Origin of the sequence: Sinorhizobium kostiense (genome assembly GCF_017874595.1) — a bacterium.
Lineage (GTDB): Bacteria > Pseudomonadota > Alphaproteobacteria > Rhizobiales > Rhizobiaceae > Sinorhizobium > Sinorhizobium kostiense.
The window spans coordinates 283,802-394,669 of sequence record NZ_JAGILA010000004.1 but is presented as its reverse complement, the minus strand read 5'-3'; the positions used below and the strand labels follow the sequence as shown (position 1 = coordinate 394,669).

Annotated in this window: 112 protein-coding genes, 1 other RNA gene and 1 pseudogene (2 of these 114 only partly in view); 51 read left to right on the top strand and 63 right to left on the bottom strand. The window is 62.7% G+C overall.

Going from position 1 to position 110,868, the window contains the following annotated elements; all coding sequences use genetic code 11:
- The 8 genes from J2Z31_RS17200 to J2Z31_RS17165 all read right to left on the bottom strand — a co-directional run.
- A protein-coding gene (locus J2Z31_RS17200; RefSeq protein ID WP_209602782.1) for a mechanosensitive ion channel family protein crosses the window boundary here: on the bottom strand, positions 1-1,956 show its 5' portion. Its footprint begins 156 nt before the window's first position; 1,956 of the gene's 2,112 nt are visible here — the first part of the coding sequence; the start codon lies at positions 1,954-1,956; its stop codon lies off the left edge, out of view.
- Between the two features lie 298 nt (positions 1,957-2,254).
- Positions 2,255-4,192 carry a DUF3604 domain-containing protein gene (locus J2Z31_RS17195; protein WP_209602781.1) on the bottom strand — a complete coding sequence of 646 codons (1,938 nt, stop codon included), beginning with the start codon at positions 4,190-4,192 and terminating at the stop codon, positions 2,255-2,257.
- A 26-nt stretch (positions 4,193-4,218) separates the two neighbouring features.
- The gene (locus J2Z31_RS17190; protein WP_209602780.1) at positions 4,219-4,962 is read right to left on the bottom strand and encodes a hypothetical protein; all 744 of its coding nucleotides are present in this window, start codon (positions 4,960-4,962) and stop codon (positions 4,219-4,221) included.
- Positions 4,963-4,973: 11 nt separating this feature from the next.
- Positions 4,974-5,972: a HupE/UreJ family protein gene (locus J2Z31_RS17185; RefSeq protein ID WP_209602779.1), complete on the bottom strand. Its 999-nt coding sequence runs from the start codon at positions 5,970-5,972 to the stop codon at positions 4,974-4,976.
- Positions 5,969-6,844, bottom strand: coding sequence for a peptidyl-prolyl cis-trans isomerase (locus tag J2Z31_RS17180; RefSeq protein ID WP_209602778.1), 876 nt, complete (start codon positions 6,842-6,844; stop codon positions 5,969-5,971). The genes J2Z31_RS17185 and J2Z31_RS17180 overlap by 4 nt, the downstream gene beginning before the upstream one ends.
- Positions 6,845-6,941: 97 nt before the next feature.
- Entirely contained in the window at positions 6,942-7,259 is a 318-nt protein-coding gene (locus tag J2Z31_RS17175) for a hypothetical protein (RefSeq protein WP_209602777.1), read from the bottom strand.
- Complete coding sequence (locus J2Z31_RS17170) at positions 7,256-8,044, bottom strand: DUF2092 domain-containing protein (protein ID WP_234939478.1); 789 nt, start codon at positions 8,042-8,044, stop codon at positions 7,256-7,258. Before J2Z31_RS17170 ends, J2Z31_RS17175 begins: the two co-directional genes overlap by 4 nt.
- An 82-nt stretch (positions 8,045-8,126) precedes the next feature.
- Positions 8,127-8,393, bottom strand: a complete 267-nt coding sequence (locus J2Z31_RS17165) for a hypothetical protein (protein ID WP_328243578.1) — start codon at positions 8,391-8,393, stop codon at positions 8,127-8,129.
- A 190-nt stretch (positions 8,394-8,583) separates the two neighbouring features.
- Between J2Z31_RS17165 and J2Z31_RS17160 the strand changes: the two genes are divergently transcribed.
- From J2Z31_RS17160 to J2Z31_RS17140, 5 genes are all read left to right on the top strand, one after another.
- The gene (locus J2Z31_RS17160) at positions 8,584-10,362 is read left to right on the top strand and encodes a hypothetical protein (protein WP_209602775.1); all 1,779 of its coding nucleotides are present in this window, start codon (positions 8,584-8,586) and stop codon (positions 10,360-10,362) included.
- Between the two features lie 448 nt (positions 10,363-10,810).
- Positions 10,811-12,103, top strand: a complete 1,293-nt coding sequence (locus J2Z31_RS17155; protein WP_408022044.1) for an alpha/beta hydrolase — start codon at positions 10,811-10,813, stop codon at positions 12,101-12,103.
- A gap of 107 nt (positions 12,104-12,210) precedes the next feature.
- Positions 12,211-13,002 carry a hypothetical protein gene (locus tag J2Z31_RS17150; RefSeq protein ID WP_209602773.1) on the top strand — a complete coding sequence of 264 codons (792 nt, stop codon included), beginning with the start codon at positions 12,211-12,213 and terminating at the stop codon, positions 13,000-13,002.
- A gap of 186 nt (positions 13,003-13,188) precedes the next feature.
- Positions 13,189-13,641, top strand: a complete 453-nt coding sequence (locus J2Z31_RS17145; protein ID WP_209602772.1) for a DUF2721 domain-containing protein — start codon at positions 13,189-13,191, stop codon at positions 13,639-13,641.
- A gap of 272 nt (positions 13,642-13,913) precedes the next feature.
- Complete coding sequence (locus J2Z31_RS17140) at positions 13,914-14,867, top strand: sensor histidine kinase (RefSeq protein ID WP_209602771.1); 954 nt, start codon at positions 13,914-13,916, stop codon at positions 14,865-14,867.
- A gap of 42 nt (positions 14,868-14,909) precedes the next feature.
- On the opposite strand, the gene J2Z31_RS17135 is transcribed toward J2Z31_RS17140, so the two are convergent.
- The 3 genes from J2Z31_RS17135 to J2Z31_RS17125 form a co-directional block, all read right to left on the bottom strand.
- Positions 14,910-15,209: a helix-turn-helix domain-containing protein gene (locus tag J2Z31_RS17135; RefSeq protein ID WP_209602770.1), complete on the bottom strand. Its 300-nt coding sequence runs from the start codon at positions 15,207-15,209 to the stop codon at positions 14,910-14,912.
- A 99-nt stretch (positions 15,210-15,308) separates the two neighbouring features.
- On the bottom strand, positions 15,309-15,734 hold the full coding sequence (gene rnk / locus J2Z31_RS17130) for a nucleoside diphosphate kinase regulator (RefSeq protein WP_209602769.1): 426 nt from the start codon (positions 15,732-15,734) through the stop codon (positions 15,309-15,311).
- Between the two features lie 18 nt (positions 15,735-15,752).
- A complete protein-coding gene (locus tag J2Z31_RS17125; protein WP_209602768.1) occupies positions 15,753-16,259 on the bottom strand; it encodes a PTS sugar transporter subunit IIA in 507 nt (168 codons plus the stop codon).
- A 628-nt stretch (positions 16,260-16,887) separates the two neighbouring features.
- On the opposite strand from J2Z31_RS17125, the gene J2Z31_RS17120 reads away from it, so the two are divergent.
- Positions 16,888-17,118, top strand: a complete 231-nt coding sequence (locus J2Z31_RS17120; protein ID WP_209602767.1) for a DUF1127 domain-containing protein — start codon at positions 16,888-16,890, stop codon at positions 17,116-17,118.
- 295 nt (positions 17,119-17,413) lie between these two features.
- Here J2Z31_RS17120 and J2Z31_RS17115 read toward each other — a convergent pair whose 3' ends face one another.
- Positions 17,414-18,385, bottom strand: coding sequence for a GlxA family transcriptional regulator (locus J2Z31_RS17115; RefSeq protein WP_328243574.1), 972 nt, complete (start codon positions 18,383-18,385; stop codon positions 17,414-17,416).
- Positions 18,386-18,490: 105 nt separating this feature from the next.
- Between J2Z31_RS17115 and J2Z31_RS17110 the strand changes: the two genes are divergently transcribed.
- A complete protein-coding gene (locus tag J2Z31_RS17110) occupies positions 18,491-19,093 on the top strand; it encodes a hypothetical protein (RefSeq protein WP_209602766.1) in 603 nt (200 codons plus the stop codon).
- 40 nt (positions 19,094-19,133) lie between these two features.
- On the opposite strand, the gene J2Z31_RS17105 is transcribed toward J2Z31_RS17110, so the two are convergent.
- Positions 19,134-20,060, bottom strand: coding sequence for a hypothetical protein (locus tag J2Z31_RS17105; RefSeq protein ID WP_209602765.1), 927 nt, complete (start codon positions 20,058-20,060; stop codon positions 19,134-19,136).
- Positions 20,061-20,347: 287 nt separating this feature from the next.
- Positions 20,348-21,658: a PQQ-dependent sugar dehydrogenase gene (locus J2Z31_RS17100; protein WP_209602764.1), complete on the bottom strand. Its 1,311-nt coding sequence runs from the start codon at positions 21,656-21,658 to the stop codon at positions 20,348-20,350.
- 404 nt (positions 21,659-22,062) lie between these two features.
- Between J2Z31_RS17100 and J2Z31_RS17095 the strand changes: the two genes are divergently transcribed.
- Positions 22,063-22,797: an adenylate/guanylate cyclase domain-containing protein gene (locus J2Z31_RS17095; RefSeq protein ID WP_209602763.1), complete on the top strand. Its 735-nt coding sequence runs from the start codon at positions 22,063-22,065 to the stop codon at positions 22,795-22,797.
- Positions 22,798-22,816: 19 nt separating this feature from the next.
- Here J2Z31_RS17095 and J2Z31_RS17090 read toward each other — a convergent pair whose 3' ends face one another.
- From J2Z31_RS17090 to J2Z31_RS17080, 3 genes are all read right to left on the bottom strand, one after another.
- Positions 22,817-23,722: an aminoglycoside phosphotransferase family protein gene (locus J2Z31_RS17090; protein ID WP_209602762.1), complete on the bottom strand. Its 906-nt coding sequence runs from the start codon at positions 23,720-23,722 to the stop codon at positions 22,817-22,819.
- Between the two features lie 52 nt (positions 23,723-23,774).
- Entirely contained in the window at positions 23,775-25,058 is a 1,284-nt protein-coding gene (locus tag J2Z31_RS17085) for an NAD(P)/FAD-dependent oxidoreductase (RefSeq protein ID WP_209602761.1), read from the bottom strand.
- Positions 25,059-25,151: 93 nt separating this feature from the next.
- Positions 25,152-25,616 (bottom strand): Lrp/AsnC family transcriptional regulator, encoded by a 465-nt coding sequence (locus tag J2Z31_RS17080; protein ID WP_209602760.1) that lies wholly within the window; start codon positions 25,614-25,616, stop codon positions 25,152-25,154.
- 235 nt (positions 25,617-25,851) lie between these two features.
- On the opposite strand from J2Z31_RS17080, the gene J2Z31_RS17075 reads away from it, so the two are divergent.
- Positions 25,852-26,565, top strand: a complete 714-nt coding sequence (locus J2Z31_RS17075; RefSeq protein ID WP_209602986.1) for an aspartate/glutamate racemase family protein — start codon at positions 25,852-25,854, stop codon at positions 26,563-26,565.
- Positions 26,566-26,676: 111 nt separating this feature from the next.
- Here J2Z31_RS17075 and J2Z31_RS17070 read toward each other — a convergent pair whose 3' ends face one another.
- Complete coding sequence (locus J2Z31_RS17070) at positions 26,677-27,081, bottom strand: winged helix-turn-helix transcriptional regulator (RefSeq protein ID WP_209602759.1); 405 nt, start codon at positions 27,079-27,081, stop codon at positions 26,677-26,679.
- A 146-nt stretch (positions 27,082-27,227) separates the two neighbouring features.
- Between J2Z31_RS17070 and J2Z31_RS17065 the strand changes: the two genes are divergently transcribed.
- Positions 27,228-28,115, top strand: a complete 888-nt coding sequence (locus J2Z31_RS17065; RefSeq protein ID WP_209602758.1) for an SDR family oxidoreductase — start codon at positions 27,228-27,230, stop codon at positions 28,113-28,115.
- 149 nt (positions 28,116-28,264) lie between these two features.
- A complete protein-coding gene (locus J2Z31_RS17060; RefSeq protein ID WP_209602757.1) occupies positions 28,265-28,876 on the top strand; it encodes a 2-hydroxychromene-2-carboxylate isomerase in 612 nt (203 codons plus the stop codon).
- Positions 28,877-28,993: 117 nt separating this feature from the next.
- Here the strand turns inward: J2Z31_RS17060 and J2Z31_RS17055 are convergent, their stop codons facing one another.
- Genes J2Z31_RS17055 through J2Z31_RS17040 form a run of 4 tightly spaced genes read right to left on the bottom strand, consistent with a single transcriptional unit; the run spans position 28,994 to position 31,576 of the window.
- Positions 28,994-29,503 carry a DoxX family protein gene (locus J2Z31_RS17055; protein WP_209602756.1) on the bottom strand — a complete coding sequence of 170 codons (510 nt, stop codon included), beginning with the start codon at positions 29,501-29,503 and terminating at the stop codon, positions 28,994-28,996.
- Between the two features lies 1 nt (position 29,504).
- Positions 29,505-30,305: an HvfC/BufC N-terminal domain-containing protein gene (locus tag J2Z31_RS17050; protein WP_209602755.1), complete on the bottom strand. Its 801-nt coding sequence runs from the start codon at positions 30,303-30,305 to the stop codon at positions 29,505-29,507.
- Positions 30,292-31,221 (bottom strand): MNIO family bufferin maturase, encoded by a 930-nt coding sequence (gene bufB / locus J2Z31_RS17045; RefSeq protein WP_209602754.1) that lies wholly within the window; start codon positions 31,219-31,221, stop codon positions 30,292-30,294. Before bufB ends, J2Z31_RS17050 begins: the two co-directional genes overlap by 14 nt.
- 31 nt (positions 31,222-31,252) lie before the next feature.
- The gene (locus J2Z31_RS17040; protein ID WP_209602753.1) at positions 31,253-31,576 is read right to left on the bottom strand and encodes a BufA1 family periplasmic bufferin-type metallophore; all 324 of its coding nucleotides are present in this window, start codon (positions 31,574-31,576) and stop codon (positions 31,253-31,255) included.
- 254 nt (positions 31,577-31,830) lie between these two features.
- Here J2Z31_RS17040 and J2Z31_RS17035 point away from each other — a divergent pair, with 254 nt between their 5' ends.
- On the top strand, positions 31,831-32,358 hold the full coding sequence (locus J2Z31_RS17035) for a sigma-70 family RNA polymerase sigma factor (RefSeq protein WP_209602752.1): 528 nt from the start codon (positions 31,831-31,833) through the stop codon (positions 32,356-32,358).
- Position 32,359: 1 nt separating this feature from the next.
- Positions 32,360-32,998: an NrsF family protein gene (locus tag J2Z31_RS17030; protein ID WP_209602751.1), complete on the top strand. Its 639-nt coding sequence runs from the start codon at positions 32,360-32,362 to the stop codon at positions 32,996-32,998.
- 57 nt (positions 32,999-33,055) lie between these two features.
- Here J2Z31_RS17030 and J2Z31_RS17025 read toward each other — a convergent pair whose 3' ends face one another.
- Positions 33,056-33,808, bottom strand: a complete 753-nt coding sequence (locus tag J2Z31_RS17025; protein WP_209602750.1) for a pyridoxine 5'-phosphate synthase — start codon at positions 33,806-33,808, stop codon at positions 33,056-33,058.
- Between the two features lie 199 nt (positions 33,809-34,007).
- Between J2Z31_RS17025 and J2Z31_RS17020 the strand changes: the two genes are divergently transcribed.
- The 7 genes from J2Z31_RS17020 to J2Z31_RS16990 all read left to right on the top strand — a co-directional run bounded on the left by J2Z31_RS17020 (position 34,008) and on the right by J2Z31_RS16990 (position 40,428).
- Complete coding sequence (locus tag J2Z31_RS17020) at positions 34,008-34,706, top strand: DUF899 family protein (RefSeq protein WP_209602749.1); 699 nt, start codon at positions 34,008-34,010, stop codon at positions 34,704-34,706.
- Between the two features lie 527 nt (positions 34,707-35,233).
- Positions 35,234-35,908, top strand: a complete 675-nt coding sequence (locus J2Z31_RS17015; RefSeq protein WP_209602748.1) for a MerR family transcriptional regulator — start codon at positions 35,234-35,236, stop codon at positions 35,906-35,908.
- Between the two features lie 244 nt (positions 35,909-36,152).
- A complete protein-coding gene (locus J2Z31_RS17010; protein WP_209602747.1) occupies positions 36,153-36,467 on the top strand; it encodes a PepSY domain-containing protein in 315 nt (104 codons plus the stop codon).
- 32 nt (positions 36,468-36,499) lie between these two features.
- Positions 36,500-37,105 (top strand): general stress protein, encoded by a 606-nt coding sequence (locus tag J2Z31_RS17005; RefSeq protein ID WP_209602746.1) that lies wholly within the window; start codon positions 36,500-36,502, stop codon positions 37,103-37,105.
- A gap of 398 nt (positions 37,106-37,503) precedes the next feature.
- A complete protein-coding gene (locus J2Z31_RS17000; protein ID WP_209602745.1) occupies positions 37,504-39,486 on the top strand; it encodes an AI-2E family transporter in 1,983 nt (660 codons plus the stop codon).
- Positions 39,487-39,827: 341 nt separating this feature from the next.
- Complete coding sequence (locus J2Z31_RS16995; RefSeq protein WP_209602744.1) at positions 39,828-40,070, top strand: glycine zipper 2TM domain-containing protein; 243 nt, start codon at positions 39,828-39,830, stop codon at positions 40,068-40,070.
- A gap of 16 nt (positions 40,071-40,086) precedes the next feature.
- Positions 40,087-40,428, top strand: a complete 342-nt coding sequence (locus J2Z31_RS16990; RefSeq protein ID WP_209602985.1) for an EF-hand domain-containing protein — start codon at positions 40,087-40,089, stop codon at positions 40,426-40,428.
- 12 nt (positions 40,429-40,440) lie between these two features.
- Here J2Z31_RS16990 and J2Z31_RS16985 read toward each other — a convergent pair whose 3' ends face one another.
- The 6 genes from J2Z31_RS16985 to J2Z31_RS16960 all read right to left on the bottom strand — a co-directional run bounded on the left by J2Z31_RS16985 (position 40,441) and on the right by J2Z31_RS16960 (position 48,397).
- The gene (locus J2Z31_RS16985; RefSeq protein WP_209602743.1) at positions 40,441-41,298 is read right to left on the bottom strand and encodes an NAD(P)H-binding protein; all 858 of its coding nucleotides are present in this window, start codon (positions 41,296-41,298) and stop codon (positions 40,441-40,443) included.
- A gap of 146 nt (positions 41,299-41,444) precedes the next feature.
- Positions 41,445-42,116, bottom strand: coding sequence for a hypothetical protein (locus J2Z31_RS16980; protein ID WP_209602742.1), 672 nt, complete (start codon positions 42,114-42,116; stop codon positions 41,445-41,447).
- Between the two features lie 21 nt (positions 42,117-42,137).
- The gene (locus J2Z31_RS16975; protein ID WP_209602741.1) at positions 42,138-43,322 is read right to left on the bottom strand and encodes a gluzincin family metallopeptidase; all 1,185 of its coding nucleotides are present in this window, start codon (positions 43,320-43,322) and stop codon (positions 42,138-42,140) included.
- A 35-nt stretch (positions 43,323-43,357) separates the two neighbouring features.
- Entirely contained in the window at positions 43,358-44,119 is a 762-nt protein-coding gene (locus J2Z31_RS16970; protein WP_209602740.1) for a TfuA-like protein, read from the bottom strand.
- A gap of 8 nt (positions 44,120-44,127) precedes the next feature.
- On the bottom strand, positions 44,128-45,339 hold the full coding sequence (locus J2Z31_RS16965) for a YcaO-like family protein (RefSeq protein ID WP_234939476.1): 1,212 nt from the start codon (positions 45,337-45,339) through the stop codon (positions 44,128-44,130).
- Entirely contained in the window at positions 45,323-48,397 is a 3,075-nt protein-coding gene (locus J2Z31_RS16960) for an ATP-binding protein (protein WP_209602739.1), read from the bottom strand. Before J2Z31_RS16960 ends, J2Z31_RS16965 begins: the two co-directional genes overlap by 17 nt.
- 353 nt (positions 48,398-48,750) lie before the next feature.
- Between J2Z31_RS16960 and J2Z31_RS16955 the strand changes: the two genes are divergently transcribed.
- Positions 48,751-49,383, top strand: coding sequence for a LysE family translocator (locus J2Z31_RS16955; RefSeq protein WP_209602738.1), 633 nt, complete (start codon positions 48,751-48,753; stop codon positions 49,381-49,383).
- A 13-nt stretch (positions 49,384-49,396) separates the two neighbouring features.
- On the opposite strand, the gene J2Z31_RS16950 is transcribed toward J2Z31_RS16955, so the two are convergent.
- Complete coding sequence (locus J2Z31_RS16950; protein ID WP_209602980.1) at positions 49,397-50,524, bottom strand: ATP-dependent DNA helicase; 1,128 nt, start codon at positions 50,522-50,524, stop codon at positions 49,397-49,399.
- 188 nt (positions 50,525-50,712) lie between these two features.
- Between J2Z31_RS16950 and J2Z31_RS16945 the strand changes: the two genes are divergently transcribed.
- The 4 genes from J2Z31_RS16945 (at position 50,713) to J2Z31_RS16930 (ending at position 53,656) form a co-directional block, all read left to right on the top strand.
- The gene (locus J2Z31_RS16945) at positions 50,713-51,801 is read left to right on the top strand and encodes an AbrB family transcriptional regulator (protein WP_209602737.1); all 1,089 of its coding nucleotides are present in this window, start codon (positions 50,713-50,715) and stop codon (positions 51,799-51,801) included.
- A 145-nt stretch (positions 51,802-51,946) separates the two neighbouring features.
- Positions 51,947-52,321, top strand: coding sequence for a COG4315 family predicted lipoprotein (locus J2Z31_RS16940; RefSeq protein ID WP_209602736.1), 375 nt, complete (start codon positions 51,947-51,949; stop codon positions 52,319-52,321).
- Positions 52,305-52,853: an RNA polymerase sigma factor gene (locus J2Z31_RS16935; protein ID WP_209602735.1), complete on the top strand. Its 549-nt coding sequence runs from the start codon at positions 52,305-52,307 to the stop codon at positions 52,851-52,853. The genes J2Z31_RS16940 and J2Z31_RS16935 overlap by 17 nt, the downstream gene beginning before the upstream one ends.
- The gene (locus J2Z31_RS16930) at positions 52,850-53,656 is read left to right on the top strand and encodes an anti-sigma factor family protein (RefSeq protein ID WP_209602734.1); all 807 of its coding nucleotides are present in this window, start codon (positions 52,850-52,852) and stop codon (positions 53,654-53,656) included. The genes J2Z31_RS16935 and J2Z31_RS16930 overlap by 4 nt, the downstream gene beginning before the upstream one ends.
- Before the next feature lies 1 nt (position 53,657).
- Here the strand turns inward: J2Z31_RS16930 and J2Z31_RS16925 are convergent, their stop codons facing one another.
- From J2Z31_RS16925 to nthA, 3 genes and pseudogenes are all read right to left on the bottom strand, one after another.
- Complete coding sequence (locus tag J2Z31_RS16925) at positions 53,658-54,059, bottom strand: nitrile hydratase accessory protein (RefSeq protein ID WP_408022043.1); 402 nt, start codon at positions 54,057-54,059, stop codon at positions 53,658-53,660.
- A gap of 16 nt (positions 54,060-54,075) precedes the next feature.
- A complete protein-coding gene (gene nthB / locus J2Z31_RS16920; protein WP_209602732.1) occupies positions 54,076-54,735 on the bottom strand; it encodes a nitrile hydratase subunit beta in 660 nt (219 codons plus the stop codon).
- Positions 54,732-55,366 (bottom strand): annotated as a pseudogene (gene nthA, locus J2Z31_RS16915) (nitrile hydratase subunit alpha). The gene nthB and the pseudogene nthA overlap by 4 nt, the downstream one beginning before the upstream one ends.
- A 394-nt stretch (positions 55,367-55,760) precedes the next feature.
- Here nthA and J2Z31_RS16910 point away from each other — a divergent pair.
- Positions 55,761-56,606 carry an aldo/keto reductase gene (locus J2Z31_RS16910; RefSeq protein ID WP_209602731.1) on the top strand — a complete coding sequence of 282 codons (846 nt, stop codon included), beginning with the start codon at positions 55,761-55,763 and terminating at the stop codon, positions 56,604-56,606.
- 109 nt (positions 56,607-56,715) lie between these two features.
- Here the strand turns inward: J2Z31_RS16910 and ilvN are convergent, their stop codons facing one another.
- The 3 genes from ilvN to J2Z31_RS16895 form a co-directional block, all read right to left on the bottom strand.
- A complete protein-coding gene (gene ilvN, locus J2Z31_RS16905) occupies positions 56,716-57,288 on the bottom strand; it encodes an acetolactate synthase small subunit (protein ID WP_012708543.1) in 573 nt (190 codons plus the stop codon).
- Between the two features lie 22 nt (positions 57,289-57,310).
- Positions 57,311-59,089 (bottom strand): acetolactate synthase 3 large subunit, encoded by a 1,779-nt coding sequence (locus J2Z31_RS16900; protein WP_209602730.1) that lies wholly within the window; start codon positions 59,087-59,089, stop codon positions 57,311-57,313.
- Positions 59,090-59,331: 242 nt separating this feature from the next.
- Positions 59,332-60,672 (bottom strand): Ig-like domain-containing protein, encoded by a 1,341-nt coding sequence (locus tag J2Z31_RS16895; RefSeq protein WP_209602729.1) that lies wholly within the window; start codon positions 60,670-60,672, stop codon positions 59,332-59,334.
- A gap of 238 nt (positions 60,673-60,910) precedes the next feature.
- Here J2Z31_RS16895 and J2Z31_RS16890 point away from each other — a divergent pair, with 238 nt between their 5' ends.
- Positions 60,911-62,890, top strand: a complete 1,980-nt coding sequence (locus J2Z31_RS16890) for an ATP-binding protein (protein WP_209602978.1) — start codon at positions 60,911-60,913, stop codon at positions 62,888-62,890.
- Between the two features lie 7 nt (positions 62,891-62,897).
- Here the strand turns inward: J2Z31_RS16890 and J2Z31_RS16885 are convergent, their stop codons facing one another.
- From J2Z31_RS16885 to miaA, 5 genes are all read right to left on the bottom strand, one after another.
- Positions 62,898-63,275, bottom strand: coding sequence for a DUF1761 domain-containing protein (locus J2Z31_RS16885; protein WP_209602728.1), 378 nt, complete (start codon positions 63,273-63,275; stop codon positions 62,898-62,900).
- A gap of 76 nt (positions 63,276-63,351) precedes the next feature.
- Positions 63,352-64,002, bottom strand: coding sequence for a glutathione S-transferase family protein (locus J2Z31_RS16880; protein ID WP_209602727.1), 651 nt, complete (start codon positions 64,000-64,002; stop codon positions 63,352-63,354).
- A gap of 124 nt (positions 64,003-64,126) precedes the next feature.
- Positions 64,127-64,552: an SRPBCC family protein gene (locus tag J2Z31_RS16875; RefSeq protein ID WP_209602726.1), complete on the bottom strand. Its 426-nt coding sequence runs from the start codon at positions 64,550-64,552 to the stop codon at positions 64,127-64,129.
- A complete protein-coding gene (locus J2Z31_RS16870) occupies positions 64,549-64,911 on the bottom strand; it encodes an ArsR/SmtB family transcription factor (protein WP_209602725.1) in 363 nt (120 codons plus the stop codon). Before J2Z31_RS16870 ends, J2Z31_RS16875 begins: the two co-directional genes overlap by 4 nt.
- A gap of 85 nt (positions 64,912-64,996) precedes the next feature.
- Positions 64,997-65,911 carry a tRNA (adenosine(37)-N6)-dimethylallyltransferase MiaA gene (miaA, locus tag J2Z31_RS16865; RefSeq protein WP_209602724.1) on the bottom strand — a complete coding sequence of 305 codons (915 nt, stop codon included), beginning with the start codon at positions 65,909-65,911 and terminating at the stop codon, positions 64,997-64,999.
- Here miaA and serB point away from each other — a divergent pair.
- Complete coding sequence (gene serB / locus J2Z31_RS16860) at positions 65,910-66,797, top strand: phosphoserine phosphatase SerB (protein ID WP_209602723.1); 888 nt, start codon at positions 65,910-65,912, stop codon at positions 66,795-66,797. The genes miaA and serB overlap by 2 nt on opposite strands.
- On the top strand, positions 66,794-67,390 hold the full coding sequence (locus tag J2Z31_RS16855) for a GNAT family N-acetyltransferase (protein WP_209602722.1): 597 nt from the start codon (positions 66,794-66,796) through the stop codon (positions 67,388-67,390). The genes serB and J2Z31_RS16855 overlap by 4 nt, the downstream gene beginning before the upstream one ends.
- Before the next feature lie 73 nt (positions 67,391-67,463).
- Here the strand turns inward: J2Z31_RS16855 and J2Z31_RS16850 are convergent, their stop codons facing one another.
- The 11 genes from J2Z31_RS16850 to J2Z31_RS16800 all read right to left on the bottom strand — a co-directional run bounded on the left by J2Z31_RS16850 (position 67,464) and on the right by J2Z31_RS16800 (position 74,897).
- Positions 67,464-68,972: a Do family serine endopeptidase gene (locus J2Z31_RS16850; RefSeq protein WP_209602721.1), complete on the bottom strand. Its 1,509-nt coding sequence runs from the start codon at positions 68,970-68,972 to the stop codon at positions 67,464-67,466.
- A gap of 282 nt (positions 68,973-69,254) precedes the next feature.
- Complete coding sequence (locus J2Z31_RS16845; protein WP_209602720.1) at positions 69,255-69,641, bottom strand: ACT domain-containing protein; 387 nt, start codon at positions 69,639-69,641, stop codon at positions 69,255-69,257.
- 6 nt (positions 69,642-69,647) lie between these two features.
- Positions 69,648-69,833, bottom strand: a complete 186-nt coding sequence (locus J2Z31_RS16840) for a DUF2065 domain-containing protein (protein ID WP_209602719.1) — start codon at positions 69,831-69,833, stop codon at positions 69,648-69,650.
- A gap of 7 nt (positions 69,834-69,840) precedes the next feature.
- Entirely contained in the window at positions 69,841-70,782 is a 942-nt protein-coding gene (gene hflC, locus J2Z31_RS16835) for a protease modulator HflC (RefSeq protein WP_209602718.1), read from the bottom strand.
- Positions 70,779-71,864 (bottom strand): FtsH protease activity modulator HflK, encoded by a 1,086-nt coding sequence (gene hflK / locus J2Z31_RS16830; protein WP_209602717.1) that lies wholly within the window; start codon positions 71,862-71,864, stop codon positions 70,779-70,781. Before hflK ends, hflC begins: the two co-directional genes overlap by 4 nt.
- A gap of 164 nt (positions 71,865-72,028) precedes the next feature.
- Positions 72,029-72,553, bottom strand: a complete 525-nt coding sequence (locus J2Z31_RS16825; RefSeq protein ID WP_209602716.1) for a dihydrofolate reductase — start codon at positions 72,551-72,553, stop codon at positions 72,029-72,031.
- Positions 72,546-73,151, bottom strand: coding sequence for a glutathione S-transferase (locus J2Z31_RS16820; RefSeq protein WP_209602715.1), 606 nt, complete (start codon positions 73,149-73,151; stop codon positions 72,546-72,548). The genes J2Z31_RS16825 and J2Z31_RS16820 overlap by 8 nt, the downstream gene beginning before the upstream one ends.
- A 60-nt stretch (positions 73,152-73,211) precedes the next feature.
- Positions 73,212-74,006, bottom strand: a complete 795-nt coding sequence (locus J2Z31_RS16815) for a thymidylate synthase (protein WP_209602714.1) — start codon at positions 74,004-74,006, stop codon at positions 73,212-73,214.
- 167 nt (positions 74,007-74,173) lie between these two features.
- Positions 74,174-74,392 (bottom strand): hypothetical protein, encoded by a 219-nt coding sequence (locus J2Z31_RS16810; RefSeq protein WP_209602713.1) that lies wholly within the window; start codon positions 74,390-74,392, stop codon positions 74,174-74,176.
- Between the two features lie 32 nt (positions 74,393-74,424).
- A complete protein-coding gene (locus J2Z31_RS16805; protein WP_209602712.1) occupies positions 74,425-74,667 on the bottom strand; it encodes a hypothetical protein in 243 nt (80 codons plus the stop codon).
- 23 nt (positions 74,668-74,690) lie between these two features.
- The gene (locus J2Z31_RS16800; protein ID WP_209602711.1) at positions 74,691-74,897 is read right to left on the bottom strand and encodes a hypothetical protein; all 207 of its coding nucleotides are present in this window, start codon (positions 74,895-74,897) and stop codon (positions 74,691-74,693) included.
- A gap of 201 nt (positions 74,898-75,098) precedes the next feature.
- Here J2Z31_RS16800 and J2Z31_RS16795 point away from each other — a divergent pair, with 201 nt between their 5' ends.
- The 5 genes from J2Z31_RS16795 to J2Z31_RS16775 all read left to right on the top strand — a co-directional run bounded on the left by J2Z31_RS16795 (position 75,099) and on the right by J2Z31_RS16775 (position 77,273).
- The gene (locus tag J2Z31_RS16795) at positions 75,099-75,545 is read left to right on the top strand and encodes a DUF2267 domain-containing protein (RefSeq protein WP_209602710.1); all 447 of its coding nucleotides are present in this window, start codon (positions 75,099-75,101) and stop codon (positions 75,543-75,545) included.
- Positions 75,546-75,678: 133 nt separating this feature from the next.
- Positions 75,679-76,046, top strand: a transfer-messenger RNA (tmRNA) gene (gene ssrA, locus J2Z31_RS16790).
- Positions 76,047-76,185: 139 nt separating this feature from the next.
- Complete coding sequence (locus J2Z31_RS16785) at positions 76,186-76,701, top strand: SspB family protein (RefSeq protein WP_209602976.1); 516 nt, start codon at positions 76,186-76,188, stop codon at positions 76,699-76,701.
- A 20-nt stretch (positions 76,702-76,721) separates the two neighbouring features.
- Entirely contained in the window at positions 76,722-76,949 is a 228-nt protein-coding gene (locus J2Z31_RS16780; protein ID WP_209602709.1) for a DUF4169 family protein, read from the top strand.
- Positions 76,950-77,042: 93 nt separating this feature from the next.
- On the top strand, positions 77,043-77,273 hold the full coding sequence (locus tag J2Z31_RS16775) for a ribbon-helix-helix domain-containing protein (protein WP_234939475.1): 231 nt from the start codon (positions 77,043-77,045) through the stop codon (positions 77,271-77,273).
- A gap of 55 nt (positions 77,274-77,328) precedes the next feature.
- Here J2Z31_RS16775 and J2Z31_RS16770 read toward each other — a convergent pair whose 3' ends face one another.
- Together J2Z31_RS16770 and J2Z31_RS16765 are read right to left on the bottom strand one after the other, a co-directional pair.
- Entirely contained in the window at positions 77,329-81,111 is a 3,783-nt protein-coding gene (locus J2Z31_RS16770; protein WP_209602708.1) for an AsmA family protein, read from the bottom strand.
- A gap of 36 nt (positions 81,112-81,147) precedes the next feature.
- Positions 81,148-82,554 (bottom strand): FAD-binding oxidoreductase, encoded by a 1,407-nt coding sequence (locus J2Z31_RS16765; RefSeq protein WP_209602707.1) that lies wholly within the window; start codon positions 82,552-82,554, stop codon positions 81,148-81,150.
- A gap of 404 nt (positions 82,555-82,958) precedes the next feature.
- On the opposite strand from J2Z31_RS16765, the gene J2Z31_RS16760 reads away from it, so the two are divergent.
- The 8 genes from J2Z31_RS16760 to J2Z31_RS16725 all read left to right on the top strand — a co-directional run bounded on the left by J2Z31_RS16760 (position 82,959) and on the right by J2Z31_RS16725 (position 89,924).
- On the top strand, positions 82,959-83,390 hold the full coding sequence (locus tag J2Z31_RS16760) for a DUF1772 domain-containing protein (RefSeq protein ID WP_209602706.1): 432 nt from the start codon (positions 82,959-82,961) through the stop codon (positions 83,388-83,390).
- Positions 83,391-83,591: 201 nt separating this feature from the next.
- Positions 83,592-84,791, top strand: a complete 1,200-nt coding sequence (locus tag J2Z31_RS16755; protein WP_209602705.1) for an ABC transporter substrate-binding protein — start codon at positions 83,592-83,594, stop codon at positions 84,789-84,791.
- A 103-nt stretch (positions 84,792-84,894) separates the two neighbouring features.
- Entirely contained in the window at positions 84,895-85,761 is an 867-nt protein-coding gene (locus J2Z31_RS16750; RefSeq protein ID WP_209602704.1) for a branched-chain amino acid ABC transporter permease, read from the top strand.
- A gap of 4 nt (positions 85,762-85,765) precedes the next feature.
- Complete coding sequence (locus J2Z31_RS16745) at positions 85,766-86,752, top strand: branched-chain amino acid ABC transporter permease (RefSeq protein WP_209602703.1); 987 nt, start codon at positions 85,766-85,768, stop codon at positions 86,750-86,752.
- Positions 86,753-86,754: 2 nt separating this feature from the next.
- The gene (locus J2Z31_RS16740) at positions 86,755-87,534 is read left to right on the top strand and encodes an ABC transporter ATP-binding protein (RefSeq protein ID WP_209602702.1); all 780 of its coding nucleotides are present in this window, start codon (positions 86,755-86,757) and stop codon (positions 87,532-87,534) included.
- A gap of 3 nt (positions 87,535-87,537) precedes the next feature.
- A complete protein-coding gene (locus J2Z31_RS16735; RefSeq protein ID WP_209602701.1) occupies positions 87,538-88,260 on the top strand; it encodes an ABC transporter ATP-binding protein in 723 nt (240 codons plus the stop codon).
- A 10-nt stretch (positions 88,261-88,270) separates the two neighbouring features.
- Positions 88,271-89,005: an aspartate/glutamate racemase family protein gene (locus J2Z31_RS16730; RefSeq protein WP_209602700.1), complete on the top strand. Its 735-nt coding sequence runs from the start codon at positions 88,271-88,273 to the stop codon at positions 89,003-89,005.
- A 214-nt stretch (positions 89,006-89,219) separates the two neighbouring features.
- A complete protein-coding gene (locus J2Z31_RS16725; RefSeq protein WP_209602699.1) occupies positions 89,220-89,924 on the top strand; it encodes a GntR family transcriptional regulator in 705 nt (234 codons plus the stop codon).
- A gap of 161 nt (positions 89,925-90,085) precedes the next feature.
- Here the strand turns inward: J2Z31_RS16725 and J2Z31_RS16720 are convergent, their stop codons facing one another.
- Both J2Z31_RS16720 and J2Z31_RS16715 read right to left on the bottom strand, forming a co-directional pair.
- Complete coding sequence (locus J2Z31_RS16720) at positions 90,086-93,220, bottom strand: efflux RND transporter permease subunit (protein ID WP_209602698.1); 3,135 nt, start codon at positions 93,218-93,220, stop codon at positions 90,086-90,088.
- Positions 93,217-94,395 carry an efflux RND transporter periplasmic adaptor subunit gene (locus J2Z31_RS16715; protein ID WP_209602697.1) on the bottom strand — a complete coding sequence of 393 codons (1,179 nt, stop codon included), beginning with the start codon at positions 94,393-94,395 and terminating at the stop codon, positions 93,217-93,219. The genes J2Z31_RS16720 and J2Z31_RS16715 overlap by 4 nt, the downstream gene beginning before the upstream one ends.
- Before the next feature lie 285 nt (positions 94,396-94,680).
- On the opposite strand from J2Z31_RS16715, the gene J2Z31_RS16710 reads away from it, so the two are divergent.
- The 3 genes from J2Z31_RS16710 to J2Z31_RS16700 all read left to right on the top strand — a co-directional run bounded on the left by J2Z31_RS16710 (position 94,681) and on the right by J2Z31_RS16700 (position 98,614).
- Positions 94,681-95,502, top strand: a complete 822-nt coding sequence (locus tag J2Z31_RS16710) for a cyclase family protein (RefSeq protein WP_209602696.1) — start codon at positions 94,681-94,683, stop codon at positions 95,500-95,502.
- Positions 95,503-95,517: 15 nt separating this feature from the next.
- Positions 95,518-95,928, top strand: a complete 411-nt coding sequence (locus tag J2Z31_RS16705) for a carboxymuconolactone decarboxylase family protein (protein ID WP_209602695.1) — start codon at positions 95,518-95,520, stop codon at positions 95,926-95,928.
- 115 nt (positions 95,929-96,043) lie between these two features.
- On the top strand, positions 96,044-98,614 hold the full coding sequence (locus J2Z31_RS16700; protein ID WP_209602694.1) for an ATP-dependent helicase: 2,571 nt from the start codon (positions 96,044-96,046) through the stop codon (positions 98,612-98,614).
- A 105-nt stretch (positions 98,615-98,719) separates the two neighbouring features.
- Here J2Z31_RS16700 and J2Z31_RS16695 read toward each other — a convergent pair whose 3' ends face one another.
- A complete protein-coding gene (locus tag J2Z31_RS16695; RefSeq protein ID WP_209602693.1) occupies positions 98,720-99,181 on the bottom strand; it encodes a GNAT family N-acetyltransferase in 462 nt (153 codons plus the stop codon).
- Between the two features lie 265 nt (positions 99,182-99,446).
- Here J2Z31_RS16695 and J2Z31_RS16690 point away from each other — a divergent pair, with 265 nt between their 5' ends.
- Together J2Z31_RS16690 and J2Z31_RS16685 are read left to right on the top strand one after the other, a co-directional pair.
- Entirely contained in the window at positions 99,447-100,670 is a 1,224-nt protein-coding gene (locus J2Z31_RS16690) for a GGDEF domain-containing protein (protein ID WP_209602692.1), read from the top strand.
- A gap of 216 nt (positions 100,671-100,886) precedes the next feature.
- Positions 100,887-101,384: a CreA family protein gene (locus J2Z31_RS16685; protein WP_209602691.1), complete on the top strand. Its 498-nt coding sequence runs from the start codon at positions 100,887-100,889 to the stop codon at positions 101,382-101,384.
- Positions 101,385-101,520: 136 nt separating this feature from the next.
- Here the strand turns inward: J2Z31_RS16685 and J2Z31_RS16680 are convergent, their stop codons facing one another.
- The 4 genes from J2Z31_RS16680 to J2Z31_RS16665 form a co-directional block, all read right to left on the bottom strand.
- The gene (locus J2Z31_RS16680) at positions 101,521-101,823 is read right to left on the bottom strand and encodes a hypothetical protein (protein WP_209602690.1); all 303 of its coding nucleotides are present in this window, start codon (positions 101,821-101,823) and stop codon (positions 101,521-101,523) included.
- Positions 101,824-102,125: 302 nt separating this feature from the next.
- Positions 102,126-102,464 (bottom strand): hypothetical protein, encoded by a 339-nt coding sequence (locus tag J2Z31_RS16675; RefSeq protein WP_209602689.1) that lies wholly within the window; start codon positions 102,462-102,464, stop codon positions 102,126-102,128.
- Between the two features lie 209 nt (positions 102,465-102,673).
- Positions 102,674-103,138 carry a chemotaxis protein CheW gene (locus J2Z31_RS16670; RefSeq protein WP_209602688.1) on the bottom strand — a complete coding sequence of 155 codons (465 nt, stop codon included), beginning with the start codon at positions 103,136-103,138 and terminating at the stop codon, positions 102,674-102,676.
- A gap of 2 nt (positions 103,139-103,140) precedes the next feature.
- The gene (locus J2Z31_RS16665; protein WP_209602687.1) at positions 103,141-105,225 is read right to left on the bottom strand and encodes a methyl-accepting chemotaxis protein; all 2,085 of its coding nucleotides are present in this window, start codon (positions 105,223-105,225) and stop codon (positions 103,141-103,143) included.
- Positions 105,226-105,467: 242 nt separating this feature from the next.
- Between J2Z31_RS16665 and J2Z31_RS16660 the strand changes: the two genes are divergently transcribed.
- The 4 genes from J2Z31_RS16660 (at position 105,468) to J2Z31_RS16645 (ending at position 109,890) form a co-directional block, all read left to right on the top strand.
- A complete protein-coding gene (locus J2Z31_RS16660; RefSeq protein ID WP_209602686.1) occupies positions 105,468-105,626 on the top strand; it encodes a hypothetical protein in 159 nt (52 codons plus the stop codon).
- A gap of 232 nt (positions 105,627-105,858) precedes the next feature.
- The gene (locus J2Z31_RS16655; RefSeq protein WP_209602685.1) at positions 105,859-106,458 is read left to right on the top strand and encodes an SCO family protein; all 600 of its coding nucleotides are present in this window, start codon (positions 105,859-105,861) and stop codon (positions 106,456-106,458) included.
- A gap of 94 nt (positions 106,459-106,552) precedes the next feature.
- Positions 106,553-107,428 (top strand): 50S ribosomal protein L11 methyltransferase, encoded by an 876-nt coding sequence (locus tag J2Z31_RS16650; protein WP_209602684.1) that lies wholly within the window; start codon positions 106,553-106,555, stop codon positions 107,426-107,428.
- Between the two features lie 626 nt (positions 107,429-108,054).
- A complete protein-coding gene (locus J2Z31_RS16645; RefSeq protein WP_209602683.1) occupies positions 108,055-109,890 on the top strand; it encodes an aminopeptidase P family protein in 1,836 nt (611 codons plus the stop codon).
- 334 nt (positions 109,891-110,224) lie between these two features.
- On the opposite strand, the gene J2Z31_RS16640 is transcribed toward J2Z31_RS16645, so the two are convergent.
- Both J2Z31_RS16640 and J2Z31_RS16635 read right to left on the bottom strand, forming a co-directional pair.
- Positions 110,225-110,464: a hypothetical protein gene (locus J2Z31_RS16640; protein WP_209602682.1), complete on the bottom strand. Its 240-nt coding sequence runs from the start codon at positions 110,462-110,464 to the stop codon at positions 110,225-110,227.
- 110 nt (positions 110,465-110,574) lie between these two features.
- Positions 110,575-110,868, bottom strand: the 3' portion of a protein-coding gene (locus J2Z31_RS16635; protein ID WP_209602681.1) for an AzlD family protein. The gene runs 18 nt beyond the window's last position; 294 of the gene's 312 nt are visible here — the last part of the coding sequence; its start codon lies beyond the right edge, outside the window; its stop codon occupies positions 110,575-110,577.

Here is a 110,868-nt window from a genome sequence, read left to right as displayed (position 1 = left end):
CTTGATCAGGGCCTGGGCCCGCCGCCTGACCTGGGTCTGGTTGCCCGGCTTGGTCTTCATGGCGAAGCTCAGGGTGACGCCGTAATCGCCGAACTGCTCCACGCCCTTCATCTTCACCGTTTCCAGGATCAACGGCCCGAGCTCCGGATCCTCGAGCAGTGCGGCGCCGACGCCCTTCACCACCTTCTTCACCTTGGCGACGTCGGTGTCGTAGGAGACGTTGATCTTGAACTTGTCGATGACCCAGTCGCGGCTCATGTTCTGGACGGCGCCAAGGGAGCCGAAGGGCACGGTAAATACAGGGCCGCGGTGGTGGCGCAGCTTTACCGAGCGGATGCTGAAGGATTCGACCGTTCCCATATAGCTGCCGCTCTGGATGTATTCGCCGACCCTAAAGGCGTCGTCCATCATGTAGAAGATGCCGCTGATGATGTCCTTGACCAGCGTCTGCGAGCCGAAGCCGATGGCGACCCCGAAGACGCCCGCGCCGGCGATCAGCGGACCGATCTGGACCCCGAGGCCGGAGAGCACCATCATGACTGCGACCACCGCGATGAAGGCCGCAAGAAAATTGCGCAGGATTGGCAGCAGCGTCCGCAGGCGCATACTGCGTGCAAGGAGAGCGGGGTCCGCGACATCGGCGCTCGCCCGCCTCAGGTAAAGGTTGATGAACTCCTTCGTCAGTTGCCAGAGCAGATCCGCCGCGAGCAGGATGACCACCCCGGCAAGGACGCCGCGGAACACGCGGTTGAAGACATCGTCCTGCAGCATCGAACTGCCGTTGAAGCGGAAGACGACGGCGAGCCAAAAGGCCGCAAGCGCGATGATTGCGAATCTCACGCCGCGGTCGATCACGACATTGCGCACCACGCGAATGTAATCAGCCGCTTCGGTGTCCAGCGCCGAGCGGGTTGCCGCGCTTGTGAACCTGAGCAGCGGCGGCAGGCCGAGGCCGTAGACGCCGAGCCAGAACAGCACCTTCATCCCCGCGGCCCAGACGAGCCAAAGGACGATCAGGAATCCGATGAGCAAGGCGTTGCGCAGCATTCGCCGACCAGCCGCCATCTCCGGGACGGGTCGGCTGAGGGTCGTGTCGATGGAGAGACCCAGGATGCCAAGGCCGAGCACGGCCGCGGTGAGATCACTGACATCTGCCGCGACCGAGAGCGCCTGCATCATGTCCGTGACCGCCCAGAGCAAAGCTACGGCGCAGATGAACAGCGCGATCCGCCCGTACCAGAAACGGGCGACATCGGCCGTCAGCGTCGCGCTATTATCCAGCGTCTCCGCTTCCGGATCAGCCTCTATCGCCGGCCTCAAGGCGGCCCAGACGATTGCGATCATCAAGCGGGCACCGATCCAGGCGATCACCAGCGGCGCAACCGCCGCCTCCAGCCGGCTCGGCCAGTCGGCGAGCACGAAGGCGGCGATCGCCGCGACCGCAAAGACGACGAGCGGCGCGATGCGATCAAAGGCGGCGAAACCGTATCCGCTTTGAATGGAACTGCGCCTCGCACTGCGCCGCACAAAATAACGCAGGAGGTATTCCGCACCGTAGCCGACCAGGAGCACGAGGGCGAAACCACGCAGGATCGGCATCGCGCCATGGCCCTGCATCTCGACGGCAATGCGGTCTCTTGCCCCCGCCCATTCGGAGCCGACCCGCGGCATGGCCCCTCTCATGCCATCGAGATGACCTCTGATCTTCGCGACCAATTGCGACGCAAGTCCCGGCCGCGGCGAGGCGACGGCCGGAGTGGCTGCCTGCCTGGCGGTAAGCCATTGGCGGACTTCCGGATCATCCAGCAGTTCGATCAGTTGCTGGACCTTGGCGGGCGGGGCCGCAGCCGTTCCCGGCTCCTGAGCCGCCACGGGAGCGGCAGGCCCGAAAACGAGCTGCATAAGCAGGACGATCGCGGCGAGGCGTTTGTAACCGTGCCTGAAGACTGCACTCATCCGGTTCCCCCATCCCTTGCGCCGGCCGACTGCCCCAGGCGCCAAGACTCGCCGGCTAAGGCATGCGGCTCCCCAACTCCATGTTCACTCAGAACGAGCGTCTGCACCGGCAGGAGCAGCGTTCAATGAGCATCGCCTAAGCTCTCGTCGCCGGTTGCTTTCGATCGCGCCATCCAGACTACCGTGGCCTGGGAATGAGAAAGCCAGTTCAAACCCTAGTTTGTCACGAATGCAGGTCGTTGTCGTTGGCCTTCCGCTTGCTGCTCTTCGCCTCGACCGGATGGCGACCGGCAGCCTCTCAGGGCTTGGGCGTATACCAGATCGGCGACGTATAGGCGCGCTCCTGAAGCGTCATGGTCGCCTCCGGGGGCGGTTTCAAGCCGAAGCGCTTGGCATCATAGGCGGTCCAGCGCGGCGTCGGGATCTCGATGACGCGGCCGTAGTAGAAGGCGGACTCGCTCGCGTCGAACTCCGGATCCGTCCAGACCGCGATAAGCTCGGGCGCGCCGATCGTATTGGTCCAGGTGGCATTGGCCAGATCGACGCTGTCGCCGACAGCTGGCAACTTGTCATCCGCGCCGGGCTTGCGGTGGCCCGACCAGGCGACGTCGTAGACCTTTTCGTGCAGCTTGCCGTCCTTGTCGAGCCAGCCCTTGACGATCTGATAGCGATCGAGGTTCGCCCCGATCGGATCCTTCAGCGCCGCGACGAGGAAGGTCGGCGACTTGCCCTCTGGCGCTTCGCCGAGCTCGCCGCCCATCGGCACGCCCTTGGCGTAGCCGATCCCCGCCGGCATGCGGTTTTCCGTGTCGCTCGGCTCGAAATCCCAGCCGCCGAAGAAGCGCACGATCATGCGAGGACCGGTCGTGGCATAGGTTTCCTTGCGTTGCATGGCATCCCAGAGGGACTCGCGCGTGTTCTCCTTGGCCCAGACGGCGGCGTAGCCGGATGCCGAGACTTCCCAATCCATGACCTTCACTCCGGTCTTCGGGTTGTCGATGAAGGTGGAGCTGATGCGGTGCGGGCTCGGCTCCTGCGGCACGGTCTTGCCGAAGAAATTATCCTCCTCCATAGCCGCGAGAGAATTATGCGCGTCGCTGCTGCCGACGAGGCCGAACTTATACGGATTGGTGCCGAGCTCCCTCTCCAGTTTCAGTCCGTTCTTGTAGGCCGAACGGGCATATTCGAACTCCAGCATCTCCTTCGTCTTGGCGACGCTGCCATCGAGGTTGCCCTTGTCCCAGCGCTCGAAACTGGCGAACTCGTCGTTCGGTGACAGGAAGGGATGCGCCTCGCTGTCGCCTTTGGTCTGGGTTGCCTCGTAGAGGCGCTCCCACTTCGCCCGCGTCTCGGCATAGTCGCGATCGAGCTTCTTGCCGAAGGCCTCGACGACCGGGAACATCAGTCCGTTGCTCAAGTTGCCGTTGTGCGCGATGGCGAGAACGTTGCCACCGGTCTTTTCCTCGTAGGCTTCCATCCATTTCCAGAGGTCGGCCGGGTTGTCGCTGCCATAGGGCGGGTAGACGGTGAAAGGTTCGACCTGGCTTGCCTTGTCGCCATTGTCGCGGAAGATGACGTTGCGGTGCAGGTTGTTGCCGTCCGTATTCGACGTCCATTCGAAACCGATGAAGGCGGTGAAGCGGCCCGGCTCGTTGTGCTGTTCCGCAGCGGCGATCGTCTGCTGCCATGCGCTCGCATAGGGACGCGTCCCCGGGAAGTACATCAGGTCCTTGGGGAAGGTGCCGTGCGAGAAGGCGACGATGATTTCCACCGCGGCGTCTCCGCCCTTGCCGGATTGGATCATGTCGTACCATTTGCGGCCGGTTGGATCGGAGACGACATCAGGCTTGCCGGCGAACAGGTCGGGGAAGAAACCCATATTGTCGGAATGATCGGCCACGACGAGGAAGTCGAGCGGGCGCGAGAGTTTCGCCGGTTGGCCGGTCGAGGAAACGACCTCTTCGCCCTTCGCAAAGCGATACGCGTCCATCGGCCCGAGACGCGCGCCAAAGGCGCCGGCGTCCATGGAAAAGGCCGTATGCAGATGCGTGTCGCCGAAGAACGGCCGCGCCGGAAAGTCGCGGCCGACATAGGGCGAATAAGCCGGCGGGCGCTGGTGGGCACGTTCAGCCGCTTCCTTGCCAAGCGTGCCGGCATCCTGCGCCGAAGCCGGGAGCCCGAGACCGAATATGACGAGGCTGGTAAGCGCCGTCCCCTGCAGTAACGTTTTCGTCATGACTTCCTCCTGAAGATCGATTTGTTTCAATGGTGTCCCGGACCGCAGGCGAGCGCGCGGCCCTTGTGCGAATTTGCGAGTTGGGGCGGACTGCTTGCGACGGCGGTTGCCGTCGCCGGCGCGGCGATTGGCGCGATCGTTTGTTGCGACGACGGCTTCGACTGGACGGCTTCATCGACGGTATCGGCAGGCGGCTCGCGCCCGACGCGGTCATAGGCGAGAAGGAACTGCACCTGTTGCGCCGCTGACCCATAAAGGCGGACGAGACCGAAGCGATGGGCTTCGCCAATTGTCAGCCGCCCCCTCGCGATCGCGTCGATGACGGCCTCGCCGGATACGAGAACGACATCATCGGGTTCGGGACCGGTCGCATGAACGCGTGTGCGCAGCCCGCCTTCGCCCGGCTCGAAGCGCGCCCACAGCATCGGCTCGATGAGAACGACAGAGACCGACGGGCCGCGCCTGCCGCCCGAGGTCGCACCCAGCCCTCGGCCAAGTCGCTCGAGCGATCGCAGCGTCTTGCGGTATTTTGCGCCGAACAGATCCGGTGCGCCGGCGGCTGGATCCGGAGGGGGCAACCGATGCGCGGCGACGGCGGTTGAGATGGAGCCGAGCACGTGTAGCGCGTCCGGATAGACCCAGTTCAACAGTCCCCGTGCCATCGACACGTCGTCGTGGTACCCGCAGGCAGAGCTAGCCGAGGGCGACAGCGTCGCGGCCACAGCGAGCGACAGCAGGAATAGACGGCTCATGCAAACGTGCCGGCGCATCTTCGCCTCCCCTAGAACGTCGCCAGTCGTTGCAATGTCCAGAACATCGCAATCGAACCGATCGCATAGGCCGGAACGCGTTGCCCCCAGGGCGGAAGCGGCAGGGGAAAACGACGGGCAACGGCTGCAAGCGCCAGCACAACGGCCACGAAGAGAAGCTGGCCGAACTCCACACCGAGGTTGAAGAAAAGAAGCGCAAGCGGGATGTGGGTCGTGGGCAGGCCGGTTTCGCTGAGTGCACCGGCGAAACCGAAGCCATGCAGCAGACCGAATCCGAAGGCGACGAGCCATGGCGCCTGCGCCGCCACGCCATGGTATCCCTGCTCCCGACGTATGATTTCGGCGGCGACGAAGACGATGGAAAGCGCGATCACCGCCTCGACGGGTGCCTGCGGCACATGCACGAGCCCGAGTGTCGCGAGCGCGAGCGTAACGGAATGGGCGATGGTGAAGGTTGTGATCGTCTTCACGAGCGGCCCGAGCCCTTGCGCCAGCATGAGAAGCGAGAACACGAAAAGCAGGTGATCGATACCGAACAGGATGTGATCGACCCCGAGGACGAGGTAGACCCCTGCGACTTTCACGGCGGAGTCCGCCACCGGAATTGTCGTCGACGGCTCGCTCGGCGTCAGGCGCTGCGTCCATGCGCTGCCATCCAGGTATTCTATATGCGCCAGCACGTCGGTCATCGTCGCTTCGAGCCCGGCGATCGTCAGAGTCTGTCCACGCAGGGCAGCGGCTTCCAGGGCCCATGTTTCGATCGCCGCTCCTTGGGCGGTGCGGGCCGTCGGCAGCGACGCTTTGGTCTCGCCGGAAAACACGGGATCAAGGGAGAGCTTCATGTCGCCACGCATCGGCACCTTCCACAGCACGGAGAATGTGCCCGGTGCCAGCTCGCGTATTTCGAGATAGGCTGGCCGAACCTCGTGCGCGAGAGCGGTGGCCGCGAACGGCAGCAAAAGCCACGCAATGGCGAGGCCTAGACATGAGATTGCGGCGAGGCGCCTCATCGGGCATCCTCCATCGTCTCCGCCAGGCCGCTGACAAGCGGCTCGGCAGTCGCCTCTGCCACGATCTCGTATTTCCTCAACAATTCCGCGAAGTAGCGCCGCTCGTAACGACGCCGCTGCTCATCGCGCCATTGTTCGCGCACTGCGGATTTCACTTCGGCGAAGGGCTTCACCACCGCCGGGACCACCTCCGATACGCGGACGAGATGCTGCCCGTAGGCGGATTCGATCGGGCCATGCCATTCGCCCGCCGGCAGCGCGACGACCGCCCGTGCGAAGGCGGGGCCGAACTGTGCGGCGATGTCACCTACCCTTACGTCATCCAATCGGGCCGCAGTCAGCCACGGATCCCCTTGGTCCAGGATTGCCGTTTCGTCGAGGCCGTCGGATACGGCCAGCACGTGGCGCGCGTCGTCTGCCGCTTTCGTCCGTTTCGAACTGCTGAAGAAGACGTGCGTGAAGGATAGCTGCACCTCTCCGCGGAACCTGTCCAGATGCGCACCGTAGAATTGCCGCAGGTCATTCTCCGTCGGCTCCGCGATGCGGGCGGTGTCCTCGATCAGGAAAGTCATCTTTTGCGCCAATCTGCGCCGAACGACCGTATCGTCCTGGTCGAGCCCTAATGCGCGGGCCTCGCGCGCCAGCAGCTCCTCCTTGACCAGCTCCGCGACGAGACCGCGCAGTTCCTCGTCAGTCGGCTCGCGCCGCCATTGGCCAGCCCATGTCTCGCTGATCCAGCGCAGGTGTCCGTCATTGATCCGAATCTCCGGTCGGTCGCTTGCCCCCGCGTCTCCATTGAGCCAGGCATGGGCGACGAACAGCACCACGCCCGCGATGGTGAAATGGATGAGAGGTTCCTTGAGCAGCTTCATCACAATTGTCCCGGTAATTGCCACGATCCTTACGTGAAGCCGACGTCGTGAGGTCGGCTCTTCCGTGGTGAGATCGGCAGAAAGTCATCACCGTTGGTCAGTCGATGTAGACGACGACATAGCGCCCGCCATAGGACTGGTAGTAGGTTCCCCCGCACCGCCAGATGACGATGCCGTTGACAGTCGTCTTGACGCAGGCCGCCGGCAGCGTGCTCACATAGACCGTTGATCGCCGGATCACCCGCCGCGTCGTGCGTCGCGCCACACCTGCGACGCTGCCTGGGGTTGCGGGCCGGCCGACCACGGCTTGGGCATCCGCGATGAAGGACAGTTGTGGCATCGTCACGCCAGCGATGTCGGTCAGCAGGAAGGCCAGGCCGACTCCCAAGATCCATGTGCGGATGGCCCGTTTCATTGCAGGATCTCCTCGAAGGCTTCGCCGATCAGGTCGGCGGACAGTGACTCGAGCTTGCTTGCCCCCGGCGGGACTGCGAACTCGAAGAGCTTGGCGTCGATCTTGGGAGCGACATCCCAGTTGCGCATGCGCAGAACGTGTTGGGGAGCGCCCGTCACCCACTTGGTCGTGATCACATATTTGAGCGGCAGCGGCTGGTCGCCCTTCTGGATCCAGATCTGCCAATCAACCTGTGGGCTGCGGAAGGCAAGGTGCTCGCACTCCACGCCGCCGACGATGCCGCTGCCGACATGAATGCCCTCCGTCGCGTTGTAGGTCAGCGCCGAATAGGAATCGGAGGCGAAAAGGTCGGCCCCCGACGCGTCGAGCCCGGTTGTTGCACGCAGTTCATCGACGGCTTCGTCGATGGTCGGACCGGGACTCGTTATCTGGCCGTAAATATTGGCCTTCTTGCCGAGAACCGAAATCGTGGTTCCGTCGAAGGTCAGCTCAATATCGGCGAAGGGCCCCTTGCGGGTGACGTGAAGCTTACCGGGCCGCTCGGCCGCGATCTTGCCGGTGGCGCTGTACTGCAGCTTCAGTCCGTCCGGATTGATCACCTCGTCCTCAACGTCGAACTCGGCGGTGAACGATTTCAACCCGCCGACATATTTGCTCATCGCCCGCAAGATGCGGTCGGCCTCGGGCTCGACGCCCGCGGCAGACGTGGGAGCGACGGCAACCAGCACAACCACGACCGCCGCCGGGAGGGCTGAAAGAACCCGCGCGCATAATCCAACGAACATCGCCAAGGATCTCATCGCCGGTCGCTCTCGATCACGCCATCCAGACGGCTTTCGGCCAATAGCCGCCATTCGCATTCTGCATTCATTTCGCATCTCCTCTGTCAGGGCGTCGGATTCGCGGAATCTGGAAGACGTTCGCCCGCTCCAGTGCCCTCGCGATCTCCTCGGCAAGATCCGCTACAAGTTCCTCGTATTCGCGGCGCCGCGCCGCGCGGAGGTTCTCCGGCAAGCGCTCAGTCGCAGCGAGAGCCTCCTCAGCCGCGGCAAGGTCGTCGCAAATGCCGCGGAAATTCTCGTCTCGCGCAAGCAACGTCTCGGTCTCGAGGCCACGCGTCGGAAACCGGCGCATGGCGGCCTGCAATCCACTCTTCCCCGCAGCGCCTTCCGACCGCAGACCCATTTTTCGAGCAGCCTTCGCGACCTGGAACTATTATAGGAGGAGTATATTGCACTGGATCAATGCAGGGATGTAGTTTACGTGAGCAAACAGGAGTTATCGGCAGGCACGTTAGCCGCCGCGACCTGTGGGGGCTAAAGCAATGGTCCAGACCCGCTCTGTCAAAGTCGACTCGGCGGCGGCATCGTCGCCACCAGAGTCGGAGGTTCGCGTCCAACTGGACCGGATTCTAGCCAGTCCGGAGTTCGATGTACCCGAGCGGGCGCGCAGGTTTCTGACCTACATCGTCAATGAGGTCATTGCCGGTCGAGGCGACCGGATCAAGGCCTATTCGATCGCACTGGAGGTTTTTGGCCGCGACGCCTCCTTCGATGGGCAGACCGATCCTGTTGTCCGGATAGAAGCAGGGCGCATCCGGAGGTCGCTTGAACGCTACTATCTGACTGCGGGCCGGAACGACCCTGTCGCCATCACCGTGCCGAAGGGCGGATATGTCCCTGTTTTCAGCCACGTTGATCTTGGCGCACCCCTTGAGGCGAACACCTTGCACTTCGTGGCGGAGGAGTCGGCGAGGAGCCCGGAGCGCGCGAAGCCGCGACGGAAGAGACTTGCTTTCCTTGCTGTCCCCGTCTTTTTCATCCTTGGGGCGATCGGACTTTACGCCGGTTGGCAAACGAACCAGGCCCCGAGTCCAAACCAGGTATCGACGAAGGCCGTGCCGGCCGCGCCAGATCTGCCGGGCGTGATCGTCGCTCCCTTTGAAGATCTGTCAGGTACCGCCGACTCGACGATCATCGCCAGGGGGCTGACCGACAAGGTCATCGAGCAAATCTCGAAGTTCAAGGAGATTGTCGTCATTGCCGGCCGATCCGCGGATACCCCGAGCGAAACTCCGTCGAGCGTCGCGCCGGCCGCGCGCTATGCGCTCTCGGGGAGCGTTCGGCTGACCGCTGACAACCTCTGGCTCTCGACGCGCCTTGTGAATCGAGAGGACGGCTCCGTGCTGTGGGCCGAGAGCTACAGCGAGGATTTGCAGGTCCGCAACCTTCTTGAACTGGAGAGCGACGTGGCGCGTGCCGTCGCGACCGCCCTTGCGCAGCCCTATGGCGTCATTTTCCGGGCAGATGCTTCGAAGGCGGCAAGCGCACCACCTGACGATTGGGAAGCGTATCAATGTACTTTGGCCTATTACGGCTATCGCGCCAATCTCAGCCCGCAGACCCATGCCTCCGTTCAAGACTGCCTGAAGCAGGCGGTCTGGAAATTCCCCGGCTATTCAACCGCTTGGGCGCTGCTCGCCCTTACCCACATTGATCAGTTGCGCTTCCGCTACCGGATGGATACTCCCGCTCAACCTCCACTCGACCTGGCTCTGGAGGCAGCCAAACGGGCAGTCGAACTCGACCCGCAAAATGTTCGTGGCCTGCAGGCCGAGATGCTTACGTTCTTCTTCCGCGGTGACATCGATACCGCACTGAAGATTGGCGCCCGCGCCTTTGCGATGAACCCGAACGATCCGGAACTCAGCGCCGAATATGGCCTTCGGATGGCTCTGTCGGGTCAATGGAAGCAGGGCTGCAAGCTGGTTTCGGAAGCGGTGAGCAGGAATCCTGGGCCGCTCGGCTATTTCGAGACGGGACTGGCCGTGTGCTTCTACATGCAGCGAGACTACGCTGCGGCCGAGGAATGGATCAGGGCGGCCGGTGCGCAGACGAACCCATTATATCATCTCATCGTTGCGGCCATTCTCGGGCAGCTTGAGAAGACGGCGGAGGCGGCCCGGGAGCGCCAATGGATCGAGGCCAATGCGGCAGGTTTCCTGAAGAACATTCGCCGTGAGGTGGCGATGCGTATCCATCGGCCCGAGGATCAAGCCCATTTCCTGGACGGCCTGGCGAAAGCGGGTGTGTCTGTGCCGTAAGCCGGCGCCAGCAGCGACCGCGGCGGTGAGCCTCACGAGCCATAGAGGTTACGTGATGCTACATGTGCTCCGCCTGTCTTCATATTAGAAATCGCCGAGCTGAACTGCATGCGAAACGCAGTCCGACGAGGAACAGGAGGCACGCATGAACAACACGCGATCGAGTGGTCATGCCGGTCCGGGATGCCTATGGCAACATCTCGGTTACCGATGCCCCTGACGGTGCTCCCGCAGGGGTCGCCGAGGGTTGCTCGTCGGATTCTGCTCCGAGTCCGGGCTCGTTCCCAGATGCGTGCTGTAGTGACGATTGGCTTTTCCACGAGGCACGGGGGACCTCCTCGCTGCCGGACTCAGGGGTATTGAAGATGACAATTCGACGCGTTTCAGCGTGGGTGTCGTATAAGAAAGGACGCGGGTCCGTATGAGTCGCGAGTCATCGATCTGTCCGATTTCCGCTCATCGCGCCCGACGCATTTTCAAGGCGCTGACGGTTGCGGCCCTGTTCACAGCCCTGCTGACCGCATGCGCGAGCCGCCCGAGGGGCGTCTTGCAACCGGTGGCGGCCTCGCCGTCGGCGAATCATGTCGAGATGCTCGTCGCGACCATGCGGGACCGATCCGATAATCCCGGCGAAATGTTCAGCGGCGAGCGCGCGCCGAAGCCGGCCTTTGCGGAGATCACGGTATCGATCCCGCCCGCAAATGCCCGCAAGGTCGGAGAGGTTGCTTGGCCGCGCAAACTTCCGCCGGATCCGGCAACGGAGTTCGCGACGGTCAAGGCGGAAGAGGTCGACAGGTCGGCGGCCGAGAAGTGGCTCAGCAACTCCGTGCGCAGGAGCCCGGACCGCAGCGTTCTCGTCTTCATCCATGGCTTCAACAACCATTTCGAGGATGCCGTCTTCCGTTTCGCCCAGATCGTGCACGATTCGCGAGCGCACAGCGCGCCGGTGCTGGCGACATGGCCGTCGCGCGGCAAATTGCTGGCCTATGGCTATGATCGCGAAAGCACCAACTACACCCGGAACGCGGTCGAGAGGCTTTTCCAGTACCTGGCGCGCGACCCGGAGGTTCGGGAAGTCTCGATCCTGGCCCATTCGATGGGGAATGTGCTGGCGCTCGAGTCGCTGCGCCAGATGGCAATCCGCAACGACGGGCTGCCGGCGAAGTTCAAGAATGTCATGCTGGCCGCTCCCGACGTCGACGTGGACGTTTTCCGCTCGCAGATCGAAGATATGGGCAAGCAACGCCCGCAGTTCACGCTGTTCGTCTCACGCGACGACCGCGCGCTCGCCGTTTCGCGGCGCGTCTGGGGCGACGTTGCCCGATTGGGGGCGATCGATCCGGAGCAGTCCCCCTATAAGGAAGAACTGGCAGCGAACAACATAACGGTCATCGACCTGACCAAGCTCAACGAAGGCGACAGGCTGCACCACACCAAGTTTGCGGAATCGCCTGAGATCGTTCAACTGATCGGCTCCCGCCTGTCGACCGGTCAGAGCTTGAGCGACAGCCGGCTGGGGCTCGGCGATCACATCGTGGCGGCAACGGCCGGCGCCGCGCACACCGTCGGGACAGCCGCGGGCCTGGTCGTTTCCGCTCCCGCCGCGATCATCGACCAGAACACCCGGGAGAATTATGCCCACCACGTCGATGCGCTTGCGGGACCTGTCGGCCAAGCAAATCCAGGCACGACCTACATCGATTGCAGCAAGCAGGCCAGGGTCGCGCAATGCAGCCGGTAATCGCAAATTCGGTGCGTCAAGAACTATTTGGCGAAATCACGGTCCGCAATCATGATCTGATCGGGGCGGGATTCGTCCTCTCGCGGTGAACTTTCTTGGGGGAAGTAATGAAATCTTCTGTCATTCGAACTCTGGTCTCCATCGGAAGCTGCCTCATCGCCGCCGGCTCCATGGCCGCGGACATCTATTCGCCGATGACGCCGGCGGTTCAGGAGACGACGACCGAGAGCGGCTGGACGTTTTCGTTCGCGCCCTATTTCTGGGCGGCGGGCCTGTCTGGAGACGTCGCGCAGTTCGGGCTGCCAGAGGCTGATGTCGACGCCAGTTTCAGTGATATCTTTGATCACCTCGATTTTGGCGCGATGGCGATCGGCGAGGCCCGCTATGGCCCCTACAGCGTCTTCGGCGATGTGATCTACACAAAGCTTTCCGGTCAGTCGGGCACACCGAGGGGCATTCTTGCAGAGGATGTCGAGCTCAAGTCCGAAACCTTCGCCGGCCTGCTCGGCGCCGGTTACGCGGTCTTCGAGGACAATGCCGCGCGGCTCGATATCGTCGGCGGCCTGCGTGTCTGGTCCGTCGAAAGCGAGCTGTCCTTCAGCGGCGGCATTCTCGACGGACGTTCCAGAACCGATGACGCGACCTGGGTCGACGGCTTGACCGGCTTCAGGGGGACCTATTCGATCACCCCGGAAATCTACCTGACCGGTTGGGGGCTCGTCGGTGCCGGCGGTGCCGACCTCGACTGGGACGTCGCTGCGGCGATCGGCTATCGCTTCAGCGACACCATATCGGCCGTCGCCGGCTACCGTGCTCTCGGCGTCGACTACAGCGACGACGGATTCGTCTTCGACGTCGTCCAGCAGGGGCCCATCCTGGGAATAGTGGTGCGGTTCTAATGCGTCCGGTTGATCCTTGGATCGACCTCGTCTTGTTTGGGGAACGTTCCACGCCTCGCTCCAGCGGATTATGCTCCAAAGTCGAACCGGAACTGTACGCTTTTCGAGAAGGCGCACTCTTATCCGGGTCCACTGTATGGAGAAGAGCCATAGTGCGAAGTCGCGCCAGAATTCTGAAAGGCACTCATGGAGCCGCCACCAGCCGTCAATGATCTTGCGTCTATCGTGCAAACATCCCTCGCACCCGTCTTCCTCCTTGCCGGTACGGCTGGGTTCGTCAGCGTCTACACCACTCGCCTCGGCAGGGTATCGGATCGGGTCAATGAGGTCGGGGACAAGGACGAGCAGAGCGAGGAGCGACGCACGCAACTCGCCTATCTCCGGGGCCGGACACTCGCCCTGGAGATTGCCGTCGCATTCGGCACCCTGGCTGCCATCTGTACCGGCTTCGCGATCTTGAACCTGCTCGCCAGTGCGCTCGGGCTCGGTCTTCGCGAGGAAAATCTCTTCTGGTTCTTCGGTGGTGCGATCCTCTCCCTCATAGGGTCGCTCCTGGCGTTCCTGCTTGAAATGCTCGTGGCCGGGCGGAATATGCTGCGGCAGATCCGCATGGACAAGCCAAGCCCAGAGAGCGACTAGGCGGCAGCCGCCACCGAGGCCGAGGGACGCCCTAAGCGGGCTTAGTCGGGCCCTTCATCGCTCGGACGCCATGGCAGCGAAGCGTCGGGCTATCATGATGACATTCTCGCAAGGCGGAGGAGCGCGCAGGAGGAAAGCGCCGAGAACGGTGGTCCCGATCGACCCTAAGGTCTCATGGTTCGGGCGACACTTTTCGCGTCGATCTGATCTTCAATTTCCTGAGTGCACAACATATCTTAACCACGGCTGATCGTGTGTGGCAGGGGGAACAAGTGAACGAAGCGAGTGGCTTCCGGTTGACCAAGCGGTTCGTCTCCCGTCTACCGCAAGGGCCGGTATCCTTTTCGCGTGCATTATCGAGTGCGGTCGTGGCCGTGAGCATTGCGACCTTGATCCGCTATCTGATCGATCCTCTAGTTGCAGGGGTGCCCTTCATCACAATGTTCCCGGCGGTGGTGGCTGCTTGTATGTTCGGCGGCATTCTCGGCGGTGTGATCGCCGCGACCTTGGGAGGAGCAGTCGCCGCCTATGCCTGGTTGCCGCCGCTGAATTCCTGGGCCCTTTCCACGCAATCATGGATTGTGTTGGCAACGTTCGTCCTGGCCGCGGCCCTGATCATCGCGGTGGCTGGACTTGTGCATCTGCTCATTCGAGCACTGAGACAGGCCGAAAGCCGATCAGAACTGATCGCAAACGAGATGAAGCACCGCGTCAGCAATCTTCTCCAGATGACCGACGCCCTGGCAAGACAAACCTTTAAAGAAGTCGACAAGGAACCACAGCGGGCGTTCAGCCAGCGCCTCAATGCAATGTCGGCTGTCTTGCGGATGTCGGATCCAGTTTCCAGCCGCGATCTGAAAGCGCTTTTGCAGGCGGTGCTCGGGCCGGTTTCCGCTGACCGGATTGTAATGAGCGGGCCGGAGGTGGACGTCTCGCCGGAAAAGGCAATAAAGCTCGCGCTTCTCTTCAACGAGTTGGTGACAAATGCCACGAAATACGGGGCCCTTTCTACGGATGAAGGCCGCGTGCACATAGAGTGGAAGCGGGACCAGAGGACCATCTACCTACAGTGGAGGGAAACGGGTGGGCCGCCCGTCACACCGCCGCAGAGACGCGGTTTTGGCAGCCACCTGATCGAAGCCGTCCTCAATTCCGAGGAAGGTAACTCGGCGCTTGATTTTCAACCCGCCGGCCTCGTCTGTTCGGTCAGCATTCTCCGCTACTGATCCCCGAGCGCTTGCAGTTGAGCCTGCGGATTGGATCGCCACTCAAGGCACCCGGTCAGGTGCAACTATACCTCCTTCATTCTCGAGTATGTCGATCCGTCTGGCTACGGAATCCGAAAATTTCAGATGCACACCAATGCCGCCGCCATTGTCGGCAATGAAGACGGCGCCGGCTCTCTCCAGAGCTGATTGCAAGGCAAACAGTTCATCATCATTCGGTTTGACGAGCTTACGCTCGAAACGCAGCACGGTTTCCGGGCCGACACCGGCAGATACTGCGAGGCGCTCGCGCGAGAGGTCGGTAAGTGCACGTGCCGCTCGGCATTGGGACCCAGTGATCATGATTATTGTCCTTTCTACGAGCCGGACCGCCCCATCATCGGAGCGATCCACCGCGGCCATTCAGCCAAGGAAGAATGTCAACGATGAAAGTTCTCTGTTTTAGGCGGAAGCTTCCGCTTCTGCCTGATGTTTGGTGACTGCCAACACTGTCAGCTTGTGCTGCTTGTCGTCCCTTGCGGTCCAGCCCATCGTCTGACCGGCGGACAAGCGGAGAAGGGCAGTTCCGATGGGGGTCAGGACGGATATCTTCCCTGCGGAAATATCGGCGTCTTGCGGGAACACGAGCGTCACTGTTCGCCCGCCGCCTGTGTCCGTTTCATACTCTACCGTCGATCCCATCCGGACGACATTTCCAGGCACCGACCCGTCGGAAATCACGCGCGCGCGTTCGAGCTCGAGCAAGAGACCATCGGAAATCTCGGGAAGGCGATCAGCCGCGGCGAGCGCAAGTTTGTTCAGCCGCTGGTGATCCGTTTCGCCAATCACGATCGAGGGCTTTCGCGGGGTCTGAGCGTGCTTCTTCATTTCGCGTTCTCCTGTGGTTCACCTTACCGCCAGCTTTCGGACAGCATCGGCCCGCGGTGGGATGTCGCTGGTCGACCATGCCTCGCTCTGCAAGATCGCCATCACCTCCTCGGGCGACCGGGCCAGCCGGAGCCCCTCCCGGATCAGCGGCGCCCGCACCAACCGAAACAGTTGTGACAGCGCCGGCAAGAAGCTGCGAACCTCGGAGCCCGGCCAAAGCAGGGTAAAGACGAGGTCGACGGGTTCGAGGTCAGGGCTTTTGAAATCGATCGGAGGAGCCAGTCGCGTAAACGACGCTACAGGCGACGAGATCGAACGCAGCAATGCGTGCGGAACCGCGACGCCACGCCCGATGGCGGTCGAGCCGAGTCCTTCGCGCCGCCAAAGGCCCCGCAGAACCACGCGATCGTCAAGCCCGGTTCTTCCCGCGATTGTCGCAGCGATCTTGGACAGCGCCGAGTGCTTTCCCTTTGTCGCAAGGTCAAGAGTAATACTGTCTTCCGACAGGTTTCTGAAGATCATCATGGTCGTCTCTGAGCCGCATATGCGCGACCGCGAGCGAAGTGCGTTCGGCACCCCGTCTGCAGCGGTCACGGATTGAGTTGAAGAACGGCTTACCCGGACGCGAAGCCGTTGGAGCTCGCGGCCGGGCTAGAGGCCTGCTTTGAGGCGTTTTGGCTCTCGCTGTGGCATCGAAATATTCATGATGACTGAAACATGGGGACGGAATTCTTGAAATCAAGTATGGAGCCAGCCCAGATCCTTTGAGCCCGGAACTTGGAAGATGCAGAAGTACGGGCCTGCGTTCTCGAATAAACCTCGTTTCGCCGAGCGTCCAAAGGTCGCATCGCCACCGATTGAATCCGTTGCGCCAAGTAACCATATCGGGGTCATGACTACGTCACGTCGACAAAAGAAATACTTGTTTCTTTCAGCGTCCCTGCTGACGCGCTCGTAACCCCGAGCGGCTCGAACGCATGCGCGTTCGCCGCCTCGGGGATCCCTCACAAATAGACAGTTTGGCCACGGCTACTCGCGCGGAGCTGAGCGCTGATGCGTCCGCATGCCGTGATGCCTCCCGAATGCCCGTTCGCCGCTTCGCTTTCGTGGACTGCGCGACCGGGCCGATCAATGCTGCAAATGGAGGGCAACGATGTCCGCATACGAACACTCATCAACCCACGTCCGCCAGGATCCGACGCTGCGCAGTCCCAGGGTGACGGTGGCGGCACTTCTTGTGCGTGCGCTGCAACGCTGGCAGCGGAGGCGGGCGGCCACCGCGCTTCAAAACCTCGACGACCGGTTGCTCGATGACATCGGCATTACCAGGAACGACATCCCGCGGATCGTCGAAAGGCTCTTCAGGCCATCGGACCAGGCGTAGGTCCCCGCCTGAATGGCTGCATGCATCGACTATGGTGAACAATGTTTTGCGGGCCAGCGACCGCATAGCGCCGTCCGCTGGCCTGCAGGAGAAAACGATGGATAGGACAACCAAAACGATTATCGCGGTAGGCATCTTTGGATTGATGATCTTCGCTTTCGTGATGCTCTGATGCTATTCTGCTTGCCGAAGGCCTGCTACGGGCCTGGAGCGAACCGACGGCTCCTGTACTCTTGGGCCCGTTGAGCTACATTTGTCTTAGTATGCGTGGGCCGACCGTTGCGTCTAACTTGGCTCACCTGCTCGTATGGGTCTCGCGGAAAAGTCGAGGCGTCACGCCGAAGCGTCTTTGGAAGACCTGCGCGAAGCGTGCGGTCGGCGCAAGTCCCACCCGCCTTGCGATTTCCTTCAACGGAAGTTCTTGGGAGAGCAAGATACGCGCCGCGTCCAGCCGCACGTTCTCGATGTACTGTGCCGGCGTCTCGCCTATCGCAGCGACAAACCGTCTGTAAAACGTCCGCTCCGAGAGGCCGACTCTGGCCGCAAGGCTCGACACATCCAGCGCGGTATCGAGATTGGCCTGTGCCCACACCAGTAGATCGGCGAAAGGACCATCGGCTTTCGCCTGGGCACGCAGCAGCGGGCTGAACTGAGACTGATAGCCGGGACGGCGTGCGTAGAGGACGAGGCGCTTGGCGACCCGACTTGCAAGCGCGCGGCCCAGATCCTCGCTGACCATGGCGAGGGCCATGTCGATACCGGTGATCACGCCGGCCGATGTCCAGACGTTGCCGTCGACGACATAGAGTGCATCCGCGTCGACAGTAAGGGAGGGGTAGAGTTGCGCAAGCGGTTCGCAGGCGCTCCAGTGTGTGGCAACCCGTTTACCGTCCACCAATCCCGCCGCTGCAAGCACGAAGGTGCCGGCGCAAACCGACCCGAGTCGTCTGGCGGATGAGGCGCTCCGCGACAACCACCGCCCTAACTCCGGCGTCCGGGTTGCTGCGGTGACCGCGCCGGCCTCCGCCCCGACCACCAGGATCGTGTCAACCGGTCGTGGGACCTTCGCCAGCGCTTTGGTTTCGACGACGACACCGCTGCTACTCGGCACCGCACCGCCAGTCGGCGAGGCCAAATGCACGGCATAGTGTGCAGGCTCTCCATCCTCCGCGAGTGCGTGATTGGCGGATGCGAAAACGGAAGCCGGGCCGGTCGCATCCAGCAGTTCGAAGTCTTGGTAGACAGTGATGACGATATGCTGCAGCACTGGCAGGAATTACCATCTTTTTGTCATTCCTGCCAACTCCGTGCGCCTGCTAGTGTTCACACTGGTAGTCGCCCAAGGGCCGCGCCACCGCAAGGAGGAGCAATCATGACTGAAGCATCGGAAGCATCAAAGTCAGCGCCCGAAGCCCCGACGTCGAGCTGGCGGTCGATACAATGGTGGCCCGCGGCTGTCGGCTTGGCATTCGCGGCTTTCGTTTCGATCGATCTGCTCAATGGGTCGGAGCACGGTACGGACTTGGCTGCGATCGTCGTCGCTTCGGGCCTCGTGTACCTGGCAGCGGCTGCCTTGGAGATTCCATGGGTTTCCTGGCCGGTATTCCTGTTATCGGTGGTAGTGATCACCGTCGCAAGGTTCGGCCTCATACCGTTCGATGCGACATGGGCGATGCTTATCGTCGCCGCCCTCTTCGGAGCCTATGGGGTGATCCGAACTCTGAGTCGTCCTAACCGCGAACTGCCGCTGCAAGCCATCGCAATGGTCTTCTTCGGCGGGTTGGCAACCGTGGCCCTCTTCATCAGCCCCTTCGTGGGAGCGCTGCTGGTAGCGGCGGGACTGGTCGCACATGCCGGCTGGGACGTCTATCACCACGTCAAGAACAAGGTCGTCGTACGGTCAATGGCCGAGTTCTGCTTCGTGCTGGACACTGCTCTCGCGATCGTCATCGTCCTGGCAACTCTGAGAGGCTGAGACGGGCGCCCTGCCGTGGGTTGCAACGTTAAGATTGATCTCAATGCGCTCGCAAGGAAGACAGCAATCGCGCGTAGGTCGGCGCTAAAGCTCTCAATATGGCGGCGGCCTCGGTATCGTGACCTGCCACCAGCGGATACTGTAGTGATCCGACCAACTGAGCCTGTTCGGATGCGATGCGGGCCGCTTCGGCATGGCCGATCCGTGCCAGGCACGTCGCCGCGTCGGCGAGCCGCCGTGCGCCGACGCGCACGGCGAAGTGGATTAAATGTCCACGAAGATCGTCATTGCAGCCGCGTTCGATCATGTCTGCCAGGAGCTCGGCCGCCTCGGCATTGCCGACCGTTCCCTGCGGTAAATGCGTCGCGTTCTCCATTGAAAGCCAGCGTATCGCATTTGGCAGCGACGCCCGGATCGCGTCATCCTCCCGGACCTCTCGATCGCGCCGGAAATTGGTCCGCATCGTATAGGGCGCGCCGTAGTCGATGGTTTCGGCGCGCCATGCGGTCAGAAAGTCGTCTATCGGCAATGACGCGAAAGGATAGCCCTGCGGATCGTGCATCCGCACCTGCCCATTTTCAATGGCAAGCACGACGAGATAGTGGTCCGATCCGATAGGGCCGCTCATGCCCGGCTGATGCCTGAGATGCCCGATTTCGACGGGGCCGACCCATACGGGGCCCTCAGCGAGCGCCTGTTGAAGCTGGTTAAGAGCCTCGTCCGCGCTCGTGCTCTTGATGACCGTTGAGGCCCACCCCATCGCCTGAAGGGCTCCGTCGAAGCCAGCTTCCGGCGTCCATCCGTAGGGATCGAAGAACGGCAGAGTTCCGCCGACGAGTTGCATCCCGAAAGGGCTGCCGGTGGCGAACTCAATGACCGCCGTCGAGGGCGCATGCGGGCCGAACAGCATGGTGAAGGAGTTGGCGTAGCAATATGGGCCCGAGCCAATATACGGAACATGCTCCATCGTGATGCCTCAAATCTCAAACTGGGAGGCACGACAGGAGCGGCAAATTTCGAGAAATTGTCAACGCAAAAAGGCAACCACAGTTTGTGCTCAATTATTCGGGCTGTCTGGGAGTCCCGAGCGCCAATAGACACGGCCATGCAAATTCTTGGGGCGGTGCATGACGGCTGCTCCGAAGCGGCGGAGCTACTGCCCTCGGCTCTACCTGGATGCGCTCGGCATTCGTAAATAATTGCCGAGCAAGCTGGCGATCTGACTCGGGGCTGCGTGCGGTACCCGTTGCGCCTTCAGCCGCGCTCCGCCTCGCCGGTCACGCGCCAGATCACGTCGCCGACATCGTCCGCCACCAACAGGGAGCCATCCGGGCCGATGGTGACTCCAACCGGCCGCCCATAGGACGCCCGCTCGTCGGGCGAAAGGAACCCGGTCAGGATATCGCGCGGCGGACCGGACGGCCGTCCATTTTCAAACGGCACGAAGACAACCTTGTAGCCGCTCAAGGTGCTGCGGTTCCAGGAACCATGCTGCCCGATCGCCATGCCGTCCGGGAAGCCCGGCAGAGTGCCTGCGGGAAGCCAGCAAAGACCGAGCGATGCAGTGTGTCCGCCCAGGGCATAATCCGGTGTTATGGCGGTTGCCACCATCGCCGGATCCTGCGGCACCCGGTCGTCCACGATCTGCCCCCAATAGCAATAGGGCCAGCCGTAGAAGCCGCCGTCGCGCACAGATGTCAGATAGTCGGGAGGCGTTTCGTCGCCGAGGGCGTCGCGCTCATTGACCACCGTCCAGAGCGCGCCTGTCGTGGGCTCCCATGCCATGCCCACCGGGTTGCGCAGCCCGGAGGCAAATATGCGGCGCTCACCAGTCTCGAGGTCAAGCTCGTGGATGGCGGCCCGTCCGTCCTCTGCCGCCATGCCGGGCTCGCCGATGTTGCTGAGCGAACCGACGCCGATGAAAAGCTTGCGCCCGTCGCGACTGGCAAGCAGGCTTCGTGTCCAATGCCCGCCGGGCTTGAGGTCCGTCAGCTTTCGCCCTGTTGCGCTGAGACGCGTGTCGCCCGTTTGATACGGGAACGCAACCACTCCGTCTGTGTTGCCGACATATAAGGTATCGCCCAGCAACGCCATGCCGAACGGCTGATTGAGACCTTCGAGAAATACCTCACGTATTTCGGCAACGCCGTCGCCATCCGCATCACGCAACAGCGTAATGCGGTTCGGACTTTCGCCCACTGCGGCCGCGCGCTTCATTGTGCTGAACATGGCGTAGTCGAAGGCAGATTTGATGCCCCCCGGCTCGCTCATTGCCTCAGCCACCAGGACGTCGCCATTCGGCAACACGTGAATCCAGCGGGGATGTTTGAGCCCGGCCGCGAATGCGTTCACCTTGAGCCCCGCCGCCGCAGTCGGCTTCTGCTCCGCGGTCCAGCCCTTGGCAGTCGGCATCTTCAGGGTCGGAATGCCCTGCGGTTTGGCTTCCGGGATCTCCGGTTCGCTGCCATAGGCCGGCTCGAGAGAAGCACCGTCCTGGCGGCGCAAGAGGATTGCTGCGGCGCCGATCAGGGCGACCAGTCGGCCGAAAATGTCAGACAGGCCCATGTGTCCTCCTAGTGTATCCGCCTCGATATCGGTTCCTATTGTTTAATTTTACGTAGCTGCCGACGATATTAGATAGAACCATTCACTTGAAAAGGCATTCAATGGCGACTTCCAGCTCCTGGCGAGAAGCATTGGCTGGGCGGTGCAGATGCCCTTGACCCATTTCCACCTGTGGCATGACCATGGTGACGATGCCTCTCCGGTCGATGCGATGAAGACATTGGGGGCGCTGTGCGTCGGCAGAGCGATCATTTCGCTCCGCAGACGGAATTCGTTGCGGCCGATCGTTCAGATCGGAATGTTCTGGCGGCGAGAGATCACAAGAAATCGCAGGGTTTTCGCGAGATTTTTCGCTCTCGATGTGCGAAACTCGCGGATCGACACGCGAACAAGGCGGCGGCACGATGCCGTTTTCTCAATCGATGATTTGCAAAGGCTGCTGGGAGCAGATGCGCCTCCCAGTACCTCTGCGTGGACCGGCGTCCCTTCCCTTCCGCGCCTTCGGCATCCGCCCGAGCCGGATGAATCCGAACACCTGCACGCTTTGCGAACTCATGTTCACACGCGTGATGAAAGCCCGCAAGATCACTGTTGACGTGTCCGTTCTGTTTGCAGATCTGCGCGACTATACAACGCTTTCACAGTCGCTTTCGGCAGACTCTCTCCAGTCGTTGCTCGACGATTTCTACGATGAATGTGCCACGGCGATCTGGGAATTCGACGGCCTTCTCAATAAGACGGTCGGGGACGCGGTCATGGCGATATTCAACTTTCCGATTCCGCACCAGGACCATGCCGAACGTGCTGTGCTCGCCGCACGGGAAATCCAGCGCCGCTGCCAATCGCGTCGTGAGCACCGCGCGGCTCAAAGTGGTCTGGACGGAGGTGAGCTCGGGGTGGGTATCGGTATCGACTCCGGCCAGGCGAGCTTCGGAGAGTTCGGCCGATCGCATCGTGACCTGACGGCGATTGGAACGGTTGTGAACACCGCCGCTCGCGCCCAGGCGGCCGCTGAAGCGGGACGGATTCTCGTCACCAGGGCCGTTTGCGAGCGGGCGCAGAGCCAAACAGCCGGAAGCCAAGGCCGGAAGTACCGCCTGAAAGGCTTCGAGAAGCCGATTGAGCTCTATGCGATTTGAATGTCGCGCGCGGTCCGTCTCAGCGGTAGCGCGCGTCGTCGGCAAGTACTTCCGCAATGACGCGCTCCGACCGCGCGATTTCCGGCCGATTGCTACCGAGCATCCCTGCAGCGACGATCAGCGCCTTCCACAGGGTCCAGCCGCGACCGCGTGCCCAAGTCGCCTTGTCGAGCGGAAGGGCGGCGCGGAACGCTTCGCGGCTCTCGCCCTTAAACATCGTCCAGGCGATCGAAAGATCGCAGGCGGGATCGCCGACCCCGGATGTGCCGAAATCGATGACCGCGCTTAAACGCCCCTCTTGGACCAGGAGATTGCCCGAGGCGACATCGCCGTGAAACCAGACGGGAGCACCGGTCCAGTCTGACGACAGCGCCCTCTCCCACACGGCTGCTGCCGCTGCGACGTCGATGCGTCCGGCAAGCTGCTCGAGAGCCCAGCGGGTCTCGTGATCATAGACAGTCAGCGGAGCGCCACGGAAAAAGTTGTGCTCGCCCGGCAAGGGACCGGCATCGGCGTCGATCTCCTGCAGCCTCGACAGAAATGCGGCGAGCGCCTTCGCAAAGCCGGTCATATCGGTAATGGCGGCATGGGTGGCGCCTTCCCCCTCCTGCCAACGATAGATCGACCAGTGCCAGGGATAGCTCTCCCCCGGGCGTCCGAGCGCCAACGGAACTGGAATTGGCAACGGCAGGTGCGGCGCCAGACGCGGCAGCCAATACTGTTCCTTTTCGACCTGCTGCGCGTAACGCGCGGCGCTCGGCAAGCGCACCGTCATGTCCGCGCCGAGATGAAACGTCCGGTTGTCCCAGCCGCCGAACTTGACCGGCCGGATCGGCAGGTCTGCCCATTGCGGAAACTGCGCCGCGATCAACCGGCTGACCATCGAAACGTCGATCTCGATCTCATCGGCGGAAGCGGACGACATGATTTGAGCAACCTGGCCGTGTTGGACTGCGGCCGATCTTGGACCGCAAGCGTCAGCCTTGCAACCGCGAGGCCTCCTCTCTCAGGATTTCCTTTTGCGTGATCAGCCGCGCGCTGTGCTGGCCGCTGAGATGGGTCCAGAGCCAGCTCCATGCAACCGCGAAGCGGCTGCGCGTGCCAATCAGGAAATAGATGTGGGCGACACCCCAAATCCACCAGGCAAGCGCACCCTTGAGCTTGATCCTGCCGAAATCGATAATGGCGGCGCGCTTGCCGATCGTGGCGAGGCTCCCCTGGTGGCGGTAGCGGAAGGCGCCCGGCGCCGGCCTTCCCTCAAGCCGCGCCCGGATCATCCGGGCGACGAAAGCGCCCTGCTGCTTGGCGGCAGGCGCAATGCCCGGGACGGGGGTGCCGTCCGCCTGCTTCACCGACGCGGTGTCGCCGATCACGAAGACGTCCGGGTGTCCCGGCGCGGTCAGCTCCTCGTCGACCAGCGCACGACCCGCGCGGTCCGCCTCGATGGCCAGCCATTCGGCGGCGGGCGAAGCCTGGACGCCGGCCGCCCAGACCAGGGTCCGGCTCGCAACGAACTCGTCGCCGATCATCACCCCGGCGGCGGTGCAATCGGTGACGGGCCCGCCGGTCCGCACCTCGACACCGAGCCTTTCGAGCTCGCGGCGGGCATAGGCGGAAAGCTCCTCTGTAAAAGCGGGGAGGATACGGGGTCCAGCCTCGACGAGCACGATCCGCGCCCGGCGAGTATCGATCCGGCGAAACTCGGCGGGTAGCGTCCTATGAGCCATTTCGGCGATGATGCCGGCGAGTTCGACCCCTGTCGGTCCGGCGCCGATCACCGTGAAGGTGAGCAGCGCGTCGCGCCGGGCCGGGTCGTCCTCCAGTTCCGCTTGCTCGAAGGCGAGCAGCACCCGACGGCGAATGGTCGTCGCGTCCTCGAGGGTTTTCAGCCCCGGCGCCACCGGCGCCCATTCGTCATGGCCGAAATAGGCATGCGTCGCCCCGGTCGCCAGCACCAGCGTATCGTAGGAGACCACCAGGCCGTTTGCGAGCGCGACGGTCTTGGTGGAGGTGTCGACGCCCTTGACCTCGCCAAGCAGCGTCGTCACCTCCGGCCTGTCGCGATAGAGCTGCCGGATCGGCCATGCGATTTCAGAGGTCGCAAGCACCGTGGTTGCCACCTGGTAGAGCAGCGGCTGGAAAAGATGGTGATTGCGCCGGTCGATCAAAGTGACCCGAACCGGCGCGCCCTTGAGATCGTGGACGAGCTGTAACCCGCCAAAGCCGCCACCGACGACGACGACATGATGTCCTTCCGGCATAGTTTCCCCCTCCTTTGCCGGGACAGCCTGCCCTTTCGGGGGCGATCGGACAACCGCCAGTTCGGCAAGAGCTCCATGCCCAAAATGCACAGCTCATTCGGCATAGTCCACCGGCACCGCCGTGCCGCTTTTCAAGACTTCCATCGAAATCGAGGCGGAGACGTCGAAAAGTTCCACTTTCCGCACGATCTGCTTGTATACGACGTCGTAATGCTCGACACGCGGCAGCACGACCTTGACGATATAGTCGTAATTGCCCGTCAAGCGATGCGCCTCGACGATTTCAGGGATGTCGGCGATCACCCGCCTGAACTTCTCGATCCACTCGTCGGAGTGATGCGCTGTCTTGATCAATGCGAAAAGCGTGGTTGGCACCCCCATCTTCTCCCGGTCGAGAACGACGATGCGGCGCGCCACATACCCCGTTTCCTCCAGGCGCTGGATTCGGCGGGAACAGGCGGAAAGCGACAGGTTCACCCGCTCGGCGAGGTCGCCCATCGCCACGCTCGCATCCTCCTGCAGAAGCGTGAGCAGCTTCCGGTCCCTGTCATCCAGCACGCCTCTTACTCCTCAAATGCCACCTTTTTAGCGCCAGATATTTGCACAATTACATCAAAATACGCAAACCATTCGCGTTCACTCTAGAAGTGGGCTTCGCCAACGCGAACAAATCCCGGCGTCTCCGCGCCATAATCCTGTCGATGGAACGGGATCGGAGTTGCAACGCGCTCTCGGTCTTTCGGTTCCGATGAGGCACGAGAAAACAAGGGGACGCGCCATGGAAATGCGCAGGATGCGGAAGATCGGGCTTATCGGCGGCATGAGCTTCGAGAGCTCGGCGGTGTACTACCGGATGGTGAACGAGGCGGTTCGGGAGCGGCTGGGGGCGCTGCATTCCGCGGAGGTGCTGATGCATTCCGTCGACTTCCAGACGATCGTCGACCTGCAGAAGGCCGGCCGCTGGGACGAGGCAGCCAATCGCCTGTCCGATGTCGCGCGCGGCCTGGAGCGTGCCGGCGCCGACTGCGTGCTCATCTGCACCAACACCATGCACCTGATTGCCGACGCCGTTCAGGCGGCTGTCGGCGTGCCGCTGATCAACATCATCGACGAAACCGCGCTGCGTCTGAAGGCCGCCGGCAGCCAAAGACCGCTGCTGCTCGCCACGCGTTATACGATGGAACACGGCTTCTATGCGGAACGCATGCGCGCGCATGGCCTCGAGGTGATGGTGCCGGACGCGGCCGGGCGCACGCTCACCCACAATGTCATCTTCGACGAGCTCTGCGCCGGAAAGGTGTTGGAGACGTCGCGCGAGGCGCTCATCGCCTTGATCGAGCGGGCAAAAGCGGACGGCGCCGATGCGGTCATTCTCGGCTGCACGGAGATCTGCCTGATCCTCAACCCGACCCGCCTGCCGCTGCCGGGCTTCGACTCCACCGCCATCCACGCCGAGGCCGCGGTCGAGTTTGCCCTCGGCAATCGGGGTATGAGTCACGCGGCCTGAGCGCACGCTCCCTCGCCCCTGTGCCCTTATCTGCGCTCGTCCCGGGGATGGGCGCGTCCGGGCGACGGTCCCGTCACAGACCGCATCTGCTCACGCAACAACCGCATTTGCTCACGCAGCCGCATCGTACTCGGCACGTGCCTTCCGGATCGCCTCGTGATTTGCAACCGACCAGTCGACGAATGGCCTGAGCAACGCCAGGAACGACCGTCCGAGATCGGTCAGGCCATACTCGACGCTCGGCGGCTGTGTCGGGTAGACGGTGCGGCTTAGATAGCCGTCGCGCTGCAGGTCGCGCAGCGTCTGGGTCAACATGCGCTGCGAGATGTCGGGAATGAGCCGCCGCAGCTCGGAAAAGCGCAAGGGCCCGTCGGCAAGGGTCAGGATCATCAGCGAATTCCATTTGCCGGCGATGTGGTCCATCACGTCGCGCACCGGGCAATTGTCCATGTCCATCGGCACCCCGCCGATGAGGAACACCTTTTTGCCCTTCACCTTGTCCGTCGCCTTGTTCATGGCGGTTCCCTTTCCGTAACCACAGCAGAAAAACCTGCCTCCTTTACAGCTCATAGCAGATTACGGGATAAGAGCAACTCTCAAAAAGAGACCAGCATCCGGCCTGAGCCAGGCTTACGAAGCTGGACGGAAAAGAAAGGAAGATCATGTCCGAAACATTGCTCGTAACCGGCGCCGCAGGTCAGTTCGGCAAGCTCGTGCTCGATGCGCTTCTCGCCTCCGGCAAGACGAATCCGGCCGACATCATCGCCACCAGCCGCGACGTGGCCAAGCTCGCCGATTACGCCGCCAAGGGGGTTCAGACGCGTGCCGCCGACTTCGACGACCCGGCCTCGCTCGACAAGGCCTTCGCCGGCGCAACCCGCATCCTCATCATCTCGACCGATGTCCTCGACCAGCCTGGCAAGCGGCTGAAGCAGCATCTTGCCGCCGTCGAGGCAGCAAAGAAGGCAGGCGCGAAGCACATCCTCTATACGTCGATGGCGAATCCGGAAGGCTCGGTCATCCCCTTTGCCGGCGATCACCTCGGCACGGAAAACGCAATCAAGGCGACTGGCATTCCCCATACGATCCTGCGCAATGCCTGGTACATGGAAAACCTGTTCCTGGCGCTGCCGCATGCGCTCGCAAGCGGCCAATGGTTCTCGTCTGCCGGAGAGGGCCGCATTTCGCATGTCGCTCGCGGCGACCTCGCCCGGGCTGCAGCCGCCGCACTGGAGTCCGGCTCGAACGAAAGCCGCACCTATACGCTGACCGGGGCCGAGGCCCGGACCACCGAAGAGATCGCCGCTCTCGCCGCCGATGCCACCGGCAAGAAACTGGACGTTGTGCACATTTCCGACGAAGCGCTCGCCGCGGGCCTCAAAGGTGCCGGCCTGCCGGACTTCCTTGTCCCGATTCTCGTCTCGTTCGACGCCAACACGCGTGAAGGTCATTTCGATATCGTGACCGGTGACGTGGCGGCCCTCACCGGCAAGGCGCCGCTCAGCCTTTCCATTTTCCTTGAGGCGAGCAAGACCGCGCTCGCGCACTGATTTAATCTTGCAATGACAAATAGGCCCGGCGGGATGTGCCGGGCCTATCATCATTATCCGACTGCGGCGCTTTAGAGCCCGCACCTCCGCCACCCTCTTGCCTCAGCGCATTGATAGGCTGGGTAGTGCTTGACCGCGGAGGAAGGACGATGTCGGCGCCACTCGATTTCTGGTTCTCGATAGGAAGCCCCTACACCTTTCTGGCCGTGATGCGGCTCCCTGAAATCGCCGAAAGAGCGGAGGTTGAGGTTCGATGGAGGCCCTTCGACGCTCGGGCGATCCAGGCCGAGGCGAAGGACGTGCCGTTCGCCGACAGGCCACTGAAGGCAGCCTATATGTGGCGCGATATCGAAAGACGGTCGGCGAGATTCGGGCTGACGATAAGATTGCCGATTCCCTATCCGCTCGCGGAAATCGAGCAGGCGAACCGCGTCGCAGCGCTCGCCGCCAGCGAAGGCTGGTGCCCCGCCTATACGATCGCCACCTACCGGCACTGGTTCGTCGACCGCGAACCCGCAGGCAGCGATCCGAACCTCTCCGCCAGCATCAAGGAAGCGGGCCACGACCCTGCCCGCGTGCTGGAACAGGCAAACGCCAAGGACTGTATCGAGGCGCTCGAGACAGCAACCGGAGAGGCGAAGGAAATCGGTATCTTCGGTTCGCCCTCCTTCGTTGCCGACGGCGAGCTGTTCTGGGGCCAAGATCGCCTGGAGGACGCGATCGAATGGCAGCACAATCTCGATCTGGGGAACCCGGGGTAGTCGGGTAGTCGGGTGGTCCGGCAACCCGATGCCCTACCTCTTCTCGCACGCAGCGCCGCATGGTCAGCGCAAAAGTCTCTTCGCTTTGTCCTCCTGAGAGCGCGTCGCGACCGCCGCTCACGCCTTTTCCACCCTCGCACCGAGCCACCAATCCACCGACAATCTCCCCGCCCCCCACGTGACGATGCCGAGAGCCATGGCCGCCCAGGTCAGGTGAATGGGCCAGCCATCGGGCACGGTCAGTTGGATGACGATCGTCATCGCCAGCAGCCCGAGCGCCACAAGCCGCGTTCCCAGGCCGAGGACTAGCAGGGCCGGCAGGAGCACCTCCGCACAGGCGACGGCGAACGCCATCACGCCCGGCGCCGGGAAGGCATAGGGGCCGCCGGGCAGATGCAGTTTGAATTCCGAGGTGAAAAGAAGAACGGCGACCTCGTTCAACTGCAGGAAGCCATCCCACTTGCTCATGCCGGAGCGCCAGAAGGGCACGGCAAGGGCGAAGCGCAAGGCAAGCTGGGCGAGCGATGCGGGCGCCACCGCAGCAACGAGGCCGTCGATCCGGCCGAGCCAGTTCGATCGCCTCCCGATCACCGGCTTCTCGAAGAGGTTTCGTATCGAACCAGGCATCTCACTCTCCCCTTCGGATCGCCGCGAAGGCGCCCGCCTCTAGCATGACGCGGATGGCCGCCGCGAGGTCGAAATCTGCGTTTGCTTCACCTGCCGCGGCCGCCGCGCTCGCCATTGTCTCCCCGGCCATCAGACCGCCGAGAAAGAGGCCCACGCCCGGCGCAAGACGGCGAACCTCCACTTCGAGCATCGGCCTTGTCACCAGCGCGCTCTCCGCAACCGTCGTTTCGATCGGCCCGACCGGGTCACTCGCCCGGTTCACCGAAAAGATCGTCACCGCCGGATAGCCGGAATGAAGGATGCGTGTTGCGGGGTGCGCCTCGAAGACGAGGTCGCCGAGCCTGTCCGGCGGCACGGCGGCAAGTTCGGTCGGCGACAACGCTGCTGCGTCAGCGGCGTGATAGGCGTCGAGCCAGCCCCGCTCGATCCGCGCCACATCCGCGAGCCACGGCATCGATTGGGCATATTCGTAGCGTTCGATGAAGTCGGGGAAGTCGCGGCCGTATTCGAAGAGCAGCGGCGATGTCGGCGGCGTCTCACGGACATGGAAGCGGGCCATGGCGCGGAAGAACGGCTCGCCGGTAATGCGCATGACGGCCGGGTAGACGGCCGCGAGCGCATTGATGAGGCTGACGGTCACGTTGTTGCGATAGACGTTGAAGCGTTTGTCGGCGGCCTTGCCGTTCGGACCGGTCACGAGCGCCGGCGTCTTGCGGGCCGGATCGAGCAGTCCGGGCGTGAAATCTCGGCAATAGCCGGCCCCGCTGGCCGTGCCCGCAGGCTCCCTCTCAAGCGTGTGCATTCAATCTCTCCCGCCTGAAAGCAGCCGCGTGCCGGTCGAGGATTGCCTGTGCCGCCTTCGCCTCGGCTTTCAGCACCGGCCACTCTGGAATGGCGCTGTCCCATTCGACGAGCGTCGGGATCGGGCCGCATCGGCCGATCACGATCTCGAAGAGCTTCCACACCGCGTCGGCGACCGGTCCGTCGTGGCTGTCGATCAGCAGAAGGTCGCCCTCGTCGTCCTCCTGCGCCGCATGTCCCGCCAGGTGAATCTCGCCGACATGGTCGAGCGGATAGTCCGCAAGATAGTCGAGGGCGGAGAAACCGTGATTGGTCGCCGAGACGAAGACGTTGTTGACGTCGAGCAAGAGACCGCAGCCGGTGCGTTTCACGATCTCGCGGATGAAAGCGGTCTCGCTCATCGTCGATTCCCTGAACAGGAGATAGGTCGAGGGATTTTCGAGGAGGAGCGGCCGCCGGATGATCTCCTGCACCTCGTCGATATGCTCCGCCACGCGCTGGAGCGTGGCTTCGGTATAGGGCAGCGGCAAGAGGTCGTTGTAATAGGTCGTGCTGTGCGTCGACCAGGCGAGATGCTCGGAGACAAGTTGCGGCTCGTATCGTTCGACCAACGCGGCAAAGCGGGCGAGATGGGTCTTATCCAGCGGTTGCGGCCCGCCGATGGACATGCAGACGCCGTGGAGCGAAACGGGATGATCCTCGCGGATGCGCGTGAGGGCGGCGTGCGGGGCCCCCCCCGCGCCCATGTAGTTTTCCGCATGCACCTCGAAGAACCCGCGGTTCTGCTCTTCGTCGACGAGAATGGACGATAGGTGCTCATGCTTGAAGCTGGTGCCGGCCAGCCCTTCGATCCGGTGCGCCGGAAAGCGGAGATCTCCCGACACGCGACTCTGCGTATGAATAGCCAATACGGGCATCGTTGCCTCCACTTTCCGGCTTCACTTCGGCTTAAGACGGAATGTCGCGCGAGAGCGGCTCCAGCGAGCCCGTGCGCCCGCCCGGCAATTGCATCGTGGTGCAGGTGCCGGAGTCGACGAACTTCCAGGCATTGCCCTGGTAATCGACGGTCGACGTGGCCTGGCAGGTCGTGCCCGGGCCTGCCGCGCAGTCATTCTGCCCCTTCATCGCGACGCCGTAGCATTTCTCCTTGCCAGCATCCATCGCCGCCTTGACTTCGGCCTGCGACAGAGGCGCGGCGACAGCCAGGGACGACATGGCGGCTGCGACGGCACCCGCCAGCATTGCCGAGTTGATCGAGGATTTCATAGACATGATACTCTCCATGTTGATCGTCGTGGCGCTTCCCTTTGGGGGCCACGCAAAGACTCGTTCGTCGCCAGTGGGAGATATGTTACATTGGCCGCCTACACGCTTTCGTGAGCATGAATCCGCAGGAGATCACCGCTATTTGGATTGACTCGACCTCAACAGGTGAGACAGACCGCCGCCATGCCCGCGAGACGAGGAAATTGCAGGCGGCCATGTAACAAAGCGGCGGATGCCGGCGAATTGGGAGGAAAGGCAGGTTGGACGACAGGGATCTCGCCGAGCTTTTCCGCGCCGCGCTGGAAGGCGATGAGCGGGCCTATGGCGATTTCCTCCAGCGGGCCGCGGAGCTTGTTCGCGCCTGGGCCCGACGGCGAGCGACGTCAGGCCGCCTGGACCCTGAAGATGTCGTCCAGGAGACCCTTTTGGCGATCCATGTGAAGCGGCACACATGGCGGACCGATGGCCCTGTGATGCCATGGCTCTATGCTATTGCCAGGCACAAGCTGGTCGATGCCTTACGACGGCTGGGCCGCGGCCCGCAAATAGATATCGGTGAACTGCAGGACCAACTCGCCGCCGAGGAGGCGGAAACGGTCAGGGCCTGGGAGATAGACCGCGCACTCGAGACGCTGACGCCGGGCCAGCGCTCGGTGGTGACTGCGATCTCGCTCGAAGGGCGCACGATAGCGGAGGCTGCGAGAAGCCTCGAAATGAAGGAAACGGCAGTTCGCGTCGCGCTCCATCGCGGCCTTGCCGCCATAGCCAAACGATTTGGACGCGACTGACATGGAGACACAGGAACTCATCAAGGCCCTTGCGGCAGACGCCCGGCGCCACGGCATGTCAATGGCGTTCGCCTGGTCGGTGGCGGGGTTCGCCGCCATTGCCGTGGCTGCGATCGTCTTCTTTCTCATGCTCGGCGCAAGGACGGATATTGCCGTTGCGGCGCAGACCGGTCGCTTCCTTTTCAAGTTCATCGTGACGATCGCGCTTGCCGTGAGCGCTTTCGCCCTCCTCCATGTGCTTGCACGGCCGGAAGCGGAAGCGCGCCGAATGCTTCCTCGTCTTGCCGTCGCACCCGCACTGCTGCTGGCCGCCATCGTCGCCGAACTCGCCGTGACGCCGCCGGACACATGGACGGCAAGGCTCGTCGGAACGAACAGCCTCGTCTGCCTCACCTTCATTCCGCTGATCGGCATTGGCCCGCTCGCGCTGCTGCTCGCCGGACTACGCCACGGCGCGCCTTCTCATCCCGCGCTTGCGGGCGCCGTGGCCGGCCTCACGGCAGGCGGCATCGCCGCAACCTTCTATGCCGCCCATTGCACGGACGATTCACCGCTGTTCGTCGCCACCTGGTACACGATCGCGGTGGCGATGCTCGCGCTTGTCGGCGCACTCGCCGCGCACCGCATCGTCCGCTGGTAGCGAGCTACAGCGCCCCGCTTTTCAGATGCTTCATCGGTTGAGTGGCATGCAAAGAAACTACACGACCTCGCCGCAGGCGCGGCGGAAGCGGCGCACGGTTTCTGCCATCCCATATTCCAGCGCATCCGCAGTCAGGCCATGCCCGATCGAGACTTCGGCAAGCGCGGGGATGTGCTCAACCAGAAGCGGCAGGTTCGCGACCGTCAGATCGTGACCGGCATTGACGGCAAGGCCCAGTTCGACAGCGATCTCGGCCGTGCGTCCGAGGTCGCGGGCGATGCGCTCCGCTCTTTCCGGATCGTCGTAACAGCCGCCATAGGGACCCGTATAAAGCTCGATCCGGTCGGCGCCCGTTTCCCTGGCGATCCTCAAGCTTTCCCGATCGGGATCGCCGTCGGCAAAGAGCGAGACGCGAAAACCTTTCCTCTTGAGCCGGCCGACGACATTACCAAGCAAATTATGGTCCCGGCGGAAGTCCCAGCCATGATCGGACGTCGCCTGTGCCGGGTCGTCGGGCACCAGGGTCACCTGCTCCGGCTCATGCCGCTCGACGAGTTCGAGGAAGCTGTCGTTCGGATAGCCTTCCATGTTGAATTCGGCATCCGGGAATTCGTCGTCGATCAGATCGCGGATCGGCTGGAGATCGGAAAAACGGATGTGCCGCTGGTCCGGACGGGGGTGCACGGTCAGCCCGCTTGCCCCCGCCGCAAGGGCGATGCGGCCGAGCCCTGTCACGGACGGCCAGGGCAGATCGCGCCTGTTGCGCAACATGGCTATGGCATTGAGATTGACGGAGAGTTTGGCGGGCATGTCGCAACTTTCACATACGAGCGCCCCGAGACGGTTGCCGGAGCGAAGGAAGACTACGCAGCCCTTCTACCGCAGATTTCGCCGGACCGGAATCGCCAGCTTCAGCTTTTGTCTGTGCAGTCACTCTTTTGACAAAGGGCAAATAGGTTGATATCAACTTGAACGCAAATCCTGACCATGCAGCCCGAGGAGATCGATCATGACAAGTGAAACGAGACTGGTCCCCGCAACCGAGCTGGCGTCAAGGAATCGCGCCGGCTTTCCCAACGAGAGCGCCGAATACCGGCAGGCGCGCAACGCTCTTCTTGCCGAGGAGATCGAGCTCAGGCGCCATATCGAACGGGTGGCCGAACAGCGTCGGCAATTGCCGCCAGGCGGCGAGGTGACCAAGGTATACCGCTTCGAGGGCGAGGCCGGCCCGGTCACCCTGGCCGATCTTTTTGCCGATAAATCGACCCTCATCATCTACAGCTACATGTTCGGGCCGCAGCGACAGAGACCCTGCCCGATGTGCACTTCATTGATGGCCTCCTGGGAGGGCAAGGTGGCGGACATAGAGCAGCGCGTCGCGCTGGCTATGGTTGCGCGTTCGTCAATCGAGCGCCTCGTGGAAGCCAAGAAGGCGCGCGGCTGGACACAATTGAAGGTCTATTCCGACAGCGACGGCAGCTTCACCCGCGATTATGTCAGCGCCGAGGATGAGGACGTTCCGGCCTACACGGTCTTCACCCGACGGAACGGCACGGTTCGGCATTTCTGGAGCGGCGAAATGAGTGGCGAGATGGCCGATCCCGGACAGGATCCGCGCGACGCGCCGGATCCGGACCCGCTCTGGACCCTGCTCGACACGACGCCCGAAGGTCGCGGCGCAGATTGGTATCCGAAACTCGACTATTGAGCGGAGCCGGCTCGGGGGGCCCCGCTTCGACGGCATTCTGGCCATCGGCTCTCGCGGCCGCGCCGAACGGGCGCGGTTGCGTGCGCATTTCAGAAAAGAAGCTGACCTTGGCTTCGCTCCGGGGAGGTGAACTTTCGGAATAGGGACGCTCATTCTGCAACCATCGGGAGAAACGGCATGCCGGACCTGTTCTTTTCGGCGATTCGCGCTTACGGTGAATTCGTGTGTAGATTTTAATGCCTGGGTTGCTCGCTGGAGCACCGCTCGTTTGGCTGAACGCGCAAGGACTCCAGTCCGCCAGGCGGCGCATCCCGCGCCCGCCGGAGGGCAAGCACATTGGTCTGAAGTAAACGTGCCCCGTGCACGATGTGCCCCGCGAAGCACGCAGGTCCGCGCTCGATCACGATCGAGGTTTCAGGCCGGATCGGCCTGAAACCCCATCGCGCTGCAGCGCTCCGCCGATACTCGGAGAAGGGCACTTCAGCTCCGCTCTCCGGGATTGTGATGCACGGACGGGGACGAGGGAAATGGCACAAGATCCATGGAAGCATGCCGGTCGTGCAAGTGCGGGTACCGGCTTTTTGCCGAAGCTGTCTGTTCCCCATCATGGCACGGAGGAACGGCTTGCGATTGCCGAGATGGCGGAGGCGTTCGGCGTGACGCACCGCACCCTGCATTTCTACGAGGAGAAGGGATTGTTGAACGCGGCGCGGATCGGGCCGATGCGCGTGTATGACGAGGCACATGTCCGCCGCATGGCCGTCATCAACGCCTGCCGCGAAATCGACATGCCGATTGCCGCAATTCAGGAATTGATGGAGGCACTCGACGGTTCGACAAGCCAGACCGAGGCCGACGAGCTGTTCCAAGCGGCGCTCAAGGCACGCCGGCGCGAACTCGCCGCGCAGCAATCGATCCTGCGCCGGCAGATGCAGAGGATAGCCGAGCTCCTCGAAACCGGGACGAACGAGTGGGCGCGCGGTACCGCGCGAGAAAGCATCCATCTCTCGCCTATCGAGACCGAGTGCCTCGGTCTCATGGCCGAGGGATACCCCGCCTCGCGCATCGCCGCATTGATGGATATGGACCTGGCAGCCGCCCTCACCCTCGAATCCGGCATAATCCGCAAGTTCGACGCCAACAACCGCTTTCAGGCGGTCGCGAAAGCGGTGCTCGCGGGCATGATCGCGGAGGGAGACTGAACTAGGTTCAGAACCTCTGCGCGGGGAATGTCGCGGGGTTAGGAAAACCGTCGTTGTTTCGGATGGCAGCCGCGCCTCTGTTTTCCAGTTCAACACCGCGCTGGCTCACTTCTGGGCTGCCGATTGCCACGCTTCTTGTCGGATCCAGGCTTTCCAACTTGCAAAAGCGGTCATTCGCGGAACCAAATTGCCCCCGAGGGATTACTAGGCCGGGATCAATCCCGATCTCCCAAGAGGTAACCATATGAAAACTACTGCTATCGTTGCGGCAGCGCTGATGGGCGCTGTGGCCACGGTGTCGTTCGCGCAGACGACACCTTCCTCTGAGGGCAACACGCCAGCGGTTGCAACCCCAGATTCGCAAAATCCCACGGCGCCAGTTGAAGGCGCCAACAGCTTTACCGAAGCCCAAGCCAAGGAACGGATCGAGGAAGCCGGATACACCGATGTCAATGGGCTGAAGCTCGATGACAAGGGTGTGTGGCAGGCAACCGCAATGAAGGGCGGCAAATCCGTTTCTGTTGCACTGGACTACCAGGGCAACGTAACCGCGCAATAAGGTCGCGTCCTTCAAACGAAGGGAGAATAAACATGAGAACCGTGACAGGTCTCTTCGACGATTATGAAGCAGCTCGAGATGCAGTGAGCGATCTGGAGGCCGCGGGCGTGCCTTCCGATGATATCAGCATCGTGGCAAACAACACTGGGGATCGGTACTCAACCGAAAGCTCGAACGCGGCCGAAGGTGCCGGTACCGGTGCTGGCCTTGGGGCCGCCGGAGGTGGCGTGATTGGGCTCCTTACGGGGCTGGGCCTCATGGCCATACCGGGAGTGGGCCCCGTCGTCGCCGCAGGCTGGCTCGCGTCCACCGCCGCCGGCGCGGCGGCCGGTGCGGTCGCCGGCGGCGCGGCGGGAGGCTTAATCGGCGCGCTGACGGAATCGGGAGTCGATGAAGATGATGCCCATGTTTATGCCGAGGGCATTCGTCGCGGCGGCACCTTGGTGACGGCCAGGGTGGACGACAGCCTTGCGCCCCAAGCAGAAACGATCCTGCAGCAAAGAAACCGCGTTGATATTGCCGGCCGCAGGAGCATTTATGCCCAAGAAGGCTGGTCGCGATTTGACGAAAATGCGGATCCGTACACGCTGGATCAGGTCAAGCGCGAACGCGAGCGGTACCGCCCAATGACGCGCTAGCGGTAGAACGCAGCTTCTCATGCCGATGAAAGGCTCGGGGAAGCTGGCTGTGACCGGGAAGCAAGGCGGCGCTCAACTTCGGGCGCCGCCGCGATTCTGGGCTCTGCGGGCGGGCGATGCGCTGGCGCTCAGGTAACATCCCAGGAATGGCACGGTTGGAAGCCCGGTTCGCGTACGTGTGGTAAGCTATTTTAAGTTCGTGAACGCACCTTCACTTGGCTGATCTCGCCTCTGGCGAGGTCGGCCCTGCGGTTCGTCAGGACGATAACGTAGGTGTCACCCGGCGTTTGCGTTGGCGGCGATTTCGGCAGACACGAACAATCGGCGAATTGTCCAGTAGGGCGCGTGTGTCAGCGGAACGGGATCGCGGTTTGAGGGGACTGGCTGTAGGGGTTGAGATGCTGAGGTTTCCGCGCAGAGCTGACCAGGATCAGGTCAAAGCCGGCAGCCGATATATGCAGACCGCACTCGCCCCGGGAGCAGCGGCCATCGCGAAGACTTCCCGGCTTCCGACGCTTGCAGCGACGGCAGCAGCGGTGGCCGTGATCTATTTCGCCAGCGAGGTCTTTCTTCCGTTGGCGATCGCCATCCTGCTTACTTTTGCTTTGGCGCCGGTGGTCTCATACCTGCGCAGAGCCGGCTTGCCGCGCTCGGTGGCCATCATCGGCACGGTCGCGACAGCCTTCCTGTTCCTCTTCGCTTTCAGCGCTGTCCTTGCCGTGCAGGTCAGCGAAGTGGCACAGAATCTCCCAACCTATCAGTACAACATTATCGAGAAGATCAGGGTTCTGAAGGAGGCGGGATCGGAGAGCCAGATATTTGAACGCCTGAGCCGCGTCGTCGAAAGGATTACGGCCGAGATCAGCCGGCCCAGGCCCGAAACCGCCCCATCTCCCCAACCGGGACCGGAGCAAAAACCGCTGCTCGTGGAGATTTTTTCTCCCGAACGCCCGATCGAAACCCTGAGGAACATCATCAACCCCTTGCTCGGGCCGCTCGCCACGACCGGTCTCGTCATTGTCGTCGTCATCTTCATGCTTTTCGAAAGAGAGGACCTGCGCGATCGCTTCATTCGGCTCGTAGGCTATGGCGACCTGCACCGCACGACCGAGGCCCTGCAGGATGCCGGCGCGCGGGTCGGCCAGTACCTGCTGATGCAACTGGTGGTGAACATCACCTACGGAATACCGCTTGCAATCGGTCTCTGGCTGCTCGGCATCCCCAATGCGATCCTGTGGGGAATGCTTGCCATTGTGCTGCGCTTCGTCCCCTACATCGGCCCTGTCATCGCGGCGAGCCTTCCCCTGTTTCTCGCCTTTGCCGCGGCTCCGGGCTGGAGCCTGCTGGTATGGACGGCGGGCCTGTTCATTGTCCTCGAGCTCGTCAGCAACAATGTGATCGAGCCTTGGCTCTACGGCTCGCGGACCGGCCTTTCGCCGCTTGCGATCATCGTCGCCGCAATCTTCTGGGCCTGGCTCTGGGGTCCGGTCGGACTGGTGCTGTCGACGCCGCTGACGGTTTGCCTCGTGGTGCTCGGTCGCCATGTCCCGCAGTTCGAGTTCCTCGAAATTCTGTTGGGCAACGAACCTGTGCTCAATCCCAAGGAGCGGCTTTACCAGAGACTGCTGGCCGGGGATCCGGATGAGGCGACCGACAATGCGGAGGAGATGCTCGAGGAGAAATACCTGATCGAGTTCTACGACACGGTCGCCATACCCGCGCTGCTGCTCGCGGAACACGACCGGGTACGAGGCGCGCTGGCCGAGCCGCAGGTGACTCAGATCGCCCAAAGTGCGCGCACTCTCGTCTCCAACCTGGAGGAGATCGCCAGTGAAGAGCTAGAGGAAGAGGAGGAGGAGGAGGAGGAGGAAGAAGGTGTTGGCGAAGAGAGTGGTGATGGAGACGAGCAGTACGATTTGCCTCTCGGAGATGGAAAATCCGTGCTGTGCATCGGCGGTCGGAGCGATCTCGACGACGTGACTGCATCGATGCTGGCACAGGTCATCCGAGTCCAGGGGGCGGAAGTTGCTTCCGCGAGTCATAAGGACTTGAAGCCGGGCGCTATCCGAGAACTTCCCTCCGCCGGTCGCAATGCGATCCTCGTGAGCTTTCTCAACCAGGATTCGCTGCGCCATGCAAGGTTCATCGTACGGCGCCTGAAACGCATCGCGCCAATATCGCGCATCGGTATCGTGCTCTGGCGCGAGGACGGTGCGCCAAGGACCGAGCTCATCGAAGAGCTACAAGCGGACTTTGTCGTGTCTGCAATCGCCGACTCCGTCCGGGAAGCGCTTTCCGAAGAGCTCGCCCGGCCAATGAAGGCTGTGCGCGCGAAAATCGCCCCCCGCCATCACGTACGCAAGCGGAAGACCTCTGCATAGGAAGCCTCCCCCTCAGGCCAATATGGGGCCAAGTTTCATCCCTTCCCTCCACGGCATCAGCATCGATGCTGATGATCCACCGCACCACGGACCGAAACGTTCTGTTGTAATATGTGACGAGCGCACGAGGCCCGAAGAGTTGTCATACGCCCCATCGGGCGGTAGCATTTCGCCCGGATCCGCACGTCTTTGTAGAGGGTCCCGATGTCTTGTCGATAAGAAGCTTCCGATTGAATAGAAGACCTCTCGGATACGAGAGTCATACCCGGAAGCGCGTTTCCATCCGACGCCATTCAATGGCCTCCGGCGATCCATACGGACGGATATACTTGGAGGGAAAGATGAACAAGCGAACGATTACTTTTATTCTCGCAGGCGGCCTGGCCCTCTCTGGCTGCCAATCCGCTATGTTCTCCCCGGGAACGACGGGGGGCGAATTCGGCTGCATCGCCGGAACGGTGGGCGGCGCGGTGGTCGGCGGCCTCGTCGGCGCGACCATCGGTTCCGGCACTGGCCAGCTATGGGCCGTCGGCACCGGCGCCACGTTGGGGGCTGCAGGCGGTAACGCCTTGACCTGCATGTGAGCGAGAGACCCGGATGATAAAATCCACGGTACTGCTGGCTGCATTCGTGTTGCTTGATGCAACCGCGGCGCAAGCTCAGGCCATCAACCAGAGCCAAATGGATCGGCTCGACCGCGACAGGAACGGAGCGGTTGACCGGTCCGAATATCAGACCTTCATGACGTCTGCCTTCACCAATCTGGACAAAAGCAAGGACGGGGCCCTGAGCCGCGATGAGGCGGCACGGATTCTGAACGCGCAGCAGTTCGCCGCCACCGATGCCGATGGCGACGGCAGGATTACCCAGGAGGAGTTCCTGAACCGCGTCATGGCGGACTTCCGAGAGGCGGACCGCAGCGGCGACGGCACCCTGCGGTAACGAGAGTAGGTTTCACATTGCCGCTGCCGCGCCGCGAAGAAAATCCTCAAAGCGCGCGGCAGGCCGTCTGAGCAAGGTCTCGAAGTCGCCGGAGACCCGCGCATAGCGCCCCTCGGCGATGGATTTGCATAGGCTCGAAAACGCGTGGGGCCAAGGCTCGGCCATCTCGTCCAAGGCGCGCTCCAGATAGTCGGCCGGCGCTATGGCGGCGAAGCGCACCGGCCGAGCGAAGACACGGCCAGCCGCGTCGGCGATCTCCTCGAACGAATGGGCAGCCGGGCCGGTCAGTTCAAAGGTCTTGCCTTCGCAGTCGTCGGCGGCAGCGGCCATGGCGAACGCATCGGCCACATCTTCTCGGGCGATCGGCGCGACGCGTGCGTCTTCGAGCGGCAATGACATCTCGCCGCTCGCAATCGCCGGCCGGATCCAATGCGAAAGGATGAAATCCGCGTAAAGGCCGCAGCGCAGAACCGTCCATTTTGTCCCAGAGGCCAACAGCCGGCGTTCCGCATCCCGATAAACGGGCGTGAAGTAGAATGCGGACGACGGCTCGACATCGGTGATGCTCATGAAGACGATGCGGCCGACCCCAGCCGTCGTCGCTGCGTCAATGGCGTTTGCGTGCTGGCGCATCACGGCCCGCGCATTACCGTCCCGCGCAACGAAGACAAGCCTTTCGACGCCGCGGAAAGCTCGCTCCAGGCTCGCCCGCTCGTCATAATTGGCAATGCGTATCGGGACCCCCATATCCTCGACCGAAGCCGCCCGCCGGAAATTGCCCACCATCCCCGAGACGGCATGGCCCTCCTGCGAAAGCCGCCGCAACACGGCGCTGCCGACATAACCCGACGCTCCCGTCACCAGGATCATGGCCGATCTCTGCACAGGGATGAGGGCGAGAAAAGCATCCGCCAAATCCAATTACACTACTGTCGTGTACTGCGCTGTTGCGGCATAAGCTGCAACAGAACCATTAAGTAATATGATTACCTCTGTAAGGCGCGAGTTGCAAAGTCTTAATCGCGATGCCGCTGCGGCGCCAGCGCCATGGTTTGCGCATAGGCCATAGGAGACCGGTTGCCGGGCAGGTTTTCGTCGAGCACGAGGGTCTTCACGTCGTCCGAACGAACGTCGAGGGCTATGACGCGTTCTAGCTTGTCGATCTGCCACACGGCATAACCAAGTTCCGGGACATAGCCGCAATCGCATCCGCAATCGCCACCGTCAATCGCTCGCGGCTCCGAAGGCAGATACATGATCTGCGGCTTCGGCAGCTTGTAGCAATGCCCCTCATAGGCGTAGCCGAATATTACCCCTATGCTCTTGATATAGTGTACTTTGTCATTTTGATAGTTCTCTGATGGTATATTGACATTGACTGGAAGCTCGACCAACCGACCATGACCGTCAACTGCGGTCAGTATTATCTGACTGCGATATATATTTATAAGAGAGGAATTAACCAACCTTTCTACAATTTTAGTTGCGTTAGCAACATCCTCGTCTCTCATCCCAGATTTCTTTAATTCTTCAGTGATTTTTTCAATATCTTCATCCGAGAGCACTAGCTTTCGCAGAGCAGGACGACCATAAAGACGCACTTCGCTGGGATTATAACTATTGTAATTCGGCTTCTCATCAGGATTTGGATTCGTGCCTACACCAGGATGGCAGCAGCAATCGCTCATGTTCCACTCCTTCCTCTCGCTTCATCTTCGACCGATAATCTCACGCCACGCGAAATTGCTATCCAACAACTCGGCCGCCACGCCCCCGGCTGCGGCGACGACCGCCTTTGCCGCCCCTTCGAGCCGCAGCGCGCTCGGATCGAGTCGTCTCAGCGACGCGGCAAGCGCCTGACCGACGGCATCGCGGGCGGCGGTCAGCGCCAGTTCGAAGATCATCGGCCTTGTCTGAAAGGCCTCGGCCGTCGCAGCCCGGAACCGATCGAAGTCGCCTTGATCCAGTTCCCGAAGATCGACATCGAGGAGCCGGCTGTCGGCGCAGCCGCGAGCGACCAGTTCGCGATGATAAAGCTCGACGATGGTGTCGAAGATGGCGCCGACGAAGGGAAGCGCGCGATCGTGCGCCTCGCGGGTCACCTCTGACATACGGCGAAAATTGGTGGCGAGGCGAACCTGGGTCTCGGGGCTCGTCTCCGCAAATCGATTGAGCTCATTAAAAAGCAGGAGGTTGCCTCTCGTTCGCCGCAGCAATCGCTCGATGGCGGAGTCGAAATGCAGGAATGAAATGAGCGACACGGCATCGGAGAAAGCCTCCGAAAACGGAAAGAAGTCGGCTTCGCGCGAGATGCCCGTCGGCACGCCGGTTTCGGAGAGGAGAATGAGATGCCCGACCTCGTGGGCGATCGTGTCGAAATTCAACGCATAGGGCCGCCTTATCCCGTCCCTGTCCGACACGCCCAGTTCGAGAAAACCGTAGCCCGCCTGCGCATTGTCCCAATTCGCCAGGGCGACGATCTCGAGCCGGGGAAACGTCTGATCGAAGAACCAGCGGACCGGCCGCCCGAGATAGCTCTGCCAGATCGAAAGAACAAAGTGCACGCACGCATAGGCATGAACGGCGAGGAACTCCCGCGACTCCGGCGAAATGCTGTCGAAATGGCGGTCCGGCCCGGCTTCTGCCGGCGGACGCGCGGCCCCCTCGAACGGCGGCAGCCGATCAAGGCCATAGGGTCGCTTGTCGAAAAGCGGATCGACGACATACATCGTCGCGTCGCTGGGCCCGGCCCCGATCTCATCCGCGGGGATCGGCAACCAGACGCGGTCCGGTTGTTCATATCCGGGGATGAAGGGAGGTTGGGGAAATATCCAGAAGCGCGTGCCTAAACGGCTGGCACCGGTTTGGAGGGCCTCGTCTCGAAGCAAGCGCATCGCACCATTGCCCCCTCGATTAGAAAATCCGGCGGCTACAATTTATAAGTGTTCACTAATTTTATGTCAATGCCGCTGGCTTCGAGGTCTCTGAGAAAGGTATTGGTCGCGACCCATCCGGCTTCCCGCCGCATCGCTTTCGCTTCTTGCGCAAGTGCCGGCGCAGCCCGCAGCGCGGCGAGCGCATCCCGCCGCTTCTGGCCCACCATCTCATGGCGAAGGCGCTGGACCCTCTCGGCCGGCCAACCTGCCCTGTCCAGCACGGCCGCAAGGGTGCGGTCGCGGAAGTTGAGGCCTCGCGCAGTCACTGTGAGTTCGTCGCGCTCGGCAGGCGTGATGAGCTTGCCGCGCATCAAGACGGAAAAGCTTCGCTGCAGATCGACAAGGGAATCGGTCAGCGGAACAAAGCCAAGCTCCGGCGGTCCGGAATGGACGGCCACGGCATCGTCCGGAGCAAGTCTCCAGCGTCGATACCACCGGTAGATCAGGCCGACGCCGGTCATGCCGAAATCGTTGAGCTCCGCCGCTCTGAGCGCGCCCATGCTGGCGGCGCCGATCATCACGATTCCCTGCGCCATCGCCCAGAGGATTTCCTTGTGGCGAACGGCGGGCCGGTCCTCGAACTGTCCGTCAATCAGCACCATGGCGCGCGGGCGAAAAGCATGGGCGGCGAGCAGGATATCCCCTTGCGCGGCAGGCTGCAGGTAGATGGCGTCGAGCGCATGCTGCGCCTCGCCGAGACGCAGCGTCGGGCCCAGGAAGACCAGGATCGGAGCATCGACCTTCGTGTCGGCCATTTCGCTTCTCACCGCAATTCGAAGAACGGCCGGGCGCCGGCAAGGATGGTTCGCACGCATTCTACGCCGGTTTCATCATCCTTCCCGACCGGCACGGCCAGGATCGGGCCCAACCCTGCGGATGTGACGCTGTCGATTAGCGCTGCGAGGTCGCTCGTCGAGACGATTTCCGCCGCCGCGGTCGTCGGAGGCGTCGCCTCAAGGATAAGCTGGCGAGCCGACGCGACGGCGGCGTCGCGGCTTCTCCTGTAGTGCCTGCGCGTTTGATCGTCACGCGCGCCGGAGATCGCCCCCGCCCGCGCTGCGAGCGCCTCCAGCATGGCGCTCGCAGCCGCCGTCGCAAGGTCGGGGCCGGCCGCGTAGCCTTCGGTCGGAAGCGCCAGGATCGGCTCTCCGGCGCCTGTTTCGATCGTCTGGCACCAGACGACCGGAATGCCTGTCGGTGACGGGGCGAGCCAAAACCCGAAGGAGACGCCGCAGGAACCGGCGACCGACAGGATGTGCGCGACGCCGTCACCAAGATCGGTGGCGGCGATGCGCCAGCGGTCGAAGAAGCCGTGGGTCGCGAAGGCGCGGGCGATGGCGTCGCGCTCGATGCACTCGAACAGTCCATGCAGAAATGCACGGCGGCCATCCCAGTGGCAGGCAAGGCCCGTCGTCGTTCTGAGGAACAGGCCATCATCAGCGGGAGGCGGATCGCTATAGCATGTGTGCACGAGTTCCAGGGGGACCGGCAGCACGGACCCGCTGACGACATCGAGGCCACGGATCCATCGTATCCGCTTCGAGCGCCACGTGTCCCCTCGCCCGCCCGCCAGAAGAGTTTCGAACATTCCGCCGGCAAGACCGAGTTCGGCGGCCGTCGCGACGAGTGTCCGCTCGGCCGGGATCGCCTCCGCAAAGTAGCGCTCGAGCGCTTCCATGACCGCGCCCACCGCTGCCTCCGCTTTCGAGAGACCCCGCCCCAAGGCCGTCACCTCGGAGAGAGCACCGGGCCGGACGGCCTGCACGACCGGAAGCCCGATGCGGTCAAGGCCGGTCAGGTCGCCGATCCGTGTTATCCGTGCACGCCGGCAAAGCGGCACGAGCGCAAGGAAGCGATGCTCGACGTCCTCTGCGCACCGCTCCTGACCGAGGGGTACGTGCAGACCGGAAACGATCGCCCCATGAAGATCGGAAAGGGCTTCGTTGAAGTCCGGTCTTTCAGCCCCTGATGGCAACGCCAAGCTCCCGGATCGACTCCTTGGCGCGCCTTCGCAAGGTCCTTGCTCCCTGGGTTTCGGCGATCTCCACGGCGGAGCGCAGGTCAGCGGCGAGCGCTCCCCCGCGAACCCCGGCTCGCGCATGGAGCATGGCGCGGCATCGGTGCAGTTCCGCCAGCCAGTAGGCATGGCCGGTTTCTTCGGCCTTTGCGATTGCCTCGTTTGCAATGTCGATCGCCGCTTCGAACTTGCCGGCAAGCCCCAGCAAGGTGGCGTGCATGTAAAGATAGATCGGCAGGTCCGCCACCGCACCGAGGCTTCTGAGGAGCGTCAGCCCTTCACAGAATGTGTCGTGCCCGTGTTGAAGCGCGCCCCGATGTGCCTCCGCCCAGCCGCCAAACAAGCGAGACAAGCCGGACAGGGATTGCATCGCGTGCTTTCCGGCAAAATCCGCCATGCGTGCCGAGACATCGGCCAGACGCTCGAAATCTTCGCGGTAGAAGGCGGAGACCGCTTCCGTATCGAGCGAATGCGCCTTGCTCGGCGCGTGTGCGATCCGGTCGACGAAGGCGATCATTCTCGCGAGCGCTGCGTCGGACGCTTTCGTCTGGCCGGTCAGCCACAGGGAGAGCGCCAGCTGGCCGAGACCGCAGACCTTCGCGTCATGACCGCCGAACTCCGTTCGGCTGCTCTTCGCCCTTTTTTCGTCATAGAGGGCGAGCCCCGCCCGGATCGCCTCCTGCGTCTCCCGATGCCGTCCAAGGTTGAAATCGATCGCCCAGATACAATGATTGACCTGAAGCCGGATTTCCGGATCGTCGGCCTTCGCCAGCATCGACTGCACCTCGAGGGCGCGATCATGCATGACGCGAAAATCCGAACCGGTGAGCCACCAACCCCAGTAGATCGGGAACCACTTGGACTGCTCCTCCATCGGCTGCCTGCGGGCGATCTCCACACCGTCTTCGTAAAGCTTGCGTGCGGGCGGTGAATTCAGTCCGACAAGTCCGGTCAGGACGGGGCCAAGCGCCGTCAGCGCCGAAAGCTGCAGCGGCTCGACCGCGCGGCCATCGCCCAATTGCCCGCAAAGAACGACAGCGTGTTCGAGATATTGCCGAGCCTCGATCATCGCCGACCGGCTCGAGCTTTCCTTTCCGGCCGCGATGAACAGTTCGATCGCCTCCTCCAGGAGCCCCGCCCGCTCCGCATGCTCTGCGAGCCTGCCCGTGTCGACCCAGGTCGCCATGCCGCGATTGTGGCTGACGGCGGCATAAAACCGCCGGTGCAACACCTGTCGCTGCTTGCGCAGCAGCGCGTTGTAGATCGTCTCCTGGATCAGCACGTGACGAAAGCCGTAGGCTGTGCGTCCCGGTGCTCTTACGCGCGTCAGGAACCCGGTTTCGCACAGCATGTCGGCTGCACTTGCGATCGCCTTCTTGCCGAAGTCGGGCAGCAGTGCGCGAAGCAGTGGCAACGTCGCCTGGGTACCGGCAACCGCCGCCGCCCGCGCCACGTCCCTCGCCGATCCGAGATGTTCCAGCCGGGCATCGAGTATGGCCTCGAATGCCGACAGATGGGCCGGCTTGATGCTGTCCGCCAGCGAACTCTTGTCGACACCGGCCTTCTGCGCAACCCATTGGCAGATCTCTTCGATGAACAGGGGGATGCCGCCAGAGATTCGCTCCGTCACCTCGAAGAGGTCGGGAAGCATTGCCAAGCGATGCTGCGGCCACTTCGCCTCTATCGCCCTTTTCGTCTCGTCGCGGTCAAGCGGCTGCAAAGACAGGCGCGTGGGTCTTGCCGGGGCCAGCCATTCGCAAGGCATGCCGGGCCGGGACGTAACGACGAGGAAAACTGGATATCGATCGATGATCCGCGCGACCTCGCCAAGCAGGTCTTGGGAAGTCGGATCGATCCAGTGGACATCCTCCACGGCGACGACGATCGGCCCGTTGCGGCAGATTGCCTCCAGCGCGCGGCGCACGGCGCTATGCGCCCTTTCGCGGATCGCCTTGGGGCTCTCGTTCGAAAGAAGCTGGCTCCTCCCCTGCGCGCCAAGCAGATAGGCGAAGACCTGCGTAACCTCCGGATCGAAGATACCATTGCGTTCGAACAGCGCCTGCACGGCGGACGCTGTGGGGCCCATCTGCCCACCCTGCGACAACGCAGCCGGGAAACTGTGCAGCAAGGGATGAAGCGTCGAACGCAGCCCGCCAGGCAGGCACTGAAAGAAGAACAGCTTTGCTCGCCGATCCCGCGTACGCCGGCGCAGTTCCCTGAGCAAACGGGATTTGCCGATACCGGCCTCACCCTGCATGAGAATGGCCGCCCCGTGCCCTGCAAGCACGCCATCCCAGGCCCCGGCAATCGTCTTCAGCTCGTGTTCGCGATTGATGAGCGGACCTGCCACCCTGCCATAGGCGTAGAAACGGTCGACCTCGATCTTGTGTTCGAGCGCACGCCAGACCTTTTCCGGCGCGGCGAAGCCTTTGAGCGCCTTGCTGCCCTGGAACACGAACGCATGCGAGCGGCCGGCGAGATTGCGCGTGTCCTCGGATACGAGAACGCTGTTTGGATCGGCGATTGCCTCGAGGCGGGCAGCCATGGCGAGTGCGGCGCCGGTGACCGGCTCCTCCGTGCCGCTGTCCTGCCACTGATCCCTGACGAGAGCGATCGAGGTGGCAATGCCGACACGAACACGCAAGTCCTCCCGCCTGCCTTCCCGGCCGACACGCTCGCATGCGTCGACGATCGCCAGCCCCGCCCGGATGGCAAGCGACGCCGCATCTCTCGCATCGAGCCCGATCGGAAAGAGTGCGACCCCGCCGTCGCCCGCTTCGTGCTGCATGACGCCGGAGTGAGAGGCGATCGCCTGTTTTGCCGCCCGCTGAAACGTCAGCATCAGTTCCTGGTAGTCTTCGATATCCATGAGATGCAGGAGATCGGTCGACCCGACAAGGTCGTAGCAGAGCGCCGTGACGATGCGCCGCTCGCCCCCATGCGCCAAAACACTGCCTGCGCGTTTGGCGCGGCTGGCCGCTTTCCGTGGTGTGTTGGTCCGGCTTTCGCGCAGCATGCACCACTCCCGCCATCGGCAACGCACTCGTCAGGCGCGCGCTTCGAAAATGTGAAAAGTATAGCGTTCTTGTGTTCTTGATGCCCTCTGGGTGGCTCGCGTGGGGGCGCTCGTCCGTGCCATGCTGCCAAAATGTCAGGTGAAGGCTGACCGTCCGGCGGACAGATGTCAATCGGCGGCAGGTTGCATGCAACCGCTCGTTAGCAATTTAGGCGAAACGCGGTTGCGGCCGCGGCCAACAAGGGTGAACGACTGGGCGATTCGGTGAAAAGGGGCAACTTTTCCTTGTCGACGCCAATTCTATGTTAGTTATAGTTGGCCGCACCGCTATCGGTGCCGCACGAGGAAAAGCAATGCCGTCGACTGGACTGCTGATCAGCTTTCTGATCACCACTGCCGTTTTCGCCTATGTTCCCGGCCCAGCCATGCTCTACGCTGCAGCCCAGACCATGGCGCGTGGGCGCTGGTCCGGCCTGATGGCGGCACTCGGTATCCACATTGGCGGCTATATCCACGTTGCTGCCGCTGCCGCGGGACTTTCAGTCCTCTTTCACGCCGTTCCGACACTGTATCTGGCCGTCAAACTGGCCGGCGCTGCCTATTTGATCTGGCTCGGCATTTCCCTCTTCCGCGCCAGGACGCCGGGCCACGTCGCTTTCCCGCAGGCGCACCGCAAGTCCGGTCAGCGCGCGCTGCTCGAAAGCATCGTCGTCGAGGTTCTCAATCCTAAAACCGCAATCTTCTTCGTGGCCTTCCTGCCGCAATTCATCGACGCGTCTTCGGCGCTTCCCGTCTGGGCGCAGTTTGTCGTCCTCGGGACGATCGTCAATCTGATGTTCACGTCGGCCGACATTGTCTGCGTCATGCTCGCCGGTGCCGTCGTATCGAGGCTGAAGCGCTCATCGCACGCGCAGCGCCTCGTTCAGCGGGCCGGCGGCGTCACCCTCATGGGATTGGGAGCCCATCTCGCCTTGCAAAAAGGCTGATCAGCTTGGCTCCTCACCTAACGATCGTCAGCCGCTCCGCCGCGCGCGTGATCCCGGTGTAGAGCCAGCGTTCCCGCGTGTCGCGGAACGCAAAGCTCTCGTCGAAGAGGACGACATTGTCCCACTGTGAGCCCTGCGCCTTGTGCACGGTGAGCGCATAGCCGTAGTCGAACTCGTCGTAGCGCTTGCGGGTGGACCAGGGGATTTCGCCCTCGACATCTTCGAAGGCCGCCTTCAGGAGCTTGATCTTCGCAGCACCTCGATCCATGTCGTCATCTTCAGGCCGGATCATCAGGTTGATTCCCGGCTTCACGGTTTCCTTCGATGCGCTCATCGCCTGCCAGAGCGAGCCGTTGAGCAAGCCCTTGGCCGGATCATTCCTCAAGCAGACGAGCTTGTCGCCGGATTGCGGATATTCGCTGGTAAAGCCTTTGAGTTCGCGCAAGCGCTGGTTATAGCGCCGCCGGGTGCGGTTGGTGCCGACCAGAACCTGATCGGCCTCCAGCACCAGCGGCTGTGTCACTTCGGCCTTCGAGATGACCTGCGCCGTGCCGTAGTCGCCATGCATGATCTCCTTGCCTTCGCGCACATTCATGGCGAGCTGGATGATCGGGTTGTCGCGGGCCTGGCGGTGGATCTCGGTCAATAGATAATCCGGCTCGTGATTGGTGAAATAACCACCGCCTGATACTGGCGGCAATTGCCCGGGATCTCCAAGTACGAGGATCGGCGTGCCGAAGCTCATGAGGTCCTTGCCGAGCGCCTCGTCCACCATCGAGCATTCGTCGACGATGATCAGCGCCGCTTTCGCGACCGGGCTCTGGCGGTTGATGGCGAACATCGGCGCGATCGACGTCTTGCCGGTCTGCTCGTCCTCCACCTCCTCCTCGCCGCGTGGCCGGTAGATCAGCGAGTGGATCGTCTTGGCGTTGGAGGCACCTTTCGAGCGGAGCACCTGCGCCGCCTTGCCGGTGAAAGCGGCAAACAGCACCTCGCCGTCGACATGCTCCGCGAAATGCCGCGCAAGCGTCGTCTTGCCGGTGCCGGCATAGCCGAACAGCCGGAAAAGCTGTGAGCGGCCTTCTTTCAGCCAGCGCGAAACGGCTTTCAGGGCCTCATCCTGTTGCGGAGCGAACTGCATGACGCGCAGTGTCAGGATTCGGGGGCTCGGCGCAAGCCGGTTTTTCGGCGCCAAGCGCCTGTTTGTCGACCCGCTGTGGCAGATTCTAGCAGTACACCTTGAGCCCCTGCGACCAATGCTGCTAACCAGACAGCCGTTTCAGAACGCGAGCGCGCAGCGCCGACGCGACCCATTGCCGGAGACTGCCCTTGAAGCCGGAACAGCCCGCTACACCGGTGCCGCCGGACAAAACCGGGATTGGCCGCCTGCCGCTCCTCGTACAATGGCTGTTGCTCGGGCTCCTCTCGCTCGTCTTTGCTGTCGCGCTCGAGGCGATCGGGCTTCCGGCCGGCCTGCTCCTGGGGCCGATGGCTGCCGGTGCGATCATCGGCATGAATGGCGGCACGATCCGGCTGCCGCGTCAGTTCTTTTTTTGCGTGCAGTTCCTCCTGGCGATGATGATTGCAGGTTCCATGCGGCCTGACCTCTTCGCCACCTTTTCCGGCAACTGGCCGCTCTTCCTCGCAGTGATCCTGTCAGTCATCGGCGTCAGTACGCTCTCCGGCTGGACGATCACGCGGATGCGCATCTTGCCCGGCACGACGGCGATCTGGGGATCATCGGCGGGAGCTGCCTCGACAATGCTGCTGATGGCCGACGCCTATGGCGCGGATGTGCGGCTCGTCGCCTTCATGCAATATCTGCGCGTCGTCTTTGTCGCCAGCGCCGCGGCCCTGGTCGCCCATCTCTGGGTCAGCGGCGCCGGGACCGAGCCTTCGGTCGGCTGGTTTGCGCCCGTCGAGGGCATCCCTTTTCTTGCGACGCTCGCCGTCGGCATAACGGGCGGCCTCCTCGGCAAGCTGTTGCGCATACCAGCAGGCGGCTTTCTCATCCCCTTCGCGGCCGGTTCGGCGCTCAGCTTGAGCGGAGCGCTGACCATCGAGTTGCCGCAATGGCTGCTGGCGCTCTCCTTCGCGCTGCTCGGCTGGAACATCGGACTAGGTTTCACCCGCCCAATCATCGCGCATGCCCGTCGCGCACTGGTGCCGACGATCATCTCCATCCTCGTGCTGATGGCCTTTTCCGGATTGCTCGCCGTGCTGCTCATAAAGGCGGCCGGTATCGATCCGCTGACAGCCTACCTCGCCACCAGCCCCGGCGGCCTCGATTCGATCGCCGTCATCGCCGCCTCTAGCGATGTCGACCTTCCCTTCGTCATGGCGCTGCAGACGGCGCGCCTGCTGATCATCACCATGATCGGTCCTGCCCTTGCGCGCTTCGTCGCCAATCGCGCCTGAAGAGGTGACCTTCGCTTAGGTGCTGGGCGGCCGTGGGAATAAATCCGCCACTTCCGGTGTCTTGTCATCTGCAAGCCAGTTCGAAACGGTCCGCCTTCGCGCGGCCCCGCCAACGATGGAAAAACTCCGACGAAGGAAGACGCCCATGAGAAGTTTTGCATTAGCCATTGCCATCTCCTTTGCCTCTACCGCCGCGGCTCTGGCGGCCCCGCCGGTAAAGACGGTGGAGAGCGAAAAAGGCCCTGTCCTTGCCGCTGCAAACGGCATGACGCTTTACACATACAGGGACGACCAGAAGGGTGTTTCGGCCTGCTATGATCAATGCGCAAAGAATTGGCCGCCATTCCTGGTCGAAGCCGATGCGACCGCCGAGGGCGTCTATTCGATCGTCGAGCGCAAGGATGGCAGCAAGCAATGGGCGAAGGACGGGATGCCGCTTTATTTCTGGATCAAGGACAAAAAGACGGGCGACGTTACCGGCGACGGGGTAAAGGGCGAATGGGATGTCGCACGGCCGTGATGGTCCGGGGTCGGGTGCAGAGGCGAAAGGCTCTGCACCCGACGAATTCGAGTCAGATGTCCTCGCGCTGATGCCGGCGCTCAGGCGCTACTCGCGCAGTCTCGCCCGCTCGGATTCCGACGGCGAGGACCTGCTGCAGGACTGCGTGGAAAGGGTGCTGGCGCGGCGATCGCAATGGCGAGGCGTGAATTTGCGCGCCTGGGCTTTCACGATCATGACCAACCTCTATCGGAACCGCCATAGACGGCAGGCGCAACATCCCGAAGTGGAACTCGAGGAAGACCTTGCCGCCGAGGAAACAAGCGCCGACCCGATCGAACGGCGCCGTCTCGAGCGCGCGCTGAACCGCCTTTCGGTGGAAAACCGCTCGGTGCTGATGCTGGTGGTGGTCGAGGGTTATCGCTACCAGGATGTGGCGGAGATGCTGGCGATCCCGATCGGAACGGTGATGTCGCGGCTGTCGCGCGCCCGCCGGCAGCTTGCCGAAGCAATGAAGGAAGATAATGTGATTGCCCTGCGGAGACCGAAATGACGGATGACTTCGACACCGTCTCGGAAGACGAACTGCACGCCTATGTGGATGGCCATTTGAGTGAGCCCGAACGGGAGCGGATCGAAACATGGCTGAAAATGCATCCCGCAGAGGCCGAGGAAGTCCGTCAATGGCAGGCGCAGGCGGCAGCGCTGAAGCAGCATTTCGCGGCCTATGCCCGCAGCGACGCAAGCGATCGCCAGCTGGTCATCGCACACAGCCGGTCGACGGAAGCACCCTCAGTGGCACCGCTGCTTCGGCGCGCCGCGGCTGCTCTTCTGATCTTCGTCGCGGGCGCCCTCACCGGCGCCTTCGCCCCGCGCTTTGTCGCGCCGGTCGACCCGCGCGCCTCGACCACCGCCGTCCAATCCCTCTCGGAGCAGGCGCAATCCGCCTTCCTCGTCTATGCCAGCGAGGTGCGCCATCCCGTCGAGGTGGGCTCCGACCAGCAGGCGCACCTGGCGACCTGGCTCGGCAAGCGGCTCGACTACGATCTCAAGCTTCCCGACCTGTCCACGCTCGGCTTCTCGCTCGTCGGCGGCAGGCTCGTCCCGGTCAACGGCACGGCGGGCGCCATGCTGATGTACGAGGACGCTACCGGCCGGCGGCTTACGGTGCTGCTCGGCCGCAACCCGCAAAATCGCGAAACGAGCTTCCGCTTCGCCAGCCATGCCGGCCTCGAGACCTTCTACTGGATCGACCGCGAGATCGGCTATGCGGTAACCGGCGACGTCGCGCGAGACCTGCTCAAGAAGATCGCCGAGGAATGCTACAGGCAGTTCGAGGGGACGTCGGCGTCGTAATTCATCCTCGCCGCAAAGGGTCGTTCTCCAGCCGGATCGGCTTGCCATGCGGCGTCGCTTCCGCGGCACGCTGCCAGCTGTGGGTCAGCGCTTCGAGCTCTCGATCGGAAGCGACCGACAATCGTGTCAACAGACCGCTGAGCGCAGCGACCCAGCAGTCGTAGTAATCGCTGCCGTCCGCGCAACGGCCTGGCTTGTGAAGCTCGGCAGACAAGGCCTCGGCCCAGTCGGCCCAGGAGAACACAGCTTGCTGATGGAGCCGCACCGTCATTGCGAAGACGGTCGCTTGCCACGGTTCGGCAAAGACCGGCTCGCCTTCGGCGGATTTCGGCAGCCCGACGGAAGCCGCCAGTGCGGAATGAGGAAAACTGGACCCCGGTCTTCCGCCCGCATTCCGCTCCAGCGATTGTGAAGCCGTTTCACGCGCGCTCAAGGTAGGCCTCCCAGGCATCGATCGAGACGGTGAGCGACGGGTCGGCGCCCTCGCCCCAGATCTCGGGCCCATCGAACACGACCGTATAGACCCACTGCGGATTCTCGCCTTTTCCATGGGCATTGTCATCCGGGAAGACGAAGCTGCCCTGCACGTCTTCCACCCTGCCGGTCTTGCCGCGGGCGTAGCGCGGCAGCCGCGTATGCGTCTCCGGATTGAAAGTCCGCGTGCGCACCCTGTCGCCGGCGGCAAAACGTGGTTGCGCTTCGACCGGCCGGTCGCACGGACCGCCCTTCGCGAGCACGTCTGCCACCATCTCGCCCTTCAATACCCGTTTCGGAACGCGTCCCTGCGCGATACTGCGGCCGGTGTCGAACTCGGCTTCCGCGACGAAGCCGTGGCGCCTCAGAAGCGTCTCAAGCGCTCGAATCCAGATCTCGTAATAGCTTGCCGAAAGATAGGTCGCCGGCGGCAGGCTTTCGCGGGCATGCCGGCTTTCGTCGAGCGTCCAGGCGCCGAACGCCCCGCAGGAGAGGGTGATGCCGAGCGCCCGCTTTTCCCATTCGGCATGGAACACGGGTTCGTCCTTTTCCGGAGCGACCGGCCCGAATCCATGTTGGCCGCCAAGATCGTGCGGTCCGTTCATCGCGCCGCCTCCGGCGAAAGCGCGAGCCCGGTTCCGATCATCGAGTCTCGCGTGACGAGTTCGACGAGTTTCTCTTCGCCGAGCCCCTCGGTGCCTTGCGGCCGCTCCGGCACCACGAGGTAGCGCAGTTCCGCCGTCGAGTCCCAGACGCGGATCTGCTTCTCCGCCGACAGGTCGAGCCCGAATTCGGCGAGCACGGCGCGCGGATCGATCACGGCGCGGGAGCGGTAGGGCGGCGCCTTGTACCAGACCGGCGGCAGCCCGAGCACCGCCCAGGGATAGCAGGAGCAGAGCGTGCAGACGACGAGATTGTGCGTGTCGGGCGAATTGAAGACGGCACGCATGTGCTCGCCCTGCCGCCCGGTGAAGCCGAGGCTCGCGATCGCCGCCGTTGCATCGCGCCTCAGCCAGTCGGCGAACTCCGGATCAGCCCACCCTTGGCGACGACGCGCGCCCCGTTTCGCGGGCCAATCTTCGTTTCATAGGTCTCGACGATCGCGTCGATTGCCGCCGGATCGATGAGGCCCTTCTCCGTCAACACGGTTTCCAGCGCCTTCACCCGCGCTTCCATGTCGGTGAAATGATTGTCGTGATGATGATCGGAGCCTTCGCCATGATGGTGCTCGGACATTGGACGCTTCCTCCCTTTGGGTCAGGTTAGCTGACCCGTTCGCTAGCGCCAGTCAATCTTTGTCATGTGACAACACCGGATCTGATGAATTCCGTCGGCGAACAAAAAAATGGCGGGACGAACAAAAAAGGCCGGGCGAACCCGACCTTCCTCGCCATCTCGACCTGCCAGTGCCAGTACATCCGTGGTCAAAGGCAGGGAGAAGCATCTCTTGTTCGGCTCGAGTCCATGATGTGAATTCCAGCCGTTCAACTTCGATGTCCCGCATGTAGTGAGCGATCATGCGCTTCGCAAGGCAAGGAGTTCATATTTCTTTGATTGTGCGTACATGGACATTCTTGCGACCGCGCTCCATTCTCGCCACGTTCTACAAGATCAGCCGAGGACGTCTCCCATGCACGATCCGATCCCGACCACTGCCTTCCCCGACGGCCGCAAGGTTCCAGTCCTCGGCCAGGGTACATGGCGGATGGGCGAGAGCCGCGCAAAGGCGGCAGACGAGATCCGAAGCCTGCAGCTTGGCCTCGACCTCGGCATGACCCTCATCGACACGGCGGAGATGTATGGCAATGGTGGCGCCGAGCGCATCGTCGGCGAGGCCGTCCACGGGCGGCGCGACGATGCTTTCATCGTCAGCAAGGTACTGCCCTCGAATGCCAGCCGGTCGGGCACGATCGCCGCCTGCGAGCGGAGCCTCGGGAATCTCGGCACCGACCGGATCGATCTCTATCTGCTGCACTGGCGCGGCGGCTACGCGCTCGCGGAGACGGTCGCCGCCTTCGAGGATTTGAGGAAGGCCGGCAAGATCCTTGCCTGGGGCGTTTCCAATTTCGACGTCGAAGACATGGAGGAAATCAGTGCGTTGCCGGACGGCGGCCATGTCGCGACGAACCAGGTGCTCTACAACTTGGCCCGCCGCGGCATCGAATATGATCTCCTGCCCTGGTGCCGCCGTCGCGGCGTGCCGATCATGGCCTATTCGCCGCTCGACGAAGGCCGTCTTCTCCACAATACCGATCTGATCCACATCGCCAAGGCGCATCAGGCAACGCCGGCACAGGTGGCGCTTGCCTTCCTGAAGAGCCGCCCCGGCGTCATTTCCATCCCGAAAACCGGCTCGACCGAGCGTGCCCGCGAAAACCGCGACGCAATGGACATTCACCTGACGGCCGACAATCTTGCCGAACTCGACCGGGCCTTTGCGCCGCCGAAAAGGAAGGTGCGGCTGGAGGTTATTTGAGGCGGGAGGATAGAGGCCCCCGCGATCGTACCCGCAGAAAAGACCCCTCCCCGACCCCTCCCACCTGTGGGGGGTTGGGAGGGGCAGCTAGGAGGCTGGACGCGTCCCCTCACATTCCCTGCGGGCCGCGGTTCATCGCGGCGATACCGGTGCGGCAGACCTCGATCAGGCCGAGCGGCTTCATGATGGCGATGAACTGCTCGATCTTCGAGGGCTTGCCGGTGATCTCGAAGACGAAGTGATCGATATTGGCATCGATGACCGAGGCGCGGAAGGCGTCGGCGAGCCTCAGCGCCTCGACCCGGTGCTCGCCGGAGCCGTGCACCTTGACGAGCGCGAGTTCGCGCTCGACCGGCCGGTCATGGCCGAGCCCGGCGGCGCGCACGGTGAGGTCGACCACCCTATGGACCGGCACCAGCCGCTCGAGCTGATTCTTGATCTGCTCCAGCACATGCGGCGTGCCGCGGGTGACGATGGTAATGCGCGAAAGATGCGCCTCGTGCTCGGTCTCGGAGACCGTCAGGCTCTCGATGTTGTAGCCGCGGCCGGAGAAGAGGCCGATGACGCGGGCGAGCACGCCAGGCTCGTTGTCGACGAGAACGGAGAGCGTGTGCGTCTCCGCAAGCTCCGTCTCCTTGGCGATGAAATAGGCAGAGCCCGTCGGCTGAAGATGTGCACTCATTATTGGTCCTCTACCCCTATCCTTAGACGAGCTGGCGGCCCTTGGCGTCGATGGCGGTGGCGACTGCCTCGTCCGTCGCCTCGTCGGGCAACAGCATTTCGTTATGCGCCTTGCCGGACGGGATCATCGGGAAGCAGTTGGCGAGGTTCGCGACGCGGCAGTCGAAGATCACCGGCGCCGGCGCGTCGATCATCCGGCGGATCGCATCGTCGAGCTCGCCGGGCTTCTCGCAACGGATGCCGACGCCGCCATAGGCTTCGGCGAGCTTGACGAAGTCCGGCATCGCTTCCGTGTAGGAATGCGACAGGCGGTTGCCGTGCAGGAGCTGCTGCCACTGCCGGACCATCCCCATATACTGGTTGTTCAGAATGAAGATCTTGACCGGCAGGCCATACTGAACGGCGCAGGACATTTCCTGAATGCACATCTGGATCGAGGCATCGCCGGCAATGTCGATGACCAGGCTTTCCGGATGCGCGACCTGGACCCCGATTGCGGCCGGGAAGCCGTAGCCCATCGTGCCGAGGCCGCCGGAGGTCATCCAGCGATTCGGCTCCTCGAAACCGAAGAATTGTGCCGCCCACATCTGGTGCTGGCCGACTTCGGTGGTGATGTAGGTGTCGCGGCCTTTGGAGAGCTCATAGAGCCGCTGGATCGCGTATTGCGGCATGATGACGTCGTCGCTCGGCGTATAGGCGAGAGAGTTGCGCGCCCGCCACTTTGCGATCGAACCCCACCAGTCGTCGAGCCTTGCCTTATCGACCGACTTCGCGGCCGCGCGCCAGAGCCGGACCATGTCTTCGAGGACGTTGGCCACGTCACCGACGATCGGAACGTCGACCCGGACGTTCTTGTTGATCGACGACGGGTCGATGTCGATGTGGATCTTCTTCGAATTGGGCGAGAAGGCATTGAGCCGCCCGGTGATGCGGTCGTCGAACCGTGCCCCGATGCAGACCATGACGTCGCAGTCGTGCATCGCCATGTTCGCCTCGTAGGTGCCGTGCATGCCGAGCATGCCGAGCCAGTTCTTGCCGGAGGCCGGATAGGCACCGAGGCCCATCAGTGTCGAGGTGATCGGGAATCCGGTGAGCTCGACCAATTCCCTGAGGAAATGCGAGGCCTGCGGCCCGGAATTGATGACACCGCCACCGGAATAGATGACCGGCTGGCGCGCCGACTTCATCAGTGCGATCGCTTCCTCGATCTTCTTCAGGTCGCCTTGCGTCTTCGGCTGATAGCTCTTCTGGGTCGGAATAGCGGAGGGCGGCGTATAGGTGCCGGTCGCGAACTGGACATCCTTCGGAATGTCGACGACGACCGGCCCCGGGCGGCCGGATTGCGCAACACGAAACGCCTCGTGGATGATGCGGGCGAGCTCGTTGACGTCCTTGACCAGCCAGTTGTGCTTGGTGCAAGGCCGGGTGATGCCGACCGTGTCGCACTCCTGGAAGGCGTCCGAGCCGATCAGCGCGGTCGGAACCTGGCCGGAGATGCAGACGAGCGGGATCGAATCCATCAAGGCGTCCTGCAGCGCCGTGACTGCGTTGGTTGCGCCCGGGCCCGAGGTGACGAGCATGACGCCGACCTTGCCGGTAGAGCGGGCATAGCCCTCGGCCATATGGCCGGCACCCTGCTCGTGACGGACGAGGATATGCTCGATCTCTTCCTGCTGGAAAATCTCGTCATAGATCGGAAGCACGGCACCGCCGGGATAGCCGAAGATGTGCTTGACGCCATTGTCCTTCAGAGCCTGGAGAACGATCTCCGCCCCGGTCATCTGGTTTTCAGTTCCGCTCATTGGCCTGCTTCCGTCCCTTTTGTGAGGCTTGGGGTGATTAGCGTGTTTGAGGACATAAAAAAAGGCCCCATCAGGAGCCTCGTTCCGCGCATGGGTGGCTACCGCCGGATGGTTACACCATCCTGCCCATGCGCCGTCCCACCACAAGAATAACCGCAAATTTTTTCATGGGGCGATTTGATAAACAGAAAACCCTCACCCGTCAACGCCGTTTTCGGGTCCGCGTAGCCCGAAGCTGAACCTCAAACGACAAAGAAATCCTCCGCGGAAATCGACGTCCCGCGGTCGACGGTGGCCAAGCGAACTGCCTCGGCGCCGCCGACGCCGTCCGCGTCGTACAATATCTCACCGCGCGCTTGGTCGTAGATCACACGGTCGTCGCCGTCTGCTGCGGCTTTGCCGAGAACAAAAGCCCCGCTGGCCAGCATGCCCACCGAGAGCTCTGCAAAAGCGGCCGCGTCCAGCCGGAACTGGTCATCGGCCGCGTTGAAATCCAGGATCCGGTCACAGTTCTCCTTGCCTGGCGCGACATCGAAGAGGAAAGAGTCGGCACCCGGGCCTCCGATCAGCTTGTCCCGGCCGGCGCCACCGCTGAGAACGTCTTGGCCTTCGCCGCCATTCAACCGGTCCCTCCCGGTGTTTCCCTCCAGCACATCGTTGAACCGGCTGCCCGTGATGTGATCATTGCCAGCGCCAGCCCAGACTAAAACGGGGTTGTCAAGCGGCTCGTAGCTGACCCGCTCGCCGGCATCGGTCAGGGTGATCGATTGCGCCGGCGGACTGATCGTGATGGTGATGGTCGCCAGATTGCTGTTGCCCTGGCCATCGGTGACATAGATGGCGAAGCTGTCGGTACCGATGAAACCCGCCTCGGGCGTATAGTCGAACAGGTTCCCGCTCAGGAAATCCTGGTGAAAGTGGAGGCTACCCCCGTATTCGCCCTGATGAAACGGGTAATAGCCACCCTCATACCGCGTCTCCTGCTCGAGGGTGCCGTGGGCCGGCCCCTCCACGATGACGAAGGCGAGCAAATCGAAATCGGCATCCGTCGCGCTGAAGGCCACGTCGTCAAGGGATTGCCCTGGGAGAAGCGTGAAATTCATATCGGTTGCGACGGGAGAATGATTGACGAAGCTATCCGGCCGGAGGTCGCCGTTCTCGAGGATAATCTGGTGCTTGCCGAACTGCGTGTTTTCGCCGCCGAAGTACTGGTTCGCGCCTATCCACGTCACCGTGATGTCATCTGGACTTTCCGCCGTCACCGAGACGATCTGGGCCGAACGGAAAGCCGCCTGATCGGAAAGGCTGCGAATGAAGTTGCCCTCATTGTCGAAAACGAATGTCTCCAGCGTCGTAACGACCTCGGTCCTGCCGTCATGGGTGAAGGTCGTGATCGTAAAGATGCCGTCGAACACGTCGACCGAAGCGACCTCGACCGAACCGAAGGGGTAATCGGTTCGTGCCGCTATCGGTCCGATCACATTGTCATCGGGTTTCGTTATCGTGAAGAGGACCGCATCCGGACTTTGATTATCAGTGTCTTCCCAGACGCTTAACTCGCTGCCATCGCTCAAGTTCGGCATTGGCATACTCCTCGCTCATGCGGAGAAACAAGGGTACGGGATACCATGTGGATAGCATGAGCAGCTCATCCATACACCCCTCAATGCTTAGGGAAGGCAACTAAGATCGGTCAAAGAGATGCAACCACTTATTAAAGTGGCCCCGTTATTCTGAGGCGCAGTTCGCCCGAGGTGTGTATTGCTCAACAGTGAACATCAGTTGCCCCACGGAGCGGGGGAAGAGGATCGCCGCGACGGCATGAAGCCGGGGAACCGATTCCTCGGCCGCGTTGTCGCGTGCAACGGTTCGCGGGCGACGATCGCGGCGGTGGCAGAAAGGGGCGAAACCTCACTGACCGAACTCTGGTCGGTCGGCCGGCTCATCTCGATAGCCGTCGGCGCCAATCGTGTCGTCGCCCTCGTCTGCTCGATGCAGACGGCATCGGACGAGTGGAGCGAAGAAGGAAACAACACCGTCCGCATCGAAGTCGAACTGATGGGTGAGGTCCATGTTGGGCCGGATGGGCGCGAGGAATTCTCCGCCGGCATCAGCCGCTATCCCTATCTCGGCGCGGTTGCGCACCGGATTCGCGCAAGCGATCTCGCGCGCATCTATGACTCGAGGCAGGCGGAGAGTTGCGTCATCGGCAAGCTGACGCAGGACGAAAGCCTCGATGCGACGATCCATGTGCCTTCGATGCTTGCCAAGCACTTCGCCATCGTCGGGACGACAGGCGTCGGCAAGTCGACCGCCGTGACCTTGCTGCTCAACAAGGCAATCGCCGCCGATCCGAAGCTGCGCGTGCTGATCCTCGATCCGCACAACGAATTTGCGGCCGCCTTTCCAGAACATGCCGTCGTCATCGAGCCCGATACGCTCGACCTGCCCTTCTGGCTTTTCCGGCTCGAGGAATTCGCCGAGGTGATCTTTCGCGGCCGGCCGCCCGTGGCCGAAGAGCTCGACATCCTGCGCGACGTCATCCCCGATGCGAAGAAAGCCTTCAAAGGGGGCGAATCCGGCCTGGTGCGCCGTCAAACCGAGAAAAGCTCAATCACCGCCGATACCCCCGTGCCGTATCGCATCGCCGATCTCCTGGCGCTGATCGACGAGCGCATCGGCCGGCTCGAAGGGCGCACGGACAAACCCCATCTGCGCTCGCTCAAGGTCAGGATCGTCTCGGCGATCAACGATCCCCGCTATCACTTCATGTTCTCGTCCAACACGATCAGCGATACGATCCAGGATACGATCGCCAAGATCTTCCGCATCCCCGGAGAAGACAAGCCGATCGCAACCTTCGAACTCGCCGGCATCCCGTCCGAGGTCGTCAATTCCGTTGCATCCGTGCTCTGCCGCATGGCGTTCGAAATCGCCCTTTGGGGCGATGGCGGCATCCACATGCTGGTCGTCTGCGAGGAGGCCCACCGCTACGTGCCGGCAGACCTGTCGCTCGGCTTCCTGCCGACGCGCCAGGCGATCGCCCGCATCGCCAAGGAGGGCCGCAAATACGGCGTATCGCTCGGCATTATCACGCAGCGTCCCGGTGAACTCGATCCCACCATCCTGTCGCAATGCTCGACCGTGTTCGCCATGCGGCTCGCCAATGACCGGGACCAGGAGATCATCCGCTCCGCTATCTCGAATTCGTCGATCTCCACCACCAGCTTCATTTCTTCGATCGGCAACGGCGAGGCGATCGCCTTCGGCGAGGCCGTGGCGGTCCCGATGCGCATGCGCTTCACTCGGGTGGACGAGGCACGCCTGCCGCGCGCCCACGGGATCACCGACAAGGTCGAGGACGATGCGCCGCCCTCCGTCGATCTCCGTTCGATCGTCAGCCGCATGCGCGCCATGAACGGACCGGATATCTCAAACTTCCAGCAGAGCTATCTGGCTGCCGAAGGCGCGCAGGCAATCGCGCGCGAGGCCGTGCCTATGGGCGACACCGAGGCCGAACCCGCCACCGTGCGTGTTGAAAGCATGCGGGAGCCGGAACTGGAATCCTACCGACCGGAAATGCTTCCGCGCGCGGCCGAACCCGTCAATCCGCAACTCGAACGTTTCAATCAGATACGCGAGCAGATCCTTTCAGGCCAGGCCGAACGGACCGCCCCACCGACGGCCCCGCAGCTTCAGCCGGAGCGAAACCTCGCACAGCACGCCCCCGATCCGCATCGCCAGAGCTCGCTGCGCGAAAGCCTGCTGAAGCGTCCGCTCGGCAGCATCATCCGCAAATAGGTGCGCCTCAAAAAAGCGCCTGGACGGCAAATATCGCGATCGCCATCGCGACCACATAGCCGCCCTCGATCAGCACCACAGGTCCCGGCTTCTGAGCGTATAGCCCTCCGGCTGCGATGAGAGCAACGATAGCCGATGTGACGAGGACCGCAAGAAGATGCGCGTCTTCGGCGCTCGCGATGCCGAATAGCCAGGCAAAGAAGAGCGTACCGGCCGCCTGAAGCGACATGGCGAGCACCGGCATTCTCTCGGGCGGCGAGATTGCAAGTCCGCTCGCCCACTGCTTCCCGAACAAAAGTCCGTACCAGACGAAACCCAGTGCATAGGCGACCACCGCACTGACGATAACGGCGATCCAGTTCACGTTGACGACGACCTCGTTCACCACCCTGCCCTCTCAGGCTGCCCGACAGAACAGGCGCCCCATGCCAATCCTGGAGCGCCTCGTCAGTTTTCACAGGCTACTCCGCCGCTGCCGGGCCGGCCAACAGGCCTTCCCAGATCGGCACGAATTCCTGCATCACGCGGGCATAGGACGGGCGCCGCCGCGCCTGCTCCCAATAGCGCCGAATGTTCGGCCGGTCGGTAAAGGGCGCGACCGTCTGGGCATAGAACAAGGGCGGGATCGCGGAGCAATCTGCCATCGAGAACTCGCCGCAGAGCCAGTCCTGTTCCGCAAGGCGCTTGTCCAGATAATCGTAGCTTATCCTGATGGTGTCGCGGGCGGCCGCGGCCACCTCCTCATTGGCCGGCGCAAAGCCCACCTTCTGGAGCACCAGCTCGCGAACGGGATTGTTGAGATAGAGGTCGGACATACGATCGACGAAGCGGACCTGCCGGGCCGCATCCCCGCCTTCGCGCGGAATCAGCGGCGGTGTTTCCGGGAACTTGTCTTCCAGATATTCGATGATGATCGTTGATTCCGGGACCATCCAGTCCTCGCTCGGCTTGAGCATCGGAACCTTGCAGAGCGGGTATACGGCCGTGTAGGCGGCGCGCCCTTCCGGCGTCGCCAGGTCGACGAGCATCGGCTCGTAACTGATTTCCTTCTCGTTGAAGGCAATCATCGTCTTTTGCGCGTAGGTCGAAAGCGGGTGATAATAAAGCTTCATCGGTCTCTTCCTCCTCAATAATAAGCGCTCTGGGTACTTCAGAACGCACAATGGATGCTGCAAGTCTTTGAACCGGCACCGCCGTGCTTTCCGAAAGATCCGTTCCGATTCTCGTGCCGGCGCGCTAACCAGCCGCCACATGGCGGCGCAGATTGGCCAGGCAGCCGGCCCAGCCTTTGCCGTGGCTGTCGCGAGCCTCAGGGGTCGCGAACCCGGTATGAATGAGGGTCAATTCGGTGCGCTGCTGATCGAGCGCCCGGAAAACAACGTTGACTTCCGTGACATCCGGCTTGCCTTCCCACTGCCAGCTAAAACGGAGGCGCTCGTTCGGCACGATCTCGCGGTATTCACCACCGACGACGTGGCGTTTGCCGTCCTTTTCCTGCATCACGATCCGATAGCGTCCGCCTGGCCGAAGATCGGCCGTTGCTTCCGGCACCGTCATATCGCCGGGCGCAAACCATTGCCGGAGGTTGTCGATATCGCACCAGGCCGAAAACACGCGCGCCAGCGGCGCTTCCAGGATCTCGGAAATCCTCAGTTCCTTCATTCCGCCCCCTCCCCCTTCGGGTCCTCCTTGGCAAGCCATTGCGCGAGACTATCCAGCCGGCGCTTCCAGAACTGCTGGTAAAAGGCGATCCAGTCCGAGGCATCCTCCAGCGCCTCCGGACTGAGCGAACAATAATGAACGCGCCCTTCGACCCGGCGCCGGAGCAAACCGGCCTTCTCCAGCACGACAATGTGCTTGGACACCGCCGGCAGCGACATGTCGAACGGCGCCGCCAGTTCGGTCACCTTGGCCTCGCCGAGAGCAAGTCGAGCCATCAACTGCCGGCGCGTGCGGTCGGACAAAGCATGAAAAAGCCGATCGAGCTGACGTTCGGCCCCTTCCTCAGCGAGACTGGGCATTCTAAAATTTAACCTTTCAGTTTAATATTGTCTACGCCTTCCGCTATGGCGATGTCAAGCGCCTCGCCCTTTTCCAACTCTTCCCTTAAATCGACAGGTCGTGCGAGCCTTCGATGCGCTGCCAGCTATGATCGAGCTGATTGCGAAACCAGGTCATCTGCCGCTTGGCGTATTGCCGGGTCGCAGCTGCGCCGCTCGCGATCACCTCGGCCTCGGTCTTTTCGCCTCCGAGCAGTGCCGCGATCTGCTGGACGCCGATCGCCTTCATCACCGGACTGTCGCCGGGCAATCCGAGCGCAAGGAGCGCCCGCACCTCCTCTACCGCGCCGCCTGCGAGCATCGCCTCGAAGCGCCCGTCGATGCGCCTGTGCAGAACCGCGCGGTCGGGCAGCACGACGATCTTCCGGGCCCTTTCGGGATCGACCACCATCGGACCGCGACCCTCTTGAAAATACCGGATCGAGTGACCGGTCGCCTCGACCACCTCCAGCGCTCTCACAATGCGCTGGCCGTCGCCCGACCGCAGTTGAAACGCAGCCTCCGGATCGCGCGCGGCCAGTTCCGCGTGAAGCGCCTCTGGCCCCTCCTCCTTCAGCCGCGCCCGCAGGTGCTCGCGGATTTCCGCCGGAATTTCGGGCATGTCCGAAAGTCCGCCCGTCAGCGCCTTGAAATAAAGCCCCGTCCCGCCGACGAAGACGGGGAGCCGCCCTTCCCGCCTCAACCTCGTGACCAGGCCCTCCGCCTCACGAAGCCAGGCACCGGTCGAATAGGGTTTGCCTGCCGGCACGTGACCGTAGAGAAAGTGCTCGACGCCCTCCATCTCGCTCTCGTCGGGGCGCGCGGTCAGCACCTTCAAAGTGTCGTAAACCTGCATGCTGTCGGCATTGATCACGACGCCGCCATGCCGCTTCGCCAGCTTGACGGCAAGCGCGGACTTGCCGCTGGCGGTCGGCCCGGTTATCAGGATCGCGTCCATTTCTTGCTCAAGGTTCTCGATCATGGCTCTCGTTGCCACGCTTATCGCCAATCCGTCAAATCCTGTCCTGACGCCCGCATTGGCGGAGGCGGCCGCCGATGCCCTCAGCGCCTCGGGCCTCTACTGGCTTGCCGACGGCATCGCCTGCGATATCGCGCTTGCGGACGGCACGGATGCGGGTGCGGCCGCGGCTGAGCTGCGCAGCGTTCTAGGGGATGCAGCGGTGGATGTCGCCGTGCAGGAAACCGAGAGCCGCCGCAAGAAGTTTCTGATCGCCGACATGGATTCGACGATGATCGGCCAGGAGTGCATCGACGAGCTCGCCGCCGAAGTGGGCCTGAAGGAAAAGGTTGCCGGTATCACGGCCCGCGCCATGAACGGCGAGATCGCCTTCGAGCCGGCTTTGATCGAGCGCGTCGCGCTGCTCAAGGGCCTGCCCGCTTCGGTCATCGGCGAAGTCATCGCCAGGCGCATCACGCTCACGCCCGGCGGCCGCGAACTGATCGCGACGATGAAATCCAAGGGCCATTATACGGCGCTTGTCTCCGGCGGCTTCACGGCCTTTACCGGGCCGATCGCGGGAAAGCTCGGCTTTCACGAGAACCGGGCGAACGTCCTTCTCGAAGACAACGGCCTGTTGACCGGCGACGTCGCCCGGCCGATCCTCGGCAAGCAGGCCAAGGTCGATGCGCTGATCGACATTTGCGAACGGCTCGGCATCTCGACGGCGGACGCAATCGCCGTCGGCGATGGCGCCAATGACCTCGGCATGCTGCAGCTTGCGGGAAGCGGCGTGGCGCTGCACGCCAAGCCGATCGTCGCCGAGCAGGCGAAGATCCGCATCGATCATGGCGATCTCACCGCGCTGCTCTACCTTCAGGGCTACCGCAAGACGGATTTCGTGACGTGATCATCCGCGAGACCGAACGGCTGCGAATTCGCAATTGGCGCGAAAGCGATCGGGATCTGTTTGCCGAGATCAACAGCGATTCGAAGGTGATGGAGTTCTTTCCGCATCGGCGCAGCCGGGCGGAATCAGACGCACTCTTCGACCGCATCGCCCGAACCATTGAAGAGACCGGCTTCGGCTTCTTCGCACTTGCGCTGCGCGAAAACGACGCGCCGATCGGCTTCTGCGGCCTGGCTTGCACCGATCTCGAACCGCACCTGCCGGACGGCACGATCGAAATCGGCTGGCGGCTCGCCCTGCCCCACTGGGCTAAGGGCTATGTCACCGAGGCAGCCCGCGCCCTTCTCGAATACGGCTTTGGCGAAAGGGAGCTCTCCGAAATCGTCTCCTTCGCCGTTCCGGCAAATACCCGCTCCACCGCAATCATGCAGCGCCTCGGCATGCGGCCGGACCCGACGCGCGACTTCGACCACCCGCGCGTGCCCGACACGCAACGCCATCTGAAGCGCCACGTGCTTTATGCGATTACCGCAGAGGAGTGGAAGTGCTGCTCCAGTGCCGTCCGTCCATTGGGCGCGCCAAAGTCGCTGTAGAGCGGGAGTGTTGGGAGTTTCCCGCGCCGCGCGCGACAATTCGCCAAATTACCGGTGGAATGCCTGCCGATGCCTACTCCATCCGTACAGTGACGAACCGCAATTCGCCGCTCTTGTTGGCGATCATCAGGAGCGCGTTACGCCGGCCATCGGACTTGAGCGCCTCGACGCGCGCCGCCACGTCTTCCGGCTTGCTCATCGCCTCCTGGCCAAGTTCGACGATCACGTCTCCGGCCTCGACGAGGCGCTCGGCCGCCGGCGAGTTCGGCTTGACTTCGGTCACGAGCACACCCTCAACGTTCTCGGCAATGCCGAAAGACCTGCGCTGTCCTTCGTCGAGCAACGCGAGTTTCATGCCGAGCACGACATCGCTCGCCGGCAGTTGCGCGGCTGGCGGCTCGCCAGGCTTGGCGCCCTCGCCGTTCGGCCGCTCGCCAGGGCTCACATTCGCCAGTTGCTCACCATCCTCAAGCCGGCCGAGCGTGATGCGGACCGTCTGCTCCTCACCCTCGCGGATGATCACCACGTCGACTGCCTTGCCCACGGGGCTCTCGCCAACAGCCCGCATCAAATCGCGGATTTCGACGATGTCCGTGCCGTCGAAGCGGGTGATGATGTCGCCCGCCTTGATTTCGCCGCTCTTGATCGGCCCGCCATCGATGATGCCGGAGACCAGGGCCCCGTGCGGCCGCTCCATCTTGAGGCTTTCGGCGATATCATCGCTCACCGGCTGGATGCGAACGCCGAGCCAGCCGCGCCGCGTTTCGCCGAATTCCTTGAGCTGGTTGACAACGTTCACCGCCAGTTCCGTCGGCACGGCAAAGCCGATGCCGACCGACATGCCGGTCTGCGAAAGGATCGCCGTGTTGATGCCGATGACCTCGCCCTGCATGTTGAACAGCGGCCCGCCGGAATTGCCGCGGTTGATCGCCGCATCGGTCTGGATGAAATTGTCATAGGGGCCGGCATTGATGTTGCGGCCGCGCGCCGAGACCACGCCGACGGATACGGAGACGCCGAGGCCGAACGGGTTGCCGACGACCATCACCCAATCGCCGATCCTGATCCTGCGGGAATCGCCCAAGGTCACCGCCTTGAGCGGTTTTGTCGGCTCGACCTTGAGCAGTGCTAGATCGGTCTTGGCATCCGTACCGACCTGCTTTGCCTTGAGCGTCGTGCCGTCGGAAAGATTGACCTCGATCTCGGTCGCGTCCTGGATGACATGGTTGTTGGTGACGATGTAGCCAGTCGGATCGATGATGAAGCCGGAGCCGAGAGAATTGACGGTGCGTGGACGCGCGCCAGGTCCACGCTGGCCCTTGAAGAATTCGTCGAAGAATTCCTGATGGGGAGACCCCTCCGGCACTTGCGGCATCGGCGCATTGTCGACCCCCTCGCCCACGCTCTGTGAGATCGAGATATTGACGACCGCATCGAGTACTCCCTCGGCAAGATCGGCCACGGAAGGTGGCCCGGAGGGCGGCCACGGCTTTGCCGTATCGGCAAGGGCGGTGTTGGAAAGAAGCAGCGCCGCCGCGGCTGTCAGCACCACGCTGCGGAAAAAATCGGGTCGTTTCGACAAGTTCGCTGGGCTCCTATCGTTCCATCTTCATCTCGCCCGGCCAAGGGCTTCACCGTCGCGAATACACGCTCGGCCTCCGCGGCGAATTATACCGCCTTCTGCATGTCTCCTTAAATCGATTTCGATTTAAGGACAGCAGCGCTTAAAGTGCTGGCTGCGATCTTTGCGCGTCTGATGAGACGCGCGGGTGTTTCGCGCAGCAAAAAAGACCTTCCCTTGAAGATACGGCGGATTTCCGGAGGGTCCAAACACGATTTACTGATTGGGTGCCCCTTTCGCCGCTCAGGTGGTGATCTCGTGCCCGTGCTCCTTCAGCGCGTGCAGCGCCGTTTCGAGATCGGATCCCGCCACGAAGAAATAATCGGTGCTGAAGGTGGAATTGGCGAAAACCCCAACCCCCGCAGCCGACAGCGGACGAAGTGCCGAGGAGAGCACGCCCGGCACGTCGAAACTGAAATGATGCTCGATGCGGAAGCAGCGCCAACCGAGCGAACTTTGTACGCTCGAGGGGACGCGGGCCGCACGACAAACGAGTGTCATCTCCTCGCGGGAACTCGAAACCGTCCAGAACCCTGGCCCGGGCAGCCACTCCGGAATGGCGGAGCCTATGGTGAAGCGGGTAATCGCATATTCGGCGTCGACCAATCGGATCAGCAGTTTATGTGACATTTCAGATCATCCTCGAACCAACCAGACAAGTCCGACGCCAATGGCCACCGAAGCAACTCCGGCCAAACGGAGCTGATGCTCCGGGACATACGGCAAACGCTTCGCCATTTCCACCAGAACCAAAGGGGCCAGTGCGTACACCAGCCCCTCGATGATCAGGAAGAACGCAATCCCGGTCAGGAGATCGGTCATCGTCCGCTCAATCCGTGGGTGTCGACCCAGCTTCCGGCGCCGCCAGGGCCGGTGGCGCCGATTGCCCGGGCCCGTTCGCGCTATTGAAATATTGGAAGAATTCCGAGTGCGGCGACAGGACCACCGTGGTATCAGGGCTGGCGATGGATTGGGTATAGGCCGCCATCGAGCGGTAGAACTCGAAGAAGGCCGGATCACGCTGGAACGCATCGGCGAATATCCTGGTACGCTCACCTTCGCCTTCACCGCGCAGGATCTCCGAATCGCGCTGCGCTTCGGCAACAATCTCGACGACCTGACGGTCGGCGATGGCGCGGCGGCGCTGGCCTTCCTCGTTACCGCGCGCCCGGATCAGTTCGGCTTCAGCCAGACGCTCGGCCTTCATGCGCTCGTAGGTCTGCTGGGAGACTTCCTGGGTCAGGTCCGTCCGGCGGATGCGCACGTCCTCGATGTTGAGCCCGAGCGATTCCGCGTCGGGCCTGAGGTCTGCCCCGACCTCTCGCATCATCGAGGCGCGTTCGTCGGAGAGCGCCGCCTCGAAGCCCCTGAGACCGTAGACGCGACGCAGCGATGCGTCGAGACGGGTCCTCAGCCGCGCTTCGGCAGACTCCCGGTCCCCGGAAACCGTCTCGCGGAAACGCCGGGGGTCGGCGATCTTGTAGACCACGAAGGCGTCCACTTCGTAGAACTTGCCGCCCGATACCTGCACGCGAATATCGTCGAGGTCGAAGCGCAGCGCCTGATCGGGCACATATTGCACGCGATCGGCATCCATGAATCCGAAGGGCAGCTTGAAATAGAGACCCGGCTGAGTCTTCACGTCGCGGATCTCGCCGAAGCGCACGACAATTGCCTGCTGACGCTCGTTGACCACGAAGATCGAGGAGTAGGCGATGACCAGAATCGCGGCGAGAGCGATGAGGATCATTGAGCTGCGATTGTTTATCATTGCACACCTCCCGACTGCTGCTGAGGCCTGCCGATCTCCGTGAGCGGCAGATAGGGCAGGACGCCCTGGCCGTTCTTTTCGTCGAGAATGACCTTCTTCGATTTGCCGAGAACCCCCTGCATCGTCTCGAGGTAGAGCCGCTTGCGGGTGACGTCCGGCGCCTTGGAATATTCGTCGTAAACGGAGATGAAGCGCTGCGCCTCACCTTCCGCCTCCTTGACGACGCGATCCTTGTAGGCCGCTGCCTCCTCGCGAATCTGCGCAGCCTGACCGCGCGCCCTGCCGAGCACCTGGTTGGCGTACTGGTTGGCCTCCTCGACGAAGCGGTCCTCGTCCTGTTCGGCGCGTTGCACTTCGTCGAAGGCATCGGCTACCTCGCGGGGCGGAGCCGCATCCTCGATGGCGACCGTATTCACGGCCATGCCGGCGCCGTAGGTGTCCAGCGTCGCCTGGATCGTGTTGCGAACATCCGTGGCGATCGCCTGGCGGTTGTCGCGGAAAATGTCCTGCGCCGGGCGCCGGCCGACGACCTCGCGCATCGCGCTTTCGGCCACCTGCTGCAGCGTGTCGACGGGATTTTCGACGTTGAAGAGGTAGGCCTTCGGATCGGTAACCGAGAAGAGGACGGAGAACTGCACGTTGACGATGTTCTGATCGCCGCTCAGCATCAAGCCCGAGGTCGACTGCCCCGTGGCACGGCCGCCGATATTGAGCTGCTGCTCCGTCACCTTGGTCAATTCGACGGTTTCGAATGGCCAGAAATGATAGTGCAGGCCGGGCATGGAGATTTCCTCCTTCGGCTCGCCGAACCGCATCTCGACGCCGCGTTCGTCCGGCTGCACGGTATAGACGGAATTGAGCAGGACGAAGCCGAGGATCAGCAGGCCGACGATGACGAAAATGCCGCCGTTGAAGCCGCCCGGTACGACGTTCTTCAATTGATCCTGGCCGCGCCGGATGATCTCTTCCAGGTCCGGCGGACCGCCTCTCCCCCCGCGTGGCCTATTTCCCTGGCCCCATGGCCCTTGATTGCCGCCGCCGCCCCAAGGGCCGCCGCCGCCATTTTGATTGCTCCAGGGCATCAAAACCTCTCTTGAAAGAAAACTTGCCCGTCGACCTCGCCGCCGAATGCGGCCGGTCAGGATGTGAACCCCGTTATAGGTATCATGTGCATTGGTTTCAACGAGATACGACCGAGTTCACGGTAAATGGCTTAAAATAATCGAGAGCCAGACGCGAGCGCCCGTCAACGCCGCCGCCAGGTGACGAAGTGCATTGCGTGGCTGTCCTTGTCGCCGCGCGGCAGGTCCTCCTCGAAGACCTTTTCGAAGATGGCCGGATCGATTGCCGGAAAGCGCGTATCCCCCTCCACCTCTGCTTGCACCTCGGTGACGTGCAGGATGTCCGCCATCCCGATCGATTGCCGGTAGATATCGCCGCCGCCGATGACGCATATCTCGTCGACGCCAAGCGCTGCCGCATGGGCGCGCGCCCGGTCGAGCGCGGCGTCGAGCGAGGGCGCGGTTTCGGCACCTTGCGCTTTGAAATCAGGATCGCGGCTGACGACGATGTTTGGGCGGCCGGGCAACGGTCGGCCGAGCGAGGCCCAAGTCTTCCGGCCCATCAGGACAGGCTTGCCGATGGTCAGCGCCTTGAAACGCTTGAGATCGGTCGAAAGCCGCCACGGCAGGTCGCCCTCCCGGCCGATCACCCCGTTCGCGGCGACGGCGACAACGATGACGATTTTCGGATCGCTCTTCGCTTCAATCATGGAAACCACTCGGCTTGCTGTCGATTTCGCGTGCCCTGAGAGCCGCGGGACGGTCGGTCACGACAGCCAGGTAGCGGTCGACGATCTCGCTCTCCGGCAGGATCTTGCGCATCCATTGCAGCGCGCTCGCCAGCAACAGGTCGGCGGCGCTGATCTTCTCGCCGAGAAGATAGGACTGGCGGGAGAGGACGTCGATCACATGGGCGCACATTTCGGTGTAAAGCCGTGCGTAGCTCGGCTCGCTGGCGGTCACACCGGAAAAATGCGCGTGGGCCGCCGGTTCGATCACCCCGCCATAATAGGCCAACCATGAAAGATAAGCGCCGCGTTCGGGATGGCCCGGCGGCCGACCGAGGCTGCTGTCCGGATAAAGATCCGTCAGATACTGCACGACCGCGGCGGACTCCCAGATGAGCACCCCGTCATGCAGCAGCGCCGGCACCTGCTTGTGCGGGTGCGGATTGTTCTCGTCCGGCCGGCCGGACCCGTCCCGCCGACGGATATCGACGTAGCGGATCTCGTACTCGGCGCCGAGCTCCTCGAGCAGCCAAATGATTCGCGACGAGCGCGACATGGGTGCATGGATCAGCGTAAGCATAGAAATCTCCCCACTTCCTGGGCGCCGTGGCCGCCACGTTGCGGTCGCCTGCCGGCTGCATCAGACCGCGACCGGCGCCTTGATGTGTCCATCGGCCTCGTAGCCGACGAGCGTGAAGTCCTCGAACCTGAAGGAAAATATATCCCTTACCGCCGGATTGATTTCCATCTTCGGCAGCGGCTTCGGCGTGCGCGTCAGTTGCAGCCGTGCCTGCTCGAAGTGGTTGTGATAGATATGCGCGTCGCCGAGTGTATGCACGAAGTCGCCGGCCTTGAGCCCCGCCACTTGCGCCACCATCATCGTCAGGAGAGCATAGGAGGCAATATTGAAGGGCACGCCCAGGAAGATGTCGGCGGAGCGCTGGTAGAGCTGGCAGGAGAGCTTGCCGTCCGCCACATAGAACTGGAACAGGCAATGGCAGGGCGGTAGCGCCATCTCGTCGACGAGCGCCGGGTTCCAGGCCGACACGATGTGGCGGCGCGAGTTCGGATTGGTCTTCAGTCCTTCGATCAGCCCGGCGATCTGGTCGATATGACCTCCGCCTGGCGTCGGCCAGGAACGCCACTGATAGCCGTAGACCGGCCCGAGTTCCCCCTTCTCGTCCGCCCATTCGTCCCAGATGCTGACGCCGTTTTCCTTGAGGTAGGCGATGTTCGTGTCACCCTTCAGAAACCACAGGAGCTCATGGATGATCGAGCGCAGATGCAGCTTCTTCGTCGTCAGCACCGGGAAGCCTTCGGATAGATCGAAGCGCATCTGATGACCGAAGACCGAGCGCGTGCCGGTGCCGGTCCGGTCGCCTCGATCGGTACCGTTGCTCATGACATGGTCGAGAAGCTCGAGATATTGCCGCATGGTCTTCCGCCGCCGATTCGTTCCTCCCTTCAAAATAGGACGAACTCCCCAAGGAACCAACGGCGCCCATCGGTTTTCCACGCGGTCTCTCGCCGTTATAGCCCAGCGCGCCTCATCGGGCGCGCCAAGCTCGAAAAGAGATCCGGGGCATGCAGCAGACTTGCTGCTCACTTTGCCGGGCGTCTGTTCGCGGCATGATCCTGGTATTGTTCGGTCTTTGCTGCATTGCCGTCCAGGCCGCGCAGATCCGAGTGCTGCTTCTTGTCACGGTTGGACAGGACCTCGTTTTCACCGACCATCCCTTCCTGAATTTCGGTCTGCGCCCCGCTTCCAGATCCCTTGCCCTTGTCGGGCTTACCAATATTCTTCTTGCTGGCGTGAGCCATGGTCATCTCCTTCGTTGAGAACGCCGGAGCGCTCAGCGTCCGGAATCCTTGTGGTGTCTGCTTTCCTGATTTTCTCCCCTCAGGATGCTGCGATCATTCTCCTCGCGCGCGTCGGCATGCTTCGTATCGAGGTCTTGCCCCTTCCGCTCAGCCTTTCTGAGGGCATCGGAGCGCTTCAGATCCGCCTCGGCATCGAAATCCTTGCCTGCATTCGACGTGTTCTCGCGGCGCTGGATCACGCGCTGTTGCTGCTCGTGCGTCTTCCTGCCGACCATCGTCATTCCTCCTGATTGGCCTTCTATTTATTGGTACGTCCGCGTTGCGCGGGATTGGCGCCGCCCTGGACGGTCGCGTCGTTCGCGACGTCGCCTTCGGCAGTGCTGTCGCGCTTCAGGCGCTCGTAATCGGAAGGTCCTCTGATCCCCTTCGACTGGCCGATGCCCGGATCTTCCTTGAGGTCCTTGTCGCTGGGGCGGTGTGTTTTCGGGTGCTTGGAGGTTGTCATGGAACTCTCCCTCTGCTGCCGGACCGCAGTCCTCTCCGGGCTTAACCGGAGTCGGCGGCGAATGTTCCCGGCCCGAAGGGACGCGGCTCCGCGCTATCACCGTCCCGGATCGCTCGTCGGAGGAAACATTCTCAGCCGATTGCGGTTAGGCCCTTTGGAGCGCGCACCCTCGACAGACAAATATTGGAAGGGAGAGCGACCATGAGCGCAACAGGCCTCGACGTCTTCGACAAAACCTTGCAAACCACCAATGGCTGGCTCGCCGAGATCATGGAGGACCACGGCCCCGATCGGAAAGTGGCGTGGCATATCCTGTGCGTGGTGCTGCGCGCACTGCGCGACAGGCTGCCGCCGGATATGGCTGCCCATCTCGGCGCAGAACTTCCGCTGCTGGTGCGGGGCGCCTTCTACGATCAATACCGTCCTTCGCAGCAGCCCGACAGGCAAACGCGTTCGATCGACGAGTTCCTGGCGAACATCGCCGAGGGAATGAAGAACACCAGACCGGTCGATCCAGCGGAAGCAGCCATATCGGTGTTCCGGGTACTGTCCCGGCACATAGATCCCGGCCAATCGGCCAAGGTTCGCGAGACCCTGCCGAAGGAAATCCGGGCACTGTGGCCCGAGAGTGCCGGCGCAAAGGAATAGCGCGGGAGCAGCAATGAAGGCCGTTTGAGCCCGCCAGGCTTCCGTCGGGTTGGCGCTCGCGCGCTCGCCTGCCGCTAACGCCCGCCCACCGAGCTTCGGTCTTGAACACGCCTGTCACAATTCCCTTTCCAACCCCCTTTTCTTGGGGCCCGGAAGGACCTATATGACGAGTGCCGTCTTCGGGCGGCTATGGCAATAAACGGGCGATGCAATAAACCCATTGGACCCGGGGGCGGTACCCGGCGCCTCCACCAAAAACCGGTCTCTTCCGAGCACTCGGACCGGCTTTTGATGGGGGCGAAATAGGATCGACAAGGGTGTAAAGATCGACTTTTTGCTCGGCATTGTACCACCGTTATCGGGCTAAACTTATAGTTGCAAACGACAACTATGCTGAAGCACGTCTCGCTGCCTAACGGCGGTGCGGCACTTCAAATCAAGCCCTTCCGGGTAGCACCGTAAGGCGGGGTCCGAAGGCACCTGGCAACAGAAGCCTTCACCTTCTCCCCCGTCCTGAAATGGTCTATAGATGCCTCGATAATTGACTCGTCAACGCGGACGGGCAATGAAGTGCATACGTAAGCGCCGCGGTATCGGCACCGGTACTGATGCATCGAGTTGGAAGAGAGACGGGGATCACATGGGCCAGGACCATATACGCTACGACATTCTGGCGCAGGACGCGCTTCGCGGCGTCATCCGCAAGGTACTGGCCGAAGTCGCGGCCACGGGCCACCTGCCCGGTGATCACCATTTCTTCATCACTTTCCTGACCGGCGCTCCGGGCGTTCGGCTCTCGCAGCATCTCAAGGCAAAATATCCGGAACAGATGACGATCGTCGTCCAGCATCAGTTCTGGGAACTCAAGGTGTCCGAGGCCGGATTCGAAATCGGCCTTTCCTTCTCCGATACGCCGGAGAAACTGGTGATCCCCTTCAATGCGATCCGTGGCTTCTACGACCCCTCCGTGAATTTCGAACTCGAATTCGACGTGGCCGCCGGCGAGGAGGAAGAAGCTGAGTCGGCAGAAATCACCGCCTACCCGGCAAGCGAGGTCGACGACTCATCATCGCAGCCGGAAGCTGAAAAACCAGGCGGCGAGAAAGGCGGCGGCGCTTCGGTCGTCTCGCTTGATTCCTTCCGCAAGAAAAACTGAAGCTCAAGGGGCGCAGAACCATGGCCGGCGACGTCGTAAATCTACGTCAGTTCCGCAAGCGTCATGCCCGCGCCGAAAGCGAAAAGCAGGCCGAACAGAATCGCATTTCTTTCGGCCGAACCAAGGCGGAACGATCCCTGACGAAGGCCTTGAACGAGAAGGCAACGAGATCGCTCGACCAGGGCCGGCTGGAGAGAGGCCCTTCTTCGGCGCCCGATCGAAACGCGCGCGAAGGGAAAGAAGACTGACTTGCGATTGAAGAAAGCGATTCCGCGACAGTCGGTTGGCTCAGTTTCCGGAATCCGTCTGAGAGCGACTTGAATCACCTTCTGAGGTCAGGAATGATCGCCAAGCATTCGGCGACGCTGCACGGACACCGAACCAGCTTCACTCTTGAGGATCCCTTCTGGCAGGAGTTGAAGTCGATCGCAAAAAGCCGCGGCATTCCGCTCGCCCGCCTGATCGTCGAAATAGACGACAGCCGCGGCTCGGAAGGAAACCTCTCCTCCGCCCTCAGGCTCTACGTGCTCGCCTGGGTCAAGGGGCACTCGGACGCTGCGAGCGCTTCGTAAGCGAAGAGTAGCGACTGCGGCGCATACCCTCCAGCGTGCCTCTCTCCCTGGGCCCTTATCGAACCGTGATATCGGGCAACATCTCGAAGTCGAGGCCACGGGGAGATGGACCGGCATTCTCCCCCGGCGGTGGCAGGTCGCGGCCGCGCTCGACACCCCTCTCCGGCGCTGGCTGCGGCTCCTTCGGCGCCAATTGCCCCATCCGCCGCCGCTCCTCCTCGGCCGCACGCCGCTCCACGGCCGCCCTTGCCTCGGCCTCCGCCTTCATCCGCGCAGCTTCCGCTGCGGCTGCCTGGCGCCGGCGCTCCTCGGCGATAGCGCGCTTGCGTTCGATCACCCGCGCAGCCGCCCGCGCCTTGTAGAGTTGCACCTCACGGCGCAGGCGTTGCTTTTCCAGGACATTCGCCTGCAGCATCTCAACGCGCCGGCGCTCCTTCTCATAGGCCCGAAGCGACAGGAAATTGGCGAGGTCGGAGACATCGAGCGAGACGCCGGGAGCAGCCAGGAGCCCGGCATAGCCGATGCGCACGCGCGGCTCGGCGCCGGCAAGCGCCTCCTCGCCTGGGCGGAAGGTGAGCTCGACCGTACCATTCAAACGCTGCGCCGCAAGATCGAGGGATGCCTCGCCGGAAAAGGCCGCGTTGCCGTCGCGCGCGGTCACATTCTGCAACCGAACCGTTCCGCCGGCGATGCTGAAAGGCACCTTGATCGCATCGAGCACCGATTGGCCGCTGAAGATTTCGCGTTCTGCAAGCCTGCGGATGGAATCCGGCGAAATCCCGCTCTTCATCGCGTCGGCGGCCGCCATCATTTGCGGCAGCGCGGCCGTGTTGATGCCCTTGACCGTCACGCCCTCGAAGGTCGCCGTTCCCGAACCGCTGGCTGAGCGGGCCATCGCCTCGGGGGTTGCCCCCGAAGCCTCCATCGCCACCGCAAGGTCGAACCGGCCGGTGGCGACCGGCCCGTCCTGCCGCGACCAGCCCGCGGCGGCCAGATCGCCACCCTTGAGGTCGAAACGCGACCTGAAAAAGCCCGAGCCATTGGCGTTGCCGAGCTGCAGCCGCCCCTCGAGCTTCCCCCCCAGCCAGTCGCCCTTCATCGCGCTGAAGGCGACTTCGTCGCCCTTCCATTCGAGTGTACCGCTGAACTCCTTTACGGCGTCATAGACGCCCGGCCAGAAACGCTTGGCGGTCACGTTGAGCGCGACGTCGAGACCCGAAAAAGCCGGCGGCGCAACCGGCGCGGTCGACAGGCCGCCCGTCGAGGCATTCTGGACCTGGCCGAGGATAGCGTCCCCGAGCCAACCGAGATCGAGCGTGTCGAAGGCGAGTTCGCCCTGAGCTTTGCCCCGCACATTGCGGTCGATCGATATCGCTCCGGCAAAGCCATTCTGATCGGCTTTGCCTTGGATCTCCGAGAGGATGATCCTCTCCGGATCGGACGTGACATCGGCCGACAGGGTCACCGGCAGACCGCTCCCCATCTGCGGCAAGGCAACTCCCTTCAAGAGAAGGTAAGGCTCGAGATCCTCAGTCTGCAGCGTAAGCTTGCCCTGGCCTTCGAAATAACGGTCGCGCGAAAGGTCGACGGTCCCCTTTGCAGCGAGCGACGTCTTCTGCGTGGTGAAGGTCAATGAGCCATTCGCCTTCGCATCCTCCGTGCTCTGCAGCTTGAGGGCAAGAATGCCGTTCGCGTCCGCCTCGAATGGCAGCGGATCGAGGCCCGCCTGCCCGAGCAGGATGGGTGTGCGTGGGTTCTCCAGAGTCGCCTCGAGCAGCATGTTTCGCCCGGCAAGCGCCTGAGCGAGGTCCGGCGCCTGGTAGCTCGCGGCGATCTTGCCGCCATTGGCGGTGCCGATCACGCCGAACGTGACTGGCGCATTACCGTCCTTGTTGCCGGCCGTCAGTGTCACGTCGAAGGCCGCGTTCGAGAAATACGGACCGGCTTCGATCAGCCGCCGCAATGCCGGGTGGGCTGCCGTGTGCCGCCCGATCATCTCCAGGAACGGAGTCAGTTCCTCGGCGGCTAGTTTCATCTTTGCGGAGATAACCGGCTTTTCGAAATCGCCGCTCACACGGCCGGACAAGGCGAGCTTTGCGCCGGAAACGGACCCGATCGCCACCCGCTCTGCCTGCAATTGGCCATTCTTCAACGTCAGCACCGCCTGCACGTCCCGGGCTTCCTCACCGAACGCGGAAAATGAATCGGCGGCAAGATCGGCGGCGATCGCGTGCTTCAGCAGCGTTTCCGTCGACGCGTCGCCGGCGACGAGCCCGGCGAGCGCCCGCAGCGCATCGAGATCGATTCGGTTGCCCTTGAGCTGGACCGATAGCAATGGCTGCTGGTCGGCGAAGGAAAGGCGTTCCAGCCGCCCCTTCAAGGTCGCGGGACCCGCCGCCACTTCTAGATCTTCGAACTGCTGCAGCGTCTCCGTGAGATTGACCGTCGCCGCGAAGCCCGCGGTCTTCAGCTTGCGGATGGCCGGATCGACCGACCCTGCCAGCCAGTTGGCGAGCCCCGACGGCTGGTTCGAGGCAATGACGATGTCGCCGCGGAAGGAACGGTCGTCCTCCAGATTCAGCCGTCCCTTCGCTTCAAGTTGCGTGCGCCCGGGCAAAAGGGCCACGGCGTTGTCGATGATCCAACCCGCGCCGTCTGGCCGGACGTCAAGGCGCACATCGCGGACGGTGGTATCGCCGATGACGATTGCCGGAAGGCTGAGGCTGGCGCGGCCGGGCACCTGAGGGATCGGAATCTCGGCCGCAATCGCCATCATCCTTTCCAGACGCTGGCGCAGCGACACTGCCGGATTGCGATCCGTCTTGCCGCCGCGACCGGAACTGCCGATGCGGCTGACATCGATCTGCTGCCCGTCGGCAATCAGCAGGAATTTCTGCTCCTTGCCCGTGTCGAGCGTCGCCTCACCGGTGACGATATAGGGGTCGTCTGGCGGACCGACCTCGAAGCGGTACTCCGGAACGCGAATGCTCTCGTTGGTGAGCTGGAAGGTGCCGTTGATGCGCGGCGGATTGCTGGCCTTGTCCTCACCCTCTTTGTCCTCGCCCCCTTTGTCCTCACCGGCCTTGACCTCGCCCCCTTGGCGGTTTTCCGTCAGGGTGAACCGCCCGGCATAGACCGGCTTGAGATCGACCACCTTCAGATCGCCATCAAGTTCGACGCCGAAGGGCCGCTCGTCCGGTGTCAGCCGCGCCCGGAGGCTGAGCGTCCCCTGCTCATCGACCGCGCCAGTCGAAAAGGAGAAATTGCCCGCCTCCCCGTCGAGGGCCGCGCGGCCTTCGACCTTCCAGGGTCCGGCAAGCGTGCGGGCCGAGAGATCGGCGGAAAGATCGCTCACCCGCCGCGTGCGGCCCGTCTGCTCATCGATGAATTCGATCTCGCCATTGGCGATCTCGATCTTTTCGAGGACCACGGTCTTGGCCGGAATCGCCGCCCGCGGACCACGCGCCCAGTCGAGCGTGCCATCCGGTTGCAGGCGGATGCGCGCCTTGGGGGTGTCGAGCCTCATGTCGAAGATCAACGCCTCGCCGCTCAGGAAGGGAGCAAGCTCTGCGCTCATCGAGAAATGCTTGACCCGGATCAGCGGCTCGCCGCCATCGGTCGGGCCGACGCGCACATCGTTGAGCGTCACCGTGGGGAAGGGAATAAGCCGCGCGTCGACACTGCCGTGCACCACCACAGGCTTGCCCATGATGCGGCTCGCCTCGCGCTCGAACTCGGCACGGAAATTGGTCCAGTCAATGAACCACGGGGCGATCAGCGCTGCAAAGAGCGCGACAACCAGGAGGCCGCCGATGATAACGAAAATTCGCGCCAGCACCGTGTCACATTCCCATCTGCTCAGCGAGCACCACCGTCAGGCGAAGATCTTGCCTGGATTGAAGATATTGTCCGGGTCAAGCGAATGCTTGACCCGCCGCATCAGGTCCACCGCCTCGCCGAGCTCGGCCTCGAGGAACGGCACCTTGCCCTGGCCGATTCCGTGTTCGCCCGTACAAGTACCATCCATGGAGAGCGCGCGGCTATTCAGCCGTTCGATGAAAGCCTCGACCCGCGCCACATCGGTGGCGTCCTTGTCGTCGAAAAGCACGCCGACGTGGAAATTGCCGTCGCCTGCGTGACCGACGATCGGCGCTATCAGGCCGTTGGCGGCGATGTCCTCCTGGGTCGCCGCGACGCAGTCGGCCAGACGCGAGATCGGCACGCAAACATCCGTCGCCAGGATGGCAGCGCCGGGCTTCAGGCTCTTCTGCGCCCAGTAGGCGTTGTGCCGGGCCTTCCAGAGCCGTGCCCGTTCTTCTGGATTGGTGGTCCATACGAAGCCGGTAGAACCGAATTCCGACGCTATTTCGGCGAAGTGCCGCGATTGGAGTTCCACGCTTCCGGCGCTGCCGTGGAATTCGACGAAAAGCGTCGGCGTCTCCTCATAGCTCAAGCCGGAATAGGCATTGCAGGCCCGCATCTGCAGCGCGTCGAGCAGTTCGATGCGCGCGATGGGAATGCCGGACTGGATCGTCAGGATGACCGCGTTGCAGGCATCCGCAATCGTCGGGAACGGACACACGCCGCCGGAGATCACCTCCGGTATCCCATGCAGGCGCAGGGTAACGGAGGTGATGATGCCGAGCGTGCCTTCGGCACCGACGAAGAGCCGCGTCAGGTCGTAGCCGGCCGAGGACTTGCGTGCACGGTGTGCCGTCCTGATCTCACGCCCGCCTGCAACGACCACTGTCACCGCAAGCACATTCTCCTTCATCGTGCCGTAACGTACCGCGTTGGTGCCCGAGGCACGCGTCGATGCCATACCGCCGATCGAGGCGTTCGCACCCGGATCGATCGGAAAGAAAAGGCCCGTATCGCGCAGATAGGTGTTCAACTGCTCGCGCGTCACACCGGGCTCCACGGTGCAATCGAGGTCCTCGGCATTGACCTCGATGATCCGGTTCATCCGTGACATGTCGACCGATATGCCCCCATGGGGTGCATTGATATGACCTTCGAGCGAGGACCCGGTGCCGAAGGCGATCAGGGGCACGCGGTGGGCCGAGGCGATCCCGACGATCTCACAGACCTCGGCAGCATTTTCGGGAAAGACGACGCAGTCGGGCAACTGCGCCGGGATATAGGTGGTCGCGTGCGCATGCTGGGCCCGGATCGCCTCTCCTGTCTGGAACCGGTCACCGAATCGCTCGCCCAGCAGCGTCTTGGTGGCGGCAATTCCGCTTTCGTTCCTCAACCCAGACCTGATCGCCTTCAACGCCACGAATTGTCCCTTCCCAGGCGCCGCGCGCGAGCGTGCGGAAATCGCCACAACAATCTGAACTCTCGCACAATTTAGTCCCAATTCGACACCGAATTAAGGAATTATGCGGCCGAGGGCTCTGTGCTGCCGGTACAGCTTCCAGTCCGGACGGCAGCCGGCAAGCGTGCCTCGCACCCCTGAGTCGGAAGCGCTTTCATTTTCAAGGCGCTACTGTGCAAATCGGAATCAATTTGTCCAGAAGGTCACGTATTCGGATACCATACCAGGAGCTGAAATCGCCGCAGTGATACCCGCTTGTCACAAGCCGCCAACGAGCGAGCCGCCAGGCAGCGCCCATACGCCGAAGATGCAGCTTTTGTTTGCGGCCTCATGCGGTATCATGCCTGACAACGGGAGGACGTCTGATGTTCGGCCTGCTCGCTCTGCTTACGGCGTCCGTTTTCTTCGGCGCCGCCATTTACATCAATATCGCCGAACAGCCGGCAAGGTTGCGCCTCGACCACCGCGCGGCGCTCGCCGAATGGGGCCCGGCCTACCGGCGGGGCTTTGAGATGCAAGCATCGCTGGCGATCCTGTCCGGCCTGCTTGGCGCGGCGGCCTGGTGGCAGACCGGCAATGCGCTCTGGGGCCTCGGCGCCGCCGTCATCATCATGAACTGGCCGTACACCCTCTATTTCATCATGCCGATCAACAAGCGCCTGGAGACGACGCCGGCGGACGGGGCTGGCATGGAGACCCGCGATCTGATGGTGCGCTGGGGCAAGCTCCACGCCGGCCGCAGCGCGCTCGGCGCGATCGCCGCGGCCATATATCTGATTGCCGCCAACAACATGTGATCGGCACCGCAGCCACTATTCGCGGAGTTTTCCTGCCCTTTTCCACGCAGCAGGCTGCGCGCTTTCGTGGCGCGCCTTTCGGCGATGCGGAATCGATTTTGTATACAAAACGAACCAGAACTGTTGACAGGCTTGTATTTTAGGATTTCCCTTACGATCCGCATCGCGACGACGCGCCGGATGCAAAGGATGGGGAGTGAGATGATCAACAGACGCTCGACATTGAAATCGCTGGCGCTCGGCGCCGTTTCATTTCTTGCCATTACAGCGGGGGGAGTGCTTTCCGCGTATGCCGAGAACAAGGAGCTCAAGATCGGTTTTGTGGGTGTAACCAGCGGACCGGCCGCGGCCTGGGGTACATCCAACGTGCGTTCGATGCAGACTCGCGCGGACTGGCTCAACGAAAAAGGCGGCGTGAAGATCGGCGACGACACTTACAACATCACCATCGTGACTTTCGACGACCAGAAGGACCCGAAGCGAGCCATTGCCGGCATGGAGAAGATGGCCCAGGAAGGCATCCGCTACGTCGTCGGGCCTAACGTCGACGACGGCGCAGCCGCGGTCCGCCCGGTGGCCGAGTCGAAGGGGATCATATATTTCCCCTACGCCTTCCCGAAGGCGCTCTATACACCTCCGGCATCGAACGCCATCCTTGGAATGGTCGCAAACTATCAGTCGGGGCCGGCTATCTATAAATACCTCAAGGAAAACAAGGGCGTGAAGAAGGTTGCCTTCATCGCCGCAAATGAATCCGACCCGCTCAGTCAACGGGACAGCGGCGTCGCCGCCGCGAAGGAACTGGGGCTGGAGGTGGTGGCCGAGAAGGACACCTATCAGAACGACACCCGCGATTTCACGCCGGTGTTGACGCCCATCGTGCAACTTAAGCCAGACCTGCTCGTGCTGTCGGGTGTCGCACCCGCCAACGCACCCTTGCTGATCCGCGCAGCCCGCGAACTTGGTTACGAAGGTCTGATCTCGGCCGAGACGGCACAGGACGCGACCGTGCTGCAGGAGGGTGCCGGTGAACTTGCCAACGGCTTCATCTCCGTTGGAGGCGCCTCGACGCCTGAAATTCGCACGCCGGTGATGGAAGAGTTCATCGATCGCTACACGAAGAAGTACGGCGAATACAACGACGAGTCCAATACGAAGGTCTATGCGCTCGAGTATATCATCGAAACGCTAAAGGCGAATCCTAAGGCGATCGACGATGTGGAGGAATTCAAGAAGACGGTTGACGCATTCTCGGCGCCCAACCCGTTCGCCAAGGACAGTACGCTGAAATATGTCGGCATGACCTCCTTTGGACAGAAGCGGCAGCTTTCGGTGCCGATGGTCGTGACGGAATTCAAGGATGGCGAATTCCAGACGCTGTTCATCGGCGAGGTGGACTGAGATTCGCATGAGCTAAGAAGGGGGCGCGGCGGCATGTTTCCCGGCCGCGCCCTGTCACAAGCTCTTCGCGATTCGCAACTTTCACTTGGGCCGGATCCGTCGCATGGAACAGGTAATAGCCAACGGACTTTATCTCGGCGCCCAGTACGCGCTGATCGCGCTTGGACTGACGCTGATCTTTGCCCTCATGAACGTGCTCAATTTCGCGCACGGCCAGATGTACGTGCTGGGCGGCTTCGTGACCTACACGATCTATGGCCAGCTGAAGCTGCCTTTCGTCGTGGCGTTGATCTGCTCGGGGGTGACGCTCGCCATCATCGGCGCACTCATGGAAAAGTTCCTCTTCCGCACGGTGATCCGGCGCAGCAAGCGTGAGGAAAGCACGATGCTGCTGGCGGCGGCGACGGCGTTCTTTCTCGACGCCGTCATGCTGCTTCTGTTCGGCGAGAAGCAGCGCGGCGTGCCGAAGATCATCAGCGGCGTCTTCATCTCCGAAAGGGTGATCCTGCCCTATGACCGCATCCTCGTCGGCGTCGTCGCAATTCTGATGATCGCCGCTTTCATGGTCTTCATGCAGTACAGCAGACCGGGCCGCGCGATGCGGGCGCTGGCGCAGGATCGCGTCGCTGCGCAGCTGATGGGCGTCAAGGTCGAGCGCTATTCGATGATCGGCTTTGCCTTGGGCGCGATGCTCGCCGGCGTCGTCGGCGGATTGCTCGTCAGCATCACCGGCGTCAATTCCGGCATCGGCGGACCGATCTCGATCAAGGCCTTCCTGATGGTGATGATCGGCGGCGCCGGCGTCGTAGGCGGTGCGATCGCCGGCGGCTTTATCCTTGGCATGATGGAGTCGGTCGGGCTCGCTACGCTGCGCGAATATGGCGACATCACCTATCTCGCGATTTTCGCGCTTCTGATGATCTTCCTCAGCATCCGCCCGCACGGGCTGATGGGCAAGCCGTGGGGCTGATCTCATGCGCAAGACTCAAACCGCCACCGTCAGGACTGTCTCGGCAGCGATCTTCCTCCTCGTGTTGCTCGTGGCAGTGCCTCTGCTGATCAATGCCACCGGTCGCAGTGACCTTTATTACACGCTGACGTCGGTAGCGCTGCTCAGCATCATCAGCGCCGGCGTGTGGATCACCTTCTACATCGGCCGCATCAACATCGGCCAGGGCGCCTACGCGCTGGCGGGCGGCTATGTTTCGGCCATACTGGTGATGAACTACGGCATGTCGTTCTGGCAGACGCTACCCTTGGCCGGGCTCTTCTGCGCCGCCGCGAGCGTGCTCATCGGCCTGCCGATCCTGCGCCTGCGTGGCGTCTACTTCGCCATGGTGTCGCTGGTGCTGACCGAAGTCGCCCGGCTGCTGGCGCTTGCTTTACCGATCACGAATGGTGCCAGCGGCATCGTCAGCATACCGCTGCCGACGGGCATCAGCCTGTTCGGCCTTACGCTCGTTCCGGATTTCGCGACGGTCGCGAACCCCCGCCTCGCCTTCTATATCGCCGCGGTCCTGCTGATGGCGTTGTGTTTCCTGGGCCTCTACCGGCTAGCGCATTCCCGCATCGGGCAGTTGTGCCAATCCCTGCAGCAGAATGAGGAACTCGCCTCGTCGATCGGCGTCAATATCGCTTACTTGCGGGTCATCGCCTATGCGATCTCCTCCTTCCTCGGCGGCGTCGGCGGTGCAATGTTCGCCTCGATATCCCAATCGATCTATCCGTCGAGTTTCACCGTCGCGGATTCCGTGAACTTCATGCTCAATTGCTTCCTCGGGGGCCTCGGCTACGTGCTTGGGCCGATGCTTGGCACCTTTGTGCTCTATTTCGGCTGGGATCTGCTGTTCCAGACGGGGCAATTCCAGCTCCTGATCTTCTCGACCGTGCTGATCTTGCTCATGCTGGTCCTGCCCAATGGGCTGCTGAGCCTGGCTCTGCCGCGCAAGAGGGGCAAGTAGCGATGCCGGACGTCCTGGAAATCCAAGCGCTCACCAAACGTTTCGGCGGCCTCGTTGCAGTGAACGACGTCTCTTTCAGCGTCCGCGAGCGTGAAATCCTCTCGGTCATCGGACCGAACGGTGCCGGCAAGTCGACGCTGTTCAAGCTGATCTCGTCGTTTCTCAGGCCGACCTCCGGCGAGGTGCGCTTCAAGGGTGAGCGCATATCGGGGCTTGCTCCGCACATCGCCGCCCGGAAGGGAGTCGTGCGGACCTTCCAGGAAACCACGATCTTCAAGGATATGACGGTACGCGATAATGTCGTCACGGCGCATCATCTGCGTTCGCGAGCGAGTCTAGCCGGCTTTTATTTCGGCAGTGCCACGGCACGCAGCGATCTCGATGCCTTTGGTGCTTCGGCCGACGAAATCATTGCCTTTCTCAGCCTCGAAACGATGAGCGGCGAGATCGCCAGCAACCTGCCCCACGGTCATTTGCGCGCTCTCGGCATCGCGATCGCACTGGCTACCAATCCATCCGTCATTCTCCTCGACGAGCCTTTTGCGGGCATGAACCATGACGAGACCCGGCGCGCTTTGGGGATCGTCCGCAAGCTCCGCGAGCGCGGCATCACCGTGCTCCTGGTCGAGCACGACATGCCGGCCGTCATGAATATTTCCGACCGCATCGTCGTGCTCAACTTCGGCCAGAAGATCGCCGAGGGCACACCGGCGGAGATCCAAGAGAACCCCAAGGTCATCGAAGCCTATCTCGGCGCCGAGGACGAATCGATCGGATTGTAGGCGATGGACGCACTGCTGAAATTCGAGGACGTCGAGCTCTATTACGATCACGTCTATGCCTTGAAGGGTGTTTCGGTCGAGGTCCATGAAGGCGAGACGGTCGCGCTCATCGGCGCCAACGGCGCCGGAAAATCGTCGATTCTGCGGGCGATCACCGGGCTTCGGAGGATTCGCTCAGGGCAGATCCAATACCAGGGCAAGCGCATTGACGGCATCGCTCCGGACGAAATCGTCCGCATGGGGATCTCGATGGTGCCTGAGGCACGCCGGGTCTTTCCCTATATGAGCGTGCGCGACAATCTCCTGATGGGCGCATTTACGCGCAGCGACAAGGCCGGGATCCAGCAAAGCATGGAAATGGTACTGGCGCGATTTCCGCGCCTCAAGGAGCGCTATTCGCAGCAGGCCGGAACGATGAGCGGCGGCGAGCAGCAGATGCTGGTTATCGGGCGGGCGCTGATGGCGCGTCCGCGCCTGCTGTTGCTCGATGAGCCGTCGCTCGGGGTTGCCCCGAAGCTGGTGCAGGACATCGCCCGCTCGATCGTGGCGATCAATCGCGATGAGAAAGTGAGTGTCCTGCTTGTCGAGCAGAACTCGCGAATGGCGCTGCGCATCTCCAACCGCGCCTACGCGCTGACGACGGGCAAAGTGGCGCTCAGCGGCACCTCGTCCGAGTTGCTGACCGACGAAAGGGTCAGGCATCTCTATCTCGGTGGTGAATTCTAGGCTGCCCGACATGCGTATACTCGTCATAAATCCGAACACGACGGCTTCGATGACCGAAAAGATCGGCAAGGCGGCGCAGTCTGCGGCGTCGCCGGCGACGGAAATCGTCGCGGTCAATCCTCCTGACGGTCCGCCGAGCATCGAGGGCTATTACGACGAGGTTTTCTCCATCCCCGGCATGATTGCGGAGATTGCGAAGGCGCCCGCGGTGGATGCGTTCGTGATCGCGTGTTTCGATGACACCGGGCTCGATGCGGCTCGCTGCGCTACGGAGGCGCCGGTCATCGGCATCGGCGAAGCGGCCTTCCACCTCGCAACGCTGATTGCCGGCAAGTTCAGTGTCGTCACAACACTTGCGCGTTCCGTGCCGGCGATAGAGCACAATCTGACAAGATACGGACTTGCCTCCCGTTGTGCCAGGGTGCGTGCCTCCGATGTCCCGGTGCTCGACCTGGAACTGCCGGGCTCACAGGCCAACCGCAGGATTTCCGCGGAAATCGCTCGGGCAATCGCCGAGGATAAGGCCGAAGCGGTGGTGCTCGGCTGCGCTGGTATGGCCGACCTCGCCCACGCGCTCTCGATCGAACACGGCATCCCGGTGCTCGACGGCGTCGCCTGCGCGGTCAGGCTTGCAGAGACGGTCTCGGCACTCGGCCTCAAGACATCGAAGGTCGGCGGCTATGCCGTGCCGCTGCCAAAACGATACGCGGGAATTTACGCGCCCTGGTCTCCTCGCACACGCTAGCGGCGAGCGGATTGACCCGGTGGGTGCGCTTACTGCATGTTGCTCGGATCGGAGTCGATTTCAAGAATAAAAACATGCGGCATTTCAAAGTGCTACAGCGAGCTTGCATCGGAAAGGACGCGGGGGTGCTGTAGGAGAGTTCAGCGCCACGTGCAGCCCGCGAGCCTGCAACAGCGGGCAATGCAAAGACCGAGTTCGCTAGAAACGATAAGACATGTTGACCACACTCAGGCCTGAAAACGAGCGCAAGAAGCCGGCCGCTCGCTGGTCGCCGATCTATCACGGGCTCAGAGACGCGATCGTCAGCCACCGCCTGTCGCCGGGGACGAAGCTGCCCGAGGACGAACTGGCCTCGATCTACTCGGTTAGTCGCACTGTCATCCGGTCCGCCCTCCAGGCGCTCGCCCATGACTGGCTGGTCCGGCTGGAGCCCAATCGCGGCGCCTTCGTCGCTCAGCCGTCGACAAAGGAAGCCCGCGAGGTTTTCGAAGCCCGCGCGTTGATAGAGCCGAGGGTGGCGGCGCTCGCTGCCAAGGTTGCGAAACCCGAGGACGTGCTGTTGCTGCGCGGCCATCTCGAAAGGGAGCATGAGGCGTTGCATGCCGGGCGAGACAGCGAAGCGATCATGCTCTCCGCGATGTTCCATGTCGGCATCGCCGAAATTGCCGATCAATCCGTACTGATGGGCTTCGTCCGCGATCTCGTTTCTCACTCGTCCCTGATAATCGCGCTCTATTGGCGGCGCCGGGATACCACCTGTGAGAGCCACGCGCACCACGCTCTGGTCGATGCGATCGAGGCAGGAGATCCGGACAAGGCGGCACAGTTGATGAAGGATCATCTGCTCGATCTGCTGTCGGGGCTCGACCTCAACCGCGCGGAACGGAAGCCGGAAAATCTCATCGATATCCTGCGTTGATATCCTGAACGGCCGCAACCAATCACTTCAGCGCCGCGCGTCTTATCAGACGCGCAAAGGTTGCTGTAGCACCTTGAATTGCCGCATGCCCTCGTCATTGAATCGAGGTCAATTTAAGGAGACATGCAGTAGCGTACGCTTGCCTTCCAACCGATCCCCGATCAGATCTCGAGCGCGGCCGCTTTGTCCATTTCCTCGTGCAGTTTGCGCTCTTCATCGGCATGCGGCCGGGTGAAGCGGGCGATGACGAGATAGGCGACGGGCGTGAGATAAAGCGTCACGACCGCGGCGAGCCCGAGCCCCCCGACGAGGACCCAGCCAAGTGCCGAGCGCGCTTCCGCCCCTGCGCCGCTTGCCAGCACCAGCGGCACGGCGCCGACGACGGTGGCGATCATGGTCATCATCACCGGCCTCAAACGAATATTGGCGGCGTTCTCGATGGCGCTCCTCACATCCTGGCCGCGGTCGCGGAGCTGATTTGCGAACTCGACGATCAGGATGCCGTTCTTCGCCATGATGCCGACCAGCATCACGAGGCCGATCTGGCTGTAGATGTTGAGCGTGTTGCCGGTCATGATCATTGCGAAAACGGCGCAGGCAAGGCCGAGCGGCACGGTCGACATGATGATGATGCCGCTGACGAAGCTTTCGAATTGCGCCGCCAGGACCAGGAAGATGATGACGATTGCGAAGCCGAAGGTGATGAAGAGGCCGCCGGCGTTCTCGTCGAGCGTCGCCGCTTCCGCAAGCGGCATCAGCCGCGAGCCCGGCGGCAGCAGCGGCGCGGCCATTTCCTCGACCATCGACACCGCCTCACCGAGCGCCAGATCCTCCTTCAGTCCAGCGGAAAGCGAGACGGCACGGAGCTGGCTTTCGCGCGCGAGCTGCGGCGCCACCGCCTTCTCCTCGATGCTGGCTACGGTCGAGATCGGCACGATCCGGCCATCGACGGTCTTGATGAAGATGTTCTGGAGATCCGTCGGGTCGTTGAGCGGTGTGGTGGAGGAGACGAGCTTGACCGGGTAGGATTCGCCCTCGACGAACACATCGACGACGCTGCTGCCGTCGAGCATCGCCTGCAGCGCCCAGGCGAGACCGCCGATGTCGACGCCGAGATCGGAGGCGCGCTCGCGATCGATGGTCACCGATAATTGCGCCTGATTGGCCTCGTAGTTCAGCCGCACGTTCTCGAAACGACCCGTGTCCTCGATCGCGCGCACCAATTTCGCCGCCGCATCGCCGAGCTTCGTATAATCGTTGCCGACGAGCGCCACCTGAAGACCGCTGCCGGCGCCGCGTATTCCGAGGCTATTCGGCTGGATGGGGAAGGTGCGGACGGAGGGTATGTCGGCGGTCGCCTTGTTGATGTCGGCAACGACCTGTTGCTGCGTGCGCTCGCGGTCCTCCCAGGGAGCAAGCCCCAAGACCATGAAGCCGCTATTCGCCGAGCCGCCCTGCCCGGAAATAGAGAACACGTTGGCGATCTCGCCGGATCTCACCAGCGGCTGCAGCGCGTCCTCGATCCGCCGCATCTGTGCCTGCGTATATTCGAGCGAGACGCCCTGCGGCGAATTCACCCGGAGCATCACCAGCGAGCGGTCCTCGTTCGGCGTCAGCTCGGATTTGAGCGTCAGGAACGCCGTGGCGCCCGCCGCGGTGAAGAAGGCTGCGACGACGAAGACGATCAGCGGCGCGTTGAGGCACGCCCTGAGCGTCACCCGATAGAAATCGGAGGCGCGCTGGCCGAAGCGGCGCATTAACCCGTGATACGCGTGCGCCTCCGTCGTCAGCATGCGCGAGGCGAGCATCGGGCAAAGCGTCAGCGAGACGAAGGACGACAGCAACACGGCGAAGGCGAGCACGAAACCGAACTCGCGGAAAAGCCCGCCCGTCTGCCCCGGCAGGAAGGAGAGCGGCACGAACACGGCCGCAAGCGTTACCGTCGTCGCCAGCACCGCGAAGAAAACCTCCAGCGTGCCGTGCACCGCTGCGGCCCGCGGTCCGAGGCCGCTCGCCCGGCGCCGTACGATATTCTCGAGCACCACGATCGCATCGTCGACGACGAGACCGGTGGCAAGCACGATCGCCAGCAGCGTCAGGATGTTGATCGAAAAGCCGGCGAGATAGATCGCCGCCAGCGTCCCGATCAGCGCGATCGGCATTGTAATCGTCGGGATCAGCGTTGCTCGCCAATCGAGCAGGAACAGGTAGATGACGAGGGTGACGATAAAGACCGCCACCAGGAGCGCGATCTCCACCTCGTGGATCGCGCCGTTGATGAACACCGCATCGTCGCTCGTCACCTTGAGATCGGTTCCGGGCGGCAGAATGTCCGAAGAGATCGTGTCGACCACCTTGCGCACGCCCTCGGAAATATCCACCGTGTTCGACTGCGCCTGGCGGACGATGCCGAGACCGATACCCTGACGCCCGTTGGAGCGCAGAGCCGAGGTGCCCGTGTCGGGGCCAAGCGTCACCGTCGCCACGTCGCCGAGCCTGACATTTTCGCCGAGGATGAGGTTTTCAAACTGTTCCGGCGTCTGCAGGTCCGCCGTCGCGCGGACCGAAATATCCTGACTCGAGCTCGTCAGCGACCCCGCCGGCACGTCATAGGAGGCATTCGAAAGCGCTTCGCGCAGATTGGCCACCGTGATGCCGCGCCCGGCGAGCTTGGCCTGGTTCAAGTCGATACGGAAGATTTTCTCCTGGTCGCCATAGACGGTGACGTCGGCGACGCCCTCGACCGCTGCCAGCCGGTCGCTGATCTCGTTCTCGACGAGCAGCGTCATGTCTTCCATCGTCATGGTGTCGGAGGTCAGCGCCAGGCGCATGATCGGCTGGCTGTCCGAATCCGCTTTCACGATGCGCGGCTCTTCCGCATCGTCCGGAAGCTGGTTGGCAACGCGGCCGAGCGCGTCGCGCACGTCGTTCGCCGCCTGGCCGATATCTGTCGTGTCGGAGAATTCGAGCGTGACGCGGCTGCGGCCGAAGGAGGACGTCGACGAAATACCCTTGATCCCCTGGACGCGGGAGACGGCACCTTCGATGACCGACGTCACCTCGCGATCGATGGTTTCCGGGGAAGCCCCCTCGAACTCCGTCGTCACCGAAATCACCGGCTGGTCGACCTGCGGCAGCTCTCGGATCTCGATACCGTTCCAGGCGGCCAGCCCCGCCACCACGATCAACATGTTGACGACGAGGGCGAAGATCGGCCGGCGGATGAAGAGCGCGGTAAAGCCGGTCTTTCCGCCCTCTCCTCCCGTGCCGTGGTGACCGCCGAAGCCGATGTTCATTGCGCGTCCCCCGCCACCTTCTGCTCGCTCTCAGGCGCCTTGTCGCCGGCGACCCGCACCGTGCCGCCATCGCGCAGCCGCTGCACGCCTTCCGTCACGACGCGGTCGCCTTCGGAGAGCTCCGCCTCGACGAGCACCTTGTCGGGATTGCGCTGGATGATCTTGACCGGTACGCGCTCGCTCTTCTCGCCATCGATGCGCCAGACATAGGAGCCTTCCGCGCTCCATTGGATCGCCAGCGGATCGACGGTTGGAAAACGGTCGCCGTCGAAGGCCATTGCGACGGAGAAGGACATTCCGGCGCGCAGCATGTCGTCCGGGTTCTCGATTCTTGCCCGTACCCGAAGTGTCCGGCTCGCCTGGTCGAGGCGGTTGTCGATCGCATGGATGACGCCGTCAAGCTGCCGGCCGGGTTGCGCGATCGCGCTTGCCGTCACCGGCTGGCCAACGAAGATCTTGCTTGCGAAGCGTTCCGGCACCCAGAAATCGACGAGAATCTCGGAGCGGTCGTCGACGACCGCAATCGGTGTCGACGTGGTGACATAATCGCCGACATTGACCGTGATGATGCCGACGACACCCTTCGACGGAGAAACGATGTCGCGCCGCTTGAGGTCGAGCTCGGCGGTCCTCAGCGCCAATTCGGCTGTCTGCAGCGCGATCTCCGCGTCGCGCACCTCGACCGCCGTCACGGCGCGCGCGGTGCCCAGGTTGCGATAGCGCTCGACCTTTTCCCGGGCGCTGTCTCGGGTGAGCCGCGCCTGCTCGGCTGCAATGACCTGATCGTCGCTGTCGAGCCGCGCGATCACCTGGCCCGCCTCGACCCGGTCGCCCGACTTTACGAGGATTTCGGTGAGATTGCCCGTTGCCGTCGGCGTCACCGTAACGGAAAGGATTGCCTCACCGTTGCCGATGATATTGAGCCTGTTGTTGACGATTGCGCTTGCCGCGGGCTTGACGACCACGAGAGCCGCTCCACCGCCGCCCGGCCCGCGCCCGCTACCGCGCCCGCCGCCATCGCGCGGGCCCTGCTGGCGCGACAACGCGTCGATCAACGGGTGCGAAACCCCGATCGCCGCGAGCGTTTCGCCCGCGCCGGGGGCAAAGCGTATCCAGGCGGCGCCCCCGACGACGAGAACGACGAGGCTGACCGCGAGTTGCTTCCAAAAGCGCATTCATGTCTCCGAACTGGGGAGCGCGCGACTGCGTGGCGCGCACCGGTAGGAACGTCCAAGTTCCCTGAGTATGGTTGCTCGCGTGCCTTCGGGCAATCGCGGAACTCCCTTATTACGCAATTGTAATGAAAGCAGAAATCGGTGGCCGCATGATGGCGCAAGCGACAGCTCGAAATGACGCCCAGCTCGCTCCGGCGGCTATATTTACAGCAGGTGCGGCTCGGCTATTCTGCTTTTCGGATGACGAGTTCGGAACTGTTCGGCGCTCAACAGGGGAGAAGGAAAATGTGCGATGCATGTGTCATTCAGTCGGTGAAACAGCGAATGCTGTCGCGACGCGGCTTCTTCCGCGCGGCCGCGGGCGGCACGGCGGCAATTGCCGCCGCAAGCATGGGGATCGCGCCGCCGGCGCTTGCCGCAGGTCACACCGGCGTCACCGATCTTACCCATGAGCTTCACGAGGAATTCCCGACCTTTTTCGGGCAGCAACAGTTCTTCCGCGAGCAGAAGTTCAGCTTCGCCGAACACAAGTTCAACATTTTCGAGCTACGCGTGAACGAGCACACTGGTACCCACGTCGACGCGCCGCTGCATTTCTCGGCCGACGGGCTCTCGGTCGCCGAGCTGCCGGTCGAAAAGCTCGTGGTGCCGCTCTGTGTCGTCGACATCCGCAACAAGGCCGCGGCCGACCCGGATGCTCAGGTGACGCCCGATGACATCAAGGCCTGGATGTCCGCCAACGGCGAGATTCCGGAAAACGCCTGCGTTGCCATGCTCTCCGGCTGGGCCGCCCATGTCGGCACGGACAAGTTCCGAAATGCCGATGCCGAAGGCAAGCTGCACTTCCCCGGCTTCCACGTGGAGGCGGCCAAATTCCTGATCGAGGAGACCCAGGCCGCCGGCATCGCGGTCGATACGCTCTCGCTCGACCACGGCATTTCACCGGATTTCGCCACACACAATGCCTGGCTTCCCGAAGGCCGCTGGGGGCTCGAGGCCGCGGCCAATCTCGACCAGCTGCCGGCCAAGGGCGCAACACTCGTTCTCGGCGCCCCGAAGCACCGCGGCGGCACCGGCGGCCCCGCGCGCGTTTTCGCGCTCGTCTGATCGGAGGAAAACACCATGGGCACAGTAGCGCCGCCGTCCGATCCCGAAGCCGATCCGCGCGTCAAGGCGGTTTTCGACGACATCCGCGCGACCCGCAAGTCCGACTTCGTCAACAATATGTGGCTCTGGCTCGCCTTCGACCCGGATCTTCTGGAGCGCACCTGGGCGGAGGTCAAGGCGGTAATGGCAACGCCGTCTGCCCTCGACCCGCTTGTCAAGGAGATGCTCTATATCGCCGTCTCCGTCACCAATGGTTGCGGCTACTGCATCCATTCCCATACGGCTTCCGCCAGGGCCAAGGGCATGACGGAGGCGCAGCATGCGGATCTTCTGCGGGTGATCTCGCTCGCCGCCAAGACCAATCAGCTCGCAACCGCGCTGCAAGTGCCGGTCGATGCCGCGTTCGATGCAAACGGCAAGCAATAATCCGCCGGCGAAAACGCCAGTGTTTCCACAGGCTTGTAGAGGCAGGCGAAGACCCCGGAATAAAAGAGGAACATCCTTTCTGGCCTTTCGATCCCGAATCACTACATTGGGCCGCATGAGCAAAGGTTTCGACGATATCCCCTTCTTCGACGAGGAGCCGGCAGCGCGCAGGCAGGCGCCTGCGGGCGGGATTGCGGCGCGCGCAATGGCGGCCCGCGACAGGTCCAAGCGCCCGGATTATCTCGCCGGCCTCAATCCGGAGCAGACGGAGGCGGTCGAGACGCTCGACGGTCCCGTATTGGTGCTTGCCGGCGCCGGCACCGGCAAGACCCGTGTCCTGACCACCCGCATCGCCCACATCCTTTCGACCGGCCGCGCCTACCCGTCGCAGATCCTCGCCGTGACCTTCACCAACAAGGCGGCGCGCGAGATGAAGGAGAGGATCGGCGTGCTCGTCGGCCATGCGGTCGAAGGCATGCCGTGGCTCGGCACCTTCCACTCGATCGGCGTCAAACTCTTGCGCCGCCACGCCGAGCTGGTTGGCCTCAGGTCCGATTTCACCATTCTCGACACCGACGACGTGGTGCGCCTGATCAAGCAGCTGATCCAGGCGGAGGGTCTCGACGACAAGCGCTGGCCGGCCAAGCAGTTCGCCGGCATGATCGATACCTGGAAGAACAAGGGCCTCGATCCGTCGCAGATTCCCGAGGGCGACGCCCGCGCCTTCGCCAACGGCAAGGGCCGCGAACTCTATGCCGCCTATCAGAATCGGCTTCTGACGCTCAATGCCTGCGACTTCGGCGACCTGCTCCTGCATCCGATCCGGATGTTCCGCGCCAATCCGGACGTGCTCAAGGACTATCACGACAAGTTCCGCTACATATTGGTCGACGAGTACCAGGACACCAATACGGCGCAATACATGTGGCTGCGGCTCCTGGCGCAGCGGCCGCAGGGTTCGCGCAATCGCCCCTCATCCGGCCTGCCGGCCACCCTCTCCCCGTCCGACGGGGAGAAGGGACAAGCGGCACGCTCTCCATCCCCCATCTCCCCGTCAGAACGCGGAGAGGGCCGGGGTGGGGGGCAATCCGCGGTCAACCTCTGCTGCGTCGGTGACGACGACCAGTCGATCTATGGCTGGCGCGGAGCTGAGGTCGACAACATCCTGCGCTTTGAGAAGGACTTCCCCGGCGCCAAGGTGATCAAGCTGGAGCGCAATTACCGCTCGACCGAGCACATCCTCGGTGCCGCCTCGCACCTGATCGCCCATAACGAGGGCCGGCTCGGCAAGACGCTCTTTACCGATCGCAGCAACCAGGACGACGAGAAGGTGCACGTCCACGCCGCCTGGGACTCCGAGGAGGAGGCCCGCGCGATCGGCGAGGAGATCGAGCAGCTGCAGCGCGCCGAGCACAATCTGAACGACATGGCGATCCTGGTGCGCGCCTCGTTCCAGATGCGCGAGTTCGAAGACCGCTTCGTCACCCTCGGGCTCAACTATCGTGTCATCGGCGGTCCGCGCTTTTACGAGCGGCTCGAGATCCGCGACGCCATGGCCTATTTCCGACTCGTCTGCCAGCCGGCCGACGACCTCGCCTTCGAGCGCATCATCAACACGCCGAAGCGCGGGCTTGGCGAAAGCACGGTGCGCACCCTGCACGACTATGCCCGCACCCGCGACATTCCAATGCTCGCCGCGGCAAGCGAGATCATCGAAACCGACGAGCTTAAACCCAAGGCACGCAAGGCCCTTTTCGACGTCGTCACCGACTTCCGCCGCTGGCAGACGCTCCTGGAGACGACGCCGCATACGGAGCTTGCCGAAAAGATCCTCGACGAAAGCGGCTACACCGCGATGTGGCAGGCCGACAAGTCGGCCGAAGCACCCGGACGCCTCGAAAACCTCAAGGAACTCATCCGCTCGATGGAAACGTTCGAATCGATGCGCGGCTTCCTGGAGCATGTGGCGCTGGTCATGGACGCCGAGCAGAACGAGGACATGGATGCCGTGTCGATCATGACGCTGCATTCGGCCAAGGGCCTGGAGTTCGACACGGTCTTCCTGCCGGGCTGGGAGGAAGGCCTCTTTCCCCACCAGCGTTCACTCGACGAAGGCGGGCGCGCGGGCCTTGAGGAAGAGCGCCGCCTCGCCTATGTCGGCATCACCCGCGCCAAGCACCGCTGCCATATCTGGTTCGTCTCGAATCGTCGCATCCACGGCCTCTGGCAATCGACCATGCCCTCGCGCTTCCTCGACGAACTGCCGATCGATCATGTCGAAGTGGCCGAGCAGGAGGTCTCCTTTGGCGGCTACAATCGCGGCGGTTATGGCCAGTCGCGCTTTGACAAGGCCGACCCCTTCGAGAACAGCTACCAGACGCCCGGCTGGAAGCGCGCCCAGCAGCACCGCTCGGATGCGACCCGCGACAATTGGGGCACGCGCTCCGGCCATGCCGTGGAGCGCATCGGCTATGGCGAATCCGGCCCGCGCACCCGCACCATCGAAGGCGAGCTCGTCGCCAAGTCGACGACCACCGAGCCCTCCCGCTTCAAGGTGGGCGACCGCGTCTTCCACCTGAAATTCGGCAACGGCAACATCGCCGCGATCGAGGGCAACAAGCTGACGATCGACTTTGACCGGGCGGGGCAGAAGCGGGTGTTGGATGGGTTTGTGGAAAGGGTGTGATCCCTATGCGGGTCTTACCCCCGTGCTTGTTACAGCAACAGGCTGAATTTGATGGCCCTGACGCAAGGACCGAGACCGCGAAGCGTAGATAGGCGGGGGCCACCCTCAAATTACCATCTGATACATTATCAATCCCGACTTCTCGGCCAGCTTGTCGTAAAGCTGCATGGCGCTTGCGTTCGACTCATGCGTCAGCCAGTAGACGCGTGATGTGCCGGCGCGCCGCGCGGCGTCGAAGACACCATTGATCATGGCCTGGCCGACTCCTCTGCCGTGTACGGCCTCGCTGGTGAAGAGGTCCTGGAGATAGCAATTCGGCTGGATCGCCGTGGTGCTGTGGTGAAAGATGTAGTGCGTCAACCCGACAAGCCGGCCGTGGTTTTCGGCAACAAGCGCATACATCGGCTCATAGGCGTCGAAGAAGCGCGACCAGGTCATGAGGGTTATGTCGGCAGCGAGCGCCCTTTCACCCGCGCGTCCGTACGAGGCGTTGTAGTGCTCCCAAAGCACCAGCCACTGATCGTAGTCGCTCCTGACGACGGGGCGGATTGAGACGTTTTCGCTCATTGTCGAACCCACCGGAGGCACCGTTGCGGGGGCGACAGCATAACCCCTCGAACAGGCGCGGTCCATCATGGAGCGGCGAGCCCATGATCACATCCTTGCAGCGGAACCGCCTGTCGCAGCGCATCCACTGTCACCGGGGCCAGCCGCTAAAATTGCAGCGAATTTTGCCGATCTTCGTTAAGACGCGGCAGGTACGAATCGATCGCAAATATCCGCCGCACATGCAGGTCGACATTCATTTTCAGCACGACAGGTCGTTTCGCAGATGAACTTTCTTCCCGCCGTATCCGTCGTCGCGCTGCTGGCGACGCTGCCGGTCCTCATGTCTTTCGAACGCACCGCCGGCGCTCGCGAATTCTCGGCCGCCTGCGCCCTCTCAGCAGCAGGGATCGGCCTCGTGGCATTTGCTGCGGTGATACGGATGCCGCTTGCAGCCGTACTCGGCTTCGCGGCGCTGATCACGGCTTTCGTCTTCATCTCCTTCGCGTTCAGGCGCTTCCTCGCCCTGTCGGCGCCTCCTGCCTTGTTGATGGCGCTCACGCTTGCCGGCGGTACCGCCGGGATCGTCACCGCAATCGGCGGTCACGACCATGTCGGCGCCTGCGGCGTCGTCTTCGCCGGGCTCGGCGCCGTTGGCCTCCTGGTCGTCGGCCTCGCGAAGCTCGACCGCAAGGCGGCAAGCGTGCCCGCGGTCCGGTTTACCGCCATGGGTGCACTGACGATCGCCTGCGCCGGCTTCAGCCACTCCCTCGGGCCCTTGTCGGGAATGCCATCCGGGGGTTCGCCGGGCATCGCCTTTGAATTCGCCCTCGCAATCATGCAGACCATCGCCCTGCCCTCGCTCTTCCTCGCCGCCGTCCTCATGCTCCAGAACCGCACCATCGGTGACCTCAGCTCGGCACTCGCGCGCGACGAGCTGACGGGCGTGCTGTCGCGTGGAGCGCTGATCAAGGAGGGCGAGCGAATTTTCTCGCGCTGTCTCTCCACAGATCGGCCTGCTGCCTTCCTCCTCCTGGACCTCGACTATTTCAAGCAGATCAACGACCACTACGGTCATGCCTGCGGCGACATGGCGCTTGCGCATTTCGCCGGGACCGTCACGTCATTTCTCGATGGACGGGGCGCCTTCGGCCGGATCGGCGGCGAAGAATTCGGTGTGGTCCTGCCGGATCATACGGAGGAAGAAGCGGCTTCGCTTGCCGAAGCGATCTGTCGCGTCGTGCGGGAGGCGCCTGCCGGACGGGCCCACCAACGCATTCGCCTGACGGTGAGCATCGGCATCGCCGCTGCCGAACCGGCCGATACGATCGTGGACGTGATGATCCGAGCGGACATGGCGCTTTACGAGTCCAAGGCGGAGGGCCGCGACCGCTGCTCGGTCGCGAGGCAGCGCCGCATCGACGCCAGCGCCCGGGCGCTCGCGGCCGCCGCTGCCCAATTGCGGCAGGCGGACGTCCCCGGCCAGGAGCATTTGCGCGAGAGCGCGTGAAAGTACGTCGATTGGACCAGCGCATCGGTCCGAAAATCGGGACCCGATGTTCGGCAAGCTGGATGCGGAGTTTCAAAGACTTGCAGCGACCTTTCTGCGTCCGAAAAGACGCGCGGCGCTGTAAAATGTCCATCGAATCCGCAACGGCAGGGCGACGTCTTGGCATCGCCGCCCCGGCGACCTATGTGGATCAGTGCTCGTCACCGGAGGCTATCCATGTCCCACAACATCCCCGTATCGCTTCTGGCCGCCCTTGCCCTCGCGGCTGCGGCCTTCCTGCCTGCCCGCGCCGAAACCGTCGGTGAGGTCGGCGTCGATTGGATCGGCAACGATATCAAGATCGACGCGGTGCGCGATCCGAAGGTCGGTGGAGTGACCTGCCACGTCACCTATTTCGACCGCAGCGTCATCGATCGGCTGAAGAAGGGCAACTGGTTCGAGGACCCGTCGAACAATTCGATTGCCTGCAGGCAGACGGGACCGATTACGATCGGCGACATCGATCTGTCGAAGGAGGGGGAAGAGGTCTTTCGCTCCGGATTGTCGCTGATCTGGAAGGACCTGCTGGTGACGCGCATCTACGACAAGGCCCACGACACACTGATCTACCTGGCGCATTCGCGCCAGGTGACCGAGGGCTCCGCAAAGATGTCGATCTCGACGGTCCCGCTCTTTGGCCAGTCGGTCACATGGGAGAACGGGCGGCCCGAATGACCGCGGCCGGCCCTTCCTGCTTGATGGGAACACCTCGGCCGGAGCAGCATTCGTCAGGCAGAGGCGATTGCCGAAAGTCGGACCCGCGGAGGGAGGCCGAGGCGATCGCCCCTGATCCTGGACCGATGCCCGGTCCTTAGGGCCTCGGCGCAACGATGCCGGGATAGTAATCGCCCTCGCCTCCTTGATATCTTTCCCGATAGGGCCTGTCCGCCGGTACCACGCGGCGGCCATCGATGCTGCCGGTGGGCATGACGTCGACGTTGGACGGTGCATTCATCCGTGGGAGCAGAACCCGCTGACGCTGGCTCCGCGAGCCCGGGGGGTTGTTCTGATCGATGCCTTGGTAATAGCTGTCCGCAAGGGCCGGCGCCGCTACTCCGGCAAGTGCGGATGAGAGGACAAAAGCGGCGAATGACGTCTTAAGCGAAGATTTCATAGCGTCAACTCCTGACTATTCGCATCCGGTCTCCGACGGATGCCGCGATCGACAGCATACGTCCTCCCAACGCCTGCTGCGGTTACCAAGATAACAGCATTGTTGGCGATCGATCGTCACGACGCGTCACGATCGCTCCTGCAACCGTGATGCCTATTGCGCGAGTTTCAACTTGACGGGACAGCTGCCCTTCCCCAGGGCGGCTTTCAGCTGGCCGACATTGCGGGGGCGGGGCGCGTCAAAGGGGACCGCGTTTGTCACACGATCCCCTTCGAAGGGTTAAATCATCGGCCTCCAACCAATCAAGGCACCGGTGCCGGCGGGGTAAGACCCTGGTAATAGTCGCCCTCACCGCCACTGTGATACTCGTTCCTCTGCCGCTCGCGGAATTCAGAGGGAGTGAGATAGATGCGCCTCGGCGCCGGGGCGACATAGATGCTTCCAGTCGGCATGGGATCCACGTAGACGCTGCCGGTCGGAGCCGGGTCGACGTAAACGCTTCCCGCTGGCATGCCATCGATATAATAGGGGCCCGCGCTCGGCGCGACTGGCACCACCATGGTCCCTTCGGCAAGCGCCACTCCGGCTACAGCGGAGGAGAGCGCAAGCGCTGCAAATGCTGTTTTCACTATAGCTCGCATGGCATCACTCCTATCTTCGTTCGACAGGGTAAACGCCTTTTTCACGGCGACCGTTCCTTGTAGGTCGATGTATGACCGCTTCGCCTCGCGCGATTGTGATGCGGATTGGGCAAACAGCTTGCGAGCGAAAGAGCGAGCCGGCGACGAGGGCGATCACGACCGAATTCCCGCCCCCCGTGCGCCACAAAAAGCGGCAGAGCCGCGAGAGCTTACGCTGCCTGTGCGAGCTCGTCGGCGATGACGGTGTCGAGATTGAGGAAACAAACCATCGACTTCTCGAGCGCAACTATGCCGCGGCAGAAAGCGCGCTGTGCCTCAGGAATGATTTCCGGCGGCGGCTGCAGGTCCTCGCCGCGGATCGTCATCATGTCCGAGACCTGTTCGACGAGAAGGCCGACGAGCTTGCCGTTGATATCGGTGACGATGATCGCCGCACGCTCCGACGGTTCGGTCATCTTCATGCCGAGGCGGGACGCCATGTCGATGACCGGGATCACCGCGCCGCGCAGGTTGATGAGACCGAGCACATAGGGCGGTGTGTGCGGCATGGGCGTCACCGGTGCCCAGCCGCGAATTTCACGGATGGCCATGATGTCGATACAGAATTCCTGATCTCCCAGGTGGAAGGAGACGATTTCGAGATAGGCGCCGGACTGCTTGATTGCGTTGCTCATGGTCAGAACTCTTCCCAATTTTCACCGGACGCCGAAACGGAGTGTGCGGAGGCCGATGTGTTGCCGAATGCGCCCGCCAATTTGCCCATGAGAGCCTTGGCGGGGGATGGAGCTGGACGGGTGGATGCCTGCACGGGCGCCGGCTTGCGCGGCGTCCCCGGCTTTGCGGATGCACCCGCGATTGGCCGGGCGGGGGCTTCCGCTTTCGGCACGCCCGAGTGGACGGCGGGCGGCGCTGAAATGGCCGCGGGAGCGGTCGCCCGCAGCCGGTCTTCCCGGAACTCGCCGTGGCGGAACTGGCCTACGAGGCCGCTTAGCTTCTCGGTATCCTGCGCAAGCGTGTGGCTCGCGGCGTTGGTCTCTTCGACCATCGCGGCGTTCTGCTGCGTCATCTGATCAAGCTGGCTGACTGCCGTGTTGATCTCGTGGAGGCCCGTCGACTGCTCGCGCGCCGCCACGACGATCGAAGCCATGTGCTCGTTGATGCGCGCGACATTGGCACCGATGCGACCGAGCGCGTCACCGGTCGCCTGGACCAGCTTTACACCGGTTCCCACTTCGTTGCCGGAGCGGGTCACCAGCGCCTTGATATCCTTTGCGGCGCCGGCAGCCCGCTGAGCAAGCTCGCGCACCTCCTGGGCGACGACGGCAAAGCCCTTGCCCGCCTCACCGGCCCGCGCCGCTTCGACGCCGGCGTTGAGCGCCAGCAGATTGGTTTGGAAGGCGATCTCGTCGATGACGTTGATGATCTTGCCGATCTCGTTCGAAGCACCCTCTATGCGCGCCATGGCGGCGATCGCCTCGCCGACGATGCGGCCGGATTCCTCCGCATTCACGCGCGTCTCGCCCACCATGTGGCTTGCCTCTTCGGCACGCTCCGTCGCCGTCTTCACCGTGGCAGTGATTTCCTCCAGCGCCGCGGAAGTCTGCTCCAATGACGCCGCCTGTCTCTCCGTCCGCCGCGCCAGGTCGTCGGCGGCGCTGCGCATCTGCCGGCCATTGGCTTCGATCGAGACGGTATTCTCCTTCACCATGGAAAGCGCATGACTGAGCCGCTCGACCGCATTGTTGAAATCGCGGCGAAGCGTATCGAGATCCTCTTCGAAAGGTTCGCGGATGGCGACAGCAAGATTGCCGTCGGCGAGTTGGTTGAGCGCCCGTCCGAGGGCATCGACAGCAATCCGGATGCGGGCAACCGCCTCTTCGCGCTCGGCTCCCCGACGTTCGCGCTCCCGCTCCAGTTGCTCACGGTCGGCGACGGCGGACTGCTCGAGGGATAGCTTCTCGATTGCCGCTGTCCGGAAAACATCGACCGAGCGCGCCATCTCGCCGATTTCATCGCCCCGCTCCAGTGCCGGCACGGCTGTCGTGAGCTCGCCCGACTGGATGCGCTGCATGCTGTCACGCAAGCCGAGAATGCCCCGGCGAAGCACGCCGCCATGGACCCAGATCAATGCGAGCATGCTGCCTATCGCCAGCAAGCCGGCGATCGCCTGCAGTGCGAGCGCGTGCCTCGACGCCGCACGCGCTTCGGCAATTCGCTCAGCCGCGAGGTCTGCGGCAGCTTCGGTCAATTCGGATAGGACTGCATTCATGCGCTCGCCGGCCGCGTCGATCACGTCGTCAATGCGAGCGAAATCGCCCGCGGGCGCGCCCGCTTCCACCATCTGCTTCAGATCGACATCGATGGCCTTGCGTATTTCAGCAAGGTCGGCCGCGAATGTCGAAGGGAGCTGCGGCTTGCCGAGAATGCGTGCCAGCGCTTCCAGTTCGGTCGTGTTCGTGTCGATGAGATCGAACGCCGCCTTTATGCCCTCCACGCGTTCAGGCTGAATCCGGCGCTCTTCGCGGTCGATGATCGTATCCATCGCTATCAGAACGAGTTCGATGCCGGCAAAACGCACTGCCTCTGCCGTTCTCATGCCCTGCTCCGCAACGAGCGCCTTCTCGAGGGCCTCTTCCGAATGGCCGTTCTGGTACCAGCCGACCGCCAGCACGGAGCCGAAACCGAGCAATGCGGCGCCCGCAAGCGTTGCCAGTCGCTTGCTGACCGAGAGGTTGCGCTTCGTGGTTGAGCCTGCGTTCATGGATGGAGAGTCCGTAGAATGGACCTGCCGCCGGGGCATGGTCCGCCGTTTCGGTCGATGCGGAAGGCCGGAGGCGGTCAAACCGGATGACGTCATGTCAGAGGGAAGCGGTGAACTTCTCCGCAGTGACGGAGTTTGGCAAACAGACCTTAATCGTTTGCTAAAACACGGGCCCCAGCCGCCGCGTTGATCACAGGACTGGCGCCCCTTTCCTTGCCGCGCGGCGATGATATGATCGGTCCATGCGCATGGTCACGAAGAAGCAGGTGCCGCCCCTCCTCCTCGCCCTCGGAGCGAGTGTGCTTGCACTTGTCTTCCTCCTCGCATTTCAGGGCTGGATCGCCCACGGAGCCGACATTTTCCTTTCGCTTGCTCAGGCTGGCCTGTCCTGGTGCTTCTGAAGAAAGGGGCGAGACGGGCGCTTCCACGGCAACGGCTGCGGCAATTGTGCCTTTGCGCTCGCTCTGGCGAAGCGCTATCAAGAGGTCACGCTACCGCATGTCTCCTTGGATCGAGCTCGGTTCAAGGACAAAGACTGCAACAATTCAAAGTGCTACAGCGGCCTTTTGCGCGTCTGACCGGACACGGCGGCGCTGTGGGTGACGGCGGGTTCGCTACAAACCGGTGGTAATGATGAAAACCATACGAATCGTGCTTTGGGCGGCCATTCTGGTGATGGTGGCCGTTCTCGGTTGGCTCACATACGACATGACTCAATCGAGCCAGCAGGCTGCGTCCGGCCCTTTCGGCGTGCCCTTCACGCTGGTGGCCCAGGACGGCCAGCCGATTACCGAACAGGCATTCACCGGAAAGCCGACCGCGCTTTTCTTCGGCTTTACCCATTGCCCGGAGGTTTGCCCGACGACGTTGTTCGAGCTCAATGGTTGGCTCGAGAAGGTCGATCCGGAGGGTAATCGGCTCCAGGCCTATTTCGTGACGGTCGATCCCGAGCGCGATACTCCGGAGGTGCTTGGCCAATACGTGTCCAACGTCGCCAAGCGCATCACCGGAATCTCCGGCCCGCCGGAGAAGGTCCTGGAAATGGTCAAGGGCTATCGCGTCTATTACAAGAAGGTGCCGACCGACGAGACGAAGCCGGATGGCGACTACACGATGGACCATACTGCCTCGGTCTTCCTGCTCGACGAAAAGGGCCAATTCAGTGGCACCATTTCCTACGGCGAGAACCCGGACACCGCGGTCAAGAAGCTCGAAAACCTGATAAAGGGCTGAGTTCGGCCATTTCGATCGGCAAGGCGCCGGTCGCACTTTGCCTTCGTACCTTTTCGTGTTAGCCGCAAGCGCTGTCACAGCGAAGGAAAGAGCCTTGAGCGAGATACGCCTTTTCGTCACCACCACCGAGGAGCGGGCTGCAGCCGTTCTCGACGTCATGAGCAGGGTTTTCGGCGAGGAAGACTTTGCGATCGCAACCATGGAGATCGACGAAAAGCGCGATATCTGGGAAGCCTCGGTCTACATGTTGGCAGAGGAAGAAGCAGACATCAGAGCAAGGCTCGAGGAAGCGCTTCAGGCGGATTTCACCGATCTGGCGATCGGCCGCGAAGTCCTGCCGCAGATCGATTGGATCGCCAAGTCGCTCGAAGGTCTTGCCCCTGTTCGCGCGGGCAGCTTCGTCGTGCATGGCTCCCATGATCGCGACAAGGTGAAAACCGGTGAGATCGCCATTGAAATCGACGCAGGCCAAGCCTTCGGCACCGGTCATCATGGGACGACTGCGGGCTGCTTGGAGATGCTCGCCTCGGTCGCACGCACGCGCGCCATCCGCAGCGTCCTCGATCTCGGCACCGGAAGCGGCGTATTGGCGATCGCAGCCAGAAAGCTCCTGCACGTGCCCGTGCTGGCGACCGACATCGACCCGATCGCCACCCGCGTCGCCACCGAGAATGCGCGCCGCAACGGTGTCGTCAGCGGCCTCACCTTCGCAACCGCACCCGGCTTCCACTCGACAGCCTTCAGCGCGGGCGGCCCCTTCGATCTCATCGTCGCCAATATCCTGGCGCGGCCGCTGATGAAGATGGCGCCCGAGCTCGTGGCCAATCTCGCGCCCGGCGGCTCGGTCATCCTCTCCGGAATCCTCGCGGAACAGCGCTGGAAAGTGCTGGCCGCCTATAACGGCCAACGCCTCAAGCACGAGCGCACGATCTGGCGAAACGGCTGGGTGACGATCCACCTGGCGAAATAGGCGCCGTCACCTGCCCCTCATCCGCCTGCCGTCCTCCGCAGCAAGTGCGGACGGTGGACGGGCACCCTCTCCGGACGCTGGGAGAGGTTAGGGTGAGGGGCATCAACCCAAGCAAATTATTATTGCCCAATCATGCTGCAGGAAATCGAGCAGCCGAGAGATAGATAAGAGAAGACGAAAAGGCCGCCCAGTCATAATGACGGGCGGCCTCTTCGAAAGAAAGGCGATGCCGAAGCATCGCCCGTTGGCCGACCGAAGCCGGCCATGCCCGCGAGCTTGAGGAGGAGGAGCGCTCGAGCGGGCTCTACCGTTCCGAAATTGGCCACCCTTGAGGGAGGAGGAGAACAGGTGACCAACTATTCCCGGAACTGCAGCCTTGTGAACCCGGGAGGTTCGCCCGTGTTCGTTGGCTGCGTTTATACCCTATAAATTCCATAGGGAAAGATGTTTTCCCGCATGAGAGCCATGCATCTGACGCATAAGTATGACAAATCGATACCAGTCAAAAAACCGGTCGACCATTCGAGCCGGGTGCAGCAGGATATCGCCTCTTTCCCCTCGGGTAGGCTTTCCGCTACCATTGCCACCTCACTTGCGGTCTTCGCGAAACTTTACCGGACGTCTCCATGTTTCAATCCTTCGAAGTCACTTCCACGCCCCAGTTCGGCAGGGAGCGCATCACAGCCCTGCGCGCCGCTTTCGAGCCGCTTGGGATAGACGGTTTTCTCGTGCCGCGCGCCGATGAATACCAGGGGGAGTACGTACCAGCCTGCTCCGAGAGGCTCTCCTGGCTGACGGGCTTCACCGGCTCGGCCGGCGTCGCCCTCATCACGCCGCGTGAGGCGATCGTCTTCGTCGACGGACGCTACGTGACGCAGCTCAAGGAGCAGGTCGATGGGAGCGTCTTCACGGGCGGCGATCTGGTCGGCGAGCCGCCGCATGTCTGGTTGGAGGGGCATGCGCCGAAGGGCTTCCGTCTCGGCATCGACCCTTGGCTCCACACCGCGGCCGAGGTTCGCCGCCTGGAGAAGGCGCTTGCGGCAATCGGCGGTGCGCTCGTCTTCCTCGACCACAATCCGCTCGACCGGCTCTGGCATGACCGGCCCTCGGCCCCGCTCGGCCGGGTCGAGATCCAGCCGCTCGAACATGCCGGTGAGTTGGCGAAGGACAAGGTTGCAAAGATTGCCGCGACCGTCGAGAAGACGAAAACAGCGGCTGTCGTGCTGACCGACCCCTCTTCCGTCGCCTGGGCCTTCAATATCCGCGGCAGCGACGTCCCTCATGTGCCGCACCCCCTGGCACGCGCCATCATCCATGCGAACGGCCGCGCCGAGATTTTCCTCGACAAGCGCAAGACGGGTATCGAGCAGGAGGCCTATCTCACGCAGCTATCCGACATTCTGCCGCCGGCAAGCTTCGAGGATAGGCTCGCGGCCCTCGCCGCGACCGGCGCAGCGATCATGATCGATCCGGACCTCTCCCCCGTCGCGATCGGCGAACTGATTCGGGTCAAGGGAGGAACGGCCATCGAGGCAACCGATCCCGCCCGCCTGCCGCGCGCCTGCAAGAACGCGGCGGAAATCGCCGGATCCGTGAGTGCACACCTGCAGGACGCTGCCGCCATGGTCGAATTCCTCGCCTGGCTCGACAAGGCGGAGCCCGGTTCCGTCACGGAAATCGGCGCAGCCAAGCGGCTCGAGGCCGTTCGCACCGCGGTCGGCGAACGCATGCAGAACCCCTTGAAGGACATTTCCTTCGATACGATCGCCGGCGCCGGGGAGCATGCGGCGATCATGCATTATCGGGTAACCACGGCCACAGACCGGCCGATTGAAGCCGGAACCATGTTCCTGATCGATTCCGGCGCACAATATATCAACGGCACCACCGACATCACCCGGACGGTGGCGATCGGTTCCGTACCGGAAGAGCAGAAGCGTTTCTTCACGCTGGTGCTCAAGGGAATGATCGCGATCAGCACGGCGCGGTTCCCCAAGGGCACGCGCGGCGTCGATCTCGATCCGCTTGCCCGCATCGCGCTGTGGAAGGCCGGAGCCGATTACGCCCACGGCACCGGACACGGCGTCGGCTCCTATCTCTCGGTGCATGAAGGGCCCCAGCGGATCGCTCGCCTCGCAATCCAGGAACTGCTGCCGGGCATGATCCTCTCCAACGAGCCCGGCTACTATCGTCCCGGCGCGTTCGGCATCCGCATCGAAAATCTCGTTGTCGTCACGGAAGCGGCCGAAATCGAGGGCGGCGACCAACCGATGCGCGGCTTCGACACGCTGACCTATTGCCCAATCGATCGTCGGCTGGTGCTGCCCGCACTGCTGACGGATGAAGAGCTTGCATGGCTCAACGATTATCAGGCCGAGACGCGCGAGAAACTGATGCCACTTCTCGCCGACGACGCGACACGGGAGTGGCTGATGGCCGCCACGGAAGCAATCCACCGTTGAGTAACAGCGCCGCGCGTCTTATCAGACGCGCAAAGGACGCTGTAAATCTTTGAATATACGTGCTTTCCGAAAATCGGTTCCGATTTTCGGGCCGATGCGCTAGGCGCAACACGGACGAAGGGAGGGAGGCCCGGCGGCGTGGGTGGGGCTACAGGGGCAACCGGGCCTCCGTTGGGAGGTTCGATGTCTCTACCAACATGACCGTCATATTTCACGCAAGGTCCCCGCGAAACCCGGGAATTCTACGGGTTTCGTACGATTCTTTACGTGAAATCGCGATCGACGGTCCGAAAATGCTTCGAAGAGCGAAAAGCCGGCAGGCCGGCTTCCGGGATCAGATTCCGAGCAACTGCTTCGCCTCACCGAGCGCTGCCTCCGATCCGGCATGATCCCCGGCATCGTGCAATTCTTCGCCCCGCTTGCGCAACTCCTTGACTTTGTTCATGTCAGCCTCGGAAAGTGAGGCCGTCTGCAGGGCCGCGTCAATCTGCGCCATTTGACTTGGGCAGGAGTTCGCAACGGCTGGCATGGGCGCAAGCGCGAGCAGAAGGGCAATCGAGAACCTGGTCATCATGGTCGTTTCCTCCACGCCGGCGAGCTGTCGTGCTCTCCGGCAACAGAGCATGATAGCCCGCAGGCTGTCCGTCGCCAAATGTCGGTTGCGTGAAGGAGCGCGGAACGTGACTACAGGAACGCGTAGCGGATCGCCATCACCACGACCCAGCCGGCAAGCAGCATCCTGAGCGTCGAGAACCGAAGCCCGACCGCAAAGGCAAGCACCATTGCGGCCGCGACATCGAGCCCGCCATAGACGAAGGCGGGGGCAACGAGCGTCGTCAGCACTGCCGCCGGAACGGCATTCAACGCCGCTTCAAGGCGTGGTGGAATATGCTTCAACTGCGTGATCAGCACATAGCCGCCGACGCGGGTCGCGAAAGTAGCGACCGCCGCGGCGAGAATGATGTAGATCAGGTCAAG

Excerpts from the sequence above, each read along its gene's own strand:
- J2Z31_RS16985 (WP_209602743.1), bottom strand. The coding sequence starts at position 41,298 with ATGATCCTGGTGACGGGAGCGTCGGGTTATGTCGGCAGCGCCGTGTTG.
- J2Z31_RS17010 (WP_209602747.1), top strand. The coding sequence starts at position 36,153 with ATGAAAACTACTGCTATCGTTGCGGCAGCGCTGATGGGCGCTGTGGCC.
- J2Z31_RS16690 (WP_209602692.1), top strand. The coding sequence starts at position 99,447 with ATGAACTTTCTTCCCGCCGTATCCGTCGTCGCGCTGCTGGCGACGCTG.
- J2Z31_RS16725 (WP_209602699.1), top strand. The coding sequence starts at position 89,220 with ATGTTGACCACACTCAGGCCTGAAAACGAGCGCAAGAAGCCGGCCGCT.
- J2Z31_RS16715 (WP_209602697.1), bottom strand. The coding sequence starts at position 94,395 with ATGCGCTTTTGGAAGCAACTCGCGGTCAGCCTCGTCGTTCTCGTCGTC.
- J2Z31_RS16730 (WP_209602700.1), top strand. The coding sequence starts at position 88,271 with ATGCGTATACTCGTCATAAATCCGAACACGACGGCTTCGATGACCGAA.
- J2Z31_RS17125 (WP_209602768.1), bottom strand. The coding sequence starts at position 16,259 with ATGATGATCTTCAGAAACCTGTCGGAAGACAGTATTACTCTTGACCTT.
- J2Z31_RS16880 (WP_209602727.1), bottom strand. The coding sequence starts at position 64,002 with ATGAAGCTTTATTATCACCCGCTTTCGACCTACGCGCAAAAGACGATG.
- J2Z31_RS16960 (WP_209602739.1), bottom strand. The coding sequence starts at position 48,397 with ATGCTGCGCGAAAGCCGGACCAACACACCACGGAAAGCGGCCAGCCGC.
- J2Z31_RS16930 (WP_209602734.1), top strand. The coding sequence starts at position 52,850 with ATGACGGATGACTTCGACACCGTCTCGGAAGACGAACTGCACGCCTAT.
- J2Z31_RS16805 (WP_209602712.1), bottom strand. The coding sequence starts at position 74,667 with ATGGTCGGCAGGAAGACGCACGAGCAGCAACAGCGCGTGATCCAGCGC.
- J2Z31_RS16900 (WP_209602730.1), bottom strand. The coding sequence starts at position 59,089 with ATGAGCGGAACTGAAAACCAGATGACCGGGGCGGAGATCGTTCTCCAG.
- J2Z31_RS17185 (WP_209602779.1), bottom strand. The coding sequence starts at position 5,972 with ATGAGGCGCCTCGCCGCAATCTCATGTCTAGGCCTCGCCATTGCGTGG.
- J2Z31_RS17190 (WP_209602780.1), bottom strand. The coding sequence starts at position 4,962 with ATGCGCCGGCACGTTTGCATGAGCCGTCTATTCCTGCTGTCGCTCGCT.
- J2Z31_RS16970 (WP_209602740.1), bottom strand. The coding sequence starts at position 44,119 with ATGGCCGACACGAAGGTCGATGCTCCGATCCTGGTCTTCCTGGGCCCG.
- serB (WP_209602723.1), top strand. The coding sequence starts at position 65,910 with ATGGCTCTCGTTGCCACGCTTATCGCCAATCCGTCAAATCCTGTCCTG.
- J2Z31_RS16740 (WP_209602702.1), top strand. The coding sequence starts at position 86,755 with ATGCCGGACGTCCTGGAAATCCAAGCGCTCACCAAACGTTTCGGCGGC.
- J2Z31_RS16685 (WP_209602691.1), top strand. The coding sequence starts at position 100,887 with ATGTCCCACAACATCCCCGTATCGCTTCTGGCCGCCCTTGCCCTCGCG.
- J2Z31_RS16700 (WP_209602694.1), top strand. The coding sequence starts at position 96,044 with ATGAGCAAAGGTTTCGACGATATCCCCTTCTTCGACGAGGAGCCGGCA.
- J2Z31_RS16995 (WP_209602744.1), top strand. The coding sequence starts at position 39,828 with ATGAACAAGCGAACGATTACTTTTATTCTCGCAGGCGGCCTGGCCCTC.
- J2Z31_RS16820 (WP_209602715.1), bottom strand. The coding sequence starts at position 73,151 with ATGCTTACGCTGATCCATGCACCCATGTCGCGCTCGTCGCGAATCATT.
- J2Z31_RS16950 (WP_209602980.1), bottom strand. The coding sequence starts at position 50,524 with ATGCAGTTCGCTCCGCAACAGGATGAGGCCCTGAAAGCCGTTTCGCGC.
- J2Z31_RS17135 (WP_209602770.1), bottom strand. The coding sequence starts at position 15,209 with ATGATCACTGGGTCCCAATGCCGAGCGGCACGTGCACTTACCGACCTC.
- J2Z31_RS17030 (WP_209602751.1), top strand. The coding sequence starts at position 32,360 with ATGGAGACACAGGAACTCATCAAGGCCCTTGCGGCAGACGCCCGGCGC.
- ilvN (WP_012708543.1), bottom strand. The coding sequence starts at position 57,288 with ATGAGTGCACATCTTCAGCCGACGGGCTCTGCCTATTTCATCGCCAAG.
- J2Z31_RS17040 (WP_209602753.1), bottom strand. The coding sequence starts at position 31,576 with ATGTCTATGAAATCCTCGATCAACTCGGCAATGCTGGCGGGTGCCGTC.
- J2Z31_RS16735 (WP_209602701.1), top strand. The coding sequence starts at position 87,538 with ATGGACGCACTGCTGAAATTCGAGGACGTCGAGCTCTATTACGATCAC.
- J2Z31_RS16710 (WP_209602696.1), top strand. The coding sequence starts at position 94,681 with ATGTGCGATGCATGTGTCATTCAGTCGGTGAAACAGCGAATGCTGTCG.
- J2Z31_RS16895 (WP_209602729.1), bottom strand. The coding sequence starts at position 60,672 with ATGCCGAACTTGAGCGATGGCAGCGAGTTAAGCGTCTGGGAAGACACT.
- J2Z31_RS16640 (WP_209602682.1), bottom strand. The coding sequence starts at position 110,464 with ATGATGACCAGGTTCTCGATTGCCCTTCTGCTCGCGCTTGCGCCCATG.
- J2Z31_RS16815 (WP_209602714.1), bottom strand. The coding sequence starts at position 74,006 with ATGCGGCAATATCTCGAGCTTCTCGACCATGTCATGAGCAACGGTACC.
- J2Z31_RS17100 (WP_209602764.1), bottom strand. The coding sequence starts at position 21,658 with ATGGGCCTGTCTGACATTTTCGGCCGACTGGTCGCCCTGATCGGCGCC.
- J2Z31_RS16840 (WP_209602719.1), bottom strand. The coding sequence starts at position 69,833 with ATGACCGATCTCCTGACCGGGATTGCGTTCTTCCTGATCATCGAGGGG.
- J2Z31_RS16670 (WP_209602688.1), bottom strand. The coding sequence starts at position 103,138 with ATGAGCAACGCAATCAAGCAGTCCGGCGCCTATCTCGAAATCGTCTCC.
- J2Z31_RS16750 (WP_209602704.1), top strand. The coding sequence starts at position 84,895 with ATGGAACAGGTAATAGCCAACGGACTTTATCTCGGCGCCCAGTACGCG.
- J2Z31_RS16910 (WP_209602731.1), top strand. The coding sequence starts at position 55,761 with ATGCACGATCCGATCCCGACCACTGCCTTCCCCGACGGCCGCAAGGTT.
- J2Z31_RS17195 (WP_209602781.1), bottom strand. The coding sequence starts at position 4,192 with ATGACGAAAACGTTACTGCAGGGGACGGCGCTTACCAGCCTCGTCATA.
- J2Z31_RS16975 (WP_209602741.1), bottom strand. The coding sequence starts at position 43,322 with ATGCGCTTGCTTCGAGACGAGGCCCTCCAAACCGGTGCCAGCCGTTTA.
- J2Z31_RS17110 (WP_209602766.1), top strand. The coding sequence starts at position 18,491 with ATGACTGAAGCATCGGAAGCATCAAAGTCAGCGCCCGAAGCCCCGACG.
- J2Z31_RS16665 (WP_209602687.1), bottom strand. The coding sequence starts at position 105,225 with ATGAACGCAGGCTCAACCACGAAGCGCAACCTCTCGGTCAGCAAGCGA.
- J2Z31_RS17180 (WP_209602778.1), bottom strand. The coding sequence starts at position 6,844 with ATGAAGCTGCTCAAGGAACCTCTCATCCATTTCACCATCGCGGGCGTG.
- J2Z31_RS17050 (WP_209602755.1), bottom strand. The coding sequence starts at position 30,305 with ATGCACACGCTTGAGAGGGAGCCTGCGGGCACGGCCAGCGGGGCCGGC.
- J2Z31_RS17005 (WP_209602746.1), top strand. The coding sequence starts at position 36,500 with ATGAGAACCGTGACAGGTCTCTTCGACGATTATGAAGCAGCTCGAGAT.
- J2Z31_RS16660 (WP_209602686.1), top strand. The coding sequence starts at position 105,468 with ATGCGCATGGTCACGAAGAAGCAGGTGCCGCCCCTCCTCCTCGCCCTC.
- J2Z31_RS16825 (WP_209602716.1), bottom strand. The coding sequence starts at position 72,553 with ATGATTGAAGCGAAGAGCGATCCGAAAATCGTCATCGTTGTCGCCGTC.
- J2Z31_RS16680 (WP_209602690.1), bottom strand. The coding sequence starts at position 101,823 with ATGAAATCTTCGCTTAAGACGTCATTCGCCGCTTTTGTCCTCTCATCC.
- J2Z31_RS16935 (WP_209602735.1), top strand. The coding sequence starts at position 52,305 with ATGTCGCACGGCCGTGATGGTCCGGGGTCGGGTGCAGAGGCGAAAGGC.
- J2Z31_RS16775 (WP_234939475.1), top strand. The coding sequence starts at position 77,043 with ATGATCGCCAAGCATTCGGCGACGCTGCACGGACACCGAACCAGCTTC.
- J2Z31_RS17145 (WP_209602772.1), top strand. The coding sequence starts at position 13,189 with ATGGAGCCGCCACCAGCCGTCAATGATCTTGCGTCTATCGTGCAAACA.
- J2Z31_RS16800 (WP_209602711.1), bottom strand. The coding sequence starts at position 74,897 with ATGACAACCTCCAAGCACCCGAAAACACACCGCCCCAGCGACAAGGAC.
- J2Z31_RS17090 (WP_209602762.1), bottom strand. The coding sequence starts at position 23,722 with ATGTCGTCCGCTTCCGCCGATGAGATCGAGATCGACGTTTCGATGGTC.
- J2Z31_RS17160 (WP_209602775.1), top strand. The coding sequence starts at position 8,584 with ATGGTCCAGACCCGCTCTGTCAAAGTCGACTCGGCGGCGGCATCGTCG.
- J2Z31_RS16780 (WP_209602709.1), top strand. The coding sequence starts at position 76,722 with ATGGCCGGCGACGTCGTAAATCTACGTCAGTTCCGCAAGCGTCATGCC.
- hflC (WP_209602718.1), bottom strand. The coding sequence starts at position 70,782 with ATGATAAACAATCGCAGCTCAATGATCCTCATCGCTCTCGCCGCGATT.
- J2Z31_RS17150 (WP_209602773.1), top strand. The coding sequence starts at position 12,211 with ATGAAATCTTCTGTCATTCGAACTCTGGTCTCCATCGGAAGCTGCCTC.
- J2Z31_RS17055 (WP_209602756.1), bottom strand. The coding sequence starts at position 29,503 with ATGCCTGGTTCGATACGAAACCTCTTCGAGAAGCCGGTGATCGGGAGG.
- J2Z31_RS17120 (WP_209602767.1), top strand. The coding sequence starts at position 16,888 with ATGTCCGCATACGAACACTCATCAACCCACGTCCGCCAGGATCCGACG.
- J2Z31_RS17175 (WP_209602777.1), bottom strand. The coding sequence starts at position 7,259 with ATGAAACGGGCCATCCGCACATGGATCTTGGGAGTCGGCCTGGCCTTC.
- J2Z31_RS16705 (WP_209602695.1), top strand. The coding sequence starts at position 95,518 with ATGGGCACAGTAGCGCCGCCGTCCGATCCCGAAGCCGATCCGCGCGTC.
- J2Z31_RS17065 (WP_209602758.1), top strand. The coding sequence starts at position 27,228 with ATGTCCGAAACATTGCTCGTAACCGGCGCCGCAGGTCAGTTCGGCAAG.
- J2Z31_RS17015 (WP_209602748.1), top strand. The coding sequence starts at position 35,234 with ATGGCACAAGATCCATGGAAGCATGCCGGTCGTGCAAGTGCGGGTACC.
- J2Z31_RS16955 (WP_209602738.1), top strand. The coding sequence starts at position 48,751 with ATGCCGTCGACTGGACTGCTGATCAGCTTTCTGATCACCACTGCCGTT.
- J2Z31_RS17070 (WP_209602759.1), bottom strand. The coding sequence starts at position 27,081 with ATGAACAAGGCGACGGACAAGGTGAAGGGCAAAAAGGTGTTCCTCATC.
- J2Z31_RS17095 (WP_209602763.1), top strand. The coding sequence starts at position 22,063 with ATGCCGTTTTCTCAATCGATGATTTGCAAAGGCTGCTGGGAGCAGATG.
- J2Z31_RS16785 (WP_209602976.1), top strand. The coding sequence starts at position 76,186 with ATGGGCCAGGACCATATACGCTACGACATTCTGGCGCAGGACGCGCTT.
- J2Z31_RS17105 (WP_209602765.1), bottom strand. The coding sequence starts at position 20,060 with ATGGAGCATGTTCCGTATATTGGCTCGGGCCCATATTGCTACGCCAAC.
- miaA (WP_209602724.1), bottom strand. The coding sequence starts at position 65,911 with ATGATCGAGAACCTTGAGCAAGAAATGGACGCGATCCTGATAACCGGG.
- hflK (WP_209602717.1), bottom strand. The coding sequence starts at position 71,864 with ATGCCCTGGAGCAATCAAAATGGCGGCGGCGGCCCTTGGGGCGGCGGC.
- rnk (WP_209602769.1), bottom strand. The coding sequence starts at position 15,734 with ATGAAGAAGCACGCTCAGACCCCGCGAAAGCCCTCGATCGTGATTGGC.
- J2Z31_RS17025 (WP_209602750.1), bottom strand. The coding sequence starts at position 33,808 with ATGCCCGCCAAACTCTCCGTCAATCTCAATGCCATAGCCATGTTGCGC.
- J2Z31_RS16695 (WP_209602693.1), bottom strand. The coding sequence starts at position 99,181 with ATGAGCGAAAACGTCTCAATCCGCCCCGTCGTCAGGAGCGACTACGAT.
- J2Z31_RS16720 (WP_209602698.1), bottom strand. The coding sequence starts at position 93,220 with ATGAACATCGGCTTCGGCGGTCACCACGGCACGGGAGGAGAGGGCGGA.
- J2Z31_RS16795 (WP_209602710.1), top strand. The coding sequence starts at position 75,099 with ATGAGCGCAACAGGCCTCGACGTCTTCGACAAAACCTTGCAAACCACC.
- J2Z31_RS16655 (WP_209602685.1), top strand. The coding sequence starts at position 105,859 with ATGAAAACCATACGAATCGTGCTTTGGGCGGCCATTCTGGTGATGGTG.
- J2Z31_RS17020 (WP_209602749.1), top strand. The coding sequence starts at position 34,008 with ATGACAAGTGAAACGAGACTGGTCCCCGCAACCGAGCTGGCGTCAAGG.
- J2Z31_RS16645 (WP_209602683.1), top strand. The coding sequence starts at position 108,055 with ATGTTTCAATCCTTCGAAGTCACTTCCACGCCCCAGTTCGGCAGGGAG.
- bufB (WP_209602754.1), bottom strand. The coding sequence starts at position 31,221 with ATGCCCGTATTGGCTATTCATACGCAGAGTCGCGTGTCGGGAGATCTC.
- J2Z31_RS16940 (WP_209602736.1), top strand. The coding sequence starts at position 51,947 with ATGAGAAGTTTTGCATTAGCCATTGCCATCTCCTTTGCCTCTACCGCC.
- J2Z31_RS17000 (WP_209602745.1), top strand. The coding sequence starts at position 37,504 with ATGCTGAGGTTTCCGCGCAGAGCTGACCAGGATCAGGTCAAAGCCGGC.
- J2Z31_RS16870 (WP_209602725.1), bottom strand. The coding sequence starts at position 64,911 with ATGCCCAGTCTCGCTGAGGAAGGGGCCGAACGTCAGCTCGATCGGCTT.
- J2Z31_RS16875 (WP_209602726.1), bottom strand. The coding sequence starts at position 64,552 with ATGAAGGAACTGAGGATTTCCGAGATCCTGGAAGCGCCGCTGGCGCGC.
- J2Z31_RS17085 (WP_209602761.1), bottom strand. The coding sequence starts at position 25,058 with ATGCCGGAAGGACATCATGTCGTCGTCGTCGGTGGCGGCTTTGGCGGG.
- J2Z31_RS17060 (WP_209602757.1), top strand. The coding sequence starts at position 28,265 with ATGTCGGCGCCACTCGATTTCTGGTTCTCGATAGGAAGCCCCTACACC.
- J2Z31_RS16755 (WP_209602705.1), top strand. The coding sequence starts at position 83,592 with ATGATCAACAGACGCTCGACATTGAAATCGCTGGCGCTCGGCGCCGTT.
- J2Z31_RS17170 (WP_234939478.1), bottom strand. The coding sequence starts at position 8,044 with ATGTTCGTTGGATTATGCGCGCGGGTTCTTTCAGCCCTCCCGGCGGCG.
- J2Z31_RS17075 (WP_209602986.1), top strand. The coding sequence starts at position 25,852 with ATGCGGAAGATCGGGCTTATCGGCGGCATGAGCTTCGAGAGCTCGGCG.
- nthB (WP_209602732.1), bottom strand. The coding sequence starts at position 54,735 with ATGAACGGACCGCACGATCTTGGCGGCCAACATGGATTCGGGCCGGTC.
- J2Z31_RS16810 (WP_209602713.1), bottom strand. The coding sequence starts at position 74,392 with ATGGCTCACGCCAGCAAGAAGAATATTGGTAAGCCCGACAAGGGCAAG.
- J2Z31_RS16760 (WP_209602706.1), top strand. The coding sequence starts at position 82,959 with ATGTTCGGCCTGCTCGCTCTGCTTACGGCGTCCGTTTTCTTCGGCGCC.
- J2Z31_RS16845 (WP_209602720.1), bottom strand. The coding sequence starts at position 69,641 with ATGTCACATAAACTGCTGATCCGATTGGTCGACGCCGAATATGCGATT.
- J2Z31_RS16745 (WP_209602703.1), top strand. The coding sequence starts at position 85,766 with ATGCGCAAGACTCAAACCGCCACCGTCAGGACTGTCTCGGCAGCGATC.
- J2Z31_RS16675 (WP_209602689.1), bottom strand. The coding sequence starts at position 102,464 with ATGCGAGCTATAGTGAAAACAGCATTTGCAGCGCTTGCGCTCTCCTCC.
- J2Z31_RS16980 (WP_209602742.1), bottom strand. The coding sequence starts at position 42,116 with ATGAGCGATTGCTGCTGCCATCCTGGTGTAGGCACGAATCCAAATCCT.
- J2Z31_RS17165 (WP_328243578.1), bottom strand. The coding sequence starts at position 8,393 with ATGCGCCGGTTTCCGACGCGTGGCCTCGAGACCGAGACGTTGCTTGCG.
- J2Z31_RS16890 (WP_209602978.1), top strand. The coding sequence starts at position 60,911 with ATGAAGCCGGGGAACCGATTCCTCGGCCGCGTTGTCGCGTGCAACGGT.